The organism is Lederbergia graminis, from assembly GCF_042655485.1.
GTDB classification, from domain to species: domain Bacteria; phylum Bacillota; class Bacilli; order Bacillales; family Bacillaceae_C; genus Lederbergia; species Lederbergia graminis.
Window position 1 is genome coordinate 115,204 of the sequence record NZ_JBHSMC010000011.1, and the last position, 82,316, is coordinate 197,519.

General features: G+C 38.4%; 72 protein-coding genes and 1 pseudogene (1 of these 73 running past the window's edge). 14 read left to right on the forward strand and 59 right to left on the reverse strand.

Features of this window, described 5'->3' with window-relative positions; genetic code table 11:
• Positions 1-377: the end of a DsbA family oxidoreductase gene (locus tag ACFPM4_RS08585; RefSeq protein WP_382350190.1), read on the forward strand. It extends 547 nt beyond the left edge of the window; 377 of the gene's 924 nt are visible here — the last part of the coding sequence; its start codon lies off the left edge, out of view; the stop codon is at positions 375-377.
• Between the two features lie 1,074 nt (positions 378-1,451).
• On the opposite strand, the gene ACFPM4_RS08590 is transcribed toward ACFPM4_RS08585, so the two are convergent.
• Both ACFPM4_RS08590 and ACFPM4_RS08595 read right to left on the reverse strand, forming a co-directional pair.
• Positions 1,452-3,692, reverse strand: coding sequence for an ATP-binding cassette domain-containing protein (locus ACFPM4_RS08590; RefSeq protein ID WP_382350193.1), 2,241 nt, complete (start codon positions 3,690-3,692; stop codon positions 1,452-1,454).
• Positions 3,693-3,805: 113 nt separating this feature from the next.
• Positions 3,806-4,348, reverse strand: a complete 543-nt coding sequence (locus ACFPM4_RS08595) for a cupin domain-containing protein (protein WP_382350196.1) — start codon at positions 4,346-4,348, stop codon at positions 3,806-3,808.
• 184 nt (positions 4,349-4,532) lie between these two features.
• On the opposite strand from ACFPM4_RS08595, the gene ACFPM4_RS08600 reads away from it, so the two are divergent.
• Positions 4,533-5,096: a hypothetical protein gene (locus ACFPM4_RS08600; RefSeq protein ID WP_382350199.1), complete on the forward strand. Its 564-nt coding sequence runs from the start codon at positions 4,533-4,535 to the stop codon at positions 5,094-5,096.
• Positions 5,097-5,132: 36 nt separating this feature from the next.
• On the opposite strand, the gene ACFPM4_RS08605 is transcribed toward ACFPM4_RS08600, so the two are convergent.
• The 20 genes from ACFPM4_RS08605 to ACFPM4_RS08700 form a co-directional block, all read right to left on the reverse strand.
• Positions 5,133-6,398 carry a mechanosensitive ion channel family protein gene (locus ACFPM4_RS08605; protein WP_382350202.1) on the reverse strand — a complete coding sequence of 422 codons (1,266 nt, stop codon included), beginning with the start codon at positions 6,396-6,398 and terminating at the stop codon, positions 5,133-5,135.
• A gap of 86 nt (positions 6,399-6,484) precedes the next feature.
• A complete protein-coding gene (locus tag ACFPM4_RS08610) occupies positions 6,485-7,537 on the reverse strand; it encodes a phosphotransferase (RefSeq protein ID WP_382350205.1) in 1,053 nt (350 codons plus the stop codon).
• A gap of 135 nt (positions 7,538-7,672) precedes the next feature.
• Positions 7,673-8,965 carry a DUF5068 domain-containing protein gene (locus tag ACFPM4_RS08615; protein ID WP_382350208.1) on the reverse strand — a complete coding sequence of 431 codons (1,293 nt, stop codon included), beginning with the start codon at positions 8,963-8,965 and terminating at the stop codon, positions 7,673-7,675.
• Between the two features lie 270 nt (positions 8,966-9,235).
• Entirely contained in the window at positions 9,236-10,459 is a 1,224-nt protein-coding gene (locus tag ACFPM4_RS08620) for an RtcB family protein (RefSeq protein WP_382350211.1), read from the reverse strand.
• 311 nt (positions 10,460-10,770) lie between these two features.
• Entirely contained in the window at positions 10,771-11,421 is a 651-nt protein-coding gene (locus tag ACFPM4_RS08625) for an SDR family oxidoreductase (protein ID WP_382350410.1), read from the reverse strand.
• A gap of 95 nt (positions 11,422-11,516) precedes the next feature.
• Entirely contained in the window at positions 11,517-13,184 is a 1,668-nt protein-coding gene (locus ACFPM4_RS08630) for a ribonuclease J (protein WP_382350214.1), read from the reverse strand.
• A gap of 1,144 nt (positions 13,185-14,328) precedes the next feature.
• Entirely contained in the window at positions 14,329-15,144 is an 816-nt protein-coding gene (locus tag ACFPM4_RS08635) for an arginase family protein (RefSeq protein WP_382350217.1), read from the reverse strand.
• A gap of 123 nt (positions 15,145-15,267) precedes the next feature.
• On the reverse strand, positions 15,268-15,987 hold the full coding sequence (locus ACFPM4_RS08640) for an ankyrin repeat domain-containing protein (RefSeq protein WP_382350220.1): 720 nt from the start codon (positions 15,985-15,987) through the stop codon (positions 15,268-15,270).
• Positions 15,988-16,033: 46 nt separating this feature from the next.
• A complete protein-coding gene (locus ACFPM4_RS08645) occupies positions 16,034-16,936 on the reverse strand; it encodes an aminoglycoside phosphotransferase family protein (protein ID WP_382350223.1) in 903 nt (300 codons plus the stop codon).
• A gap of 72 nt (positions 16,937-17,008) precedes the next feature.
• Positions 17,009-17,923, reverse strand: a complete 915-nt coding sequence (locus ACFPM4_RS08650) for a VOC family protein (protein WP_382350226.1) — start codon at positions 17,921-17,923, stop codon at positions 17,009-17,011.
• A gap of 4 nt (positions 17,924-17,927) precedes the next feature.
• On the reverse strand, positions 17,928-18,797 hold the full coding sequence (locus tag ACFPM4_RS08655; protein ID WP_382350229.1) for an alpha/beta hydrolase: 870 nt from the start codon (positions 18,795-18,797) through the stop codon (positions 17,928-17,930).
• A 32-nt stretch (positions 18,798-18,829) separates the two neighbouring features.
• Positions 18,830-19,141, reverse strand: a complete 312-nt coding sequence (locus tag ACFPM4_RS08660; protein ID WP_382350232.1) for a hypothetical protein — start codon at positions 19,139-19,141, stop codon at positions 18,830-18,832.
• Between the two features lie 131 nt (positions 19,142-19,272).
• Positions 19,273-19,773, reverse strand: coding sequence for a DUF2798 domain-containing protein (locus ACFPM4_RS08665; RefSeq protein ID WP_382350235.1), 501 nt, complete (start codon positions 19,771-19,773; stop codon positions 19,273-19,275).
• A gap of 145 nt (positions 19,774-19,918) precedes the next feature.
• Positions 19,919-20,572, reverse strand: a complete 654-nt coding sequence (locus ACFPM4_RS08670; protein WP_382350238.1) for a FusB/FusC family EF-G-binding protein — start codon at positions 20,570-20,572, stop codon at positions 19,919-19,921.
• Between the two features lie 130 nt (positions 20,573-20,702).
• On the reverse strand, positions 20,703-20,966 hold the full coding sequence (locus tag ACFPM4_RS08675; protein ID WP_382350241.1) for a CD3324 family protein: 264 nt from the start codon (positions 20,964-20,966) through the stop codon (positions 20,703-20,705).
• A gap of 243 nt (positions 20,967-21,209) precedes the next feature.
• A complete protein-coding gene (locus ACFPM4_RS08680) occupies positions 21,210-22,415 on the reverse strand; it encodes a TlpA disulfide reductase family protein (RefSeq protein WP_382350244.1) in 1,206 nt (401 codons plus the stop codon).
• An 81-nt stretch (positions 22,416-22,496) separates the two neighbouring features.
• Entirely contained in the window at positions 22,497-22,856 is a 360-nt protein-coding gene (locus tag ACFPM4_RS08685; RefSeq protein WP_382350247.1) for a rhodanese-like domain-containing protein, read from the reverse strand.
• Between the two features lie 145 nt (positions 22,857-23,001).
• The gene (locus ACFPM4_RS08690; protein WP_144924880.1) at positions 23,002-23,262 is read right to left on the reverse strand and encodes a metal-sensitive transcriptional regulator; all 261 of its coding nucleotides are present in this window, start codon (positions 23,260-23,262) and stop codon (positions 23,002-23,004) included.
• Positions 23,263-23,283: 21 nt separating this feature from the next.
• The gene (locus tag ACFPM4_RS08695) at positions 23,284-24,978 is read right to left on the reverse strand and encodes an FAD-dependent oxidoreductase (protein WP_382350250.1); all 1,695 of its coding nucleotides are present in this window, start codon (positions 24,976-24,978) and stop codon (positions 23,284-23,286) included.
• 28 nt (positions 24,979-25,006) lie between these two features.
• Positions 25,007-25,303 (reverse strand): rhodanese-like domain-containing protein, encoded by a 297-nt coding sequence (locus ACFPM4_RS08700; protein ID WP_382350253.1) that lies wholly within the window; start codon positions 25,301-25,303, stop codon positions 25,007-25,009.
• 243 nt (positions 25,304-25,546) lie between these two features.
• Here ACFPM4_RS08700 and ACFPM4_RS08705 point away from each other — a divergent pair, with 243 nt between their 5' ends.
• Positions 25,547-25,804 carry a small, acid-soluble spore protein, alpha/beta type gene (locus ACFPM4_RS08705; protein ID WP_144924887.1) on the forward strand — a complete coding sequence of 86 codons (258 nt, stop codon included), beginning with the start codon at positions 25,547-25,549 and terminating at the stop codon, positions 25,802-25,804.
• A 125-nt stretch (positions 25,805-25,929) separates the two neighbouring features.
• Here the strand turns inward: ACFPM4_RS08705 and ACFPM4_RS08710 are convergent, their stop codons facing one another.
• From ACFPM4_RS08710 to ACFPM4_RS08730, 5 genes are all read right to left on the reverse strand, one after another.
• Entirely contained in the window at positions 25,930-26,709 is a 780-nt protein-coding gene (locus tag ACFPM4_RS08710) for an alpha/beta fold hydrolase (RefSeq protein ID WP_382350256.1), read from the reverse strand.
• A 143-nt stretch (positions 26,710-26,852) separates the two neighbouring features.
• On the reverse strand, positions 26,853-28,751 hold the full coding sequence (locus tag ACFPM4_RS08715; RefSeq protein ID WP_382350259.1) for an endonuclease MutS2: 1,899 nt from the start codon (positions 28,749-28,751) through the stop codon (positions 26,853-26,855).
• A 455-nt stretch (positions 28,752-29,206) separates the two neighbouring features.
• Positions 29,207-29,941, reverse strand: coding sequence for an ABC transporter permease (locus ACFPM4_RS08720; RefSeq protein ID WP_382350262.1), 735 nt, complete (start codon positions 29,939-29,941; stop codon positions 29,207-29,209).
• Positions 29,934-30,872 carry an ABC transporter ATP-binding protein gene (locus tag ACFPM4_RS08725; protein WP_382350264.1) on the reverse strand — a complete coding sequence of 313 codons (939 nt, stop codon included), beginning with the start codon at positions 30,870-30,872 and terminating at the stop codon, positions 29,934-29,936. Before ACFPM4_RS08725 ends, ACFPM4_RS08720 begins: the two co-directional genes overlap by 8 nt.
• Positions 30,872-31,639: a MerR family transcriptional regulator gene (locus ACFPM4_RS08730; protein WP_382350267.1), complete on the reverse strand. Its 768-nt coding sequence runs from the start codon at positions 31,637-31,639 to the stop codon at positions 30,872-30,874. Before ACFPM4_RS08730 ends, ACFPM4_RS08725 begins: the two co-directional genes overlap by 1 nt.
• A gap of 296 nt (positions 31,640-31,935) precedes the next feature.
• On the opposite strand from ACFPM4_RS08730, the gene ACFPM4_RS08735 reads away from it, so the two are divergent.
• Positions 31,936-32,835, forward strand: coding sequence for a DUF1259 domain-containing protein (locus ACFPM4_RS08735; protein WP_382350413.1), 900 nt, complete (start codon positions 31,936-31,938; stop codon positions 32,833-32,835).
• A gap of 65 nt (positions 32,836-32,900) precedes the next feature.
• On the opposite strand, the gene ACFPM4_RS08740 is transcribed toward ACFPM4_RS08735, so the two are convergent.
• Positions 32,901-33,263, reverse strand: coding sequence for a VOC family protein (locus tag ACFPM4_RS08740; protein WP_382350270.1), 363 nt, complete (start codon positions 33,261-33,263; stop codon positions 32,901-32,903).
• A gap of 118 nt (positions 33,264-33,381) precedes the next feature.
• On the opposite strand from ACFPM4_RS08740, the gene ACFPM4_RS08745 reads away from it, so the two are divergent.
• Together ACFPM4_RS08745 and ACFPM4_RS08750 are read left to right on the forward strand one after the other, a co-directional pair.
• A complete protein-coding gene (locus tag ACFPM4_RS08745) occupies positions 33,382-34,383 on the forward strand; it encodes an LLM class flavin-dependent oxidoreductase (RefSeq protein WP_382350273.1) in 1,002 nt (333 codons plus the stop codon).
• A gap of 227 nt (positions 34,384-34,610) precedes the next feature.
• The gene (locus tag ACFPM4_RS08750) at positions 34,611-35,540 is read left to right on the forward strand and encodes an MBL fold metallo-hydrolase (RefSeq protein ID WP_382350276.1); all 930 of its coding nucleotides are present in this window, start codon (positions 34,611-34,613) and stop codon (positions 35,538-35,540) included.
• A 73-nt stretch (positions 35,541-35,613) separates the two neighbouring features.
• Here ACFPM4_RS08750 and ACFPM4_RS08755 read toward each other — a convergent pair whose 3' ends face one another.
• The 7 genes from ACFPM4_RS08755 to ACFPM4_RS08785 all read right to left on the reverse strand — a co-directional run bounded on the left by ACFPM4_RS08755 (position 35,614) and on the right by ACFPM4_RS08785 (position 42,697).
• Positions 35,614-35,940: a YnfA family protein gene (locus ACFPM4_RS08755; protein WP_382350279.1), complete on the reverse strand. Its 327-nt coding sequence runs from the start codon at positions 35,938-35,940 to the stop codon at positions 35,614-35,616.
• Between the two features lie 78 nt (positions 35,941-36,018).
• The gene (locus ACFPM4_RS08760) at positions 36,019-36,384 is read right to left on the reverse strand and encodes a cupin domain-containing protein (protein ID WP_382350282.1); all 366 of its coding nucleotides are present in this window, start codon (positions 36,382-36,384) and stop codon (positions 36,019-36,021) included.
• Positions 36,385-37,182: 798 nt separating this feature from the next.
• Positions 37,183-37,875 carry an SDR family oxidoreductase gene (locus ACFPM4_RS08765; protein ID WP_382350285.1) on the reverse strand — a complete coding sequence of 231 codons (693 nt, stop codon included), beginning with the start codon at positions 37,873-37,875 and terminating at the stop codon, positions 37,183-37,185.
• 288 nt (positions 37,876-38,163) lie between these two features.
• The gene (locus ACFPM4_RS08770) at positions 38,164-39,564 is read right to left on the reverse strand and encodes an MFS transporter (RefSeq protein ID WP_382350289.1); all 1,401 of its coding nucleotides are present in this window, start codon (positions 39,562-39,564) and stop codon (positions 38,164-38,166) included.
• A gap of 21 nt (positions 39,565-39,585) precedes the next feature.
• Complete coding sequence (locus tag ACFPM4_RS08775) at positions 39,586-40,524, reverse strand: nucleoside hydrolase (protein ID WP_382350292.1); 939 nt, start codon at positions 40,522-40,524, stop codon at positions 39,586-39,588.
• Entirely contained in the window at positions 40,518-41,444 is a 927-nt protein-coding gene (gene rbsK, locus ACFPM4_RS08780) for a ribokinase (protein ID WP_382350295.1), read from the reverse strand. Before rbsK ends, ACFPM4_RS08775 begins: the two co-directional genes overlap by 7 nt.
• Before the next feature lie 455 nt (positions 41,445-41,899).
• Positions 41,900-42,697, reverse strand: a complete 798-nt coding sequence (locus ACFPM4_RS08785; protein WP_382350298.1) for a GntR family transcriptional regulator — start codon at positions 42,695-42,697, stop codon at positions 41,900-41,902.
• 110 nt (positions 42,698-42,807) lie between these two features.
• On the opposite strand from ACFPM4_RS08785, the gene ACFPM4_RS08790 reads away from it, so the two are divergent.
• Both ACFPM4_RS08790 and ACFPM4_RS08795 read left to right on the forward strand, forming a co-directional pair.
• Positions 42,808-43,959 (forward strand): MFS transporter, encoded by a 1,152-nt coding sequence (locus ACFPM4_RS08790; protein ID WP_382350301.1) that lies wholly within the window; start codon positions 42,808-42,810, stop codon positions 43,957-43,959.
• A gap of 84 nt (positions 43,960-44,043) precedes the next feature.
• Positions 44,044-45,006 carry a hypothetical protein gene (locus ACFPM4_RS08795; protein WP_382350304.1) on the forward strand — a complete coding sequence of 321 codons (963 nt, stop codon included), beginning with the start codon at positions 44,044-44,046 and terminating at the stop codon, positions 45,004-45,006.
• Between the two features lie 278 nt (positions 45,007-45,284).
• Here ACFPM4_RS08795 and kduI read toward each other — a convergent pair whose 3' ends face one another.
• From kduI to ACFPM4_RS08820, 5 genes are all read right to left on the reverse strand, one after another.
• Positions 45,285-46,115 (reverse strand): 5-dehydro-4-deoxy-D-glucuronate isomerase, encoded by an 831-nt coding sequence (kduI, locus tag ACFPM4_RS08800; protein ID WP_382350307.1) that lies wholly within the window; start codon positions 46,113-46,115, stop codon positions 45,285-45,287.
• 14 nt (positions 46,116-46,129) lie between these two features.
• Entirely contained in the window at positions 46,130-46,882 is a 753-nt protein-coding gene (gene kduD / locus ACFPM4_RS08805; protein WP_382350310.1) for a 2-dehydro-3-deoxy-D-gluconate 5-dehydrogenase KduD, read from the reverse strand.
• Between the two features lie 6 nt (positions 46,883-46,888).
• Positions 46,889-48,040, reverse strand: a complete 1,152-nt coding sequence (locus tag ACFPM4_RS08810; protein WP_382350313.1) for an enolase C-terminal domain-like protein — start codon at positions 48,038-48,040, stop codon at positions 46,889-46,891.
• Positions 48,041-48,179: 139 nt separating this feature from the next.
• Positions 48,180-48,821 (reverse strand): GNAT family N-acetyltransferase, encoded by a 642-nt coding sequence (locus tag ACFPM4_RS08815; RefSeq protein WP_382350316.1) that lies wholly within the window; start codon positions 48,819-48,821, stop codon positions 48,180-48,182.
• Between the two features lie 1,062 nt (positions 48,822-49,883).
• A complete protein-coding gene (locus ACFPM4_RS08820) occupies positions 49,884-50,759 on the reverse strand; it encodes an NAD-dependent epimerase/dehydratase family protein (protein ID WP_382350319.1) in 876 nt (291 codons plus the stop codon).
• A gap of 176 nt (positions 50,760-50,935) precedes the next feature.
• On the opposite strand from ACFPM4_RS08820, the pseudogene ACFPM4_RS08825 reads away from it, so the two are divergent.
• Positions 50,936-51,403, forward strand: a pseudogene (locus tag ACFPM4_RS08825) (VOC family protein).
• 73 nt (positions 51,404-51,476) lie between these two features.
• Here the strand turns inward: ACFPM4_RS08825 and ACFPM4_RS08830 are convergent.
• The 3 genes from ACFPM4_RS08830 to ACFPM4_RS08840 all read right to left on the reverse strand — a co-directional run bounded on the left by ACFPM4_RS08830 (position 51,477) and on the right by ACFPM4_RS08840 (position 56,566).
• Positions 51,477-52,925, reverse strand: a complete 1,449-nt coding sequence (locus ACFPM4_RS08830) for a DUF4185 domain-containing protein (RefSeq protein WP_382350322.1) — start codon at positions 52,923-52,925, stop codon at positions 51,477-51,479.
• Positions 52,926-53,009: 84 nt separating this feature from the next.
• Positions 53,010-55,616, reverse strand: coding sequence for a glycoside hydrolase family 38 N-terminal domain-containing protein (locus ACFPM4_RS08835; protein WP_382350325.1), 2,607 nt, complete (start codon positions 55,614-55,616; stop codon positions 53,010-53,012).
• Positions 55,617-55,633: 17 nt separating this feature from the next.
• A complete protein-coding gene (locus ACFPM4_RS08840; protein ID WP_382350328.1) occupies positions 55,634-56,566 on the reverse strand; it encodes an ROK family protein in 933 nt (310 codons plus the stop codon).
• A 178-nt stretch (positions 56,567-56,744) separates the two neighbouring features.
• Between ACFPM4_RS08840 and ACFPM4_RS08845 the strand changes: the two genes are divergently transcribed.
• Both ACFPM4_RS08845 and ACFPM4_RS08850 read left to right on the forward strand, forming a co-directional pair.
• Positions 56,745-57,659, forward strand: coding sequence for a helix-turn-helix domain-containing protein (locus ACFPM4_RS08845; RefSeq protein ID WP_382350331.1), 915 nt, complete (start codon positions 56,745-56,747; stop codon positions 57,657-57,659).
• Positions 57,643-59,382 (forward strand): class I mannose-6-phosphate isomerase, encoded by a 1,740-nt coding sequence (locus tag ACFPM4_RS08850; protein ID WP_382350334.1) that lies wholly within the window; start codon positions 57,643-57,645, stop codon positions 59,380-59,382. The genes ACFPM4_RS08845 and ACFPM4_RS08850 overlap by 17 nt, the downstream gene beginning before the upstream one ends.
• 350 nt (positions 59,383-59,732) lie before the next feature.
• On the opposite strand, the gene ACFPM4_RS08855 is transcribed toward ACFPM4_RS08850, so the two are convergent.
• The 10 genes from ACFPM4_RS08855 to ACFPM4_RS08900 form a co-directional block, all read right to left on the reverse strand.
• Positions 59,733-62,477, reverse strand: a complete 2,745-nt coding sequence (locus ACFPM4_RS08855) for an alpha-L-rhamnosidase (RefSeq protein WP_382350337.1) — start codon at positions 62,475-62,477, stop codon at positions 59,733-59,735.
• 92 nt (positions 62,478-62,569) lie between these two features.
• Positions 62,570-64,186, reverse strand: a complete 1,617-nt coding sequence (locus ACFPM4_RS08860; RefSeq protein ID WP_382350340.1) for an extracellular solute-binding protein — start codon at positions 64,184-64,186, stop codon at positions 62,570-62,572.
• A 382-nt stretch (positions 64,187-64,568) separates the two neighbouring features.
• A complete protein-coding gene (locus ACFPM4_RS08865; RefSeq protein WP_382350343.1) occupies positions 64,569-65,465 on the reverse strand; it encodes a carbohydrate ABC transporter permease in 897 nt (298 codons plus the stop codon).
• 13 nt (positions 65,466-65,478) lie between these two features.
• A complete protein-coding gene (locus tag ACFPM4_RS08870; RefSeq protein WP_382350416.1) occupies positions 65,479-66,360 on the reverse strand; it encodes an ABC transporter permease in 882 nt (293 codons plus the stop codon).
• A 626-nt stretch (positions 66,361-66,986) separates the two neighbouring features.
• A complete protein-coding gene (locus tag ACFPM4_RS08875) occupies positions 66,987-67,646 on the reverse strand; it encodes an SGNH/GDSL hydrolase family protein (protein ID WP_382350346.1) in 660 nt (219 codons plus the stop codon).
• Positions 67,647-67,700: 54 nt separating this feature from the next.
• A complete protein-coding gene (locus tag ACFPM4_RS08880) occupies positions 67,701-70,199 on the reverse strand; it encodes a glycoside hydrolase family 38 C-terminal domain-containing protein (RefSeq protein WP_382350349.1) in 2,499 nt (832 codons plus the stop codon).
• Between the two features lie 352 nt (positions 70,200-70,551).
• Positions 70,552-71,676, reverse strand: a complete 1,125-nt coding sequence (locus ACFPM4_RS08885) for a GntR family transcriptional regulator (protein WP_382350352.1) — start codon at positions 71,674-71,676, stop codon at positions 70,552-70,554.
• 180 nt (positions 71,677-71,856) lie between these two features.
• Positions 71,857-74,061 (reverse strand): FIVAR domain-containing protein, encoded by a 2,205-nt coding sequence (locus ACFPM4_RS08890; RefSeq protein WP_382350355.1) that lies wholly within the window; start codon positions 74,059-74,061, stop codon positions 71,857-71,859.
• Between the two features lie 847 nt (positions 74,062-74,908).
• Positions 74,909-76,177 carry a thermonuclease family protein gene (locus tag ACFPM4_RS08895; RefSeq protein WP_382350358.1) on the reverse strand — a complete coding sequence of 423 codons (1,269 nt, stop codon included), beginning with the start codon at positions 76,175-76,177 and terminating at the stop codon, positions 74,909-74,911.
• Positions 76,178-76,256: 79 nt separating this feature from the next.
• On the reverse strand, positions 76,257-76,727 hold the full coding sequence (locus ACFPM4_RS08900) for a hypothetical protein (protein ID WP_382350361.1): 471 nt from the start codon (positions 76,725-76,727) through the stop codon (positions 76,257-76,259).
• Between the two features lie 217 nt (positions 76,728-76,944).
• Here ACFPM4_RS08900 and ACFPM4_RS08905 point away from each other — a divergent pair, with 217 nt between their 5' ends.
• The 3 genes from ACFPM4_RS08905 to ACFPM4_RS08915 all read left to right on the forward strand — a co-directional run bounded on the left by ACFPM4_RS08905 (position 76,945) and on the right by ACFPM4_RS08915 (position 78,373).
• Positions 76,945-77,271: an ArsR/SmtB family transcription factor gene (locus tag ACFPM4_RS08905; protein WP_382350364.1), complete on the forward strand. Its 327-nt coding sequence runs from the start codon at positions 76,945-76,947 to the stop codon at positions 77,269-77,271.
• 43 nt (positions 77,272-77,314) lie between these two features.
• Positions 77,315-77,824 (forward strand): SRPBCC domain-containing protein, encoded by a 510-nt coding sequence (locus ACFPM4_RS08910; RefSeq protein ID WP_382350367.1) that lies wholly within the window; start codon positions 77,315-77,317, stop codon positions 77,822-77,824.
• A gap of 63 nt (positions 77,825-77,887) precedes the next feature.
• Positions 77,888-78,373, forward strand: coding sequence for an SRPBCC domain-containing protein (locus tag ACFPM4_RS08915; protein ID WP_382350370.1), 486 nt, complete (start codon positions 77,888-77,890; stop codon positions 78,371-78,373).
• A gap of 119 nt (positions 78,374-78,492) precedes the next feature.
• On the opposite strand, the gene ACFPM4_RS08920 is transcribed toward ACFPM4_RS08915, so the two are convergent.
• The 6 genes from ACFPM4_RS08920 to ACFPM4_RS08945 form a co-directional block, all read right to left on the reverse strand.
• Positions 78,493-79,512, reverse strand: a complete 1,020-nt coding sequence (locus tag ACFPM4_RS08920) for a DUF3231 family protein (protein WP_382350373.1) — start codon at positions 79,510-79,512, stop codon at positions 78,493-78,495.
• 100 nt (positions 79,513-79,612) lie between these two features.
• The gene (locus ACFPM4_RS08925; RefSeq protein ID WP_382350376.1) at positions 79,613-80,257 is read right to left on the reverse strand and encodes a hypothetical protein; all 645 of its coding nucleotides are present in this window, start codon (positions 80,255-80,257) and stop codon (positions 79,613-79,615) included.
• A gap of 15 nt (positions 80,258-80,272) precedes the next feature.
• Positions 80,273-80,461 carry a DUF4083 domain-containing protein gene (locus ACFPM4_RS08930; protein ID WP_382350379.1) on the reverse strand — a complete coding sequence of 63 codons (189 nt, stop codon included), beginning with the start codon at positions 80,459-80,461 and terminating at the stop codon, positions 80,273-80,275.
• A 143-nt stretch (positions 80,462-80,604) separates the two neighbouring features.
• Positions 80,605-81,135: a tubby C-terminal domain-like protein gene (locus tag ACFPM4_RS08935; RefSeq protein WP_382350382.1), complete on the reverse strand. Its 531-nt coding sequence runs from the start codon at positions 81,133-81,135 to the stop codon at positions 80,605-80,607.
• Between the two features lie 204 nt (positions 81,136-81,339).
• Positions 81,340-81,441 carry a putative holin-like toxin gene (locus ACFPM4_RS08940; protein WP_222125528.1) on the reverse strand — a complete coding sequence of 34 codons (102 nt, stop codon included), beginning with the start codon at positions 81,439-81,441 and terminating at the stop codon, positions 81,340-81,342.
• A gap of 168 nt (positions 81,442-81,609) precedes the next feature.
• The gene (locus ACFPM4_RS08945) at positions 81,610-82,146 is read right to left on the reverse strand and encodes a DUF1697 domain-containing protein (protein ID WP_382350386.1); all 537 of its coding nucleotides are present in this window, start codon (positions 82,144-82,146) and stop codon (positions 81,610-81,612) included.
• Positions 82,147-82,316: the final 170 nt, after the last annotated feature.

Consider the following 82,316-nt stretch of genomic DNA (forward strand, 5'->3'; position numbering starts at 1 on the left):
AAGAGGCTGAAGGCGAACTTGGGCAACAATTATTAATGGAAGACTTTGTGCTAAAAAGTAAACTCGGCGTGCGCGGATTCCCAACGATTGTCATGGTGAACGAAGACAATAAAGGTGTAAAAGTAGTTGGTAGCCGTCCATTAGACTTTTATGTTTCAGCACTGAAGCAAGTGAGTGATAAAGAGGAACTAAAAGCAAACAAGCTTCCAGCACTTTCTGAATTACTTGCGAAAGAAAAATTACTGTTCGCGAAAGAAATAGAGGTAATGTACGACCTTGAGAAAGCAGATCTTGATGGCTTTATCGCAGAGCAATTGCCAGCGGGTACATTTGAAGAAAATGAATTGCTTGGGGAGAAGTATTTTGTGAGTAAGTGATAATGGGGAGAGGGCTGTCCGATGGTGGGCAGCCTTTTTTCTATGTGGTTGTGTGATGTTGCGTGACCTGGTCGGGTTTATTGGTTGGGTGGTGGGTATGGTGGGGTTGGTGCTTCGTGACGACTTTGGGCTATTTTATTGTGAGGTGGACACGATGGGAGGCGTTGCGTGACTGCTTCTGCCTTTATTCTCGTGAGGTGGTAACGATGGAGGCTGCGGCGTTACCGCTTCTGCATTTTTTCTCGTGAGGTAGTAACGATGGAGGCTACTGCGTTACCTCTTCATCCATTTTTCTCGCGAGGCGGGCACGTTGAACGGTCCTGCGTTACCTCCTTCTCCTTTTCCCTTCCGAGCTGGGCACGATGAAGCCTGCTGCGTTACCACTTCATCCATTTTTCTCGCGAGGTGGGCACGATGAACGCCGCTGCGTGACCGCTTCAGCCTTTTTTCTCATGAGGCGGGCACGATGAACGCTCCTGTGTTACCACTTCTGCATTTTTTCTAGTGAGGTGGTAACGATGGACGCTGTTGCGTTACCACTTCATCCATTTTTCTCGCAAGGCGGGCACGATGAAGGCTCCTGAGTGACCTCCTCACCCCATTTTCTGCAAGGCGGGCACGATGAAGTCTGCTGCGTTACCACTTCATCCAATTTTCTCGCGAGGTGGGCACGATGAACGTCGTTGAGTGACCACTTCAGCCTTTAATCTCGCGAGCCGGGCACGATGAACGCCGCTGCGTGACCGCTTCAGCCTTTTTTCTCATGAGGCGGGCACGATGAACGCTCCTGTGTTACCACTTCTGCATTTTTTCTAGTGAGGTGGTAACGATGGACGCTGTTGCGTGACTGCTTATGCCTTTATTCTCGTGAGGTGGTAACGATGAAGCCTGCTGCGTGACCGCTTCACCATACTCACTTTCAAACAGGGCACGTTAAACAACAACGTGCAACCTCCTCCCTCCTCCTCCCTTCCAAAGTGGGGAAGAGAGGTACTCCTGCGCGAGCAACCTCTACTCCTTACACCTCACCAACAAAAATGAGAGGCAGCTTATTTAAAAGCTGCCTCTCTCTTTCTATAGATATTTCGCTGTAATGGATCTTTCACATTCAAGTATTCCAGCTGGTGGGCCTTCATAAAGGATTTCACCGCCGCCGGTTCCGCCATCAGGACCTAGGTCAATAATCCAGTCGCTTCTGCGAATGACGTCTAAGTTGTGCTCAATGACGATAACCGTGTTTCCTTTTTTCACTAGTTTATTAATGATATCTAGGATGTTGGATACATCGGACATATGCAGTCCTGTAGTTGGTTCGTCGAGAATATAAATATTCCCTTTTTTATTGAGTTCTTTTGCTAGTTTCAGTCGTTGGCATTCGCCGCCAGATAGTGTGTTTAAAGGTTGTCCTAAAGACAAGTAGCCGAGACCAACTGTTTCTAGGCTTTTTAGTTTTCTAAGAATGTCTTTTGCTTCGAAAAATTCTAGCGCTTCCGTTACGGACATATCCATGACATCCACGATGTTTTTTCCTTTATAGAGGTATTGTAGTACTTCCTGTTTATAGCGATTTCCGTTACATTCCGTACACTCAACTTCAACGGCTTCCATGAAGGATAGGTTAAGTTGGATTGATCCTGTTCCACCGCATGCTTCACAGCCACCAATAGAGTTATAGCTAAACAAGCCACTTTTCACATCATTTTCATCTGAAAAGACTTTGCGTATGGCGTTCATGATATCAGAAAATGTTGCTGGGTTCGAACGAACGTTAGCATGAACAGCACTTTGGTCAATTCGGATTGCGTCTGGATAATCTTTTGCAAACACTTGATTAACGAGAGTACTTTTACCTGATCCGGCCACACCTGTCACTACCGTGAAGACTCCTACCGGAACACGTAAGCTTACATTTTTCAAATTGTGGAGACTACTTTTTCTACTTTCTAGAAAATCAGATACTACTCTAGGTTGATCATTTATTTCTGCTTTTCGATTTAAATAGTTTCCAGTGATTGTGTCTGATGTTAATAAACCTTCATAGCTACCGGTGTACATGATGTTTCCGCCAGCAGCACCTGCTTGTGGTCCAACATCGACGATATGATCGGCAATTTGAATGACATCTGGATCATGTTCTACTACTAACACTGTATTGCCTCGATCACGTAGCTTCACTAACAATTCATTTAGGCGGTACACATCACGGGGATGTAAACCTGTACTAGGTTCATCAAAAATATATAAAAGCCCAGTCAAATTGCTAGATAAGTATTTCACCATTTTTACCCGTTGTGATTCTCCACCAGAAAGTGAAGGAGTTTCTCGAGTTAAAGTCATATAACTTAAGCCTATATCACAAAGGTTTTGTAGTCGTTCCATAATACCATCGACAATTGGCTTTGCATTTTTGTCCGCAATTTCAGGTAGAACTTTTATCAATTCATCCAATTGCATAGATGTGAGGTCATAAATAGAATAGCCGTTGATTTTGGAAGAAAGAACTTTTTCATTAAAACGAGCACCTTCACATGTAGGACAGGTTTTAACCGTCGTAAAATTTTTGAATTTCTGTTCTGCTTGTTTCGACTTTTCTCGATCATTTTTCACATTCACGCGCATGAATTTTACGGCAATTCCTTCATAAGTAGAGTTAAATTCTTCTCCCTTATATGTCACCGTTACTTTTTCAGGTTCAGCATAAAGTAGTTTATCTAACTCTTCTTCTGAGTAGTCTTTTAGTTTTTTATCATTATCAAAGTATCCAGTTTCCGCATATGCTTTCCATTGCCATGTTCCTGGTGCAAAGCCTGGTAATAAAATAGCGCCTTCGTTTAATGACTTGTCCATATCGAAGGCCGTTTCTGTATTGAGCGCAATATTACTACCTATTCCTTCACATGTCGGGCACATACCAATAGGATCATTAAAAGAATAAGCATTTGCGTATCCAATTTGTGGTTCTGCAAATCTTGAAAATAGTATTCTAAATAGAGGATTTATGTCTGTAGCGGTTCCCAGGGTGGATCTTGCATTTCCTCCAAGGCGTTTCTGGTCCACGACAATAGCTGTTGATAGGTTATGTATTTCATCTACTTCCGGTCTACCATATTTCGGCAAAAACTGACGCGCAAAGCTACTAAATGTTTCATTTAATTGGCGCCCAGCTTCTTGCGCAATCGTATCAAACACAATAGAAGATTTTCCTGATCCCGATACACCTGTAAAAATAGTAATCTTTCCCTTTGGAATTCGAAGATCAACATTTTTCAAGTTATTCTCGCGAGCATTGCGGATCTCAATAAAGTCCTGCTTCAACTACATCCTCTCCTTCGTACTATATATAGTGCCTATCTATATTAGCAAAAGAAAGCAGCCCCTACAATCATAAAAAGGAATTTCATGAGGACTGCTTTCTTAAGATAGATTTTTTATTGGTGATGGTGATGATGCATTGCATCTCTTTTCGTTCTATGAACTGTACCAAAAGGGTGTTCTGGTGGAGCATAAATCGAATATAGCTTCAATGGCTTTCTACCAGTATTGACAATGTTATGCCACTTCCCCGCTGGGACCATGATGGCATCATCATCCGTTACTCCTCTTTCAAAATTAAGATGATCACGTGAATCCCCCATCCTTACAATACCTTGGCCGTCTTCGATACGAAGGAATTGGTCAACATGAGGATGCATTTCTAAACCGATATCAGCGCCAACACCTAAACTCATCAGCGTTACTTGCAAATGATTCCCCGTCCAAATCGCGGTTCGAAATGTCTTATTTTTCTTTGTTGCATCTTCAATATTCACTACGTAAGGCTGTTTCCCATGATCTCGCGAAACCCGATTCATCTCTAAGTATGGGTATTGTTGATAAGGTTGATACATTTCATGTGGAAATTGCCCATACATTGGTTGGACATACATTGGTCTAGTCATATAATAAGGATGCACATACGGTACATTATACATAGATCCACTTCCCCTTTTCTATAATCAGGGTATTGTATGCATATTTCCTAAGAAATGTTTTTCTTTTATGGCTTAGCATTCTCACTTTGTGGCGGGATATCCATGAAAATTGGTGCAAAATTCAGATATCTACTGTACAATAACATTAAGTGGAAAATGCAATTCTTGAAAGGAGAATTGGTGAGTGATTAATATATTCGTTGGACTATTCTTCATTTTTTTCAGAACCAATATTAGCTTTTTTGATGTCGGAATTATTTTTTATGTAACAAATGTAATAGGATACATATCGTTATTTTTCGGGATAAAAGAATTAAGCATTACGAATGAAAAACTTAATAAAATTCAACCTTATGTCGTTGTTATGATGGTTCATAGTTTCGTTTTTTTATTACTAGATGCTTTTAAAATATCTCCGTTACATATTGGATTAATAAATTCATACACTGAATTTTTAGCTCTAGTGGGACTTGTGTTTATTGTAGCTGGAATGCTCATGATATTTGTTATTATTTTCCAATTGTTAGATGGATTTACAGATCAATTTGATGCAGCGATGAGCACAAAGCTACTATATAATCTTACAACTGTTATGTTGTTCACCTCCATCCTGGCAGTGGTAAGCTCCATCTTTAATATTATTCCAATTGTTGAGCAAAGTTTAACGGGGCTATTATCACTAGTAAATGTACTATTTTTAATTAGCTATTATCGAGCTTTTCTTGTGAAAAAAGTAAAACTGACATAAAAGAGTCAGACCCCATTATTTAGGGTCTGACCTTTTTTATTGCTCTCTTATTTTCACTTCGTTGTTTGTTTCACCTACGAGGTTTCTAAAGTCATTGCCAGATGGGTTTTGGAATAGGCGTAGGCCAAATTCCGGGGCAACTGCGAATAGGTGGTCGAAAATGTCACCTTGAATTGATTCGTACACTGCCCACCTTATATCACTTGTAAAGCAGTAAATTTCCATTGGCACGCCATTTTCCGTTGGAGCTAGTTGACGAACCATTAACGTCAATTCTTTATTAATGCCAGGATGGCGTTGTAAATAATTACTGATATAGGCTCTAAATACACCAATATTCGTGAGTGCCCGGCCATTAACTGGATTACTGCGGTTCACATGATGTGTTTCATTATACTCCGCAATTTCTTTTTCCCGGTTAATAATATAGTCTTTTAAAACATCAATGTGTTTAAATTTTTCAATTTGCTCTGGTGTACAAAATGAAATACTATTTTTATCAATAAATAACGAGCGTTTGATTCGTCGTCCACCTGTTTCCTGCATTCCTCTCCAGTTTTTAAATGAATCTGAAATGAGTGCATAACTCGGAATCATCGTAATCGTTTTATCCCAGTTTTGGACTTTTACCGTATTTAACGAAATATCAATGATATCCCCATCAGCCTCATACTTCGGCATTTCGATCCAGTCGCCTACACGGACCATATCATTGGTTGCCAACTGAATACCGGCTACGAGACCTAAAATGGAATCTTTAAAAATCAACATGAGAACAGCTGATAGCGCACCAAGACCACTTAAAATAAGGAGTGGATTTTTACCAATTAAGTTGGCAATAACGAGAATGATTGCAAAGATGATCATGATGATCTTCACAACCTGGATGAATCCTTTTATCGGGCGCATTTTAGAAACTTCAAATGTTTGATAAATATCATTGATTGCATTCAACAGGCTATTCATGATAGCTAGAACAACCAAGATGACATACACAGTGACGCCTTTGACAATTAAATCCTCAAAATTTTCACCAAAGGAGTTCCTAAAATTATAAATGATAATTGCTGGAACGATATGCGATATTTTCCGAAAAACCTTTCGTTCTAACAGGATATTATCCCATTCAAATCTATTATTTTTTATGATATGCGTAATAATTCGGATGATAATCTTCTTCGTGATTAAATTCGCTATAAAACAAATTAGCGCGATAAAAATAATCATTGCAATAGTAGAAAGATATTTCACGGAAGTTGGACCGAATCCAAAGTCGACTAACTGTTCTCTAATAAACTGCATAATCCTCCTCCTTTTCGGATAGGTATCCCGTTTCATTATTATAACAGAATAAGGTAAGGCAGGCAGGTTGAGTGCCTATAAAAACATTAAAGAAAATATAATGATTTATTTCCGTTGATTTTTTCCAGTGCTTGCCTGAAACTACCTTCCAATCTGTTACCAAAAGAGTCTATTGCATGTTCACATCTTGCAGTATACGCAATGCAATAAGTAGTCGCAGCTGCTATTTTTTCTAACTCTTTTTTCGAGAAAGATTTCCCTCTAAAATATTCGTATTCCCTTACAAATAAATAAGCTTCTTCAGGGCTTGGAGTAATTTTCGTCTCTATGTCCCAACTTGTCGGAAAAGTTGCTGCTGCAATTCCTAATAAATTCAACTCATCTTCTAGAGTAAGACTATCCCAATCATATACCATTACAACTTTATTTCCTTGAAGGCGCAGGTTTTTTAAGGACCAATCTGCGTGACCTATAACCGTTTCTCCTTTCACTTCATTAGTAACCTTTTTTGCTGTAATCGCAATTTCATCTATCCATTCGGCACCTTTAGCCGTTTTCTCAAAATTAAATAATTCATTGTGTGGATTTGGATATAGCGATGGAGTAGTAAAAAGTCTACCATAAGTTAAATCTTTTTCTGCTTTATAGGATTGAGTGCGGGCTATTAATTCTGAAAAAGTTCGTGCCAATGCCTTTCTAATCAACGGATCGTGTGCGTCCTTTTGTTCGCCGACATCCTCAAAGGATTGTACAGTAATAATACTATTTTCATATTTAATTGGTTGAAGAATAACGTTAGGACACGGAAATCCCGCTTCAGCTAGATGTCCTTGAATATGAGAAATAGTCGTTAAGCTATTCATTGAAATAGCATTTAAATCTTCGTTGCTAGTAGGTTTATGAAGCTTTAAAAAGATTTCTCTTCCATCCAAAAGAGTGAGACCAAAAGAAGCTCCCACACTAAAACCAGCATAAAGACAACTTACTACTGAACTGCCAAGATTTTGTTGACAAAAACGATCAATTGATGATGAAATTTTCATTGCATCTGCAGTATGTAGTATAGATTTCGATAGTACTTTATTAGTTTTAGATTGTAGTATAGCTGTTAAAGTCTCCGTTAAGTTGCTTTTATCCATTTGTCCCACCTCTTTATAGCGCTCCATTATATATGGACTATTTTTGCACACCTTGACCTAGAAGTGAAATGATTTTCATTTTTATCACACTAGTTTCGACAATCGAAAAAGGACGTGCAATGCACGCCCCGTTCTTTATTTGGAATCTTTCGTTGGTAATTGGAATTTAGCTGTTTTTTCTTTATATAGTCTTTTTGCATTTTCGTCAGATAGTGGTCCAATTTCTAATTGGAACTCTTTGAAAATACCGAACTCATCCGCTCTGAATAGGAAGACTGTTAATCCTTCAAACTTCTCTCCAGGCTCTACACTTCCTCTAACGCTAGGCTCAAGCATCCCTTGAGAAAGCATGGATCCACGATCATCGATATGCAATTTTGAACTAATTAAAAACTTATCAAATGCAACATCACTACCATTTTCAATCGTATACTTGGCAGTTATTGCAACAAGACCGTTATCTCCAATATTAGTAAATCTTTCTGCATGTGCTGCAGTTGGCGTAACATCTGCATATTGCACACCTTGTAGCGTAACTTTAATGCCTTCGAATTCTTGTGTTTCGTTTATATCTTCTTTTGCAAAAATTATTTCTTTATCCGCGATGCTGTCAGTCACCATTTTATCTGGATATAGGTTCGCTACTGCTTTCGCCTTTTCCAATCCTGCATCATTTACAGGTAGTGGGAAGTAACCATCGTCTCCTAAGCGATCGCTCGTATCGTCATTTTTCCATAGTGCATCAATTTTTACCATTGGTAATTGTAATTTCTCATACTGCGCTTTCGTCATTGCATATGCGAACATACCAGTGAATGATTTACCACTAGAGTATTGAGACGCACCTTCCGTAGAATTATCCTTCAACCACTCATCGCGATTGACAAAATGTGATTTTCTCTTTAGATAGTCCATACCATCATCGGTATTAATCATCATTCCGTCCGCATAGTTCACATCTTCAGATGATTGATTATCCAATGTCATCTTTAACGTAAGAACATATCCTTCTTCTTCATCATCAAAGTTGTATTTTGCAGATTCATTCATATTGCTTACGTGAACGATTTGATATTCATCAATCGACATCGAAACTTCATCACTGTAATGATGAATCATACCAGGATTTGTATTTGTAAAAACTACTTCTACATCTCCACCAGTTTCTTCCGCTATGTATGGATTTAAGATAGCTCCATCTCCAGTTACCTTCTCGTTAGCTTTCTCATCGTCTTTTTCATTGGCTTGCTCATCGTCTTGTTCGTTATCGTTTCCTGCTTCATCGTCTTCGTTATTTTCAGGTTGCTCTACTTCTTTATCCTTTGAACCTGGATCTGCATCTTCATTCGCTTTTTCTTTTGAACCACACGCACCTAATAGCAATAATGCTAAAACAGCTATTACTGCCATCCATTTCTTTAAACTCATTTACTTTTACCCCCTAAAAAAACAATACAACGATCATATCACCTACCATCCTATGAAAATAGTTGTTTTCTCCAATTTCGTTCTAAACTACTAAGATTTCGCGAAAAAAGGTACAGACGAAAAAAAAACGAGGGCTAAGATTCCTCATCTCTTGATTACTATATGAGCAGGACAAATGACCTGCGGTGATAGGAGTGGGACATGGGGTCAGGTTCCTCGTCCCAAAATTAATCTAAAAACGGGTCATGGGACCTGACCCCATGTCCCAACTTACCTTGACCTGTATGGTTGCCATTTTTCACTTGCTTTGAAATTATATACTGGTTTGATCATTGTCGTGATCGATACTGTTTCTTCTACTTTTTCCAAAATTTCGTTCATCGGTTTGTAGGCCATTGGCGCTTCATCTAATGTTTCATTGGAAACGGATGTCGTCCAAATACCTTTCATCGTATCGTGAAAATCATCCAATTTTAGCGTCTTCATTGCCTTTGTACGACTTAGAACACGCCCCGCTCCATGCGGTGCAGAATAGTTCCAATCCTCATTACCTTTACCCACCGCTAGGATCGAACCGTCTCTCATATTCATCGGAATAATGAGACGTTCCCCTTTTTGCGCAGAAACAGCTCCTTTTCGCAAAATCAGATTATCTATATCAATATAGTTATGGACTGTATCAAAACGATCCATTTCCTCCATGCCTATATTTTTGATAATCGCTCTTGCTATCTCTTCCCTGTTTGCCTTCGCAAATTGTTGGGCAAGTCTCATATCGTGTATATAGTTGTCAAAATCTTCTCCTTCTAAATAGGCTAAGTCATCTGGAATGATCGGATTTTTCTCTTTATGCTTCGCAATTGCTGCTTGAATTTCGCGATGGCGTCCTTCCGCTTTTAATTGCTCAATCATTTCATTTACATCTTCCCGACGATGGTTGTTGATAGCGACTTTTTGATAATAATTCGCTATTTTGGCACCAACATAACGACTTCCAGTATGGATCGTTAAATAATAATAGCCTTCACCATCCACCGAAACTTCGATAAAATGATTACCGCCACCAAGTGTGCCTAAACTATAACGGCTTCTATTTTCACTAAGAATGTGTTTCGCCTTAAACTCCTCGACCTGAGGGAATTCGGTATTAATATGCTGTACCGTTTCATCCGTGTGTAACTCGATTCCACTTGGAACATGAGTGCGAATCGTTTGGTCAATCTTATCAAAATCTATATTTTTCTTCTCTAACTTTACCGTGAGTACACCACAACCGACGTCCACCCCGACGAGGTTCGGAACGACCTTATCCTTCAATTGAATCGTTGTTCCAATTACACAACCTTTTCCTGCATGATAATCTGGCATGATCCGAATTTTTCTATCTTTTAAAAATGCTTGATTACACAATTCTTTAATCTGCTCAAGCGCAGTCTCTTGCGGATAGTTCGAAAAAACATACGCATCCGTCACTGCCCCTGTAACCTTAATCATGCTCTCCCCTCCGCTTCTTCAACATGGTTGATAATAGGCTATCACGGAGATCAAAAATTAACAATTGTTTTTAATGGGACAGGGTGGGACAGGGGGTCAGTTTCATTGTCCCAGTTTGGAACGGGTCATGGGGTCAGAGTTATTGTCCCATCATATGGCTACTTGAATTGTAAAAGAGACGCATATACCAGTTTAAGTAATAGTCTCATTTATGTGTCCTAATTCCCGGGGGATTAGAAAATATCTGGGACGAGGTTCCTGACCCCATGTCCCTTCTAACTTCTGGGACGAGGTTCCTGACCCCGTGTCCCTTAGATTGCTGCGATTGCTTCTTGGATGGGGGTGTTTCCTTTTACGATTTGGAATTCTTTTCGGATGGTGTTTTCGTTTTCTAGGCTGGCGATGATGACTTTTGCGACGTCTTCACGCGGGATTTCGTTGCGCCCGACTTCTTCGGCTGCTTCCACCATGCCTGTTCCTTCGTTATTCGTCAGTAATCCTGGATGGATAATCGTGTAGTCTAAGTCTGTTCTCCGCAACCATTCATCCGCGTAAAATTTCGCGGCTACATATGGTGCAAAAGATGCTGGTGCCTCTTGGATTGCTTGTCGTCTCGTGTCAAAGGAACTAATCATGATGAATCGTTTTACACCAACAGATTTTGCTGCTTCTATCGTTTTTACTGCTCCGTCTAAATCGACCATAATCGTTTTATCTTTGCCAGTATGTGCTCCAGAACCTGCTGTGAAAACAACCGCATCCACTCCTTCTGCAGCTTTTGCGATTGCTGGAATATCATCTTCCAAATCAACAACAACTGTTTCCGCACCAAGATTTTCAAAAAATGCGGCTTGTTCCTCGTTACGAATCATTGCTTTTGCCTCAAGGGAATCATGGTCTTTCATGAACGTAACAAGATGTTTTCCAATTTGTCCATTTGCTCCAACTACTAGAACTTTCATTTTATCCACCCTTTCTGTTAAAATCTCTAACTTCATCTTAACGAGTTAAGGGTGGACATGTCTAGAAAGCTGTTTCTCCTATGGAAAAAGCATGACTATAGTTCAATTAAGATTGGCACAATCATCGGTTGTTTTCTTGAATCAGACCGAATGAATTGTCCTACATTTCTCTTCAATAATTTTTTAATCGCATTCCGTTTCATACGGTTTTCTGCTTGCAACTCTTCGATTGTCTCCATGGTGATACGATGAATATCTTTGCGGAATTTGGAAAAATCACCATCTGTAAACCCGCGAGATATCACTTCAGGTTCTGCCAACAGTGTCCCTTCTGCTTTATTTATTGTTAAAATCAGCATTAACATACCGTCTTCGGATATTTTCTTACGGTCTTGTAGGACATATTCCAAATCACCGACCTCTCCACCATCCACATACGTATTTCCTACTGGTACTTCTCGTGTTTGGCGAGGGGTAGAATTTTCGATATCCACTACATCCCCATTTTTCAAAATAAACGTATTTCCTTCCTCGACCCCAACAGATTCCGCTAAACGGCGGTGATGGTAAAGCATCCGATATTCTCCATGGATGGGAATAAAATACTTTGGCCTCATTAATGTGAGCATTAACTTCAAGTCCTCTTGGTACCCATGCCCCGACACATGCATGCCAGACGTGCTTCCAGATCCATAAATAACATTGGCACCAAGTTCAAATAAATTATCGACAATCGTTGTGATGCCGCGTTCATTTCCTGGAATTGGCCCGGCAGCAAAAATAACTGTATCACCAGGTAACACGTCTACATCTCGGAATTCCCCAGTAGATAAACGAGCTAGTGCAGCAAGTGGCTCTCCTTGACTACCCGTACAAAGAATCGCAAGGTTTTCAGATGCATAGTCATACATATCCCTTGGTTCAATGATCATCTCCTCTGGAACAATGATATAACCGCGCTCCATTGCAATTTTCACAACGTTCACCATTGTTCTGCCGAGTAAGACTAATTTCCGATTTGTTTTTTGGGCAGCATTTACAACTTGTTGCAGCCTGCTAACATTGGAAGCGAACGTTGTAACAAATATTTTCGCTTTTGCTTTCATAAAAGCCTGTTCCAAATGTTCACCAACCATCTGCTCAGAAGGCGTAAAGCCAGGTCGCTCCGCATTTGTACTTTCGGAAAGCAGCAGTAAAACACCCTCTCTCCCAATTTCAGCCATTCTATGAATATCAGAATGCTCATTGGAGGCAGGTGTTAAGTCAAACTTAAAATCTCCCGTATGCACAATATTTCCTTGCGCCGTATGAAAAACAATACCAAGACAATCCGGTATACTATGAAAAACTCTAAAAAAGCTTACATCCATATCGCCAATTTTGACTTTGGAATCGGGATTAATTTCGATTAATTCACTTTCCCGCAAGATTTTATGCTCGCGTAATTTTAACTCAATTAACCCTAGAGTAAATCGGGTCGCATACACTGGTACATTTAGTTGTTTTAAAAAATATGGAATTCCCCCAATATGATCTTCATGGCCATGCGTTACAATTAACGCCTTCACCTTCTCTTTGTTTTCAACAAGGTATGTAATATCAGGGATAATTAAATCAATGCCTAATAAACTTTCATCTGGAAACTTATTACCGCAATCAATGACGATGATGTCATCATCATTTTGAATCGCATACATGTTTTTTCCGACTTCATTTAATCCACCTAACGCAAAGATGGATAAGGTATTTGTTGGCATACTCACAGTCATACCCTCCTACTTGTAAAAGATGGTATTAGTATGCCTAAATGGTAGTAGGTTTATCATAAAAAGGGTAAAGTTGTGCAGATAGTTTTAATTGATGATAAAAGTTGGATTTTATAGATGGCTTTTTTCGGGAGGGGGGTGGCTCGTTTTGGCTACTTAGGTCTGGTTTTAATATGCTGGGGTGCTCCTTTTGAATGCTCGACATGCTTTATTGTTCGCTGGGGTGCTTCTTTTGAACGCTCAGCATGCTTTATTGTACGCTGAAGTGCTCCTTTTGAGGGGTGGAATGTTCCTTTTGTACGCTGGGGTGCTCCTTTTTGGATGATGAAATATCAAAACCTTTTGTCTGCCATATCGAGGTGAACTTGAGATGACATATCATTACCGATTTGAGGCTGCTTTTAGAAGGAGAACGTCTTGAGGCTGCTTCTCTCAACAAGTTCGTCATTCCATTTTGACTGAAAACGTCATGAGACTGCTTCTCTCAACCGATATTGACTTCCTAGACAGGTGAACTTGTCTTGAGACGGATTATCTCAACAGATTTGAGATTCTTTTTAGAAAGAAAACGTCTTGAGGCACCTTCTCTCAACCGATATTGACTTCCTAAAAAGGTGAACTTGTCTTGAGACGGCTTATCTCAACAGATTCGAGATTCTTTTTAGAAAGAAAACGTCTTGAAGCAGCTTCTCTCAACCAGTATTGACTGCCCAGCTAGGAGAACTTGTCTTGAGAGTGCTTATCACAACCTGTTCGAGGTTCCTTTTAGAAAAAAAACGTCTTGAGACTACTTATCACAACCGGTTAGACGTTCTTTTTTGAGGAAAATCGTCTTGAGTTGGACTATCTAGACCGGTTCGTCTATCAATTTGAGATAAACTTGTCTTGAGACGGCTTATCTCAACCGATTTGAAGTTCATTTTTATATGGAAACCGTCTTGAGTTGAATTATCACAACCATGCAGCCCCCTAATGCTAGAGAAACCTGTCAACTACCCCCAAAAAAACAGTATCATTACCACACACGAACATGCATGATAATAATACTGTTAGAGAATCCATAATTTAATTACCTTTTGATGAAAAATTCATTGCCACTGAGCAAGTGATAATCTAGATATTCCATCTTCCTAAAAATTCATTAGCTATGTTTCTGTAATATTTTATTTCTACTATAATGAACAAGATTTCTAGATTTGTAGTTTTCCCAGCGTTTGATATTTTCAAAGATGATACGGTTTGTGTCGTTGTTGATTTCGATTGCTGCTTGTGTTTCCAAATCGTATTCATTTGTTGGGTTTACGGGATATTCGCCACAGACGTCGGCGCCAAGTATTTCTTTCTGTTGAATGATCTCTTTTAGTATTTCCAGCAATGTTTGTAGGCTCATGGAACCTTGGTCCCAATCTGTGATTGCTTCTTTTCTATTTAGCACATCTTTATCGATGCTAATGTATACTGAGTCGGTTTCAATTTCGTTTAGAAGAGTTTGTGTGTTATCTGGAAGTGAGTTTTTTGTGTATAGGATGACTTTATGTTGAATGGATGGTGGGATATGTTCTTTTGCATCTTCTCCCACACCAATCATAATGACTTTATGTAGCATGGAAAAATGATCGAGGGAATTCAATACCCAAGATCCACATGAAATGAGATTTTCACTAGGACTTGGAATGGTATCTGTATGATGATCAAATAAAATTAATGTATATGGTTTAGAAATGTTGTACTGTAACAAAAAAGAAAGATAATGATAATTTCCACTTCCTAGATAATGGACGCCACTACACCTTCGTTTTTGTAATGTTTCATACATCATTGTTAAATTTTCGCGGTCACATAGTAGATTAGCATTACGTATCGATTCAAAATCAACTGTTTGATGCGGGTGTTTTTGGTAAAAAGTTTGTTGGTTATATGCGCCATCAAAATTTAAGATCGTTACACTATTTAACATGTTTCGTTCCCCCTTATATAATTTGCTCAGTAGTTCACATAGAATCTTTAATATTGCAAGCGCTCTATATTTAATTATAGCACTTTTGTTTTAGTTGGTCAGGAACAACGCCTGACCAACCACTTATTTTGCACCTATCCCCTGTAGCCACTCTACTAATTCGTTGGCATTACTTCGTTTTGCAGCCCCAAGCGGAGTGAGGTGATCATAGCCAATCCAGTGGATATCCGCTCCTTTTTGATAGAGATATTGAGCGGTGTTTCGCTGTCCACCATGACATGCTAACCAAAATGCTTTTGTAATTTCCTCTTTGCTTGGTGATGGGCTTACCCCAAAGAAGATCGTGACATCCTCCAATAATCCTAGAGCTGCAGCATTCCATAATTTCAAATTGGCACCACGTTCCACTAAACGTCGTGCTGTTTTCCACTGGGCAAATGCAACTGCATCATCTAACGGAGTTCCATCTCCTATTACTATTACGCCACCAGTTATGTTTATATCGGCACCCGCATCTAGTAATGCATCTAACACCTCGACATCATTACAACTAGCTGCCCAATGTAGCGGTGTTTCAGCATGGGAGCCCTCAAATCGAGCATTCACATCTGCTCCTGCCTCAACTAAGATAGACACTGTTTTGGCACCATTTGTAAAATTTCCTGGCCAATCTGTTACCACATGAAGAAGTGTGCGTGCTGATTCCGAGTCTTTATCTGCAATTTTCGCTGTAGCTAATCCTGGATTTTCAACGAGGAGTTGCTTCAATGTTTCGGTATCACCTGTTTGAATCGCATGAATCACACTATTTGCCAGCACTTCCTCTTTGTTTAATAATCTCATTTCACCATCACCTCTCCTGTTAATGGTCCGTTGACTAAGATTCATTCTACTTCAATAACTGATATAGCTTTTTCCGCAATATATCTAAGCTTTCAAATTCACTAACTTGGCTAATGCGCTGCTCCATAATATCCCCACCGAAGTCATGGATTAATAATCCGTTAAAGCACAGTTCTGTTAATTGCTTGGCATCATATTCTCCAAAATATCCTTCAATATAAGCCTTATCAAATCGGAATAATTCGGTTACAATTAGTGCATGTTCATAAATGATAGGTGCAAGAACGGCATCTGCGAAGTCGATAATATACAGTTCTTTTTCTTGGTTTATCAATATATTGTCACCATTTAAGTCTCCGTGGACAAACACTTTTTCACCATAGTCATAAGATTGGATGTAATCTAGCCGCTCCACCTTAAAACTCTCCGGGTATTTTCTCCATCGGAATTGCCGATTTGGATCATGGACAACGTCGATATTATTGAAGGCAATACAAGGTTTGTTGATTGCATCTGTAAGGGAGCGCAATCTTTTACCTATCTCCAGCTTCTCTTCGAGAGTAAATTGTTGGGATAATTTATTGATTTCTGTACCATCAATGTAGTCCATAATCATATAGGAAAAATTGTATTTATCTTGTACATATCCTTTTGTGATGAGCTTCGGAACATTTACTCCAAGTATCGTAGCTCTGTTCATAGCGAATGCTTCTGTTTCAAAATCTGTTGTGCTATCAATACCGGATTCCTCTGGTGCAAATATTTTTATAATATAATTACCTACTTTAAAAACTGCGTTCGTACCTGGAGTACAATTTTCTATTTTTGAAAAAGGAAGATTCTCTTTTTCAAAAATATATTTTATTAATGACTCAAAAGCTGAGATGGATTGAAAAACGTTTCCCCATGAATCCCATCCGGAAATGTCATTTACAAATAAATGATTCACTATGATTCCTTCTCCTTTTAGGCAAAAACAGCAAAAATAAGTAGACGAATTTTCGATTTACGATAGCTACCATTATCCATTATATGCTTTTTGTAACTCCGCAATATCAATTTTCTTCATTTTAAGTACTGCTTGATTCACGCGATTAATCTGTTCGGCTGTACCGTTTGTCATCAACTCGTCCATAGCTCGAGGTACGATTTGCCACGAAACGTCAAACTTATCTTTCAACCAGCCACATTGTTCGGATTGAGGAACTGCGGACAGCTTGTCCCAATAATAATCAATCTCTTCTTGTGTGTCACAATACACTATGAAGGAGATCGCCTCATTAAAAGTAAATTCATGATTTAAGGCACTATCCATCGCAGTAAGCCATACATCTTCTAATTTAAAATCGGAAAACATGATTGTTCCTTCTTTATTTGGTTCCATTCCTTGTGGGTAACGCGCAATATGCCCTTGCTTTGAATTATTAAAGACAGATACGTAAAAGTTCAGTGCTTCCTCTGCTCGACCACATGAATCACCAACAAATAGTAAAGACGGAATAATCGGAGGACGTTCTTCCCCTTCTGGATTCGTCAGTATTAGTTGCCACGACAAACCAAACTTATCTTGAATCCAACCATATTTCTCACTAAATGGATACTTGTCTAGTGGCATGAGAACTGTGCCACCATCCGATAATTTCTTCCATACCTCTTCTAACTTTCCGCTTGCATCGTCCATTCTGGAAGGATCGAAATTGACCATGAACGAGATGGATGGATTCAATGTAAAATAAGGCCCACCATTAATTGCCATGAATTTTTGTCCCCATAATTCAAAGGTAACTAATTTTGCATCTCCAGATGGAGTATCTGTTAACGTCGTCACATTATGAACAGCTGATTCTGGAAAAATAGATGCATAAAATTCTGCAGCTTCCTGCGCCTCTTTGTCATACCATAAATGAAATACTATTTTCTCATCTTGTTTTGTCATTGTACTACCTCCTATATAGGGTAAGTTGTTTACACCAATTTTCTAATTCCTTGATTGTAAGTGGACTAAAGAGAATGCCGTCATGATTATGCTGAGGTAAGATCTTACATAGTATGTTCGGATTATCTTTATATAAATCCGCAAACTTTTCTGCATCGAACAGTTCATCACGATCACTAATAAGTACTAAGGTTGGCTTTTGGATTGCTAGGATGTTTTTTTGATAATTTTGAGGAATTCGGGACATTACGAGTCGAAAACTAATCTGTAACGCCTCGCCTCCATGCTGAAGTTCACTAGGCTTGTTTATTGTAGAAACGGGCCAATGGTGAAACTTGCTAAAACCTATTTTATCAAATACGTTAAGCATAATGAATTTTGACATGGATACGATCGGATAATTGTTTGTAGGAGCACTTGGATGTATATATGGTGCCAAGAAAAGGTAAGCATCTACTTGATTAGCAGTTTCCCTTTCAGAAAATCGAAGTACGGAAGCGCCACCGAAGGAGTGACCCCCTAGTATAATAGTAGAATGATTATTCGTCGCTTTTATAAAACGAATGAAATCGGCGATATCGTCATCTAACTGACCGATATAATCTACATCCCCCTTTGGTTCATTCGCCCCATACCCTCTTAAATCAGGAGTATAAACTTGCGCAATATGGTATGAAGATATATACTCCGCAAGCTGAAAAAGATATTTACTGTCTTCTGAGATGCCATGCAACAAAATCAGGATGATATTGGAGTTTGCTCGGTAATGTCTATAGTATAGCTTACAGTTATCTCTTGTTTCATACGTCAGCAGTTCTGGTAAATGTGCATGACGAATGGATTCAAACATTTCTTTCGGGCTAATCAAGCTCAATTACAACACACACTTTCTATTTTTCTATCCAACTAATTATTTAATAACCACTTCTTCTTTTTCATAAGTACAATGGTGATAAGCAAAATTTCACCAATGACAATCATGCTCATTCCTAAAAATACTCCGCCAATAAATATCATTTCATTCGTAGAAAAGGTATAGACGATCCAGGCAATGATTGCAATAACACCTAATACGAAGTGTATCGTACCAGCAATAATTACTTGAGGTAGAAATAATCCCGTTTTCTTCATCATAATCGAAGCGTATTTTATACTTACCACGAGTGCAAATACCATAAATATAATATAAATGGTGAAGACAATATCATTCTCGCTCAAAATATCCACTCCTTCGGTACTTACCTTTCCCATAATTATACAGTATTTTTTTCGATAATTCTGTTTATAAAGTAAAAAAGTTCCAAAAAAATTGAAAAACCGACCGTTTTATAAAACAGTCGGCATTTCTATTATGATGCTTGTAATGTTTTTCGTCCTTGGCTTGCATGAAGCTTTTTCATCGCAAAACGTGCAATTGGTTGGGCAATTAATACTTCTACCCAAAATGCAATGAAGAAGTTACGTGGCCAAATATAAAAGAAGTTTTTTAATGGTTCAAGACTAAACTCTCTCATACCAATCCATGACCCTATCACTGTTAACAAGATAGATAAGATCGTTACACTGAACAAGATGGTGAATAATACTCTCGCATTAAAACTGTCTGTTGGTTTCACAAATAATGGAACTAATTTATTCACAAGCGGATTTGCAACAAGTGTTACTAATAAAATAACGCAAACCCACACAAACGGAAGGACTTGTAATGTTTCCATGTACACATCTTTCGTAAATCCAAATTCGAATCCCATAATAATAGGTGCGATAATATTGACGGATAGAATTGAAATGATGGCTAAAAACAATATAAACTCTTTTCCGTTCCTTGGTAATCTTGTTTCTTCGTGCACAAACGTCATCTCCAACATCATATTTCAGATGGTAGACGTATCGTGAGACATATATTTTTGGCTCAAATAATTGAACCAATATCTCTACACACTGATTTTTTCATCATAGCACGGAATTTAAATGTAATTCAATATTATTTTTAGCTTATTTTATATCTAGTGACTCTTTCAAAAACGCCTCTAAATACGTGACATCTGTAATTTTTTTATTACACTCGTTACTATCTGTACAAATGAGATTGCCAATCGATTTGTAATAATCCGGGTTATTGGACCTTTTTGCTTTTGTTACCGTCGAAAAATAAGAGACATTCCCTACCGTATTACAGAAGGAACAAATATTTTTCTTGCTAGACGGTGTCAAGTTACATTCAATACCGACCAACTTACCTTCTAACTCATACACAATAATCTTTTTGCTGGAACGTACATCATCCCAACTTAAATACGTCAGATGATGTAAATCCATTGTTGCAATATCGGGTACCTTTAACTTTTTATTTTTCGGAAACAGTTTTTTCAATTGTTGACCTGTGATCGCTGAAAAAGGAATGATAAATGCTGAAAGTCGCTCCAAATAGACCTCAAAATCCGCATCTGTTTGTAATCCGGACACATCTAATAATTGTTGTTGTTCCGTTGTAAGATTTGGAAAGAGTTCTAAAATTTTCGCCTGTGCCAAATCGCATACTGCAGATAGTATATGGGCTGGTACGTTTCTTTTCCTACTATCTTTTATTAAATTTATTTGTTTATTTATAAAATTGAGTTGCTCATTTTTAATAAATGTTGTTGTCATTTTGTAAATCTCCCATCTTGTAACCTTTCTACATCATAAACAAGATTCTCGATGATTGATAGGGAAAAGATGAGTTAGAAACAATGTATACATAAAAAACACTGATGAGTTGATCACCAGTGTTCATTGTTTATCTTTTATTGGAATACACGATTTTCTTAATGGTTTCGGTGGACAGGTAATATTCTTCTGCTAGCTGCTGGATACTGCAACCACTTTGAAACGAATCACGTATCGCCGCATTTCGCCGATCCAGCTTGCGTCTACCTCCACTTAATGTTCCCCATTCTCGGTACTCCTTCTTCGGAATGTAAAGAGTTTCCCCTTGCACATACTTTTGTATTTCTAAAATTAGCTTTTCTGGTAAAACATTGTTTGCATTTACATACTTCATATTCGCTCGCTCCTTATTTTGAATTACGAAAAAATAAGGTGCAAAGCCAATAGTAGAAAAGCGATTATAGCGATAAAATTAAATGTTTCGCCCCATGCAAAGTATCGCCTTTCTATTTATAGGCTTTGCATGAGTCGAAGAAGTACCCGAGAATGTATATGAATTCTCCACCTATCAGCACCTCCTTTAGAATTACAGTATAGCAAAAAAATGAGAGATTACTAGAAAAAAATTATCCAGTATTCATTCATTCAACTTCCGATATTCCTTCATCATCATGTCGTAGTTCATTGGACCATATGTCTTGAAACGGATGACGCCGTTCGGATCAATCATGTAAGTCGTCGGTAAAGGTTGAATGCGATATAATCTATCGATTTCCCCTTCTTCATCTAATAAAATGGGATAGGTGATGCCGAGTTTTTTCGTGAAATCTTGAACCTTCCCTATACTTGTTTCTGATTTTGTTTGGTTAACAGCTAAAATGACGATATCACTTTTTTCGTAAAACTTCTGCATGTCCGGCATTTCCGCACGACAAGGTGGACACCATGTTGCCCAAAAGTTAATCATCACAACCTGTCCACGGTATTCTGAGAGTGACAGCTTCTCGCCGTTTAAGGTTTCCAAGCTGAAATCGGGAGCGATATCACCTATATCAAGCCCGATGCCGCGTGAACCTATCTCCTCAGACTTTATATTTTTTGTAGCAATTCTTTGTTCAGCTTCTCCTATAAAATCAACAACTGCCCAGAGGAACATACCAGCTAGTACAATGAGAACAGCAATATTTTTTACCCCTGCTCTCTTGCTGAGCATAAACAAAGTAAAGCCTACTAGAAAAATGACACTATAAAAAGCAGGAGCTACTGTATATTGAAAAAGGCTCGTTTCCGTGATTATTGGCAGTATTAATTGCGTGGATCCCCATATCATCAGTAGTATTGACGCACTAAATAGCGAAGAAATTTTTCTGCGAAATAGGAAACTTAAAATAACCAATACCACTAAAACTGTGATGTACATGATATTTACTTTGTTTTCCCAAAGTAGCTGTGCTATTTCATATACGAAGGCAGCAACAGCAAATATTTGAATGCAAGCTAGTAATACATCTCCAACATCTAGCTTTATCTTCCGCCATTTCCAAATTCCGAACAATATCGTAAATGAAAATGCGATATAAAATACATTCGCATCACTTGGATGAGCCAATACCGCCATTGGATCTTCGGTAAAAAGAGGAAAATGCAGAATGATTTTCGCGATGAAAATGGAGACAACTAAAGTTAATACGAGTGACTCTATGTAATTGTTTAATACTTTTTGGGCGTTTTTTGAATGTGGACTCGTAAACCTGAAAAATAAAACTGCCAATAAAAAACTAATAATGAGTACCACAATATAACTTTTTAACACAAAAGGACCTAACATCCACGCTGAGGGCATATGTATAACTCTCCTTTTTGGGACGTGGGGTCAGGAACCTCGTCCCACCTTTTGGGTTTCCTGCCCCCACGGTCCTCTTCATTAATACCAGGCTCCCATTCCGCCTTTTACATTATAGATTTTTTCAAATCCATGTTTTCTTAAAAGCTTGGCAGCATTTGCACTTCTCATCCCACTTTGACAGATGACTACAATGTCTTTATCTTTTTCTAATTGATCTAGCTTGTTTGTCAATGATGAAAGCGGGATATTTTTAAATGGCGGGCGATGGTTTGCTTTATATTCACCTGGTGTGCGTACATCGATGAATTGTACATCTTTATGTGAGAACTTCTCTTTTGCTTGTTGAACTGTAATATTTGTTACACCTTTGACTGGTAGGAATCGTATTGCGAAAAACCCTACTATTAATAGTATAATAACCCACTGCATCATATCCATCTATTTCACCTTCCCGTACTTTATACCTCTAAGGGTATTTGTATATTAAAACGATGGGACAGGGTTCCTGACCCCGCGTCCCACTCTATACCTGCCAGGGTATATTAATATTCGTGATGGGACAAGGTTCCTGACCCCATGTCCCTTATCTACTTTTGATTAATAATTCGACTGCTTCTTTTACAAGTCCTTCTGTTTCTTCGCCTTTTTCCATATTTTCTCGGACACATTGTTCTAGGTTCATGCTGACAATCAGTCCAATCGTACGATCAATTGCACTTCGGGAAGCAGATAATTGCGTTACCACTTCACGACAATCTTTGTTTTGTTCGATCATGTTTAAAACGCCTTTAATCTGTCCTTCAATTCGCTTTAAGCGATTGACAACGGATTTATCGTAATTCAACCTATTTCCTCCTTTGGATGACTATTTAAAGTTATATTCTGTCACAATTTTATCTCTACCTGTAACAATATCATTAAAATACTCAAATAGGTTAATTCCTAAATAGGAACCAGAAATATTATATACATTTTCATATCCAAGATGTTGTAGAGCCATAACCATATTATAACTCCTTTGACCTGAGCGACAATGAATATACACTGACTTATCTTTTGGAATTTCCCCGAGACGGTCTCGGAATTCACTTAAAGGTATATTTATCGCATTTAATAAGTGGCCTCCATTGTATTCATTTCGTTCACGAGCATCAATAATAAAGGCATTATTCTCTACTAACTTGCGAACTTCTGATACCTTCACTTCTTTATATACACCATGTAAAATATTCAACCCCACTAATGCCGCATGGTTAACGACATCTTTAGCAGTTCCTAACATTGGGGAATAAGTGAGTTCTAAATCCTTTAAGTCATCTAATGTTCCATTCATCATGATCATCGTTGCAATCACATCGATTCTTTTATCGACGTTCCCTTTTCCGATTGCTTGTGCACCTAAAATTCTGCCAGTCGGAATTTCAAACACTAGTTTAAAATGCATCGGATTGCTGTTTGGCATGAGCCCTACTTTATCACCTGGCATTAAATAGACGGAATCTACATGTAAACCTGCTAACTCTGCAGTTTTCACATTTAATCCAGTAGACGCCGCATTTAGGTCGAATAGGTGAATAGATGAGGAGCCAATCACTCCTTGGTTGCGATTCGGGATTCCATACATATGATCTGCAGCTGCTCTTGCTTGCTTTTGTGCTGGTCCTGCAAGTGCAAGTCGCGTTGGCTTGTGTAATAAGCGATGATATACTTCGATTGCATCCCCAACAGCGTATATATTTTTATCACTTGTGACATAATTGGAATCTACTTTTATTGCCCCAGTTTCACCGATTTCTAAGCCAGCATCTTTTGCCAAGCTTGTTTCTGGGCGAACTCCAATTGCTAAAACAACTGCTTGTGCAGCGATTCTTTTTCCTTTATTCGTTTCAATGAATTCATCGCCGATTTTAGCAAGACCATCATCCACGATGAGGTACACTCCATGGTCCAGCATTTCTTTATGCAAAATTTGCGCCATATCATAATCAAAAGGCGTCATAATTTGATTGGCAAATTCGACAAGCGATACATTGTAATTAGCTAATCGTAAATTTTCAGCTACCTCTACCCCAATGAATCCTCCACCAATGACAGCAATATCCTTCACACCATTTTGTTTTACAAATGATGCAATATTTTCGATATCACCTACATTGCGTACAGTGAAAACATGAGACTGATCGATTCCTTCTAAGTTTGGACGAATTGGAGCTGCCCCAGGGGAAAGCACTAACGTATCATAGCTCTCTTCATATGTCGTATCTGTTAACCAATTTTTCACCGTAACAGTTTTCGCATCACGATTTATGCGAACAACCTCATGATGGACACGAGCTTCTATATTATAGCGAGACTTAAACACATCTGGGCGCATGATGACAAGTTTTTCACTATCCTCGACAATACCACTTAAATGATATGGCAATGAACAGTTGGAAAAAGATACGTGCGGTCCTTTTTCAAACATAATGATTTCCGCACTTTCATCTAGTCTTCGAACTCTTGCTGCAGTTGATGCACCACCAGCTACACCGCCAACAATTAATACTTTCTTTCCCATTCCATATCTCCTCCTTATCGTAGCGTCGTTATTCAATCTCGCCTTCCCAAGCTAACATACCGCCCGTCATATTGGTCACATCATAACCATTGTCCATTAAAAACTCACACGCTCTACCACTTCTACCACCACTACGACAAACCATATAGTAATGTTTATTTTTATCGAGTTTCTCTAAAGAATATGGTAAGTCACCTAAGCGAATATGTGCTGCCCCAGGAATTTTACCTGCAGCTACTTCGTCATCCTCACGAACATCAATGATATGAATGGACTCACCATTTTCTAGTTTGTTTTGTAATTCAAGTGCAGATATCTTTTTCATTTTAATGATTCTCCTTTGTATGTTGATTTTTGTATACCCCCAGGGGTAATTTTTTAAGTAAATTAAAAGTCGTGGTGAACGACAGGTGTAAAATAACTTACAGACTCATATTATACCCCCATGGGTAAATAGTCAATCGTTTTTTCTTTCCATTATTTTCTTCCTATATATTGGATTCATATAGATAAGGATGTGGGTGATGATTTAAATTTTGGGGACACTAATGAAAAAAGGAGGATTTCCATGGCTAGGAAAAATAAAATTCTTGTTCCAGAAGCACGAGAACAATTAAACCAATTAAAAGCGAATGTCATGAAAGCAAAAGGGTACAATGTCCAAAATCCCGATGATGTGAAATACGAAATTGCAAAAGAACAAGGAATTACACTAAATAAAGGGAAAAATCGCGAGCTTACTTCAGAACAAGCTGGCAAAATCGGTGGCCCAATCGGTGGTAATATGGTAAAAGAAATGATTCGCATGGCGAAAGAACGTCTGTAAATAGGACGTGGGGTCAGGAACCTCGTCCCATTGTTTGGTTTGGGACAAATACTCTGACCCCACGTCCCACCCGTGTCCCTCTGTCTAACCGTTTGATGTGGGACAAATTGTCTGACCCCGTGTCCCTATATATTAGTGCGAATAAATTCGGTTACTTCTTTTGGGTTGGTGATTGGTAGGAAGTGATAGCCGTTTTCGATCACTTTTACTTTTGCCGATGGGTGTGTATTCTTAAATTGTTGTAATTTTTGTTGACTAATCTCGTCTACATTATTTTTTGCGATTAATAGATTAAAAGGAATGTTGATATCGGCTTGTAAACAGTAGTTATGATGGAGAATTTCCTGATTTAGACTATTTAAAGCTTCTTCGTTACTATGGTGCATATACAAATCATTTTTTAACACAAAATTCCCTAACATATAACTATTTAAATTCGAGTATGTATTTTCACTTAATCCTTCCATTTCATACACCATTTCGGTAATGGCCGCTTGTAAATCTTCTAACTTTTCTACGATTGGCAATTGGATTTCCTCATCACTATCCATATCTACACGATCGCCTAAAAAGTAAAAACCACCATCTAGCAATAGCAAGGAAGAAACTTTTTCCGGATAGACGCTGTACATCTCTTGTATGATCCAGCCACCAATCGAATTTCCGATAAAATGTGCGGATGAAACCTCTAACTCATCTAATGTTTTCTTAATAAACTCTATGTATGTAGCAATGGAATAATCGTCTTGAACCGCTTGATTATGTCCTGGTAAATCAAAAGCTATCATTTTATATTCCTTTAGTTGATTTGCAAGTTCTTTATACATTTCTTTTCGTTCCCCAAGTGCAGGTAACGCGACAATAACTTGCTCACTTTCTAGATTTCCGTATATTTCGTAAAGCATAGATGAACCTCCAAATATTCAATAAGTTAATATACATAATAGTAACACTCTTTCAAAGAATGAACACACAAAAAAAGACAAAGGAGCAGAATGATGTTTCTCCATAATGAAGAATTCAATCCTGTCCCTTTGCCTTATTTCATTTATTTTCTATTCCTAATCTCTTTATGAATTTTACGAAGTGCCTTTTTGGAGCCTCGTTCAATGTCGTGTTGCATTTTCCGTGTGTCGTAGTCGACGAATAGTGTTTCGAGATCGTATCCTTCCGGGTATAGTTCCTTTGCCGATAATTCTAAAGCAAGTCGCTTTACGTTTACAGGAACAAATTCGTCGTTATAGAACACGACTACATTATCGTAATTGTCGACTTCTTTAAACACAATCCCAACGTCGTCATGGTCTAATAATTGCACACGGTCCCCTTTTTGATAATCAACCTTCGTTTTTGTTTTCTCTTTGATTATCTTCGGCTTGCGTATTTTATCTTCATTCACCATTTGTAACTGATATTCTTTATTTTCCATATATGCTTTCGCTCTTTGCAGTACATGTTCGCGTATATTCATCTTTTTAGAAATCCAAAGTGCATTACTTTCGCCTGATTTCCCAATGAGCAATTTATATTTTGGTTCGAGCGTTTCACTATTGAATTGCATAGCAGCATTCATAAAATCAGGATGAGTTTCGGAAAAACGTTTAATTTCACCATAATGTGTAGTCGCAACAGTGATACAACCCATATGATAAAACTCCTCTAGAATAGAAATCGCAAGTGCAGATCCTTCATTCGGTTCTGTTCCACTACCAATTTCATCAAATAATAAAAGTGTACTATTCGTAGACATCCTCATGATTTCCGAAAGATTTTTCATATGAGATGAGAAAGTACTCAACGCATTTTCCATACTTTGATTGTCGCCAATATCGACAAAAATATGGTCAAATACGGATATTTCCGTTTCCTTATCCGCAGTTATGTGAAAGCCTGACATGGTGGCTAATGTTAGTAATCCAATCGTTTTCAAGACAACGGTCTTCCCACCTGCATTTGGCCCAGTAATAATTAAACTCCGGTAATTTTTGCCGATTTCAAAATCAAGTGGTACTACTTCTCCTGATAATAATGGATACTTACAGTTCACTAATTTTATATAACCATGATCATTTAACTTTGGTTCAATCCCATCGATTTGTTTACTGAATTTTGCTTTCGCAAACACCATATCATATTGGCTGATCACTTCTAGATTTATCTTCATTTCTTGAATGTTCTCCATGACCATCCCAGATAATGTAGCTAAAATTTGATATTCCTCTATTTCTTCCTCGGCTTTTAAACTTGCGAGTTCAGCAGTTAATTTTGCAACGGAATGAGGCTCGATAAAAACCGTTGTCCCTTTAGAAGAAACTTCCACAATCGTACCTTGAATTTGATTTTTATACGAAGCTTTAATCGGAATCGTATAGCGGTCGTCCTTCTTGCTAATGAAGAACTCTTGAATATATTTTTTATTCGCACTACTATTTAAAAATTTATTTAGGCGCTCTTTAATCTTCTCTTCAAATGTTTCGATACTATTGCGGATCCGTCTCAATTCTCTACTTGCGGATGAATCGACGCGATCGCCTTTTATGGAGAGATTAATCTCTTCTTCGAGTTTGATAAATTCAGAAATGGAATTCGCATACGATGACAGTACTGGTGCGATAAATTCCTTATCCATCATGAATTTATTCACTCTTCTACATCCTCTTAAAAAGTCTGACACCGAAACTAATTCACTAGCTCCTAGCATCATCCCTTTTTCAAGATTTTGAATGATGATTTCAATATTGGTAAGACCTTGAAACGGCACAGTGGTCCCTGTATTTAAAATCGCTCGCGCTTCCGTCGTCTCATTTAGTCTATTTTTCACGACTTGCAAATGCGAACTTGGTTCCATTTTATCTAACAGTTTCTTTCCTAAACTACTAACACAATACGATTGAACGATTTCTTTTAACTCGTTATATTGCAATTTTTCAAATGTCATTTTATTCAATTTCCTCGCTCCTCACGATGATTTTTCTGCATCATACATGAAGACACCTACTCATTAGATTCCAATGAGATATTTTTCTCCATTTAGTAAAAATAAATATAAAAAAGCTGCGGACGATACCGCAGCTTTTACATTTAAAAAGGTTGTGTAATAAACATATTCATGGAAAGCAGGCACAAATAATGGACAGCTTCCAAGAATATTACACGCATTTTAAAAGTATGATAGGTATCTTCATAGGTTTTGAAATAAATCCACGACGAAATAAGGGGTACGAATTCCATAAAAAATTCCCCTGATGTCGATCCTTTTATTTCATTTAGTTATCTCCTATTTAGAACCTACAGCACTCACAAAATGCACCTCGAATGTTTTATTTGTTCATCATTGAAATCTAATAAATTAATTTTACTATGTGAGTTTGCAAAAGTAAAGTTGTGTTGGGGCCCAATTATCTACGTCTTATTTAAAATGTAAATCGCTCCGCCGTAACCTAACAAACACCAAATAAATAAATTGATATAATTTCCTGCTTCTGCTGTAAAAGTCGAGCTTGCTAACGATGCGCGCATAATTTCTGCCATAGAGTAAATTGGTAATACCTCGTGCAGTATTTGAAGCCATTCTGGAAGGCGCTCCATTGGAAAATTTATCGGTGAAAACATGAGTGCCCCAAAAACGGTCACTTGGGAGACTGCTAAGGAGGCTACCGGTGATAAAAGATAGGAAAATCCGTACCCAACCCCTATAGAAGTTAAGGCAATCATGAGCAAAGCCGGCGCTACTGTCCATGAAACATCGTAGCCTGGGTTAAACATAAACTGGGCGACAATCGATGAAACAATAATGCCAGGAATCGTAATCAATAACCATATTGTAGTATCGGCTCCAAGTATAACAGAACGATTCACCGGCCAAGTCTTTATATACTCCATATAACCATCCGCTTTAGCTGTCCCAATTTGTTGTGGCAAAATCACTAAACCAGTAAAGACCAAGATTAAAGTTGGTGCTCCAGTTGCCAAATATAGAATGCTACTTTTACTTGGATCTGGAATTAAATACGTAAAGCCAATCACAATTCCAATCGCAATTAAGATTTGAATAAGGACCATAAATACTAAAAACCCGCCATTCCGAAGTAGCTGCATTTGGAAAACGTATTTATAATGGCTGACCATATTATTCATCCCATTCCCACCTTCCAGAAGTCAATTCAATGTATACATCCTCGATAGTGGAAGGAGATAAGGAGTAATCCATGACAAATCCTTTTTCTACTCTGTCTTTTACCCAATCTATCGTGGAAGATACTTGCTCCTGATCAATCGTCATGATGATCCGAGCACCTTTACGATTGGAGGAAATCGTCCATGTAGGCATATCTATTTCATCAAAGTCCTTCAGTAAGTTCATCTCGAGCCGCATTTGATCACGTACTTTACTTTTCACTTCGGAAGGTGTCCCCTGAGTAAGAAGTCTTCCTTTGTGTAAGATAGCCACTCGGTCCACTGCCTTTTCTGCCTCCACGACATTATGGGTAACTAAAATAACGGAAGTTCCGTCATTTGTCAGCTTACGTATGACCTGCCATAGATAGCGCCTGCGAACCGGGTCTACATCGTTTGTCGGTTCGTCCAGTATGACCAACTTACCGGGAGCAACAACGGCCATGCAAAAAGCCGTCAATCTGCGGGCACCACCTGAAAGTTTTTCCCCTTCCACATTCGCCCATTCATCCATATTCAACTCCTCAAACAGCATATCCACTCGTTTTGGATTGAACTTTTTCCCAGCCCGCATTTTTCCCATTAACGTAACTGCTTGCTTAGGAGTAAGTAAACCTAGGGGAACCTGCGACTGCGGTTGGACGGAACAAATCGATCTCGCTCGTGCAGGAGATTGGATGATGGATTCGCCAAGTAAGTTTATAGTTCCAGAATCAGGTGTTATTAGCCCTAAAATTTGATTGACCAAAGTGGTTTTTCCAGCGCCATTTTGCCCTAAGAGCCCAAATATCTCGCCTTCTTTAATACTAAATGTTAAATTGTCGTTCGCCACTTTGACAGATTTCCCTCGGCCAGCAAACCGCTTTGTTAACCCTTCCACTTCCAGAATCATTATGTCCCCTCCTTTTCTGTTTGATAACTTAGTAGTTCACTATTTTCCATTTCAGACGCTACTCGTTCAATAAAAATAATAATTTCTTTATCCATTGGATAAAAGACGATACCTTCTTTTAAATTTTGTAGCGATTCCCACAAGTTTCGAAGCAATTTTTTGTCTCCCCCAAACATTTTCTCTGCTTGGTTCATCCACTGTTCCACTAGTTTTTGAGCAAATTCAGATGCTGGATCTGCATCGAGATTACTTCTAATTTCACTAATAACGCGTCCCCATTCCCTGGAATCTTCCTCCGTTATTTGTTCGTTCATCTTCAAAATTTTTTTCATATCTTCTTCTGTTAAAAACTCATTATATTGTTGAAAAATTTCTTCTGGATTTTGTTGAAACAATTGTATCGTCATAAAAATAATCGACCAATTGACTTGCCCCTCCATTTCAATAGAATACGATACACCTCGAAGTGCCTGTTCTAACATTTTCAATCGTTCCTGCTCTCGTTTAACCATCTCTAATTGTTGTTCTATTGCTTGTTGCCAAGTCGAAGTTGATTTTTCTAAAATGTCTTTAATTTGTTCCAGCGAAAATCCCATATACTTCAATGCTAGAACTCGCTCTAAGCGCATCACATCATCTTCATCATAAAGCCGATGCCCGCCACTTGTTTTGGATGAAGGTTTTACCAAACCAATCTCATCATAATAATCTAACGTTCTTACTGTTACTCCAGTATTCTTCGATAGCTTACCAATCGTATACATCATGTACCTCCTCCTCTCTCCTCCAGTATAAAACAACACGTTACGTGTGATTCAAGAGTTAAATACAAAATTTACAGAAATTATTTAAAAATAAAAAAAGAAGGGACGTGGGGTCAGGGGACGTGGGGTCAGGAACCTTGTCCCAGTTTCGCGAGCGGGACAACTTTCCTGACCCCACGTCCCTCCATAATGTGCCTTTTTAATAGTGCATTTAACAGATGCAGTAATTTTGGATGTACATACCTTATAGTACTGGCTTTATTTATCACTATGTAAAGGAGGCTTTTATATTGACAAGTATGAAAAAAAGCCAATCAAAGCTTTGTCAGGAATTTGCGAGAATTCTCAACTCTACTCCTAGTATTATTAATGGGGTTTGTACAGCCACACGTTCTAGAACTAATCTACACCCCATTGTTTTAGGGAGAGAAGCAGATTCGTTTATGTTTGTTCCACAAGCTTTTTCATTTGAAAATATGGATAGGGGTGGAAAGGCTTTATGCCTTGGGGAAACGGTACTCCTTCAAGAAGAAGTTAATCCTTTTATGAGTAAGTTGAGAAAGTTTGACATTATTGTCACCGCAGTACACAATCACTGGCTGTTTGATAAACCTCGTCTCATGTATATGCATTTTGAATCTATTGATGACCCTATTACTTTTGCAAAAAAAGTTCGTGAAGCTATGAAAGTACTAACTACCCGTGATATTACAGTAGAATCAACTAAAGCAAATGTAGACGTTTTGGATGAAGAATTCACTTTCGCTCACGACGATATAAACGAGTCACAGCTTTGCGATAAGTTCAATCGCATTCTTGGTGGGACGATGCATTCATTTGAAGATGGAGTATGTATGGTGATGAGGTCGCGCCTTAATATTAAACCAGTTGTTCTTGGCAGACGTGGACGATCATTTTTACTTATACCACAAATGTTTAACTTTGAGTCGATGACACCTGATGGTCGTGCACTTTGTAGTGGAGAAACGGTTATCCTCCAATCTGAAATCAACCCTTTTATTAGTAAACTTCGTCAACACGGAATTATCGTTACAGCTATTCACAACCATTGGTTATTCGACAAGCCGCGTTTAATGTACATGCACTGGGTATCAATTGACCATCCACTCGCATTTGCCAGAAAAACTCGAGACGCTTTAAGTGTGCTTACAACGAGACAAATTCAACCGAGAAGATAAATGCGAAAAACCGTACTTAGCTATCAAGGCTAGTACGGTTTGTCCTTTTTTCTAACGAGTATCTATTATAGTTGTCTACCAATTTCCCAATGATGGCCAAACGGATCGACGAGTCTTCCTACACGCCAGCCATGACTTTCATTCACTGGTACCACTTCTGTTGCTCCTGCTTTAAGTGCTTGGTCAAATAATGAATCGGGATCAGGAACCGTCATAATCATTCGAGCAGGAGCATTACTTTCCGGATCTTCTTGAATCCAAAATTCTGCACTGCCAACTTTTACATGTGCGATGATTAATGTTCCATTATCATCTAGACGATAAATTTCCTCTACATGAAATGCTTTTTTATAAAATTGCAATGCTTCCGCTCCATTACTTACAGATAGCCAAGGAGCTAGTTTTATATCATTTTGTTGTGAGCTCACTTTCAATACCTCCTTAAAAGTTGTTTTTTTACTACAGGCATACTTTTTGTTTTCCTATTCACCTAGTTACTATAATAAAGTGAAGTAGAATTTTTTTCATAGAAAGGAATAATGATGCATGTCTAATATAAATATACCAGTTTCAGTATTAAATCTCGCCCCTATTCGTCAAGGACAAGGTCCGAAAGAAGCAATTGATGCGATGGTCGATTTGGCACAAGCGACGGAAAAATTAGGCTACACTCGCTATTGGATTGCAGAACATCATAACACTCCTACATTGGTGAGTTCTGCTACGTCGATTCTCATTAAACATACATTAGAGCATACAAATACCATTCGTGTTGGTTCCGGCGGAGTTATGTTGCCAAACCATGCGCCACTAGTAGTCGCAGAGCAATTTGGAACGATGGCAACAATTTACCCTGATCGTTTAGATCTTGGACTTGGCCGTGCACCAGGGACGGATATGTTAACCGCAAGTGCGCTAAGACGTTCAAAGCATGACACAGTTTATACATTCCCAGAAGATGTGAAAGCATTACTTACCTATTTTGGACCTGAGGAAAAGCAAGGCTATGTAAAAGCTTATCCTGGTGTGGAAACGAATATCCCGATTTATATTTTAGGTTCTTCCACAGATTCAGCTCATTTAGCAGCGAAAATGGGATTACCTTACGTTTTTGCTTCTCATTTTGCACCGCGCTGGATGGAAGAAGCGATTAACATTTACCGAGCTGAATTCCAACCTTCTGAGTACTTAGATAAGCCTTATATGATGGTTTGTCTCAATGTAATCGCTGCGGAAACAGATGAAGAAGCAGAATTTGAATCCACAACGATGCAACAATTTTTCTTAAATGTCGTTAGAGGATCGCAGATGAAACTAAGCCCACCTGTGGAAAGCATGGATGATATTTGGAATGAGCAAGAAGCATTAGTAGCATCCAACATGAGCAGTGTCACATTCATGGGAAGCAAAGCATCGATTCGCCAACAGCTACAAGAATTCCAAAATAAATACAATGTAGACGAAATCATGGCAGTCAGCTATATATTCGACCCTGCCAAACAAAAACGCTCCTACGAAATCCTAAAAGAAGTAGTAGATGAAGGCTGAGCTGGGACGTGGGGTCAGGAACGTTGACCCGCTTTGGAACTGGGACGCGGGGTCAGGAACCTTGACCCGTTTTGGAACTGGGACGCGGGGTCAGGAACCTTGACCCGTTTTGGAACTGGGACGCGGGGTCAGGTTCACTGTCCCTTTTTTTCCCGAGACAAGAAGTTGTTCAAAACATTATTCCATTTCTACCAAGCGTCCTGCTATAATCCAGTTAGGAGGTGTGAATGATGGTAAATAGATATAAAAACTTTGATGATATACCGGATAAGAAGACATTTAAAGATATGCTTCGCTGGTCGAAAGAAAGAAGAAAAAAGAAAAAGGATTTATCCGTTCAGATTCCCTATTGCGAAAAAGTAGATGTGGAGAGTCTCCATGCTAATCATTCAAAAACCTCCATTACTTGGATTGGTCATTCTACCTTTTTCATCCATATGAATGGATTAAATATCATTACCGACCCGGTGTGGGCAACATATATGGGCTTTCAGAAGCGTTTAACAAAGCCCGGAATTGCTATAAAGGATCTCCCGGAAATTGATATTGTCGTCATTTCACACGGACATTATGATCACTTAGATTTTCCTTCTATCCGAAAATTGAAAGGGGATCCTACCTATTACATTCCTTATGGTTTGAAATCTGCTTTTACACGGAGAGGCTATAAAAGAGTAGTAGAAGCTAATTGGTGGGATGATTTTCAGCTAGAATCTGAACATATGAAACTATCATTTGTTCCAGCTCAACATTGGACTAGACGGACGTTGAATGATTGGAACACGTCGCACTGGGGTGGCTGGATTTTCGAGAATAGTAGAAATGGTGAATCTATTTATTTCGTTGGCGATACTGGCTATTTTAGTGGTTTCAAAGAAATCGCAAACCGCTATTCTATCAATATCGTTCTCATGCCAATTGGCGCGTATGAACCGGAATGGTTTATGGCTCCATCCCATATTAATCCAGAAGATGCGATCAAAGCATTTTTAGAGTCGAATGGAAATGTTTTTATACCAATGCATTACGGCGCCTACCGCCTAGCCGACGATACAGGACCAGAAGCATTAGAAAGATTTAATAAAGAATGGGAACGACAATCTCTTCCTGAAGAACAACGAAAAGTACTGAAGATTGGCGAAACGTATTGGCTTTAAGGGAGGGACGCGGGGTCAGGAACATTGTCCCACTAGTGAAACTAGGGACGAGGTTCCTGACCCTATGTCCCTTTTAACTTCTGGATGGAAGGAGCATGACTGCAACCCCAACTATACAAATGGCAGCACCAAGCCAGTCATATAGATCGGGTGTTTTTCTGTCAACTCCCCATCCCCACAAGACAGAAAGTACAATAAACACTCCTCCATATGCAGCATATACTCTTCCGAAGGACGGAAATGTTTGAAAAGTAGCGACAACACCGTACAAGATTAAAGCCACCCCACCGAAAAACCCCCAATAAAAAGACTTACCCTCTCTTAACCATAGCCAAATTAAATATCCGCCACCTATTTCAGCAAGCCCAGCTAATAAAAATAATGCAACTGAATAAAACATGGTGTACACACCTTTATATACAATTTATATAAAAGGTATTATAGCGCATGTTGTGTGAAATTTTCGGTTTTACGATTATTATATAGTGCGATAGCTAGAGGTCATAAATGTCGCTGGACTTAATTGTTCACTTTCTATTACAATCGCAGTCAATCCTGTTTCTGTTTTTGTTTCATGCCATTCATCTTTCTCCCAATACACCGCATCACCCGCTTGAACCTTCACATATTCTTTATTCGAACCACAAACCTCCCCTTCCCCATTTATAATTAATAGAAGCTGAGGAACTACTGCTTGATGGTAACCAATAATTCCATTTTCTTCTAAGTACATACATCCAATACGGGCTTGCTGCTCCGTTTGAATGATACGAGACATGACAAAATCTGAATCAAATTTTGTAATTTTCTTGCCTGTTTCTTGAGTGAAAGTATATATTTCCATGGTCTACCTCCAGGTAAGTGGTTAAAATTCTGTATAATAGAATTCTATATTGAATAAAATATTACCTTTCTTTCGGGTAAGGTTAGGAGATTCTACCTATTGAAGGGAAAGAAGTAATTGCTCTGCTCAGTGATTGGAGTGGGAGGAATTACTTCTTTTTTTTATGTGTTGGGTTACTGATTTTGGATTTGGTTCGTGACCTTAGAGTGTGTAAATTGATGGAGTTGGGCACGATGGGGCTTCCTGCGTGATCACTTGAGTGAAAAACTGATGGAGGCAGGCATGTTGGAGCTTCTTGCGTGACCGCTTGAGTGAAAAATTGATGAAGTGGGCATGTTGGGGCTTCTTGCGTGACCACTTGATAGAAAAACTGAAGGAGCTAGGCACATTGGAGCTCCTTGCGTGACCACTTGAGTGAAAAACTGATGGAGGCGGGCATGTTGGGGCTTCCTGCGTGACCGCTTCGGGGTAAAAATGATGGAACTGGGCACGATAGAGCTCCTTGCGTGACCGCTTGAACGAAAAATTGGATGGCACCGGGCACGATGAGGCTTCCAACGTGACAGCTTAAGAGAAAAATTGGAAGAGCAGGGCACATTGAAGCGCCCTGCGTGACCACCTATAACAAAAAAAGGAAGAAGAGGTCACGATAGAACTTCCATCGTGACCTCTTCGAACGAAAATAGCTGAAACTAGGCACGCAGCAACTATTTTCCAATTTCAAAACTGGGACAAGAATCCTGACCCCACGTCCCACTTCAAAACCGGGTCAACGTTCCTGACCCCATGTCCCTCCTCTTACTTACTATTTTTTATGACGACTTCTGTGACGTTGAGGTTTTTGCGTGGTTTTATGTTGTCGATGATGATGTCTGCTACGTCGTCAGGGTCCATTAGGTCTTTTATTTCTTCTTGTGTGTATATGCCATCCCAGAATTCAGTTTTCATTCCGCCCATGTAGGCAGCGTATACTTGAACTGCGCTGTCTTTTAGTTCGACTAGTAAGCTTTCTGTAAATCCGCGTACTCCGAATTTACTTGCGCAATATACGGATTCCGTTACTTTTCCTTCAAGCCCTGCAGTGGAAATGATGTTTGCTATTTTCCCTTTATTATTCTTTTTCATGTCAGGTAAAACAGCTTGGGCACAAAAGATTGTTCCTTTAAGATTGATATCAATCATTTGGTGGACAGATTCTTCTGTTAAATTTTCTGCAAGATCAAACACACCTAATCCAGCATTATTAATTAATAAATCGATCGTTCCAACCTCTGCTTTAATGGCAGCAAATACGGAATCTACCTCTGATTTGTTCGTAACATCTAATTCATAAATGGAATACTCATTCATTAATGTTTTTGCAGTGCGCTCTAGTCTCTCTCTTTTTCTACCTAGTAAGCAAACATGACTACCAGATTCAGAATATTTTTTAGCTAAGGAAGCACCAAGTCCACTTCCTGCACCTGTAATAACTACTACTTTTTCATTCATGATATAAACATCCTTTTCTTTTATATTAAGCTCTGTTAAACTCTGTTGTTGATTTTGGCTCCTGTACACTCGCTTTCCGCGGGCACGGTCTCAGCTAACTTGGCAAAGAAAACCGCTTTGCCAAGTGGATCTTCGGCTCGTGCTGTTCCCGCAGGAGTCTCGTGTACATCCGCCACAATCAACTAAGTTGTTAACAACAATGAACATTAACAGAGCCTTATATTAAAAGGGGGAAGTAGGAGCATGATACATTATCTCCTCTTCCCCCCAACTTAAACGTTTATCGTATTAATCTTTCTTTACTGGTTTTGGAATAATGAACAGGCTCGAAACTAAGGCAAAGATGGTGATAATCATGGAAATCCACATCGCGTTTGAAAATCCACTAGCAGTTCCCTCTGCCACAAGTGGTGCAACTAAGCCGATACCTAATGATGCCCCGATACCAAATGCAGCTCCATTAAATCCTGTTAATGCAGAAGGTGCTTCATCTGGTGCTTGAATTACTCCAAGTCCATTTATTGTTGTAAGAATTAATCCGTTGTACGTGAAGCCCATTGCTATAATAGCGCCAAATACAACCCATTGGTTTTCCCACATTAAAGCGATTACAAGTAGGATAGCAATGTTGATAATTAAACCAATTCGCAACCAGCGTACCCATCCAAATTTTCCAGCAATCCAACCGGATAACGGTGCACTGAACAATCCAATGATTGCACCAGGCATTAAGAATAATAATCCAGTTGTTGCTGCACTTAAACCAAACCCTACTGTTTTATCTTGACTGAGCATTACGATTGAAAAGTTGATGACTGCGAATACTCCACTTAACGTTAATAAAGTTGTTGTAATAACCGGCCATACTTGGCGAGACTTCAAATGTTCTACTGGGAACAGAGGAGATTCACTCTTCTTCTCAATAAACCAGAATGCAACCATAGAGATAGCGGTACCAAAAAAGTAGATAAGGGACATCGTTGATAACCAACCATCTGCTGAACCTGTAGATACGAAGTTAGTTAAGCAGATTAGTACAACGGCAATTGCTAAAGCACCCCACCAGTCCATTTTACCTGTAGTGGTAGCTGGTCTACCTTTCGGAACAGTTGCCTTAACACCTAAGAAAGCAATAAGACCAACGATTAAAATTACTACGAAGATAGATCTGAAACCAAAGTTATCACTTAGAAGTCCACCTAGGTACCCATCGATACCAGCCACTCCACCATTTGCAGCAGTAATAACACCAAGGATCGTACCGAATTTTTTCGGGCTAACTGCTTCTTTTAAAATAACGTAACAAAGCTGGAATGCTGCACCTGTAGCACCTTGGAAAACGCGACCAATCATAAGAACAGTAAAATTAGGAGCAAACATACATAAAATTGTTCCGATTCCCATTAACACGAGAATGATAACAAGTGCACGTTGGCGACCGATAAAGTCACTCCAACGAGCAAGTACTACACCAGCAATAGATGAAACAAGTAGTAACAAACTAGAAACTTGAGATACTTGATCTACACCAACATTTAAAGAATCGGCAATGTTTGGAAGTGCTGGTGTTACCATGCTTAAGTTAAATTGATATGTTAAAACACATAGTATTAATGTTACAGTTAAAGCTACAATACCTGCTTTTTTAATAGGCATGTTCAAATTAGGATTTTCTACATGAGCTGTCATTGCAATAGCTCCCTTCACTTTTTATTTTTTAAATAAAGACATAAGTGTTTTGTGCAAATGATTCACTAGTTCTGGTGAATTTACGCCGATGCAAACTTTTACATTCGGGTTTGCATCACGTAATTTATACGGATCTCCGATTGTTCTACCTACTGCTTCGCCTTCTGTTACAACGGTCATATGCATTGGTAACACGGTGAAAAATTCAGGATGTACTGCATTAATAACGGCAGACGGATCGTGTAAATAGCAACCGTTCGTATCAAAATGTTGAGAAATATAATAATCTACCATATCTGCGTATGTTTTACCGGCAACGCTACCTGTCTCTCTCCAGCTTTGTGTATGCGCATTCGTTAGTAGCGAACGTTGCGTTACATCTAACCCAACCATTGTCACGTCTACACCGCTTTCAAACAGGTACTTAGCTGCTTCCGGATCTTGTGAAATATTGGCTTCTGTATATGGACTAGCATTCCCAGGAACTGTTAAAGCTCCACCCATAATGACAACTCTACCCATCATTTCTTTTATTTCTGGCGCTTTTTTCAGTGCTAACGTCAGATTTGTCATCGGGCCAGTAGCAACAATTACTAAATCTTTTTTATACTTTTTAATTGATTCTATGAGAAAATCGATTGCGCTCCCTTCTTCTTTTTGTCTAGGAGATGTCTCGATGGAAACTTGTCCAACTCCATTTTCCCCATGGATGCGTGCGCTTACTTCTAATCTATCAAAAGAGCTTTGGTTCATCGCGTGACTTTCCCCTGCATAAACTGGAACATGGTTCGCATCACACATATTTAAGATATTTAGAACGTTTTGGACACCATCTTCTGTGTACACATTTCCAAATGTCCCCGTAACACCAATTAACTCAATTTCTTTACTGCCAATTGCATAAGCAAGGGCCATTCCATCATCAATACCTGTATCTAAATCTAAAATCATTTTTAACATACGAGACTCTCCTTTTTCATATATGCTTCTAATTCATCTATGGAAGGCATTCCGCTTTGTGCTCCAAGTGCAGTTACGGATAATGATGCACCGATCCCCGCCATTCTTACTGCATCACGCAAATTCTTACCTTCTGCAATTCCATAAGCTAAAATTCCATTAAATGTATCACCGGCACCAGTTGTATCTATAACATTCACTTTAATACTTGGAACCGTAAAAACTTTTCCATCCTCCATATAGGATGACCCAGTTGAACCTCTTGTAACAATTAAATGTACATTGTGCTTGTTACTCCATTCGAGCATTTCCTGTTCCAGCTCTTCTGAACTATGAAACTTTTTCCCTATCAAACTTTCAAATTCAGTTTCATTTGGAGTTAAGTAATCTATATAATCAAATAATCTAGGCGCTAATTCTTTATATGGTGCAGGGTTTAATATTGTTTTTACACCGAATTCCTTCGCTTTTTGTAAAGCGTATTCTACTGTTTCCACCGGAATTTCTAATTGCGTAAGTAGTACATCGGCTTCTTTTATTAAGTCAATATGTTCATCTACTACGCTAATATCACAACTATCATTTGCACCTGCTATCACCATAATCGCATTATCATTATTTGTGATAAAAACGGTTGCAGTTCCGGTAAAATTACCTTCTTTACGAATGATAGAAGAAGTATCGAGCTTTTCTTTTGCTAACCCTGTTTTTATTTGTTCACCAAAGCTATCATCACCTACACATCCAATAATGGAAGTGGATATATCCATTCTGGATGCTGCTACTGCTTGATTTAAGCCTTTACCACCCATCATGTATTGAATGTGATCCCCGTGAACAGTTTCGCCGATTACTGGTAATCGCTGTGCTGTCATAACCATATCGATGTTCAAACTACCTAAAACGACTATTTTCTTCACTTTTTCACCTCTTCACTCACAATACAAACAAATTATGTTTAGTTGTCTGTATTGCTGTATGGTTTATAAGTATAAGATAAACTATACTGCAAACGTTGTCAATCATTTTTTTAAACAAATACACAAAATATGTTTACTTGTATGATGAGTTGTATGCTTTATACATGAATAATACACCTAGTTTGAAAACGTTGTCAATGTTTTTTTACACAAAAGCTCTGTTAAATTCTGTTGTTGATTTTCGCTCCTGTACACTCGCTTTCCGCGGGCACGGCCTCAGCTAACTTGGCAAAGAAAGCCGCTTTGCAAAGTGGATCTTCGGCTCGTGCTGTTCCCGCAGGAGTCTCGTGTACATCCGCTACCATCAACTAAGTTGTTAACAACAATGAACTTTAACAGAGCCTACACAAAAAAAACTTCTAGCTTTGATGATTCAAAGCTAGAAGTTTTCATCATTAATTATTTCGAAACACTTTAAAAACAGCGCGTTCAAATGGAATATAGTACTTATTATAGGCAATCATGTTGCCATTTTTATCACTAATACGTTCGATGATCATTTGATAATATTTGGATACATTCCCTTTATTCGCTTCTTTAATAATTTCGGTTGCTTGCACCATGCGAATTTCCAACATGGAAGATAGCCCGTAATCATAAATCTTATTTTCAAGAAATTCTAATACTTCGTTCTCATTATTTAAGTCAATTGATTTAATATGGTCAAAATCAGTTGCTAAATGGGTAAAACATGACCCTTTTACGACACCATCTTGTTTAAAATAGCGATAAATAGCAAGAACGATGGATGTCTTACGATCAAATATCCGTTCTACATGCTCACTTGAAACTTCAATTTTCATCTCAATATCGACTTGATCAATTTCATCTTCACAACATTTATAAAAAGGATTCCCCATTCTCTCAATGCCAACATTATCTTCATTTAGCGTCTTACGAACGAAATTCCCCAATCCTTTTTTCGCTTCGATAATTCCATCTTCCTGTAATAACCCTAGTGCTTGTCGTAAAGTTGATCGGCTGATACCAAGTTGCTCTGCCAATAGCGGTTCAGAAGGTAGCTTACTACCTTCTGGATATAATCCATCGCGAATCATTTTTAATATTTTATTATAAGCAACGGCATACCTTGTCGCCTTATTAAATAATTTATTTTGGTTAATTATTTTCCCCTCCCTTATCAAGTCATTATGTAGCGTAATTTTATATGAAATATAAAAAGCATGAAACATGCCTATGTAAAAAGAACATCCCCTGTCTATTTTATACAATTAAATAAAGTTTTGAAAGTTAAATACTAATCCTAGCTTGTCTTTCATACACTATTTTGGAGGTGGATGGGATGAAAGAAACAAGTATCGATAAATTACATATCTTTATTACCATTTTTATTGTTAGTTTAATTATGAGTATTCAAGGACCAATCTTTACTCCGTATGCAGCGTTGTTAGGGGCTTCGAGTGTCATGATTGGAATTATGCTTAGCGCTTCGCAAGTGACCGATTTAACTGGGAACTTAATGGTAGGTCCGTTAGTGGATCGTTTTGGAAAAAGACTCTTCATTACAATTCCACTTTTTATTTCAGCATTTTTATATATGGCACATGGTTTTATCTTAAGCTCTACTACTCTACTCATTTTACGCTCACTTAATAGCTTCGTGCTCGCTTTTTTAATGCCGACCACTTTCGCCCTCATTTCTGGATATGCAAAAAATGCTCGTCAGCAAGGAAAAAACATGGCCATCATTGGTATTCTTGGGATGTTTGCAAACATTTTCGCACCACTTATTGGTGGAAAACTCGGTGCTACGATTGGTTATGCAAATACGTACATCATTATTGGACTAGCACTACTAGTAATTGCTGTGTATGCATTTATCTTTTTACGAGAGCGCCAATATATTGCAGTAAATAAAAATTCTACATCCGTTCATTTACTTTCTGTTTTTAAAAATCCACAACTACTGCTTGTCTATTTAACAGGTTTTGCGATTATGTACATCCACGGAGTGATTATTTATGAAGTCCCTTATTTGACAGTGGAAAAAGGGTTATCGACCGCAAGTACAGGAAAATTATTTAGCATAATGGGAATTGGCTCCTTAGTAACATTATCGTTTTTCTTCCTACAACGATTGGATGCAATTAAGCGCATGATGTTCGGCTTATTTACACTTTGCATTAGTTTAGCGGTACTGATTAATGGTTTCCTCTCTTTAACCGTCTTTCTATTTATTATGGGTATTTGTTTTGGACTAGTTATGCCCGCTGCTGCTACTGCTGTTACTAGTGCGGTACAAAGCAATGAACATGGGAGAGCTTTTGGTGTCATGTCCGCCATTTATTCACTTGGCATGATCGCTAGTTCCTTCCTAACATCCATTATTCGGCAAATCATTTCACCTTATTTTATTGCCTTTTTAGTTGGGATGCTCATGCTCATCATCATCGGCCTTATAAAATTTAATACACCAAAAACCGTTAGGACATAAGTGGGAGAAAAAAATCTTAAAACGGGAACATATTCATGAGCCAATAACCCGTTTTCTATGCTACGATACTAACGAGGTGTGTATATGGTCAAAAAGCTACTATGGGTATTTGTTTTCATCTTGCTATTATTAGTCGGATGTTCATCAAAAGATAAGATGGAAACATATGCAATCGATGAATTAGAGAAACAATATGGTGTGGAGCTAAAAGTGACGAATGTAGAGCGTTCGAGCACAAAGTTCCCTGCCATCTTTTCTGTTTTTGGAGAATTTTATACGTTAACTTTTGAAACGCAAGAGGAACATCCAGTTATTTTTACAGGAAACATTCATTCTAAAGATTTTAATCAATTTCATGATAATTATGTTTCCGCTAAACATGAATCGCTCTTACAACATGATTCAGACTACCAAAACTTATATGAAAAATTGGAAGCGAATGGATTTATCGATATGAAGCTTACTAGTGCCTTTACGAAAAATGTGCAAGTGAATGTATTATTCAAAGGGCACTATCATGAAGCTAGTTACAATGTCGATGAACTAATGGAAACGATGACGCGAATGGCTGAAAAAATTGTCTTGAATAAACAGTATGAAACTTCCATTGAATTTACGGTAAATGCGAAGCGATATATGGTAGATGAAATGAAGGAGATTCCCTTGGAATACAGTATTTATTCTTATAGTCTCCCAGCTAATGAAAGTCTAGGTTCAATATTAACAAAGCAATTAGAACAATTTCAATCGAATCAAGCGATAACAGGAGAGCTCATCCTGCAATTAGACGAACTACTTTTTGATATCTCATCTACATTAAATAGGGCGAACACACATAACTACTACCAACGTTGGTATGAACATAGAATTGGCCTACTCGTGTTACACGAATATGATGAAACACGACTCCTTCAAGCACTTGAAAAACTACGTGATGCCGGAATGAACGAAGCTTATGTACAACTCATCTTTCAAGACGGAAACACAAACCAATGCCAACTCAAAGAACTCACAAACAGCGAAAGCATTGGGAAATGTTTTAACTAAAACGGGACGTGGGGTCAGGATTGGTGTCCCAGCAGGGCTTGCTGGGACGGCACCCCTAATCAATGATTCTATCAGAAGAAATGTGAGATTAGGACAAAAGAATATGGAGAAATAAAAAAACCAAACCATCTGGAGAGTATCTTTCTCGAGATGGTTTGGTTTATCCTGTTGAAATTTAGTCGATGTACGATCCTAAAAGATTGTAATATTACTAGCGGCGGGACGAGGACGATGTCCCAGCAGCATTGCTGGGACAATGTTCCTGACCCCATGTCCCTTTATTTCAGGTCGTCCATTTCTACTACGTCCATATCGGCAAATGTATAATTTTCTCCAGCCATTGCCCATATAAATGTATAATTGCTCGTCCCTACTCCAGAGTGAATCGACCAGCTAGGGGAAATGATTGCTTGTTCATTTTTCACGACTATATGCCGAGTTTCTTGGGGCTCTCCCATTAAATGAAACACTCGAGCTGTATCTTCTAAGTCAAAATAAAGATATGCTTCCATGCGCCGATCATGAAGATGAGCAGGCATCGTATTCCACATGTTGTTCGGCTCCAAAATCGTCAATCCCATCATTAACTGACAGCTTCTTGCACCATCCGCATGAATATACTTATATATCGTACGTTTGTTAGACTCTTCATTGGATCCAAGTCGTGCTGGCTCTGCTTTAGTAATGTCGATTTTTTCTGTTGGATAACGCTTTGAAGCATGTGATGATACGATATAAAATCTAGCAGGTTGTTGCGGGTCCACACTATGGAACGTGACATTTTTATTGCCAAGTCCGATATAGAGACCATCTTTTTTATCCAAAACATATTCTTCCGTCTCTACTTTTACAACCCCGGGTCCGCCGATATTAATAACCCCTACTTCTCGTCTTTCTAAAAAGTAATTTGTTTTCAATTGGTCCCCTACATCCAGTTCTAAAGGTGTGTCAATAGGAACCGCTCCTCCAATAATGAAGCGATCATAATGTGTATACACAAACTTACTTTCTCCCTCAACAAACAAATTCTCGATTAAAAAATCATTTCGTATCCGCTCGGTCGTATAATATTTGAAATCAGTTGGATTTGTTGTATGTCTAATTTCCACTTATAAAACCTCCTTCAATAATTTAGCCAACCACCATCGACACAAAGTACATGTCCGTGCACATAATCCGAAGCTTTTGACGCTAAAAACACAACTGGACCTTCTAAATCTGCTGGTTTCCCCCAATGTTGTGCAGGAATTCTCGAAGATATAAAGGCATTTCGAGCAGTATCTTGTCTTAGCGCCTCTGTATTATCAGTTTCCATATAGCCTGGTGCTATCGCATTGACGTTTACACCTCGTCCTGCCCATTCATTTGCGAGCGATTTCGTTAAACCAACAACCCCATGCTTACTTGCTGTGTAAGCGACGACATTTTTACCACCTTGAAAAGATAGCATGGAGGCAATATTAATGATTTTGCCGGCTCCATGCTCCAGCATGTGTTTTCCTACAAGACTAGAAAACTTATAAACAATGTTTAAGTTTACATTTAACACATCTTCCCAGTCTTGATCGGAAAATTCTTCTGCAGGAGCCCGGCGGATAATTCCAGCATTATTCACTAAAATATCAATCCGTTTTTTATATTGAAAAGCTTGGTCTAATACCGCTTCCACACTATTCGGAAGTGATAAATCCTGCTGTATTGGGTAAAATTTTCTCCCAAGAGCTTCTACTCTCTCTCGGGTTTCCGTCATGTCACTAATCCCAACACCGATAATATCGGCACCAGCTTTTGCTAAGCCGATGATCATCCCTTGTCCTAATCCTCTACTTGCGCCTGTTACTAGCGCTGTTTTACCATGTAACTGAAAATCTATCATTCTTTTCTACTCCTTTTTTCCTTCTTGCACGCTCCATCCTTGTTTTTTCACCATGGCAGTAAAATATATCTCGTCCAGCTCTAATCCAAAACCTGGTTTATTCGGAACGTGAACATTGCCCTTTGTGATGATGTAATCCGAGCGATCGAGTCCATTTATCGATATGTCATCCCATTCAATCATGAGAAACTTTTTAATGACTGGAGCTAGATGACCGAGTACATAGTTTCCGTACACACATCCATAGCTATGGGGAGCTGAATGTACATTGGCAGCGTCGAGTTCCTTTCCTAAATGCAACCAGCGATGAAAACCGTAATGAAGAATATCATACTGAATCGCATCTAAATAGCCTTGTTTCGCCCATCCAACAATATGATTAGAAGCATCTCCTTCGCCATCGGTTATCATGACATCGAGTCCTTCTGTCTTCATCCATTCCTTCAAATTCTTGAACAATTCCGGATCCTCATGAAAAGGCTCCTCAATCCAAGTAATATTTGCGTCCTTCGTTGCTAGTAACACTTCCTTCGTCAAATTCAGGTTGTAGCCGTTATTCGCATCAATCATTATTTTTGCTTCTGACCCAACAACTTTTCTGACTCCCTGAATAATGGCGATATCTCTGTCTGTGCCTGCTTGTAGTGGCATATGCATGGCACCACGGCCAACCTTAATTTTAAAAGCGCGATGACCTGCCGCCCAACCTGCTAATGCTTCTGATTGGATAATACTCACTGCTTCTGCATCATCGTCGACGTGAAGATCATCAAAATAAAGGGACGTATCATAGCAAGGAACAACGAGGTTATCTTTAGCCTCGCCTGATAACAGCTGATACACCGGCTTTTCCTGCACTTTCCCGCTCCAATCTAATAGTGGAAACTCGATATCGTAATAAGCAGGAAGGACCTCGCCATTACTCGAAAATAACTCGTCCACTCTTTTACCGATTATTGCTTTTGCTCTTGCTTCTGTAATTCGGGACCAACCAAAACCTTGTTCACCCCCAATTGTGATGCGCACCAAATCTAAGGGAGCGTTCTTGCCATGAACTCCTAATCTCGCATTGCAACCAGCTGAGCGTTTTCGTACTCCCGGAAGTCGGCACCATTCCAATTTCTCTACTTTCCAAGAAGCAGCATCCAGTAGATTCATCCTTTTTCCCCTTTACCAATGAAATTAGTATTTAGCCCTCACTTATACTACGAATCTAATTGCGAATATATGAGGAAAAATAAAAGAAAGGGTCAAGAACATTGTGTTTTAGCACAAACATCTTGACCCTTTCTACTATTTAAAATTCGTGCACTTTGGATGATTGAACCACATCTAGAAAATGTGGAGGTGCCTCGGCAAACTCTAGTTTTTCAAAGTGTTCCTTACGCATAGATTTTTTTAAGATTGGAAGACATTCTTTCAAATCATTTGGTCTAGAACCAATCACTGAATCCGTTAAAAGTTTGAAGCCAAAATCGGAATATAGTTTTATTGCCCTAAAACTCTCAGGATGGGTATGTAAAAACACGGGATACTCATTTTCAGGCAAGGATTGCATTACATATGAAAGTAACGCTCGACCAATACCTTTTCCTTCATATTCCTTTAATACTTTATACCAATGGACCGTCCATATTTGATTATAAGCCTTCCATAAAAAACAAGTTCCCACTGGTTTATCTTGTTCATCACATACAAATACACAGCTTTGAAAAAATAAATCTCCTTTTGGGCGATACACTTGATTAAAAAAATCCGTCATAAAGTCATCATATTCAGTTGCTTCTTCGGGTGAGTTAAATTGCATTGCTTTCCATGTATCCAACTCATCCTCACGACAAAAACGCACATGAAATCCTACTGGTAATTCTCTCATCGCATTTACATTTAAAGATGGGCACATCATAAATAAGTGTTTATCTTCTACTTGATCACTCAATTGTTTATCTCCTTTATTGTGGTATGGGGGGATTGCGTTACTTCCTTCTTCGGGTGTTTTTATGGGGGAATGCGGTGAGTTTTTGCGTGACCTCTAAGGCTATTTTTCAATCAATTGGGAACGATGCAGCCGCCAACGTGACGGCCTCTGACGATTTTTCTTCTTACCGGGCACGATGAAGTTCCTATCGTGACCGCCTCTTCCAATTCTTCTTCCTACCGGGCACGATGAAGTTCCTATCGTGACCGCCTCTTCCAATTCTTCTTCCAACTGGGCACGCTGAAGCTTTCAACGTGACCGCCTCTACCGACTTTTCTTCCAACTGGGCACGATGCGAGCTCTAACGTGACCAACTCTTCCAATTTTTCTTCCAACTGGGAACGATGCAGCCTCCAGCGTGACCACTTCAGCCGATTTCTCATCCAACTGGGAACGTTAAAGCCTCCTGCGTGACCACCTCAACCCAATTATCTTCCAACTGGGCACGTTACAGCCTTCAACGTGACCGCCTCTTCCAATTCTTCTTCCAACTGGGCACGCTGAAGCTTTCAACGTGACCGCCTCTACCGACTTTTCTTCCAACTGGGCACGATGCGAGCTCTAACGTGACCAACTCTTCCAATTTTTCTTCCAACTGGGAACGATGCAGCCTCCAGCGTGACCACTTCAGCCGATTTCTCATCCAAGTGGGCACGATACAGCTCACATTGTGACCACTTCTTCCAATTTTTCTTCCAACTGGGTACGCTGCAGCCTCCTGCATGACCACTTCATCCGATTTCTCATCCAACTGGGAACGTTAAAGCCTCCTGCGTGACCACCTCAACCCAATTATCTTCCAACTGGGCACGTTACAGCCTTCAACGTGACCACCTCTCCCAATTTTTCATCCAAGTGGGCACGCAACTAGCTTTAACGCTCCCTCCTCACTCCATATTCCACCCAACAGGGCACAAGGCACTCTCCTGCACTTCCCCTTTATTCCATTCACATATTATCACTCTACAAAAAGAAGTAATTCCCTATTAAGAATAGGAATTACTTCCATCGCATTTACCTCTATTATTTTTTGGCAATAGCTTCTATTAACGGCGCTAACCATTCATCTAGATTGGAAAATGCAAATCCTGCCTCAGTTGCTTTGGCATTGGACATATACCATGATGATGGGATCGCGTATGGAGAGCGAATTTCGTCATTGCCAACTAATGAGATTTTTGCTGTTTTACCAGTTGCTTTTTCCACTAGTTGAATTAACTCGGTTAATGAAATTTTTCCATTGGCTGTCGCATTAAATGGCCCTTCGACTTCTGTCATGCCTGCCCAGTGAAGAAAATCCGCTGCTTCATCGGCATGAATATATGACATCTCCGCATCCATGTTTACGAATCCGATTGGCTCTCCTTTCGCCACACGCTCCACATGGAAATGTAAGCGACGCGTATAATCATCTTCTCCCATTACAATTGGAAAACGAACTGCCACAACCGGGAATTTAGCATATTTATAAAAGACTGCTTCTGCTTGCCGCTTCCCTTCCCCATATGTAAAATCGGAGCTGTTTCCCATGCGAATTTCATATTGATATGGGTTAAAATCTTCTTCTGTTTTCTCTTTTCCATCAGCCTCATATGTGGAAAGCGTAGATGTAAACACGAGCTTGCCGATTTTCCCATTAAATATTTCACAAAAAGCATATGCATCATTTGGGGAATAACAAATATTATCATACACAATATCGAATGTGCGATTTTCCATTTTCATCGCAAGTTCTTCTTTATTGGAACGATCAACGATAATATGTTCAACGCGATCACCAAACGGATTTCCAGACTGACCACGAGTGACAATCGCTACCTTATGCCCCTCTTTGATCAATAGCTCCACTAATTTTTTACCAAAAAAGCGATTTCCGCCTAGGACTAGGATATTTTTCATTCAAATTCTCCTCATCTGATAAAATTTCTATCATTTTTTCCACATTATAACAGTTCCTGTCCTTTAGTTAAAAATAGAACGACTTCTTGATTTTCATGAAAGGACGAAATTGTATGATAACATGATAATAACGGAATGGAAAAAATAGAACTTACTATACAATTGGAGTGAGTGTAATGATAAAGGGATTATATGAAGCACATCTACCTGTAAAAGATTTGGATATTTCCATGAAATTTTACGAAAAGTTAGGGTTAAAGTTTGCTTGGCTTGATGAAGATACTGCCTTCTTTTGGATAGAGGAAAGAAAAAGTTGGTTAGGCTTGTGAGAAGGAAAGGAGCATGAGACTCCCTATCATCCTTCTTTAAGACATATCGCTTTTCGAGTAACCTATGAGGATTTAAAAAAATCGATAAAATGGCTGGAGTCTATCGAAGTGGAAGCTGTCACATTCGGGGATCGAACGTCAATTGAGCCATTTATTAGACCACATCAAGGTAATGCCTCTGTCTACTTTGATGACCCTGACGGAAATAGTTTAGAATTAATGTGTTTTGTAGATGTACCGAATGAATTCAAACATATTACTGAAAAATTGTCTTTTGAAGAATGGGAAAAATTATTGAAAGAGAATAACCTGTAATCAGATTTGAACTATAATATTGAATAAAAAAGAATCTAGCCTCCTCTACGAAGACTTAGACCCTTTTCCTTCTCTATTCTAACTGTGAAATCTTTAAAAATCTTGGTCTATACATGCTTCCATCCTTTTCATGCATTTTCCAACTCGATGAATTTACATTATAGCTAACTATTAATTCCCCAGGTTCCGATAAATGTGGATGGGCTTTTGCATTGTAGGTGTAAACCGAATCGCCTCTTTCTGATTCCGAACAGTAATATACATATTGTGGTGTCTCAAATGGCCCTAAAGGAGAATCTCCGACATAAATACCTAAGCGATTTCCAGTGCTATGTTCTTGGAAAACGACGATATACTTTCCGTTTAAAGTTCCACCTAACATTGGCGAAACACTTAGCTCACTCGATACTTCCGACGCAATCGGAGTTGCCTTTCCGATATCCTTTGTCCAATTTTCGCCATCCCACACTTGCCATAAGGAAAATTCCGTAAACTGATCTGGTAACACGCGCGCAACTACTAGTTTCGTTGTTTCCCATTTTTGCAGCCCGTAAATATAAATATAGCCATCTGGATTTGGAACTTTTGCTTCCTTTGTGTTCGCCATAAATCCAGCGCCAAAGTAAGTTATTTTTCCATTATCCGCCGTAAAATAAAAAGGTGTATCGAGTTGTTGTTGCTGCTCTAATATTGGTCCATCCGCACCAATTGGCGCCGAGACACAAGTAACACCATTTACTTTAAATTCAAATCCTTCCGGTTGCGTGGAATCGGGACTAATAATTAACGGAAAACAGTAAAAGATTCCTGAAATGGAAATACCATCTTGTAACCAATAATACGATTGATCAATCTTTACCCCTTTTTCTGTCGTAGGGACAAAATAACTAGTTGGGTCCCCGGCTTCATTTGTATTCCAGCGAAATTCAATTGCATCTTCCTGCGGCTTTCCACCATCTAAAATAGCAATAGAGTTATTGATCATATTAAAGTCGAGACGTTCGTTTGTTTCACGATCCACGGAACCAATAAATGTATCGCCAAATACAAATATCGTTTTTGTTTTATCTGCTTCTCCTTGTTTTTCACAGCCATTGAATGGGATGGAGTAAATACCATCCGCTCCACTCCACCCCTCTTTGCGGTGAAAAAGTTCCGTCCAATCAGGAGCAGGTTCAACAACTAACCCAATCCCAGCATAAATTTCGATATCTCTTCCATCTAATTTCGCTTCTAACATGGAATGCGAAATTTTAATATATCTTGCTAAAACATGGTGGAAGTTGATACTCCTTACATTCGCATCTGTTTCTTCTATCTTTACTTCAATCCAATGATGTGAATCTAGTGAATACTCAACAGTAGAGTAGTCCATTGTATCTGTATCCAATACCAATTTCGCAATCGGATAAGTGCCTCCTAAATCAACAATCATCCACTGTGTTTGCCTGTCTCTTCCTATCTCGATTTTCTGAATGGATAGTTTGTCTCCTGCTTTTTTTGCTGAATTAATACCGAGCATAAGCTAACCTCTCCCTTTCTGGAAAATTACGGCATTTGCAAAATTTTATAAACAACGGAGTCCTAAAATCTTTTCTATCAGCTACTAATCTAGCGTAATTTTTACATGAACAAGTTCTCGACCATGCATACTAATCAAAACTTCGTTATCCACCACCTGTACTTCTTTCAAGACTTCTTCTAATGAATTAACGATATTGGCAGAGCTGATTTTTTCAGTAGGAATGTGAATATTAGCGTTCGCAGACTCAGTTCTCAAATTTCTCAAGCTTACGATCAACCCTGTATTATCTTCTGCTCTTTTAATATAAAGAGGTACAATATTTTCTCCATCACATTTAATGAGACTGCCACTTTCCTTTTCTTTACAATCTACTACAATATTTAATTCTACAGGGTTTAATGCATCCATCCCTACCTTATAAGCAGCAGCTTCATTAAATTGATCAAATGGACTTAGTACATATTTAAACTTTTGGCTACCTGGTTGACTCGCCCAAAAATTCGTATCCCAATAATTGTTCATTGGCCAAGCTAATAAGAGTGGATTTTCATTTCTCGGAATGGACGTACTTTCTTTCCCAAAATTAAAATCACCAATTTGCACAAGTGGCGCATCTGGACATGCTAAAGTTACGCCCTTTTCTCCGTCATATATCGAAACAGTTTGATCTACTGTTATCCAATCTTTACTTACATTCCCCATTTGCTCTTGATCAAGTTCCACAAACATTCCAGCAGTGTCGTAATGGGAACGCCATCCTGCATTTAGTCGTAAAGGAAACGCAAAATAAATTGATTCTGGCTTCTTAATATCAGCTTTATCCATTGTTGCTTCAAACTCTATGTTTGGATGGTGAACAGAAAACGTAATCCGTTGCTCTAAGTGATGTACACCTTCTGCTTCAAAAACGGTCACAAACGTAACTTTATCTCGGTCTTTTTCCATATTCCAAGATACTACCCGGTTTGGACCACTTCTTTTTTCCTTCCAATCATGGTTCCATACACTAATACTTTTGTTTCCTAAATCAACATCTCGCGGGAAAAAAGTAGACCTTTCTTCCGGATTTTTTATCGGATTCAGCCCTTCTCTTACATATTCAAATAATGTCCACTCACTACTCTCGTCAATTAAATCCCAATTACGAGTTTTATCATGTAATTGCTTAATTCGTCCTGTTTTCACGTCAAATTTTAATTGATAAAAACGTGTCTCCAACGAATCTTCCTGCACAGAATATTGGACAGGTTCTTTTTCAGCATTTGCTTTCATCTGTAAAAGGTCTTGATATGGAATTTTCATCCATGAAAATGGCTCTAATTTTACCTTCCCATATGATTCCATATTTTCTTTCATACTTGTATATGGTAAATATTGTTTCATTCGAATCGCAGATAAGTTCCGTCCTTCGAGAAAACTCCATTTTGGTAAACGTACTTCTACCTCTTGCTCGACGTTTGCTGTATTTACAAGTAAAATTCCTTCAGGTGCTGATGATTGAAGAGGATTGTTTGCGAATTTCTCCATTTGTTTTCCTAATACATAAGCGGATAAATCTGCTGCTTCATAAGCGTTCTTGGATTTATGTAGCCGTTGCGAATACACTTCTGGATCATCTGGATTTGTGATCGAATGTGCTGCACCCCAAGTATGTTCTTCATATAACAATGTATTCTGAATCGATGCTTTTTTCATTTGGTCATAGCGTGAACCTAGGCTTCCTTGAAAAGCTTCTAGTAAATCAGCTTTTCGTAATCCTTGCTTCGTCTTACGAACCAATCTTGTTTCTCGGGCTGAGCTGCCAGAGCCAAAATTCCAAAAGTCCGTCCAGTCACCTGCGTGAACTGGGATGATACTCGGTTCGATTTGTTTCACTTTCTCTAACAGCATTTCTGGTGTGACAAAACGAATTTTAAAGTCACGATTCTCTTCGTTATATTTTCTTATTAAATGTGCTAATTGTGGATCGGGGCAGTTGTTATCATACAATGGTGGGTTCGTGGAAGTTAAATAGATAAAATCATATTGGTAACCGTTCTCTTCTAAGCGCTGAACATATTCTTTTATCCCTTTATCCATTACATCTGTATCTTCCTTATAAGATTCAAAAAACTGACTGAATAAGGAATAATGTTCGCCATGAAATGTTAATAATTCGCGTTGATCTGGTGTTTTCCAATTAAAAACTTTTGGACGTTCAAACGGAATGCCGCCAAAATGGACATTAATCCCTGTAATATAAAATTCAACTCCAGCATCTAAAAGGATTTGACTAAATGGCCAAGGTTGTCCATTCACATCATGATTGATCGCTGTGTTAATGGGGATGTTAAATCTTTTTCGTAACTCTTTTATTGGTTGGAGTGAACGAATGATTTGCTCCGAGTCATTTAGTGGTGTTCCATGCATCATTAATGCTGCAATACTCATTTGCCCGTTTTGCAAGTACTTCGTAAACAGTTGTATCCTTTCTTCTGATGCAGTTTCTAACCATTTTAAAACTGGATATGTTGCCTCACATGTCCACCTGAATTTGGATTCTTCCGGAAAGTCTTCGGTTTGTAAACATAAATCAATTGCTTCATCAATATAATCCAATTGCAATTCCATGATTAATGGTTGTGGATGGGTATAGCCGATATCTAAATGACTATGATGCAAACAAAGAATTTCTTTTATTTTACTCATTGAATTCTCTCCTTTTATCAATCAGTACTTGTTTTTTCTATTAATGCAGCGATACCTACAAATGTACTAAACGATGTTTCTCTGGAAGCCTCAATTATTACTTCTTTATGTTGCAACGTTACATAGATTCCGCTTATAAATAAATGAATACTTTTGGCAATTTGCCCACCAATAATGATCGCTTCCGGGGAAAAATCATCTACATATGGATTCACCGCCAACCCAATATTTCTTCCAAATTGCTGGAATAGTTCTATCGCCTGTTCATGATTATTTTCCGCCATTTCTGCAAGTGACTTCACTTCCTGATCACTGTTTGGTACAGCAAACTCCTTCGCTAACTGTAAAATCCCTCTTTTGGAAATATAATCATCTACAATCGATTGTTGAAATGGTTGATTATAGATCCAGCCATTAGGAGGAACACGAGGATCATCCGTAATGAACTCGTCATTTTCCATAAACGCAGAACCAGCCCCTGTTCCAATCGTTAAGTACATAACTTTATTGAAATGTTGCCCTTTACCACCCTTATGTTCTCCTAAAGCAAATAGATTGGCATCGTTTTCAAAAACAATCACAAAGTCAGAAGCAAATTTAGACATCCATTCGTTATCTCGCTTCATCCGCTCCCTTAATTGTTCGCGAATATTTATGCCATATAGAGAATCAAATTTATCAATTCCTTGAATGTAACTAATGCCATTTTGATAATCAAATGGACCTGGAAAGGCAAAGCCAATTCCGATGACTTGATAATTTTCGGATGAAATATAGTGCATTTGCAACGACATCATCGTAATGAAATGGTCGAGTATTTCTTCTTTGGATGCTTGTGATTTTGCTGGGTACACTGCAATCGATTCTGGAATAATCACTCCTTTATCGTTTAAGATTGCTGTTTTTATATAAGAGCCGCCAACATCAAAAGCCATCATGTATTGATCCATTTTCTCAACCTCACATCCCACTAACTCTCTCTTACATTCATTATGAAAGATACTACTCGTGAAATCTTTCTAAAATAATGCCATCCTTTTATAAAATTCGGACATTTTCTAAAATAGACAAAAAAATATGGTATACTTATGAAAAAAATCAGTCATTCATCGCGAGGTGAAATATCGAATGAAGTGGGATCGTTCTTTTATAGATGGCGCGATTTTACTAAACCAAAACACCACTCATATTCACGGAAATGACGCTTCCATTTCCATACATTATTGGGGAGCAAAACAGCAGCATTATAATAATAAGCCACACCAGCATTCTTTCTTTGAACTCTGCTATATCGTAAATGGAGTTGGCACATATATCGATGATGGCAAGGAATTCCCATTAAAGAAAGATGTGCTTTTTCTATCACGTCCTTACATCAAACATCAAATTTTAAGTCAAACTGGTCTCGATATTATTTTTGTTGGATTTGAAATTAATAAGAAAGAGACAGCTGATCACATCAACGAACTATTTACCTCATTAGAATCTAGCGAAAAGTTCTACACCGCAACTGCTAGTGAATTACCCATCGTAAAATTATGGACATCCCTGCTTACCTTAATGAATCAACCATTTTTAACATTTAACGATAGTCTTCAAGGCCTTGGTTCTGCTTTTTTCTTTAGTATATTGGAGCATTTTAATGATCAAAGAACACCTATCAAAAAGAAAAAACTAACATCCTCGTTCCTTATATATCAAGCGAAACTTTATATTAATGACAATATACATCGGGCTTTAAAACTGGATGATGTCGCCGACTATATTTTTATTTCGGGAAGACATTTATCCCGCATTTTCAAAGCCGAATTAGGTCAAACATTTTCAAGCTATGTGAGAAAGGAAAGAGTTCGCAAAGCTGGGAATCTACTAACTGGTACTGATTTAACCAATGAAGAAATTGCGAAAATGACTGGATTTGATAATGTCCACTACTTTTCTAGTGTTTTTTCCAGTGAAATGGGGTTACCTCCAGGAGAGTTCAGAGAAAAATTCAGAAAAAATGTCGGCGAAGGAGTGACAATGAATGAGTTCATTCAATAAGTATCCTGAAATTGTTGTCTCAGAGAAAACGGAACTTGCCTGGGAAGGATATGGAGATATTGTATTAGAATTAGAAAAAGAGGTTGCTATGAATGATAGAACCGTACTTGTAATTGACTGTTATCCTGGAGTGAACATGGAGGAAATATTAGTCAATCTAGTCCAGCCGCTCCAGCCTACACATGCACTCTCTGTCGATGAAATCTATCATTCGAATGAGAAAGTAACGGAAATGATTCAATATCATTTAACCGATGATCGAGTGTTTGGGATTTTTTCCGCTCATGAGTTTCGTGACTTTATGAATGTTGAAAAAAGAGAAAAAGCAAGAAAAAAAATTGATTCCATCTCCAATGGATTAGTGATTGTATATGGTGTTGGAGCATCTCTCGTCTACCAACCTGATATTCTTCTATACGCAGATTTGCCTCGTTGGGAAATTCAAACTAGATTTCAACACAAAATGCCAAACTGGAAGGCAGATAACGAAGAGGATGATTTTTTACGAAAAATAAAACGGGCTTATTTTTTCGAATGGCCTGTTGCAGATAAGCATAAAAAAAGATTGATAGAAAAAGTAGATTACTGGCTTGATACTACGATCAGTCTTCAGCCTAAAATGGTAGAAAAAACAAGCTACTTAGCAGGTTTAAAGCAAGTCGTTTCCCAACCATTCCGTCTCGTTCCGTATTTTGCACCAGGTGTATGGGGTGGCGAATGGATGAGAGAAAAATTCGATCTTGACAAAGATGAAGTAAATTTCGCATGGAGCTTTAATGGTGTTCCGGCAGAAAATAGTATCTTTTTAAAATATGGTCATATAAAAATAGAAATCCCAGCGAATAATGTGGTATTTCAACACCCAATGGAATTACTAGGAAATAAAGTGTATGGGCGATTTGGTAATGAATTTCCGATCCGCTTTAACTTCCTAGACACTGTCGAAGGGCAAAATTTAAGTTTACAAGTTCACCCAACGACGGATTACGTACAAGAAACGTTTGGAGCGCACTACACACAAGATGAGAGCTATTATATTTTGCACGCCGAAGATGACGCGGTTGTCTATTTAGGGCTAAAAGAAAACATGGATAAGGATGAAATGATTGCGGATTTAGAACGAGCAGAACAAGGAATCACGCCGTTCAACGATGAAAAATTCGTTAATAAATTTCCCATCAAAAAGCATGATCATTATTCCATTCCTGGAGGCACTGTTCACTCACAAGGTCGAAACTCCGTCGTGCTAGAAATTAGTTCTACTCCTAATATTTATACTTTTAAACTATGGGATTGGGGTAGAGTAGATTTGGATGGGAAACCAAGACCTGTCCATCTGAAACATGGGATCAATTCGATTCAGTGGTATAGAGATACGAGCTGGGTCAAGCAAAACTTATTTAATCCGGAAGAGAAATTAGCGGAAGGTGACGGCTGGATAGAAGAAAGAACGGGATTACATGAAACGGAATTTATTGAAACAAGGAGACATTGGTTTTCTAAAAAAGTACACCACCGTACACATGATAGTGTAAATGTGTTTAACCTTGTCGAGGGGGAAGAGGCAATCATAGAAAGCCCCGACGATGAGTTCGAGCCTTTTATCGTCCATTATGCAGAAACATTCATTATTCCGGAATGTATTAAAGAATATACGATTAGGCCGTATGGAAAGTCAGAAGGAAAAACAATTGCAACAATCAAAGCGTTTGTGAGGGTTTGATGAAAAAAAGTGGGTGAATGCATCGACGGATGACTTCTCCCACTTTTTTAGTGTATAAGTGAGAAGAATTAAAGCATGTTTATTACTTGAATTGTATAAAGATAGTGCTGCAGTTATCGCTATAGCATTTTAAAGTAGGAGAGTACAGTTGACATAATTAGTTTAAGATTCTAATCTCTTTTAAACAAGAAAAAAATAAGCGGAGGAAATACACGTAGACTCCTGCGGGAAGTACGGTAGCCGGGAGACCCCACAGGCGCGCTCAGCGCCGAGGAGGCTTCCGAACCGCCCGCGGAAAGCGAAGTGTATTTCCGAAGCGGCATTGTTGCACATTCTAAAAGTATAACTCCTTAATTCTTAACCGATTCTTTCCTTGTCGTTTGCATTTGAAAGGAGTATCTCCCCGAGCTTAGACTTATCATTAGCTCATTTTCTTTCCTACTGAATGTACATTCACTATTCTCAACGGACTCACCCTGATTCCAAATATATCGTCCTTCATTTCGTTCGAAGATACATGCGATGTCATGCCCTTTATCTTTTAATGGTAAATAAATCTCCGCTCGACAGTTCGCAGGAATGACTACTTCCACTTCACTTTCTCCATTCTCTTTTCTAGACCAGTGGATTGCATATGTACCTCTAATTGTATGAATGGACGCTGTTGCATAAGCCAACTTTTTTACAGAGAATGGATTGAAAACGACCTGGCTAAACGCGATGGCATCAGGATGAGGTGCGATACCAGCAATATATTTGTAAAACCAGGCACTAACACTCCCAAACATTGGGTGGTTATGAGATCCTTCTCCTTCCCAAGTTTCCCATAACGTTGTAGCACCATTTTCAAGCATATATCCATAGCTTGGATAATCTCTTTTTAACATCATATTGAAAGCTGTGTCTGTCTCCCCTTTTTCACTCAATACATCAAACAGATAAGCAGTTCCAAATATTCCAGTATCCAAGTGTTCATTCAGTTCATGTTTATAGTGGTGCAATACATGTTTCCACACTTGATCAACGGAATCTTCCGGAACACAGTCCAACACGAATGGAAAAATATCTGCACTTTGTTTGCCAATCGAATAGCAACTTCGCTTTTCATCAAAAAATTCTTCATGAAATGCTCGGCATATATTTTGATACAAATCAGCGAAATGGTTACCATCCTCTTTATTTCCAAGTACATGAGCGATTTTTTCCATCATCTTTGTGGTGAAAGCATAAAAGAAATTGTTTACCAATGTAGGTGGAAGTTCCATTTGTCCAGGTACACACCAGTCGCCAAGGAACCAGCTATCCGGCTCTTCATATCGGACTAAATATCCACCTTCATTACGTGTTCCTAAATACTCCATCCAATTTTTCATGCCTTCATAATGCTCGCTTAATATTCTTTTATCCCCATAGTGGCGGTACATCAGCCATGGCATAATGACATAGGCACTTCCCCAACCTACGCCTCCTCCACCACCATTGAATGGAGCAGTATGTGGAACGAAGCCTGTCTGACGGTTTTGTGAGTCACTTATATCACCAATCCATTTCGTATAGAAAGATGCCATATCGAAGTTAAACATTGCTGCCTCCGCAGTCAAATGACCGTCTCCCGTATATCCAAGCCGCTCGCGGTGCGGACAATCACTTGGCACACCTCCATGCAAATTCGTGAGCTGGGACCAACGGTAAGCGGTTTGTATTTGATTTAAAAGTGGCTCAGAACAGGAAAATTCTCCGGTTGAAGGGACAGCAGCATGAACAACAACTCCGATTAGATCTGTTAACTTAAGAATTCCTGAATAGCCACTCACTTCTACGTAACGAAAGCCATGCCAAGTAAACCTTGGTTCATATTCTTCGATACCATCGCCTTTTAGAATATACACATCCTGCTGTACCTGCTCATCTCCCCCACTACTCGTAAAATCGAGTTCACCACCCTCTTTCACTTCCTCCGCAAAGCGCAATGTCACCCGCTCTCCCGCTTCACCTTGCATCCGAATTCGAACCCAACCAGATATATTCTGACCGAAGTCAAATACGTATTGACCTGGTTTCACCTCTGTTCTAGAAACAGGGGCAATCGTGTCGATGATTTTATCTGGAGGAGATAATTGTGATGTTAATTTACCAGTCGGTATACGAACTAATTGTGCCAAATCCCAAACGGAATCATCATACCCTCTTTTTGCCCAACCAGGTAATTCGAGACGGGCATCATACACTTCTCCATAAAAAACGTTATTAAACACGATGGGGCCACTAGTAGTTTTCCAACTCTCATCACTGATGATGATCTCCCTGCTACCGTCTTCATATAAAATGGCTAACTGCAAGATGAGCTTCGGTGCACCATAGCTCATTTTCCCTTCTACTATTCTTTCCGTCTGCTTGTAAAAGCCATTGCCAAGCATGATGCCAATTACATTCTCTCCTTGTAAAAGCTGCTCTTTGACATCATATTGAAGATAGTTAATCCTCTTCGTCGTTTGATCATCAAAGGGATAGAGTAAGCCTTCAATTTGGCGATCGTCATAATCCGTCCAATTCGGAACGAGGACATGGTCGCCCATTTTACTACCATTCATGTAAAATTCGAAGTATCCTAAGCCAGTTACAAAGGTGGTAGCATGCTTTACTTTCTTATTAATTTGAAAAGCTTTGCGAAATAACGGACTAGCAATTTCTTCTTTCGCTCCAATCCAGCAAGCAGTCCACTCTTCTTCTGTTAAAATACCAGTTTCAAAAAATGCAACGGACTCAGCACCCCAGCTCTCATCGGCTTGATTCCAACATCGGACAGTCCAATAATAACGTCTTCCACTTACGAGAGGTGCTCCTTCGTATTCAATGTGCAGTGTATCTGCTGATATTACTTTGCCAGAATCCCACTGTTGTCCAATCCCTGCCAAGACACTCACTTCATCATCTGCAACAATAATTTGATATGCTGTTTGAAATTGATTCCGTGCAGGTGCAAACTCCCAGCTAAATCGAGGATTTGGTATATTTATTCCAATCGGATTCTCCACATACTCGACTCGTAAACGCACTGGTTGTAGCCTATTATTTTCAGTATTTATATTCTTCATCACCATCCACCACCTTATCAACTTTTAAATAAAGATAGAATAAAAAGCCAAACTATCGCTTGATTAATTTCAAGCTAGTTCGGCTCCTTATCTTATTTCGACGTCACTCTTTTTGCAGCTTCATTATAGATTTCTAACACTCTATCGATATTACCCATTTTCTTAATGTCTCCGGTAAATTTATTCCAATCACTGAAGCTTTCTTTACCAGTAACAAAATTAGACTCCATTTCCATTACAAATGTTTGTACTGGATTCATGATTTCTGAAATCTCTTGGCTTTCAGCTTGTGTAAATTGAATTGCTGGAGCTTCATACCAAGAAGGAACATATGGATTATCAGGCATTGGCAATTCTCTCAAGAACTCATTTTTCTCAATTGGTACTTCTTCATATTTTCCATCAAAATACGTATAGTCTGTTGCAGCAAAATCAACGAATGCTTTTGAATCAGATGAAATCTGTAGACCTGGGCGATGTTTCGCACTTGCTCTCATCCCATATTTATCACCAAGCGCCCAAGGATCATCTGCTTTATGGAACTCCTCTGTAAATGTTGGGTTTCCATCTTCATCAAGAGTATATGTTACACCTTCAATTCCCCACGTAATGAGTCTCATCACTTCAGGATCATATTGTAAATCAACAAATTTTACTAGCTCTTCTGGATTTTTTGTTTTTGCATTGATGACATATGTTCCCCAACCTAAGTCAGGTGTGTTTCCATTTGTGGCGTTCTGATATGCTGTTCCATATTTCGGATTATCCGGATAGAAAGAGACAGCAAAGATTTTTCCATCATTCGCAAGTCGTGTGTAAGCACCTGGAGATGTAAACCACTGTGCTAGCCACATGAAGTTACTTTCATTTAATGCTTTTTGTTGCAACGTATCATCCGTATCTGTCATATATTCAGGGTCTAATAGTTTCTCTTCATATAGTTTATTTGCAAATTGCAACGCTTCTTTATATCCATCTTCAAAAATACCGTATACAAACTCTTCCCCATTCCAGAAAACATCCGCCATTACGTGATTCGCATGGAATAGTGATCTTAAATCATTCCATCTTGTATTAATTGGATATTTATCTGGATAAAGCTCTTTTAACTTTTTAGCTGCATCATATACATCATCTAATGTTTCTGGGATTTTAATATTATGTTTTTGGAATAAGTCATAGCGATAGGCAGATGTATTTTGCAGTAACAACCCTTTATCCTCTTCAAATCTCGGAGTAGAGGTTTCTTTGAAATAGTACATCTTTCCATCTGCATCTGTTACTCGTTCCATCCCATCTCTAACTTTACTAAGATAGGCCATATAGTTTGGCATGTGCTCCTTATATTGACTCAACTCAAGTATTTGACCATGCTTCGCCATATCAGTCGTGTCGTAGAATAATGGTGTCATTAGAAAGTCTGTTAGTTCATTACTAGCGATGTCGAGTTGAACCTTTTGATCATAGTCGGATGAAGGGATATAATTCCATTTGATATTTAGCTTTTTCCCCATCTTCTCTTCCATCAATTTTACCCATTCTTTGTGCACTTGACTTTTCGTATTGTCGACACCGTCGGATGAAAGTGTCACACTAAAACTTAACGTATTCGGATCGCTACTAGCTTCATCTTTTTTACAGCCTGCTAGAATGACTGCTAACATAAAGATAGCTAGCATAATACTTAGTGCTCTCGCTTTCTTGTTCATTCTACATCCCCCATAAATTTTTATTTTTGTATAAAATGATGTGAAAGAAATCGTATAGAGCATGTGCACTTTCATCTTTTATGTTCATTGATCCCTTTACATCACTTATAACCTACTCACTATTGGATAGATTACTATGTTCGTGAAGTTGTAAAGTACATCTTAACAGCTAGCCAAGTTTCCTAACTGAGGCTGGGACAAAGAAATAATGTGAACCATAACTTAAATATTAATCAAATAGTTCGTTCTAGGTAAATCCGAACAATGGCAATAAAACGATACCGCTTCGGAAATACACTACGCTGAAAACTTTAAACTCATTTAGCTGATATAAAACTAGTTCAGGTTGTATTGTCCCAACCTCCTGGAAACTACGAAACTATCAACCTTTAATTGATCCAACAAACATACCTTTTGTAAAATACTTTTGGAAGAATGGATAAATACACATAATCGGGAACATCGTAACGATGATGACTGCCATTCGAATGGCCTGCGGATCCAAAGTAGACTCTGGTGAGTTTACGGCAACATTACCAGCACCTACTCTCCCTTGAATCGCATTCGTATCTAGTGCAAATAAATAGTTTCTTAAAACCATCTGCAACGGATACTTATTTTGATCTTGGAGGTAAATTAACGCTTCAAACCATGAGTTCCAACTACCTACAATTCCGAATAAAGCAAATGTAGCAAGCAACGGCTTCGATAATGGTAAAATGACTTTCCATAATATCATTACTTCGTTTGCTCCATCTATTCTGGCGGCATCCTTTAATTCAAGCGGGATGTTCGCAAAGAAGGTTCTAAATAGAAATACATTGTATGCTCCTACTGCACCTGGCAAAATCATAACCCAAAGCGTATCGATCAACCCTAAGTTACGGATAAGTAAATACGTTGGAATTAATCCGCCACTAAAAAACATCGTAATCGTAAGGAAAATAGTAAGAAATTTTTTCCCTATAAAGCCATCCACCGTGAGTGGATATGCCATTAATGACGTAAATAGGAGCATAATCCCCGTAGAACCAAGGGCATAAATTATAGAGTTCAAATATCCCTTATAAATATAGGAATCTTTTAATAAATACTTATAGTTATCGATGGTAAGTCCCTTTGGCCAAAGGTAAACATCCCCCATTGATACGTGACGATGGCTACTTAAGGAAATAGCAACGATATTGATAATTGGATATAGTACGACGATTAATAAAACAATCATAAACATGATGTTAAACGCGTCAAATGTACGAGATCCTAAGCTTTCATTCCTCATTCTTCTCCCTCCTTTAGAACAAGCTCGTTTCCGATACTTTGCGGCTTACCCAGTTTGTAATATACAAAATAATGAAGGAGACGACTGACATGAATAAACCAACTGCAGTAGTATAAGCATATTGGGCACCTAGAATCCCTTGCCTATATACATAAGATCCTATTACGTCTGCTACTTCATATGTTTGAGGGTTGTATAATAAAATAACCTTCTGGAAATCTGTCCCTAATATTCCACCCATCGCAAAAATAAGCAATATGATGGTTGTAGGGCGAATCGATGGCCATGTAATGTGCACTACTTTTTTCCATCTACCAGCACCGTCAATATCGGCTACATCATAAAGGGTAGTGTCAATTCCACTCATGGCAGCAAGGTAGATAATACATCCAAACCCAACACCTTGCCATATCCCGGATGATATGAAAATAGTTCGGAACCAATCAGATTCAAGTAAGAACAGAATCGGTTCTATCCCAAAGAGTCCGGTTATTTTATTTATAAGTCCTTCTCTAGCTGTATACATGGTGATTAATCCTGCAACGATGACGACTGAGATGAAATGGGGCATATATGAAACTGTTTGGACAATCCTCTTAAACGTTTTGTTCCTCAGTTCATTAAATAAAAGCGCGAGTATGATAGGGGCTGGAAACGCCCATAGAAGTGAATACAATCCTAGAAGTAGTGTGTTTTTGAGTACCCTTAAAGCCATTGGATCGTTAAAAAATGTATTAAAATATTTCAATCCAACCCATTCACTATCCCAAATACCTTGTACAGCACTAAAGTCTTTAAAAGCTATTAAAATTCCGTACATTGGGAAGTAATTAAAGATTAATACAGTGAGAAAACCTGGTAGAACCATCAAATATAAATAACGATGTGCCCACATTTTTGCTAAAATACGGCGCTTCGGCTTTTTCACCGTTACGATGGGTACATGATTACTTGTTTGAGTTTCCTGCAATAGGAACACCTCCTACTTAATTATGGAATCTTCTTTTGTTTATTTTTTAGGTTCGTTACTCGTTTTAGAGAACGAACGACAATCGTAAGCTTGATATAGTACAAAATATCTTCCAAGCCACCTCCCTGTTGAAGTCATAGTAGACTGACGTAGTGTTCCTCTCTATGCTAATAGAATCGTTGTTGTTAAAATTCCATTCATCATCCGCTTTATAAACTAGTTCACAATACTAACTAATTCGACAAATTAAGCGCTTACAATATTGCTGTGTTACTCCAATTTCCGAATATGATCTTCCATTCTTCTGAACTAGTAAATATGTACGTATACTCTTTTTCCATGAAACTTATTCAATATCTTCCAATATAAGGAGATTATATTATACATATATTATACTGTCAATAATCTTTAATATAACTTTTCACTCATTATTTATTATTCATATATTTAATATACTTTAATATATTTTTATATTTTACCTCTTACTACACTGTCTCCATGATAGAATTTCTCACACCATGGAGACAGATTGTCCAACAACAGCCGAAGTATTATCCGTTTCTGGACCAATCATATCCAACAGCGTTTAAAAATGCTCTTGCAATGACCATATGTCCTGCCATGTTAGGGTGAACTCGGTCACCTGCGAATGTTCCTGAATAATAGTAATCTAGCATCTTATTAAACTCTGCTTGAATATCAACGAATACGGCACCTACTTGTTCCGCTACCCGTTTAACCGCCATGCCATACTCATCCATCTGTTTCCTCATCGCATCTTCTGGATTCGCTTCGATTAAAAACGGTGTCATCAGAACAAGCCCCTTCAAACTAGGCTGCACTTGTTCTACTAATTGAAGGAGTGTACTTTCATATTCCTCCAAGCTAATATGCGACTCTTTAATTTTTGGTTCATCAAAATGACGCCACACATCATTAATCCCAATCATGATCGAAAGCCAATCCGGTTTAAGATCTATTACATCAGTCTTCCAGCGATTACTTAAATCGCGAACGGTATTCCCACCAATCCCCATATTAATCGTACGTATTTGTAATTCCGGATAGGCCGTTTCTAGTAATGCATCTACTAAAGATACATAGCCCTTCCCGACACCTTCAAATATACCTTCACCATATGGATGCTTTCTCCCACAATCTGTAATCGAATCCCCAATCATTACTAGCTTGCTTCCCGTTTCTAATTTCATCATCAATACCCCTTTTCTATTATAAAAATTTGTTTTCAACGATTTTCATCTTGCCTACTTTACTCCACACAAGCGAATGGTCACGATACCAAATGGACTTAATGTTACTTGAGTTTCGTTGCCACCTGCCTCATTTTTCTCCAGATTTAAAGACTCTATATATCTACCATCAAGCTCCACTTTTTCCATCTTTTCCAGCTCTCGATTGACGATAATAGTAGTTTTTGTCATATCATATCCTGGGTTAAATAAACGCATGAGGACATCCTCACCATCAAGCAAAAGACTTGTCACTTCAACGGAAGGCTCCGTCACTTCGATAAACGAGTTTGAATCAAGTTCACCAGTTGTTAGTACTGGTATGAATGGTTCTTTCATTCTTACACTCTCTTGCTCGATTCCAGCTTTATCCCAACGCTCACGATGGGGAAAAATAGAATAGTTCATTTCTTGTACACCTGTAAGCGGCCGTTTTCCCCACCAAAAACCACCTTCCCAACCCCAGCCTAATGTAAGACCGAGGGGCTCGTCTGGACCATGAGAATACCCAGTCGTATGATCCGAGAAAATCGCCAATCCACAATTTTGTTGTTCATCATATACATCAAGCCAGTTTAATAGAATCGTATGTTTTATTTCATCCCATCGAGTAAAGTGCGTATCTTCATGACGACTTTCCGCCACATCAAACGCTGCATTTTTAAATAGCTTTTGATTATCGAGCGAGACTGGAAATAGTGCATTTAATTTAAATTGATTATGATGATGAGACTTGCGACGCTCTGTATTGCGGTTTTCTGGCTCTATATCCCATGGATCGCCAATACATGTTTCTTCTTTGTACGTGAATTGAACATGAAAATCTATCTTACTTTCACCTTGCACTACACGAACCGTAGTGATGACATCCATATTGGCGATTTTCCCTTTCAGTTCCACTACTGCGCGAAGTGGTCCATTTTCCTTCACATCCACTTGAACCGCAAACTCCGTATTACTTCTCCAGCTATTTTCATTAATAAAATAACCTCTATATTCATTTAATCCAGCACTTCCAGCTGCCACAAAATCTTTGCCCAACTCTTTATGGTACAGCTTTGTAATGACACCACCGTGTTCAATGTCCATTTCCATTTCATATATGTCAGATGCGATACTTACTGTTTCCGCACCAACTTGTACCATTTCATGAACAGGAGCCATCTCTTGAATTGGTTGTATTGTATATGTTTGATACCCCACTGCTGGTACATCTGCCTTAAATAAGAGTGTTCCTGCATTTACACTTTTATCATCTACATACTCTCTGGAGGAGCTAATTTGACTTACTATTTCTCGTCCTTCATGATCATGAACACGTACGGACTTCGTTCCCCGCGGGGTTGGAATTTCCAATTCAACAAGTCCGTTTCGCTTCGATCCTGTTGTATTAAAAACTTTGATACCTACTTCATGCGTGAATGATCCAGTTGAGAAAGTATCAAGCGCAGCATCTATAATATTGTTGCTTATACATTCTGCATTCCAACTTTGCACCCCCGCTTGCCATGCCCAATTATGTCTTCCTCTTTGAGTAGTTGCACAAATCCACGCATCATGGTGTTGCGATAAAAGCAATTCATCCCACGCTTCTCGTAGCTTCTCATAAGGAAATTCGTATCCATTCACAACACTTGCTAACACAGCTATTTTCTCTGCCTGGATGATTTTATTTTCCGCAGACCTTACTTCGCGGGACATTTTTTGCAGTGTACCTTCTCCCCAAGGAAGTGTGCATCGAATATCTTCCTGCGAAAACTTCCACCTATATGTCGGCTTATCAGCGATCGTTTCAAAATACTCTCTCCACGTGACATATTGAATATTTTCATGTTCTAACCAAGGTCGCGCATGCCAACCTAAATCTTGTAAAAAACTACCGACTGGATGAGCGATGTTATTTTCCTTACTACGTTCGATAAATTCATCAGACATGTAAGCAGCTTCAGTTTCCCAACAATTCAGTAGTTTTTCAGTTTCATAACGTGGTGCACATGGAATCTCACTCCCATCTGGTCCAACCCAATATAAAACTTCATGTTGCATTGCGGATGGATAGCCAGCCCATCCGGTACCTGGGTTTTTAAGTACGGCCCGTTTATATCCTAGTGACAGTAAAATTTGCGGTAATGAACTAGTCCAGCACGGTTCTTGTGTTGCATATGTATCCACTAACACCTCTGGGAAATGTTCTGCCACTATCTCCCTTCCTCTTATAAGGTGGCGAATGTTGCTTTCTCCACTAATGACCCAACCAAATGGCTGCGCATAGCTTCCGGCAAGCATCTCTACTCTCGCATCCACACTGTTATCCTGGAGGTAATGTTTCAAGGTTTGATAAGAAGGAGGATCGGTTCGTTTCAACACATCCCATGAAATAGGTTCAATATCTAAACCGAGTTTCCATTCCGGATGTTTCTCCATTTTACTTAGTACATCTGCCCATGAACCTAGCGGCATATGCCCTTTAATCCCACCATGATACCCGTCTACAAAATAAGCGTTCTTTGTCATACACTCATTCTCCCTATTCAATTCCATTTCATACGAAAAAATTTGTTCTACAAGAAATTCAACTAGATGAAGAAATACACGAAGAGGTTTGTCACTTTATGTCTAAGTTAAAAGAAAGCGATTACATGAGAGGTCAAAAAAAATTGAGTACTGATATTGTATACATCTACTACATATAACCAATATAAATTATATGTATTTATAATTCAATATATTTTTTATATTTTACGAATAACCATTCGACCTGGTTATATAGTAATATGATAAAAGTATGATGGAACGAGATTGTTATAATATCTTTCTCACATAAAAAAGTGCTAACTCCACCATCATTGAAGCTAGCACATAAAGTCTATTCCATCGGAACTAATCTCTTATTAGAAACTGCCGCTGTTGAATCTCCTTCTATTAATTTAGCAGGTACGTGAATATTTTCAATCATAAAATCACCGTTATACATATCTAGTAATTTCTTAATCGCTAAGTGACCGATTTCTCCCTCATTTTGTTCAATATGAGAGAAGTTCCACTCATATACATTTCTTGGTGGACTATCAAAACAGATAATAGAGATATCTTCTGGAACCTTTAAATTCAATTGTTCTGCTGCTTGTTTTGCCATCATGGCGATATTAAACTCTAAGGCAAATAAAGCAGTAATTTCCGGATGCTGTATTAGATGATTTTTAATATTTTCGATATCCGTCTTTGTGTCTTCATGATTAGGTACGCTATTGCAAATATTGGAATACCATAAATCGCGATTCAGGATGATTTTTTTATCTGCAAACGCCTCTGTAATCCCCTTCACACGATCAGCAATAGTCGTTGTACTGTTATTCTTAGGTATAAGCACACCAATGTTTTTATGACCTAACTCAAACAAGTGATACATCGCCATTTTCGCAGCTTGTTCGTTATTGGTGGAAACAGATGTCGCCGCTAATCCTTTGAATGTTCTGTCAATTAACACTAAAGGAAACTTGTTTACTACCATTTTTAAAATCTCTAAACTATAGTGTTCAGCGTGCGCTGGAGAAATAATTAATCCATCCACTCCGTATTCCAGCAGATCACTGATTACTTTATCTTCTCTACTTGGAATACTGTCCGAGCGACTAATAATAACAAAGCACTCCCCATGAGAGGCTTCTTCAATACTTCTAATTAATTCGTTTCCAAAACTGTCATCGAAAGTAGACATGACCAAACCAAATAGCGGTTTTTTCCCTTTTTCTGTTTTCTCCATCTTGGTTAGATCTATATCATACTCGGACACAAAGGTACCTTTTCCACGTATACGATAAACAAAGCCTTCATTTGATAACTTTTCTAGTGCTTTTTTCGTCGTAATCGCACTTACTTCATACTGCTTTGTTAATTCTTTTTCAGACGGAATTTTATCCCCGACTTTATACCTACCAGAGAGTATATCTTGTTTTAACGATTCGTATATTTTCTCATATAATGCTTTCATATACATAGCCTCACTATTAATTCTATTTAGTATAATAATATACTATTTATTTCAACATTTCTAGTTTAAAGATATTTCGTTTCATATTTACTTGTATTCTTGTTGCTTCCTCAAGCTTTGTCAGGATAAAAAAATAGCAAGTTAGACGATAATCATATCGCCACTTGCTATTATCGTTTGTTACAAAACTAACTTATTTCGCTTTATTAAAAACGTATAGCTTATACTTCCAATCAATAGTAAGCTGACACCTATTAGCAGCCAGTTATACATTTGCGTTCCGGTACCAGGTAACTTACCGCCACCCTTATCTCTATCCACAATCGGCGCTACACTATCCTCTTCAACATCTTTATCGATTTCCTTTAAACCATCGATTGCTGCCTGCAAAGCATCGAGCGCCTCATTCAATTCATCTTCTGTTTCAATTGCCTCTAATGAATCTTCTGCATGTTCAATAGCTGCTTGTAATGATGCAAACGATGTTTTCGTATATTTGTCATCATCATTGGATATTTCTTTTGCTTTTGCAATTAATTCTTCCAATGCACTTTTATCAAGGGCAGTTGGTTCTTCTTCCTCTTTTTCTTCTAGACCAGCAATTGCCGCTGCCAGAGCATCTTTCGCTTCATCTACTTCTTCTTGTTTTGCATCGCTATTTTCAAATACAACTTTCGCAGCATTAAAACGAGACATTAACTCTTCCCAGCTTGCATCTGTGTAATTGCCTTGTCCTTCATCTATGATGTCATTCGCATTATTGATTTCTTGTTGAAGCGCGTCTTTATCGACTTGCGGTTCTTCAATCGATGTATCAATTTTTACAGAATCAAGACTTGCATCACTTAGGTCGAGCTTGTACATCATTTGATTATAGTCGTAATACGAAGTTGGTCGATCACTACCAAACATTGCGACATAAGTGCCTTCAAAAAAGATTTCACGCCCATTATCTTTATCAAAATAAGTGTGACGTGCGATGTTATAAAAGTCCATTTTATCGTGAGTCACAATCTTTTTAGCCAATTTCCATGGACCTGTCGGTGTTGGTGCTTCCGCATACCAAATTTCACCAATTAAAGATGTACTACCATTTCTTTGCTGGATAATGTTATTCCAAACTTGGCGGTATTCATTCCATTTTACTGAACCAGAGTGATTAATAACCGCTTCTCCTGTATCGACGCCTTTTAATTGAAAACGCGCTTCTTCTTCATCCATCAAACCATATTCAATTAATTTCGCCTCTTCATCTTGACTAATAGAAGGGGTATCTTTTCTCCACTCCCATACAAGGTTTCCTTCACTATCTCGGTTCAATTGCGTATCTTGACCATTAAATTTTGTCCCTGGCTTTAACGGTGTGAAAGACTCATAGCTATCCATATTTGTAATGGACTCGAAGTCATTCCGCACTCTTTTCACCGGCCACGGCTCATTAAACAACCAATACTCGACACCATTATCGACATACAGATTTGTTTGGCCATCTGGATGCTTCCAACGTTGTGACATATCAAATGGATAACGTTCGCTGAATAACTCTTCTTCATCATTCCAAACTAGTATTCCGGATGAATGTTCTTGATCAAGACCACTTAGCATGGAATAAGTAACTAACATTCTTTCTTCCCCATTAGCATCAGTCGTTGTCATGAGACCACTAACCCACGCTAATCCTGCATCCCCTTCCAGTTGAGGGACCATTTTCTTCGCATAACCGTATTCATCTGTAAAATAAGTAAGGTCGACACCAACATCCGGATCTAATCCACCGTTGGATGGAAGTTCCGAAGTAGCTCCGGTTGTTCTAAAGTTTCCAAGCACGTGGTTCGGCTTGTTTGTATCGCCCCAGAACCAATATAATTTGCCTTTATATTCAATCGTTTGGACGGTATCCTGCCCCATTATTTTCCCTTCACCTAGAAGTGGATCTTTAATTGGAGTATCTAAGCCAAGAAGAACACTGTCACGATAAATACCTTGTCCAGTAATTCGGTACATACGCTCCGCAATATTGATTCTATCCATTTCGATTGTAGCTTCTCCTCCTGGAGTTACAGTGAGAGTCTTTCCATGTGCTCCGAAGGATTCGTAGTTATGGCTATATCCATGACTTTGAAAACTAAACCATACATCTTCTTCCATCAGTCCAGGCTCAAAAAACGCCACATACCCGGCACTATCTGTCACATACTTCGCATGATTCACGGTCCATACTTCTACGAGCGGTATTCCTCTACCAGTCTCGGAATCTACAACTCTTATTTTAAAAGGATTATAATCTATCGAATCTGCATTTGCACTAGGAAGATTAAAAAAAGCGAAAAAACTCCCAACCATTAGCAACGTAATCGCTAATGCTTTTACCATTAATCTCTTCACAAACAACCTCATCACCTATCCCTCAAATACTTTTTTTGTACTATGAAGAATCTAAATGTGAGATTTGTTTTTCTCCTATTATTCAATCGAATCACCTCCTAATCAAAATGTGGATACTGCATGTATTATTAGATACTTCATAGTAAACATAATGAAAGGGTTTACATTTTAGAGTTAAACATAGGATGGTTGGGAATAGCATTTAGGGATTCGCAAAGATGAATTAAAAAATTCGAGGAAGTGTACGCTTAGAAGTGTTGTAGGTGCAACTAGAATGTAAGAGTAGAAGAAAAGTATGAGCTAAAAAAATTATGTGAAAGTTGCTAACATTTACTATAAACAATTATAAAGTATAGGTCAATATGTCTTTATAACTTATTTTATTTTATTATGTGTTTATTGAACATTATAATATTTATTATATGATTGATACTTTTTAACTATTGTGGTTGTTGTAAAAAAAGAATAAAGAAGGAATTAATATGATGGTATTACTAGAAGATTTGTCGATAGTGAGGAAATACATTTTATTATTAAAACGAAATCTAATAGAACTTCTATGAACCAGCGAAGGAAATACACGAAGACTCCTGCGGGACTAAAGGCCTCGATGAGACCCCGCAGGCGTGAGCGCCGAGGAGGCTCATTAGCCGCCCGCGGAAAGCGTAGTGTATTTCCGGAGCGGTATATGTGAAAGCGATAAATCAAAAAAATACGTTAGTTTAATTTCGTAATAGTAACCTAAATAAAAAAACGAACTAAATTGAAATAAAAATTCAACAATAGTTCGATTTTTTTACCATCTATATTTCTATATCACAATCACATGCTCCGTCTTCTCGCACCCTTATTTCTTCTTAAAAATAAGGATTAATTCGATAATGACGATTGGTATGATAATAAAGAATAGGAAAATATAGATGATTCCTAGTATGATATTAATGACTAGTTTGTTTGAAATCATTCTGTGAGCAATTTTTGTATTTTTGCCTTTAGCAGCAGCGATTTTTGGTAGGAAGAATAGTAAAATGGCAAAGATTAGTGCGACAAAGAAAAGTCCAGGACTAGATTCTGCTTCTGTTTCTTTTTCACTATCAGCAGTCGCATCTTTTTCCTCACTTGCCACTTCTTCTTTTTCTACTTCTTTCGTCTCATCGTCTTTTGCAGCTTCTTCCTCTTGTTTCTCTTTACTTTTTTCATCCTGCTTTGATTCGTCTTTCGATTCGGTTTCGGAAGCAGCTTCCTCTTTCTCATCTACTTTTTCTGTATCTTCCGGAGTATTGTTCGCTTCTTCTTGTTTTGGTTTTAGTGAAGCGTACATGCCTTTATAATTCGATTTTGCATAATCCATGGCAGAGATAATGCGATCTTCATAATCATACGTACCATAGTCATAAAAATCTTCGACAAAACCAGCTTTCGTAATTTCCTCTTGTAGTAATTTTCCATCTACCCAGATCCAGGCTAACAAGCGATCATATTTATCAAATACATCCTTACCGTCTGTTTCCAATTGGATTTTCGTCGCTGATTTTAACATTGAACAAGTAAAATTACTCGCTTCTTTTCCAAAAGGTTCGATTGTATTCGTACTTTCAGGTGTATCTATATATAGAAAACGGGTTTTATACGTTTTCCCATTAATATGAAAGTTGGCCGTATCCCCATCCGTACACTTTGCCAGTGACGCGGTGTATTTTTTATTCAACTCCATATCGTTCGTTGACGTTGTTGGTGGATTGCTCGGCTTCGGTTCTGGTTTTGCTTCAGGCTTAGGCTGTGGTTTAGGTTCAGGCTTAGGAGTTGTTGTACTAGTTCCTGAAAAACTATGCCCCTCTAGATCAATTGTGTTAGCAGATAAGTTATCTACACACTTCGAATTACTATTGTTGGCAATAATTAAGTTCATTAGTTCATTGATATTTTTTGCTGATTTTGCTAAAGGCGTGGGATCATGCAGCAAGTACACACAATCTTTGCTGCGAAAATGTCCACCTAGTTCATCCCGAGCACCTGGATGCGCACCTGATTGATTTGGAAATAACGTTACCGCTAAAAAAAGTGCAGTAAAAAATAAAACGATTATATGAATCTTATTTGATAATTTCACTTTCATGATGGTCTCCTTTACTCTAAACAATGAGACTATTGTATCACCTTTCCAGACTTTGAAAATCAGGTATTTTGTCCCAAATTCATTTCGTCCATTCATTCGGCCATTCAATAGAAATAATCTTTTTCGTATGTGGTAAATATGTAAAACGAATGAACTCCCCTTCATGTTTACGTTTTATTTTAGTAGAATAATATACTTTTCCATCCATCCTAATTTTATTCTCGCGACTTTTTCCGCGATCATCTACTTCTTCAATGACATTTGCTTCCGAGTGATACTCACTTTTTACAACATGTGGAAAATCCTTAAAATAGGGAATACTTTCAAATGCGAGAAAAACAGCTAGACCAGCAAATATCATTAACGCTCCTACTAATTTCAATCCGGCTATCATGTCCGCACGAAGCTCACCTTTTTTCCGTTTTTTATGTTTTACATTCCGATTTTGAATCATTTCGAAGATAAAACTGATGATAATCCATGGAATGACAATGATTGCTAGGAGCACTACAAATACACAGAAGATAAACATAAACCAATAAGAACCCATTTATTCACCTACTCGTAAAAATTCAATCCCTTTCTATCATAAATAGATTTTTTCTGATTGCATAATATTTTTTCTAATATTCCTTGATAAGAATATTCATGTTATGGAATAATCAAGCCATCAACAAGAGAAACTAAAAATGAAATTCGCGGAGGTGGCCCTCTAGATGATGTATGATTAGGTTGAGTGAAAAAATAATGGCAGGAGCTGAGTCATCATGAATCCACAGACTTTTAGTGCACTAGCAGAACCAAATCGGCTACATATCGTTGAGCTTTTATTGAAAGAACCTCTTCCCGTTGGTGAAATTGCAGACAGACTGGATTTGAACCAGCCACAAACTTCGAAGCATCTGCGAGTACTAAGTGAAGCAGGGATTGTAGAGGTGCAACCACAAGCTAATCGACGCATTTATAAATTAAGACCTGAGCCTTTTCAAGAGTTAGATAAATGGCTTGACTCTTACCGCCGTATTTGGGAAGCACGAATGGATCGTCTGGAAGATTATCTCGATGTGTTACAAGGTAAAAAACCGCTTAATTAATTTAGATTTTTTAAAAACAATCTGAAATGACGGAGGAGTTAACATGGCGATGAATCAATTAAAATCAAGAGTAGATGGCGATAAAGTATTAGTATTGGAGCGTATTTTTAATGCACCTCAAGAGCTCGTGTTCCAAATGTTTAAGGAACCGGAACACCTTAAACATTGGTGGGGGCCCGCAGGTTGGGAGCTTCCTGTTTGTAATATTGATTTTCGACCAGGTGGTACATGGCATTACTGCATGAAATGTATGGAGCAAGGTGAATATTACGGAATGGAATCTTGGGGCAAAGCAATTTACAAAGATATCGTTGAGCCGGAAATGATTCATTACACGGATTATTTTTCAGATGCGGATGGTAATATTGATGAATCTTTACCAGCATCTAATAATACTGTGGAATTCATCGATTTGGACGGCACAACTAAACTTGTGAACCGCTCTGAATATGTTTCTGCAGAAGAACTTCAGAAAGTCCTCGATATGGGTATGCTCCATGGTATCACGGAAACATGGGATCGTTTGGAGAAGCATTTGCAGGAGCTTAAGTAAGGAAGTATATATTTTAGACTTAGGAACAATTTAAATAGAAATGAGATAGAATTGGAGAATTTTATGGAAAACCAAATCAACATCACTCATACTTTCGATGCTCCACGTGAACTTGTATTTAAGGCTTTTACAGAAGCAGAACATCTAAAGCATTGGTGGGGTCCTAAAGGTTGGACATTTGAGGTCGCGGAAGCAGATTTCCGTCCTGGTGGAATTTTTCATTACAGTCAGAAACCTGACAATGGAGACATCATGTGGGTAAAATTTGTGTACAGTGAAATTATTGCTCCTGAAAAAATTGTGTATAGCAGTTTCTTTTCGGATGAAGAGCGTAACACCGTTCGAGCTCCATTTCATCCGCAATGGCCATTAGAAACGTTGAATACCATTACCTTCGTAGAGGAAAACGGGAAAACAATCGTCACAATCGTTGTGGAGCCAGTATCTCCAAGCGAAGAAGAGCTAAAAACATTCAACGAATCTATGGAAATGGTGAAGGAAGGAAATGCAGTAACCCTTCAGCAATTAGAAAACTACTTAAGAAAATGATAATCGTGAATTGGCTAGTTTGAGTTCGGTGATATTTAACTGACGGAAACTAGCCTAATTTTTTACATAAAAAAACACCCAAAGATAGATTCACACTTTTTGGGTGCAGTCCGTAGACGCTACTTATTATCTTTATTCTTTATGAGCTCATCCTTATCTACTGTCGTTGGTGGCTGCTCCATCCAACCATTTCGTATCATAATATTGGCTCCATCTTTTGCATATAGCGCAATTTCGAGGGAAAGCCTTTCATAAGCTATTACTAAATCTGTTCTTTGACTTGCAGCAGCTGAGGTTGCATAATTTCCAGTTCCTGCAGCACTTAATAATCCCATATGAAACATCATTAACTTGTCGGAAAATGGTGCTGTTGTGGAGTCCGTTACAGATATATCGGAAGAAACAGGTGATTGGACATCATCCTTTATCAGTATATCTGAAAATAATTTCACATGTTTTTGCGCAATATCTCTACCTCGTAACATCCATTTTTCCACTTCTTCATTTTGACATGTTTGCGCAAAACTGAGTGACAGCTTACTTCCAATATCGTTTGATAAACCATTCATATATAAATGGGAAATTTCAATAGCATTGATTGGACGTTGTTTGTTAAAAAAAGAAAAACCACTTAAATATTCTTTACTGTCTACAAAGGAACTTTCAGTTGGATACGGTATTTTCGGAGCTCTCACATATAATCCTTTTTCAAGTAAAACATCTGTACATTTTGCAAACAAATCCGCTGCTTCGCTCAAACCTTTTATGAAATATCTCTTAATATCTACCCTGGCAGACATCGTAATAAAACCACTATACGCAAGCATGCCCACTCTCGCCATATGGGTTATGTACTGGAGAAGAAATGGATCCGTATATAAACGGGGGGCATTTACATTTACATCTTCCTCTGTAAAGCCTGTTGGTAGCGGTAATTTTTCCACTTGATATAATTCAGTTAATTTTTCAATATGTGCGGAAGATGTATTGTAAGCTAATTCAACAATACGGCGAATATCTTTATCACCTACAATGTGTTGAAAGTAATTTAAAACACATTTGGACATACTATCATTCATATAAGCAGTCCAAATGATAGCAATTTCTGCTGATGTCAATTGAATGTGATTCTTCGTCATAATTTGGGAACCTCCATTATTATGGTATTGAGGTTATTATCATCTATTAACTGTTAAATTATGACGGGCATGATATTATTTACTTTGAAAAAGTCGCATATTAGCGAACTTCGCTCATATATGTGTTGTATAATTGTTTGCATTTTTCCAAGCATTGTAAATAAATTTCTCTTACGTTCGCATCTGGACACAATTTTAAATAGCTTTCGCTTTGGATTAAATCAATTAGTGGTTTCACCCGTAAGTAATATAAGGACTCATCGCTATCCAACAATAATAAATATCCTTTTAAGATCGCACTATACTTTTTATCGATGATTCTATATTCACTTTTTGCTTTTTCATGTTTATAAAAGTGGTGGATCTCACTGGCAAAGGTGGAGCCGTTTTTAAAATAAATTGGACTTGCTGTGGAGTAGAAATAAGGCTCATCCTTGTAAAGAGTTTTCGTGATGCGAAAAACATGCCAGTTCTTTATTTCCTTGTACCGCTCCCCTAACACTCGATGCTCATTGGAAACGAACTTCCATTGGGAATTCGTTATTTCATCTAATAGTGCTGCATTGTGAGATTTGGAGTCCACCTTTGTAAAGGAGCACCACCCGATATAATTCTGATCGTATCTCCCCACGACACAAACCTCTTGCTCTGGGCTAATATAAATATCAAAAAACAATTCCTTTTTATTCAAGCGATAATTCGGTGTTAACTGATTTTCTTCATTCACTAAGTTGTGGAAATTCATATTGCCCTCCTACGTTTATTGGGACTGCTTTTCCTTTTCCAATAATTCGATGATTCTATCCAGCTTCCTTTCAATCTCAGATGCTTGATAATTTTTTGCCGATGAATTGACCAACAGCCTGCGGATAAAAAAAGTGAACGAAACAACGAAAATAACAAAAAGCACCACAACAATACCAAAATAAACAATCGCACCTACATCCATACTTGCTCACCTTCTTTCTGTAGGGACATGGGGTCAGGTACCGCGTCCCAATTTGGGGTCAAGGGACACGGGGTCAGGTACCGCTTCCCCCTCCTAGTACCTCATATTAAAAGTGGGACGCGGGGTCAGCATTCCCGTCCCAACTAGTATCTCATATTAAAAATAAAGTGAATTGCCGCCACTTCTAGGATATGTAACTTTTCATTCAATAAAGTAATACGTATGTTATAGGGTGGAAGCACTTTTTCATACGTCATCTCTACAAACAGTTCTTTCTGCTCATTCGTTATAGAAATTTTGCGATTGCCAAAGTTTTTCGTCATAAAATAAGTATCGCCAGCTTCTGTAACTAGTTCCATTCTTGGGTGTGTTTTTATTTTTGTGCGATCAAACAATTGAAAGTTTCCTAGATTGCGAGATTGACCTTGCCAACTCGATCGTAGCCACGATTTAAAGTGCATGTCTTCTTTTATGTTACAGAACATTTCCTGATTTTCATCATAAGTTTGTACGTTCAATATTAAGTCGGAACTAATAATCCTGTCGATTACCTTTTGGAATTTATGCTTATAGTATCGCTTTAAAGAACCGACTTTCTTCTCTTCTTCATTACTTATATGCAATGTTTTTGTACTTCCTTTATAAAATGGAAACTCGTACATAAATAAATACATAAATCCCCCTCCAGCCACAGCATGATGATGCTTGAAAGTATTATATCAAAAATGTATAATTAGAAATGAATTGGAATACATTTAAAAATAACCGTCCAATGCTCGTACATTGAACGGTTCATGTAATAGTTGGTTCCCATCAAGGGGATCAGCTTTTTAGACAGGAATAACCCAACCAAAATGAGCCGCTAACTCAAGGATGGGTTATTTTTTATGGTTAAATGACAGCATTGCTACGACCAGTGCTCCAAATGTAAAAGTAAGCGTTAACGTTTCAAATACTGACACGCGACCACCCCCTTCCATTCGGGAGTGAGCCGACCACCCTTAAGCACCCAAATCTATTACATATCCAATATACCACACATATGTTCGCATTTCTATTGCAAATACACAGGACAAACTACCTAATTTTTCCGGGTGCCTGGCACCGAGACAATTGGGAATATTCCCAATCGTCTTGGTGCCAGGCACTCATTTCTGCATTAGATCATAGATTTTGCGAGTTGTATTCACATTTCTAACGGTTACTTGTTTGTAAAGCTTTGTTCCAATAATTTTATTCATACCTGATTTCTTATAATGTTTCTTCTCTACCGACCATAGAATCGCTCCAGGAACATATTTGACGGTATCCACTTCGGGATTGATAACTAACTTCTCAAGTACAGACTCATCATCCTCTTCCTCCCACAGAAACAGAACATCACTTTTCATCTGTTGATCGTTTTTCCATGTGTCTGGTAAGGCTTGTACAACCGTTGTGATATCATCCAAACTACGCACTAACACTTTGATGTTCAATCCGAAGTCTGTTTCGATTGCTTCTTCTAATATTTCGGATATCCCTGTTTTAGATGGATGATCCGTCGCGAAAACGATATTACCGGAATTAATATAAGTAACTACGGAAGTCATACCAACTCTTTCAAACGTTGACTTTAGCAACTTCATATCCACCTTATTCTTTCCACCTACATTAATCCCTCTAAGCAACGCAACATACATCATAACGAACCTCCTCCTATTGTGTGGGTGCCTGGCACCGGGAGTCTTTTGAATATTGGCAATTGGTCGGGTGCCTGTGGTCAAGCCCCCTAAAAGTGGACATTCCATAATTGTTTATTAAACCGCTAAATAATGTGCTTCAAAATAAGAGGTTGGGTTTAAATATCCCAGCC

Excerpts from the sequence above, each read along its gene's own strand:
- ACFPM4_RS08605 (WP_382350202.1), bottom strand. The coding sequence starts at position 6,398 with ATGCAGTTTATTAGAGAACAGTTAGTCGACTTTGGATTCGGTCCAACT.
- ACFPM4_RS08850 (WP_382350334.1), top strand. The coding sequence starts at position 57,643 with ATGAGTTCATTCAATAAGTATCCTGAAATTGTTGTCTCAGAGAAAACG.
- ACFPM4_RS08695 (WP_382350250.1), bottom strand. The coding sequence starts at position 24,978 with ATGGGAAAGAAAGTATTAATTGTTGGCGGTGTAGCTGGTGGTGCATCA.
- ACFPM4_RS08595 (WP_382350196.1), bottom strand. The coding sequence starts at position 4,348 with ATGTATAATGTACCGTATGTGCATCCTTATTATATGACTAGACCAATG.
- ACFPM4_RS08935 (WP_382350382.1), bottom strand. The coding sequence starts at position 81,135 with ATGTATTTATTTATGTACGAGTTTCCATTTTATAAAGGAAGTACAAAA.
- ACFPM4_RS08755 (WP_382350279.1), bottom strand. The coding sequence starts at position 35,940 with ATGTTTTATTCAGTTGCATTATTTTTATTAGCTGGGCTTGCTGAAATA.
- ACFPM4_RS08615 (WP_382350208.1), bottom strand. The coding sequence starts at position 8,965 with ATGAGTTTAAAGAAATGGATGGCAGTAATAGCTGTTTTAGCATTATTG.
- ACFPM4_RS08725 (WP_382350264.1), bottom strand. The coding sequence starts at position 30,872 with ATGATTCTGGAAGTGGAAGGGTTAACAAAGCGGTTTGCTGGCCGAGGG.
- ACFPM4_RS08705 (WP_144924887.1), top strand. The coding sequence starts at position 25,547 with ATGGCTAGGAAAAATAAAATTCTTGTTCCAGAAGCACGAGAACAATTA.
- ACFPM4_RS08620 (WP_382350211.1), bottom strand. The coding sequence starts at position 10,459 with ATGATTAAGGTTACAGGGGCAGTGACGGATGCGTATGTTTTTTCGAAC.
- kduD (WP_382350310.1), bottom strand. The coding sequence starts at position 46,882 with ATGATAGATTTTCAGTTACATGGTAAAACAGCGCTAGTAACAGGCGCA.
- ACFPM4_RS08675 (WP_382350241.1), bottom strand. The coding sequence starts at position 20,966 with ATGAAGTATGTAAATGCAAACAATGTTTTACCAGAAAAGCTAATTTTA.
- ACFPM4_RS08700 (WP_382350253.1), bottom strand. The coding sequence starts at position 25,303 with ATGAAAAAGATATCTGCACTTGAATTACAAAACAAACTAGAAAATGGT.
- ACFPM4_RS08900 (WP_382350361.1), bottom strand. The coding sequence starts at position 76,727 with ATGGGTTCTTATTGGTTTATGTTTATCTTCTGTGTATTTGTAGTGCTC.
- ACFPM4_RS08635 (WP_382350217.1), bottom strand. The coding sequence starts at position 15,144 with ATGTTAAATAGTGTAACGATCTTAAATTTTGATGGCGCATATAACCAA.
- ACFPM4_RS08910 (WP_382350367.1), top strand. The coding sequence starts at position 77,315 with ATGGCGATGAATCAATTAAAATCAAGAGTAGATGGCGATAAAGTATTA.
- ACFPM4_RS08795 (WP_382350304.1), top strand. The coding sequence starts at position 44,044 with ATGGTCAAAAAGCTACTATGGGTATTTGTTTTCATCTTGCTATTATTA.
- ACFPM4_RS08775 (WP_382350292.1), bottom strand. The coding sequence starts at position 40,524 with ATGTTAAAAATGATTTTAGATTTAGATACAGGTATTGATGATGGAATG.
- ACFPM4_RS08885 (WP_382350352.1), bottom strand. The coding sequence starts at position 71,676 with ATGAAAGCATTATATGAGAAAATATACGAATCGTTAAAACAAGATATA.
- ACFPM4_RS08650 (WP_382350226.1), bottom strand. The coding sequence starts at position 17,923 with ATGACAAAACAAGATGAGAAAATAGTATTTCATTTATGGTATGACAAA.
- ACFPM4_RS08940 (WP_222125528.1), bottom strand. The coding sequence starts at position 81,441 with ATGGAAGGGGGTGGTCGCGTGTCAGTATTTGAAACGTTAACGCTTACT.
- ACFPM4_RS08770 (WP_382350289.1), bottom strand. The coding sequence starts at position 39,564 with ATGACAGCTCATGTAGAAAATCCTAATTTGAACATGCCTATTAAAAAA.
- ACFPM4_RS08710 (WP_382350256.1), bottom strand. The coding sequence starts at position 26,709 with ATGCTTTACGAAATATACGGAAATCTAGAAAGTGAGCAAGTTATTGTC.
- ACFPM4_RS08820 (WP_382350319.1), bottom strand. The coding sequence starts at position 50,759 with ATGAAAAATATCCTAGTCCTAGGCGGAAATCGCTTTTTTGGTAAAAAA.
- ACFPM4_RS08745 (WP_382350273.1), top strand. The coding sequence starts at position 33,382 with ATGTCTAATATAAATATACCAGTTTCAGTATTAAATCTCGCCCCTATT.
- ACFPM4_RS08625 (WP_382350410.1), bottom strand. The coding sequence starts at position 11,421 with ATGAAAGTTCTAGTAGTTGGAGCAAATGGACAAATTGGAAAACATCTT.
- ACFPM4_RS08840 (WP_382350328.1), bottom strand. The coding sequence starts at position 56,566 with ATGGATCAATACATGATGGCTTTTGATGTTGGCGGCTCTTATATAAAA.
- ACFPM4_RS08735 (WP_382350413.1), top strand. The coding sequence starts at position 31,936 with ATGAAAAAAAGCCAATCAAAGCTTTGTCAGGAATTTGCGAGAATTCTC.
- ACFPM4_RS08925 (WP_382350376.1), bottom strand. The coding sequence starts at position 80,257 with ATGAATTTCCACAACTTAGTGAATGAAGAAAATCAGTTAACACCGAAT.
- ACFPM4_RS08785 (WP_382350298.1), bottom strand. The coding sequence starts at position 42,697 with ATGTTTCATGCTTTTTATATTTCATATAAAATTACGCTACATAATGAC.
- ACFPM4_RS08765 (WP_382350285.1), bottom strand. The coding sequence starts at position 37,875 with ATGAATGAAAAAGTAGTAGTTATTACAGGTGCAGGAAGTGGACTTGGT.
- ACFPM4_RS08905 (WP_382350364.1), top strand. The coding sequence starts at position 76,945 with ATGAATCCACAGACTTTTAGTGCACTAGCAGAACCAAATCGGCTACAT.
- ACFPM4_RS08865 (WP_382350343.1), bottom strand. The coding sequence starts at position 65,465 with ATGAGGAATGAAAGCTTAGGATCTCGTACATTTGACGCGTTTAACATC.
- ACFPM4_RS08880 (WP_382350349.1), bottom strand. The coding sequence starts at position 70,199 with ATGACAAAGAACGCTTATTTTGTAGACGGGTATCATGGTGGGATTAAA.
- ACFPM4_RS08610 (WP_382350205.1), bottom strand. The coding sequence starts at position 7,537 with ATGGATAAAAGCAACTTAACGGAGACTTTAACAGCTATACTACAATCT.
- ACFPM4_RS08810 (WP_382350313.1), bottom strand. The coding sequence starts at position 48,040 with ATGAATCTACTGGATGCTGCTTCTTGGAAAGTAGAGAAATTGGAATGG.
- ACFPM4_RS08875 (WP_382350346.1), bottom strand. The coding sequence starts at position 67,646 with ATGAAATTAGAAACGGGAAGCAAGCTAGTAATGATTGGGGATTCGATT.
- ACFPM4_RS08870 (WP_382350416.1), bottom strand. The coding sequence starts at position 66,360 with ATGTGGGCACATCGTTATTTATATTTGATGGTTCTACCAGGTTTTCTC.
- ACFPM4_RS08930 (WP_382350379.1), bottom strand. The coding sequence starts at position 80,461 with ATGGATGTAGGTGCGATTGTTTATTTTGGTATTGTTGTGGTGCTTTTT.
- ACFPM4_RS08855 (WP_382350337.1), bottom strand. The coding sequence starts at position 62,477 with ATGAAGAATATAAATACTGAAAATAATAGGCTACAACCAGTGCGTTTA.
- ACFPM4_RS08680 (WP_382350244.1), bottom strand. The coding sequence starts at position 22,415 with ATGCCCTCAGCGTGGATGTTAGGTCCTTTTGTGTTAAAAAGTTATATT.
- ACFPM4_RS08720 (WP_382350262.1), bottom strand. The coding sequence starts at position 29,941 with ATGAATAATATGGTCAGCCATTATAAATACGTTTTCCAAATGCAGCTA.
- ACFPM4_RS08920 (WP_382350373.1), bottom strand. The coding sequence starts at position 79,512 with ATGACGAAGAATCACATTCAATTGACATCAGCAGAAATTGCTATCATT.
- ACFPM4_RS08835 (WP_382350325.1), bottom strand. The coding sequence starts at position 55,616 with ATGAGTAAAATAAAAGAAATTCTTTGTTTGCATCATAGTCATTTAGAT.
- ACFPM4_RS08790 (WP_382350301.1), top strand. The coding sequence starts at position 42,808 with ATGAAAGAAACAAGTATCGATAAATTACATATCTTTATTACCATTTTT.
- ACFPM4_RS08730 (WP_382350267.1), bottom strand. The coding sequence starts at position 31,639 with ATGATGTATACGATTGGTAAGCTATCGAAGAATACTGGAGTAACAGTA.
- ACFPM4_RS08830 (WP_382350322.1), bottom strand. The coding sequence starts at position 52,925 with ATGCTCGGTATTAATTCAGCAAAAAAAGCAGGAGACAAACTATCCATT.
- ACFPM4_RS08750 (WP_382350276.1), top strand. The coding sequence starts at position 34,611 with ATGATGGTAAATAGATATAAAAACTTTGATGATATACCGGATAAGAAG.
- ACFPM4_RS08670 (WP_382350238.1), bottom strand. The coding sequence starts at position 20,572 with ATGACAACAACATTTATTAAAAATGAGCAACTCAATTTTATAAATAAA.
- ACFPM4_RS08945 (WP_382350386.1), bottom strand. The coding sequence starts at position 82,146 with ATGATGTATGTTGCGTTGCTTAGAGGGATTAATGTAGGTGGAAAGAAT.
- ACFPM4_RS08915 (WP_382350370.1), top strand. The coding sequence starts at position 77,888 with ATGGAAAACCAAATCAACATCACTCATACTTTCGATGCTCCACGTGAA.
- ACFPM4_RS08845 (WP_382350331.1), top strand. The coding sequence starts at position 56,745 with ATGAAGTGGGATCGTTCTTTTATAGATGGCGCGATTTTACTAAACCAA.
- ACFPM4_RS08685 (WP_382350247.1), bottom strand. The coding sequence starts at position 22,856 with ATGGATATGATGCAGTGGGTTATTATACTATTAATAGTAGGGTTTTTC.
- ACFPM4_RS08895 (WP_382350358.1), bottom strand. The coding sequence starts at position 76,177 with ATGAAAGTGAAATTATCAAATAAGATTCATATAATCGTTTTATTTTTT.
- ACFPM4_RS08860 (WP_382350340.1), bottom strand. The coding sequence starts at position 64,186 with ATGAACAAGAAAGCGAGAGCACTAAGTATTATGCTAGCTATCTTTATG.
- ACFPM4_RS08760 (WP_382350282.1), bottom strand. The coding sequence starts at position 36,384 with ATGGAAATATATACTTTCACTCAAGAAACAGGCAAGAAAATTACAAAA.
- ACFPM4_RS08640 (WP_382350220.1), bottom strand. The coding sequence starts at position 15,987 with ATGAGATTATTAAACAAAGAGGAAGTGCTGGCAAATAGTGTGATTCAT.